A 112,348-nucleotide genomic window follows, 5' to 3' on the forward strand; every position below is an offset into this window, starting at 1 on the left:
CGGGTGCTCGGGCAGGTCACCGCGGCCGACGTGCCCGGGTCCGGCTGGTGGCTGGCCTTCCCCGACCGGATGGACAAGCTGGGCTTCCTCAAGCACGACGCCAAGGGCACGGCGTTCGACCTGGTCTCGGGCAAGCCGGTGCCGGTGGAGGAGCAGCGCGGCTGGTCCTTCTGCGTCACCGACCCCAAGCCGCTGCCGCTGCGCGGGCAGGCGCCGGGCTTCTACTCGACGGCCGCCGTCTGCGAGTACGACCTCGCCACCGGCAAGCAGGTCAAGGGGGCGGTCGTGCCGCCGCCCTGGTTCACCGGCAGCCAGGACGGGTGGCGGTTGTGGCGCGACGAGAAGGGCGGCATCCACGCGATCAACGACCAAACCTCCACCGCGCCCGGCATGTACGGATAGGACCGGAATATAGTTCTATCTGTAGCACCGACAAAGGAGGGGCCATGCCCGAGGCAGTCATCGTCGCGACCGCGCGTTCCCCGATCGGCCGGGCCTTCAAGGGCTCGCTCCAGGACATCCGCCCCGACGACCTGACCGTGCAGATGATCCGGGCCGCGCTGGCCAAGGTGCCCCAGCTCGATCCCTCGTCCATCGACGACATCATGCTGGGGTGCGGGCTGCCCGGGGGCGAGCAGGGGTTCAACATGGCCCGGGTGGTGTCGGTGCTGCTCGGGCTGGACAACGTGCCCGGCACGACCGTGACGCGCTACTGCTCCTCGTCGCTGCAGACCACGCGGATGGCCTTCCACGCGATCAAGGCGGGCGAGGGGGACGTGTTCGTGTCGGCCGGGGTGGAGACCGTGTCCCGGTTCGCGAAGGGCAACTCCGACTCGCTGCCCGACACGCACAACCCGGTCTTCCTGGACGCCCTGGCGCGTACCAAGTCCTTCGCCGAGGGCGGGAAGGTGTGGCACGACCCGCGCGAGGACGGCGTCATCCCCGACATCTACATCGCGATGGGGCAGACCGCCGAGAACCTCGCCCAGCTCAAGGGGGTCACCCGCCAGGAGCAGGACGAGTTCGGGGTGCGCTCGCAGAACCTGGCCGAGAAGGCGCTGGCCGACGGGTTCTGGGCCAAGGACATCACGCCGGTGACGCTGCCGGACGGGACGGTGGTGGAGAAGGACGACGGGCCGCGGGCGGGGACGACGTACGAGAAGGTCTCCACCCTCCAGCCGGTCTTCCGGCCCGACGGGACCGTGACCGCCGGCAACTGCTGCCCGCTGAACGACGGGGCGGCGGCCGTGATCGTGATGAGCGACGTGAAGGCCGCCGAACTCGGGATCACGCCGCTGGCCCGGATCGTCTCGACCGGGGTCACCGGGCTGTCCCCGGAGATCATGGGGCTCGGACCGGTGGAGGCCTCGAAGCAGGCGCTCGCGCGGGCGGGGATGGCGATCGAGGACGTCGACCTCGTGGAGATCAACGAGGCGTTCGCCGCCCAGGTGATCCCGTCCTACCGGGAGCTGGGGATCCCGCTGGACCGGCTCAACGTCAACGGCGGGGCGATCGCGGTGGGGCACCCGTTCGGGATGACGGGGGCGCGGATCACGTCCACGCTGATCAACAGCCTGCAGCACCATGACAAGAGCATCGGGCTGGAGACCATGTGCGTGGGCGGCGGCCAGGGCATGGCCATGATCCTCGAACGCCTCTGACAGTGAACCGGCTGAGCGCCGCTACGCGAGCCCAGGTTGCCCGGTCACCACCGCCCACGTTGCCCACCGCACGCCCCGCACCGCCCCCTGAGCGCCGCACGCCTTGCGCCGAGCACCACCGCACCACACCCTGCCGACCCGGCGCCCAAGCGGGCCGCAGCGTCGGCTATCGCGCCCGCCGCACGCCATGCGCCCCATCGCGCCCACGACTCCGCCATCGCAGCACCCGCGCATGCCGCCCAGCGCGCCACCGCAGCCGCCGCACGCCATCCCGGCAAGCCGCTCATACCGCGACGCGCGCCACCCCCGCGCCGCCCAGACGCCCCCTCGCGCCCCGAGCGCCACAGCGTCCCGGATCGCCGAGCCGGTGCCTGGGTGGCGGCGGCTGCCGTGGGAGGCGGGGTGGCGGTGGGTCAGCCGTGGGTGTCTGGGCCGGCGTGGTGGGGGGTGATGCGGAGGAGGACGCGGCGTTCGCGGGTCATGGCGGCGCGGTAGTCGTCCCAGTCCGGGTGCTCGCCGGAAATGTCGCGATAATACGAGACCAGCCCCTCCATGGCCTCCGGCAGGGACTGGATGTCGGCCGTGCCGTCCACCTGGATCCATTCGCCGTAGAAGCCGTCGGTGAAGACGCACAGCGAGACCTGCGGGTCGCGGCGGGCGTTGAGGACCTTGGCGGCGGTTTCCCGGGTGCTGACGATGATCTGGCCGCCCGAGACGCCGGCGGTCACCGGGGACATCTGCGGGCGCCCGTCGCGACGTCTGGTGAGCAGGACTGCGCGGTGGTGGGTGCGGAGAAAGGCGAGTGCCTTGTCGAGGTCCATGCCCTCATGATGACGCCCATGAGGACGCGCCCGCGCCTGGGGCACGGGCGCGAGGATGGATGGGCTTAGATGAAGCCCATGCGGTTACGGCGGTGCCGCTCGTGCTCGTGCACGATCGCGGCGGCGTAGCCGTGGGATAGCCCGTGCTCGTCGGCAAGCCAGTTGGCCCGCTCGTCGCACCTCAGGAAAGCCGGGCCGTTGTCGATGGCTTGGAACCACTCGGGGAGTTCGCGCCCCGTTATGGACGGGACCCTTGCGATCAGTTTTGTCTGCGTCTCCGGTGAGTGGTTCAAGGACATGGGCACCTCCGCGGATAACGGTCCTTTGCTCGACCCTGCAACACCTGCGTCCGAATGGCAAGCCCCTAACCAGGCATCATTTCGTGACGGCACGTAGATTTTCGGTCGCACGCGGCGAGGGCCCCGCCTGAACGGCGAGGCCCTCGGGGGTGACGCGGAGGTTAACGATCAGTCACTGCTGGTGAAATAGCTGACGAACCGGAGCACCTCGAGGTAGATCCAGACGAGGCTCAGCGTCAGGCCGAACGCGCACTGCCAGGCGAACTTCTCCGGCGCCCCCTCCCGCACGCCCTGCTCGATCGAGTCGAAGTCGAGCAGCAGGAAGAAGCAGCCGATCAGGATCATGACGATGCTGAACGCCCAGCCGATCGGGCTGTCGGTGCGCAGGCCGAGGCCGCCGTCGACGAAGAAGCCGAGGACCAGGTTGACGAGCACCAGCCCGAGCGCCGCGAAGGCGGCCGCGATGCCGAACTTCACGAGCTTGGGCGTGACGCGGATGATCCGCAACGAGTAGACCGTCAGCACCGCGCCGAACGCGAACGCCGTGCCGAGCACGGCCTGCAGCACGATGCCGCTGATCATGCCCTCGAAGACGGAGCTGATCTTGCCGAGGAACACGCCCTCGGCGACGGCGTACCCCAGGATGAGCGCCGGGTTGGTGCTCTGCGTGAACGAGGCGATCAGCCCGAGGATCAGCGCGACGACCGCGGCGCCGATGGCGACCCCGGGCGGGACGTTGAGGACCCAGGCCGCGGCGGCGGCCGCGACGAGAGCCCCAAGGGTGAGAAACCCGCGCACGACGACGTCGTCTAGCGTCATGGTGCGGTACGCGGGCCGGGTGGGTTGCGCGTACGACGGCGCGTCGTACATGTTCTGCAGCTGGCTCGGGGACGGGGTCGGTCCGGCCCAGCCCGCGGACTGCTGCCGCGACCTGCTGAAAACGGGGTTCTTGCTCTCCATCGCTGCCTCCTGTGACGCCGAGCCTACGGGGCGCGGCGACACCTTGGTCAACTGACGTGTTAGATCGATGTTCATTCGGGACTTCGGCAGCTTCCCAACGAACACGACCGGCCGAGAGTTCCCAAGGTCATCGAGCTCGTCCTTCAAGATCATCCACAGGCCCGCCGCCAGGGTCTCCGCGCGCCCCATTTACTGTGCGTCCACGAGAAAAGACCGGCAGTAATGGCGTAGTCAAGCATTCACAGAAAGAAACGTCCGGGAGAAGCCCGAAGAAGCAGGCGGACAGCCCGTTGTCAATATGGCCGAAGGAGAAAAATAAACGACGCCCACCGGAGCTTACTCGGCCGCTCCGCGTCGGGCTCGACCGGTCCGGCCTCAGCGCCCAGAAGCCCTTCCACCAGGGGCGAAGCGCCCGGTGGCGGCGCGACTCCGTAACAACTCGATATCGACCGGAGCGGGCCCGTCGGACGATCGCGGTAAACCTCCAGGTCAGGGACCCAAAGGCGATGAAGACGGCAAGTGCCCCCGGCGGGATTCGAACCCGCACGTCAACCCTTTTAAGGGGTTTGCCTCTGCCATTGGGCTACGGGGGCGCCGCAATCATACGAAACAGACCATGGTTCAGAGGAGCACAACTTCGCATCAGGCGTCACAACTGTGAAGTCTGCGGTGAAGTGAGAGGGCTCCGGGGACTCTGTCCAAGAAGAGTAGACCGTCCAGATGGTCCAGTTGGTGCTGAATGCAGCGGGCTTCGAAGGCGTCCGCTTCGATGGTGACGGGCTCCCCCGTACCTGGCAAATGCCCACGTACGGTGATACGGCTGGCGCGGAGGACATCTGCCGTGAGTCCCGTGATCGAGGTGCAGCCCTCACGGCCGGGGTCCCAGTGGGACGCTCTGGCGAGGCGTGGATTGGCCAGAACGAGCTCTCCGGCCCACGAACGGCTCCGGGGGTGGAGCCCGGCGTCAAAGGCGATCAGGCGCCAGCTCAGGCCGATCTGGGGGGCGGCCAGCCCCGTCGTGGCGGTCTCCCGGCGGAGGGTGGCCAGGAGATCGGCGGCGGCGGCCACGATCTCGGGGGCGGTGGGGTCGACCGGTTCGGCGGGGGCGGACAGGAGCGGGTGCGGGGCGCCGAGGACCTCGCGGGGGGTGCCCACGCGGCCGCCGAGCACGTCATGGCCGCCGGGCGCCTCCCAAGGCACGCCGCCCCACCCGTTCATCTGCCCTCCTGCTCGTTCACAGCAGGTCCGGTTCGACGGGGCGGAAGGTGATCTCCGAGTCAAGACTGGCGCCGACGGCCGCCAGCCTGCGCATGAGCGCCGCCACGTCCACCTCCTTCGGTAGCTCGACGTCCGCGATCAGCACGTAGAGACGGCCGGTGAGCCTGGTGCTCATCCCGGTGATGTTGCCCCGGTCCGCGGCGAGCACGGCGCTGATGGCCGAGATGATCCCCGGCCGGTCGGGCCCGTGCACGGTCAGCACGTAACCGAGACCGCCGCCCTCCTCGCAGAAGTGCCGCTGGGCCTCGATGGCCGAGGCGGTCACCACGAGATCCGGCGCGCACAGGTGTTTCAGCAGCTCGGCCGAGTCGAGATCGCCCGACACCAGCAGCATCATCGCCACGTGACCGCCGAGCAACGTCATCGTCGAGTCCTGGATGTTCGCCCCGCAGTCGGCGAGCGAACCGGTGACCGCGGCGATCACGCCGGGCCGGTCCACGCCGAGCACGGTCACCGCTGAGAGCCCCACCCGTGGTACCCCTTCCGCTTGCGACCAGGGGTGCCGAGTACGCCCCGGCGAGGTTCGCCGGGGCGCTTGCCGTTCCTGGGCTAGCGACGGGTCGTCGCGACCGCGGCCCTGAAGTCCTCACGCGGGTGCTCCATCTCACCCAGCGAGATCGTCTCGCGCTTGAAGAACAGGGCCAGGGTCCAATCGACGACGACACGGACCTTGCGGTTCAGCGTCGGCACCCGCGACAGATGGTAGGTCCGGTGCATGAACCACGCAGGGAATCCGCGAAGCTTGACGCCATAGACATTGGCGACACCCTGGTGAAGGCCCAAACCGGCAACCGATCCGACATACTTGTGGCGGTATTCGACCAGTTGCTGACCACGCAGGTGACGGACGATGTTGTCGGCCAGCACCTTGGCCTGGCGGACGGCGTGCTGGGCGTTCGGGGCGCAGTACTGGCCGGGGTTCGTGACGTCGGGCACCCCCGCGGCGTCCCCCGCCGCGAAGGCGTCGTTCGTGCCGGCGACGGTGAGCATCGCGGTGCACTTGATCCGGCCGCGCTCGTCGAGCGGCAGGTCGCTGTCGTTGACCACGGGGCTGGGCTTGACGCCCGCGGTCCACACGAGGGTCTCCGCGTCGAACTCCGAGCCGTCCGAGAGGATCACGTGCCCGTCGGTGCAGGACTCCAGGCGCGTCTCGAGCTTGACGTCGATGCCGCGCTCGCGCAGCTGCTCCAGGGTCCACCTGCCCATCTCGGGGCCGACCTCGGGCAGCACCCGGTTCGTGGCCTCCACGAGCACCCAGCGAAGGTCGGACGGCTTGATGTTGCGGTAGTAGCGCGTCGAGTCCTTGGCCATGTCCTCCAGCTCCGCGAGCGCCTCGACGCCCGCGAACCCGGCGCCGACCACGACGAACGTGAGCGCCTTGCGCCGCACGTCCGGGTCGTCGGTCGACTCGGCCACGTCGAGCAGGTGCAGCACGCGGTTGCGCAGGGCGATGGCCTCGCCCACGGCCTTGAACCCGATGCCGATGTCGGTGAGGCCGGGGATGGGCAGCGTGCGCGAGATCGATCCGGCGGCCATCACGATCACGTCGTAGGCCACCTGGCGCGGCGCGCCCTCGGGCGGCTGGAACGTGACGGTGCGCTCGGAGTGGTCGACCTTGGTGACCCTGCCGTTGAGGATCCGCACCTTGGGCAGGATCCGCCGCAGCGGCGCCACCACGTGCCGGGGCGAGAGGTTACCCGCCGCCGCCTCAGGCAAGAAGGGCTGGTAGGTCATGTAGGACTGGGGGTCGATGATCGTGATGCGTGCCTCGCCGCCGCGCAGCTCCCGCTGGAGTCTGCGCTGCAGCCGGAGCGCTGTGTACAGGCCGACGTATCCACCGCCGACGATCAAGATGTGCTTGTTCATCCTGAGGCCCCATCCCTCGTGGAGTGCTTGTGAAAGCATTCACAAGCTTACGTCAAGCGCTCTTGATGAATCCAACCCGGGGGTGGTGGAACGCGTCACACAGCCAGTGACCTGGCCCTGGTGAAGACGTCGTCGAGCATCTGGGCGGTCACGCGGCCGGTGAACGTGTTCTGCTGGCTGGGGTGATAGCAGCCGATCAGCGTGACGGGGGCGCCGGAGTGGCGGACCTCCACCTCGGCCCCGTGCCCGAACGGCGGCCTGGTGCGCGGCAGCTCGTAGCCGGCGTCCTTGAGCGCGGGCCACACGGCCTGCCAGGCGTACCCGCCGAGCGCCACGACCACCCGCACGTACGGCGCCACCAGCGCCACCTCCCTCGCCATCCACGGGAAGCAGGCGGCCTTCTCCGAGGGCAGCGGCTTGTTCGCGGGCGGCGCGCAGCGCACCGAGGCCAGCACCCGCGTGTCGATGAGCCGCTGCCCGTCCCCGGCGTGCGTGCTGGTCTCCCGCGCGGCCAGGCCGGTGCGGTGCAGCGAGGCGAACAGCCAGTCGCCGCTGCGGTCACCGGTGAAGATCCGCCCCGTGCGGTTGCCCCCGTGGGCGGCCGGGGCCAGGCCGACCAGCAGGATCCGCGGGCGCTCGGCGCCCCAGCCGGGGACCGGGCGGCCCCAGTACGTCTCCTCCGCGAACGCGCGCCGCTTCACCTCGGCGACCTGCTCGCGCCACTCCACCAGGCGGGGACAGGCACGGCAGACGGACTGTCCGGCCGTGAGCTCCGCGAGGGTGTCACTGGTGGCGGCGAGGCGGCGCACGTCCGCGGGGTCGAGGGCGACCGGGGTGTCAGCGGTCGCCGGGTCTTCCGGCCAGCCGGTGCCAGGAGGTACGAAGCTCATGACACCGATGGTGCCCGATCATTTGGCGGGCTTGGGAGTGGGAGTCGGCGAGGGGGTCGGGCAGGCGGACGCCGGCGAGCGGGTTTCATCCTGCGCGAAGGCCTCACGCTCCTCGATCAGCGGCAGCGGGTAGCGGTTGAGAATGGGCTCCCCGCACGACTTGTCGACCGAGTATCCGAAGTCCTCGAAGTTGGTGGTCAGCGGCTTGCCGTCCTGGTCGTAGAGGTAGACGTCAGTCAGCGGGGTGCCGTCCTTGCCGTACGGCTTGATGTTGTAGACGCGGTCGTTGGACGACGCCGGGTCCACCCACACCGGCTGCGGGTTCGCCATGACGACGCGCGCCTGCTGGGGGCCGCCGTAGGACGCGGCATCCACCATCCCGGCGAACAACGTCAGCGCCGCGACCAGGTTGAGCGCCCCCATGAGGCCCGTGGCCAGCCGTCCCCTGCGCGCCCTGCCGAGCCAGACCGAGATCCAGACGCCTGCCGCGACCAGGGCCCAGCCGGCCAGGTTGGGCGGGACGAGGCCGCCCTCGCCGGTCAGCGCCAGCAGCAGCATGGCCAGCAGGTAGCCACGCAGCACCCACCATCCGGGGCGCAGCTCTGGCAGGAAGCCCACGAAGCTCCGGTACGGCCCCTGGGCCATCAGCCGGGTGTGCGCGCCCAGCGCCCACGCCCGCGGGTCGATGCGGCGCTTCCCGCCGCTCTCGGGGCGGTCTCCGTACGCCGCCGCCAGCTCCTCGGCGTAGACCTCGGGCGGGCCCAGCCGGTCCTCCAGCGGCAGCTCCGACTCCGCCGCGATCTCGGCCAGGTGGTCGTCGAGGTCTTCGAGTAACTCGCCGCGCTCGGGATGGTCGGCCAGGGCCTCCCGTACGGCCTGCGCGTACTGTTCGGGGGTCATGCTTGTCCCTCCTTGAGCAGGGCTGCCATGGTCGCCGAGAACGAGGTCCAGGTCTTGGCCGAGGTGGCGTACATGCTCCGGCCGGCCTCGTTGAGCCCGTAGTACTTGCGGTGCGGCCCTTCGTCCGAGGCGACGACGTACGACGTCAGCGCCCCGGCCTTGAACAGGCGGCGCAGCGTGCCGTAGACCGAGGCGTCGCCCACCTCCTCCAGGCCCGCCTCCCTCAGCCGGCGCACGACGTCGTAGCCGTAGCCGTCGCGCTCGTTGAGCACGGCGAGCACGGCCAGGTCGAGCACGCCCTTGAGGAGCTGGCTGCTATCCACGTAATGCACACTACTGCGCAAAGCACAGTAGTGGCAACGAGAAAACCGGGTGGCGACCCGCGAAGGTTGCCACCCGGTCCTGTCAGCCTAGGCTGCGGCCTACTTCGGGGGGCAGGTCGCCGAGTAGGAGGCGACGCCCGAGGACGCGGAGTTCGGGCTGACGACGACGAGCTCGACGGTGCCCTCCGTCTTGGTGGAGCTCGGCGCTCCGCCGATGCCCCAGGTCACGTCGAGGCTGCCGTTGACCGAACGCTCCAGCGTGTTGTGGTCACGGACGCCGTTGACGACCCAGTAGTACTGGACGGTGGTGGGACCGGTGCTGGTCAGCGTGGCCTTGAAGTCCACGCCGGGGCCACGGCCGTCGTTGCACATGTCGAACCGCTCACCGGCCTTCGAGACACCCGAGACCGAGACCTTGGGGGCGGGCGCCGGGGCCGGGTCCTTGCACCAGACCTTGTAGTAGGCCCGGTTGGAGGAGGCGCCCTCGGGGCTCAGGATCTCCAGCTGCGCCCAGCCACGCTGGCTGTGACGCGGGGAGATGCCGAAGCCGACCTTGCGCGTGTCGCGAACCCTGACCGTGCCGTAGTCGGCCACTTCACCGTTGAGAATCCAGCGGTAGCGGACGCGCGTCGGGCGGTTGGTCTCGATCAGACCGACGAAGTCAATCTTGTCGCCGGGGGTGCAGACGCCCTCGTACGAGTCGGGGCTGGCCCATGCGCGGGCCGACACCGACACGTCGAGGTGCGAACGCACCTCCTTGGGCTCCTGAGGCTCCTGGCAGGAGACGGAGAAGTACCTCTTCTTGGAGGTGACCTTCTTCGGACCGAGGACCTGAACGGCCTCCCAGCCCTTGACGTTCTCCTTGAAGGTGATGGTCTGCTTGACCGTCACCGACTTGGTGCCCTTGCCCTTGAGCTTGATCACGTTGACCTTGCCCTTGGACCCGTCGCCGTGGAGCCAGCGGTAGGCCACCTCCGTCTTGCCCTTGACGGGAACCTTGATCTTGGCCGAGAAGTTGACCTTGACCGGACAGGTTCCCTCGTAGTCGCCCGCGGACACCGAGGGCGCGGACACCGAGACCTTGGGAGCGGCCTTGGCGGTGGCGGCCGTCGCCGCCTGGGCGGGGCTGGCGACCAGGCCCGCGGCCAGGGCGGCCAGCATCGCGGCGGACGCGCCGAAAGCCGCCGCCTTACGTGCTAACCCAACAGACATCATGTGAGAGTGCTCCATTCCTTTGAGGGAAGAGACGCGCTCGGGAACGGTCGCCACGCCGGCGCCTTCCGCGCACAGCAATATGGCAAAGCCCCCGTAATGCCCCTTTACCTAACCACAATACTGAATGGACGCTCAACATGATCCATAGACCGGAAATGTCCGGATTTCTTCAGCTATCGGGCGATAGACCAGGCGATACCGTCAAGGATGTCGTGTTCGCTGACCACGACCTGCGAAAACGCGAAACGGCGGACGATCCGGTCAAGAATTAGCGCGCCGGCGCCAATCACGTCCACTCTTCCCGGATGCATCACCGGGACCTCGGCACGCTCACCATGGGTCATCGCCAGCAGCCGCCGCGTCACCTCGTGAACCTGCCTGTCCGAAATCCGCGAGTGGTGAATCCTGGCCGAGTCGTAAGCGGGCAGATCGAGCACCATCCCCGCGACCGTCGTCACCGAGCCCGCCAGCCCCACCAGCGTGCGGGCCCGCCGTACGGGCACCTCCGCCTCGACCCGGTCGAGCGCCGCCTCGATGTCGGCCACCACGGCCTCCAGCGCGGGCGCGGAGGGCGGGTCGCCGGCGTCCTTCAGGTGCCGCTCGGTCAGGCGCACGCAGCCGATGTCCACCGACAGCGCCGCCTCGGCGTGCTCGGAGCCGACCACGAACTCGGTGGACCCGCCCCCGATGTCCACCACCAGGTACGGAGGCAGCGGCCCCTGCGGCATCTCGGTCTCCGGCGACAGCCGGAGCAGCCCCTTGGTCGCCCCCACGAACGAGAGCTCGGCCTCCTCGGCCCCCGACACGACCTCCGGCTCCACCCCGAAGATCTCGCGGACCCCGTCCACGAACTCCTGCCGGTTGGCCGCGTCGCGGGTCGCGCTGGTGGCCACCACCCGGGTCCTGACGGCGCCGTGCCGGTCGATCAGCTCCCGGTAGACCCGCATGGCCTTGAACGTGCGCTCAAGGGCGTCAGGGGCCAGCCTGCCGGTCCTGTCGACGCCCTGGCCGAGGCGGACGATCTCCATCCGCCGCTCGACGTCGTCGATGAGATCGTCGCCCACGTCGGCGATGAGCAGGCGTACGGAATTGGTGCCGCAGTCGACGGCGGCTACACGCATGGTCCGTCACTCCACCAGTCGGGGAGGGCGTCGAGCGCCTCCCTGCCGAACGGGTTGCTCCCGGGGGCCGCCAGCTCGTGCGCGACGAGCGCGTGCAGGCACTTGACCCGCAGCGGCATGCCGCCCGTGCTCTGCATGTCGCGCGGGAGCGGCTCCATGCCCTCCTCCTTCGCCGCCTCGTCGCGCCTGGCGACGTAGTCGTCGTGCGCGGCGCGGTAGGCGGCGGCCAGCTCGGGATCGGTGGCCAGCCGGGCCTGCATCTCCCGCATCAGCCCCGAGCCTTCGAGCGTGCCGATGGCCGAGGCCGCCTTGGGGCAGGTCAGGTAGTAGAGAGTCGGGAAGGGCGAGCCGTCGGGCAGCCTCGGCGCGGTCTCCACCACGTCGGGGTTGCCGCACGGGCAGCGGTGCGCCACCCCGCGCAGCCCCCTGGGCGGCCGCCCGAGCTGCAGTCGCACTGTCTCGACGTCGCGCTCATGGTCGCGCCCGCTCCGGCCCTCGCCGGCCCGTCCCTCGCTCTCCCGGGCCGAGCTCCTGCGCTCAGGACTGTCCAACACTTTCCTTCCCCGTCACGGCCCGGCGGCCGGTGCCCTTGTCGGCGGCCTCCACCGACTCCCAGAGCGTCTCGTACCACGGCGGCGGCGCCGGCTGCTGCTGCACGGCCGCCGGCTCCTTGGCCTGCTGGCGCTCCATCACCACGTAGCACTTCTCGCCCGGCCCGCAGTAGAACAGCCGCTCCTTGGCCGTCTTCTTCTGCCAGTTGGGATCGTAGAGCTGCCGGTCGCGCGCCAGCAGCGTCTGCTTCTCCGCCTCGACCCTGGCCTTCTCCGCCCGGAGCTCGGCGATGCTGCGGCGCAGGCTGATGTACTCGCGGACAGGGTAGGCCAGGCTCATCGCGATCGCGCACACCACGACGGCCAGGATGGCGGCCCGCCCGGTCAGCTGCGGCCTTTTAGCCAATTGCTGCACCCCTGCTCATGGCCGCCGCTTCGCGGCGGCGGCTCGGTCGCTATGGAGCCGTCGCTTTCCTCACCATTCCGGTCGCTGCGCTCCCTCCATGGCGAGGAAAACGACGGCGCTCCCTCGCAAAAAATCTAGCGCCGGAAGCGCGGGAAGGCGGCGCGACCCGCGTAGCGGGCGGCGTCGTCGAGGAGCTCCTCGATGCGCAGCAGCTGGTTGTACTTGGCCACCCGGTCAGAACGGGCCGGGGCGCCGGTCTTGATCTGGCCGCAGTTGACCGCCACCGCCAGGTCGGCGATCGTCGTGTCCTCGGTCTCGCCGGAGCGGTGGCTCATCATGCACTTGTAGCCGTTGCGGTGGGCCAGGTCCACGGCGTCGAGGGTCTCCGACAGCGTGCCGATCTGGTTGACCTTGACCAGCAGGGCGTTGGCGGTGCCCTCCTTGATGCCGCGCTCCAGCCGCTCGGGGTTGGTGACGAACAGGTCGTCGCCCACGAGCTGCACCTTGTCGCCGAGCGCCTCGGTGATGGCCTTCCAGCCGGCCCAGTCCTCCTCGTCGAGCGGGTCCTCGATGGAGACGAGCGGGTAGTTGGCGACGAGGTCGGCGTAGAACTCGATCAGCTCCTGCGCCGACAGGCCCTTGCCGTCGATCGTGTAGACGCCGTCCTTGTGGAACTCGGAGGCGGCCACGTCGAGCGCCAGCGCCACGTCCTCGCCCGGCACGTAGCCGGCCCGCTCGATGGCGACCAGGATCAGGTCGAGCGCGTCGCGGTTGGACGGCAGGTTGGGCGCGAAGCCGCCCTCGTCGCCCAGGCCCGTGGCGTAGCCCTTCTCCTTGAGCACGCTCTTGAGCGCGTGGTAGACCTCCGTGCCCACGCGCACGGCCTCGCGGAACGTCTCCGCCCCGATCGGCGCGATCATGAACTCCTGGATGTCCACGTTGGTGTCGGCGTGTGCGCCGCCGTTGAGGATGTTCATCATCGGCACGGGCAGCACGTGGGCGTTGGGGCCGCCGACGTAGCGGAAGAGCGGCAGGTCGGCGCTGTCGGCGGCGGCCTTCGCGACGGCCAGCGAGACGCCCAGGATGGCGTTGGCGCCGAGCTTGGCCTTGTTGGGCGTGCGGTCCAGGTCGATCATGATCTGGTCGATGATGCGCTGGTCCTCGGCCTCGATGCCGTTGATCTCCTCGAAGATCTCGTCGGTCACGGCGAGGACGGCCTTCTCCACGCCCTTGCCGCCGTAACGCTTGCCGCCGTCACGCAGCTCGACCGCCTCGAACTGGCCGGTGGACGCCCCGCTCGGCACGGCCGCGCGGCCGGTGCTGCCGTCGTCGAGCACGATCTCGACCTCGACCGTGGGGTTGCCTCGGGAGTCGAGGATCTCGCGGGCGTATACGACCTCGATGGTAGCCACGGGATGCGCTCCTAAGTGAAAGGCGATATGCCATCAGAGCCTATCGGTACCCCTGGACGCGGGACCGCACGGTCACCGCGCACCGGAGGGTCAGGCCGATTCCCAGGCGCGCACCCGGTCGCGGTAGGCGCGGGCGGCCGCCCGCAGCTCCGCCTCGGCGTCGAGACCGGCCTCCGCGGCCCGGCGGACCAGGTCGAACAGCTCCCGGGCCACCCCCTGCCCGACGGCCGCCGCGAGCGCGTCGGGCGCCCCGGCCCGCTCGGCCCGGCGCAGGAGCTGGGCGGCCAGCGACAGCGCGGGCTGCCCCATGGGCACGCCGTCGAGCGCCGACTCCCGGCCCTTGGCGGCCCGCTCGGCCGCCTTGATCGCGTCCCAGTTGTCGCTGACCTCGTCGGCGCTCTCCGCGCGTACCGAGCCGAAGACGTGCGGATGGCGGCGCACCAGCTTCTCGACGATCCCGGCCGCCACGTCGTCCATGTCGAAGTCCGCGGCCACCCGCGCGTGGAAGACCACCTGCAGCAGCAGGTCGCCCAGCTCCTCGCGCAGTGCCGGGTAGTCGCCGTGCTCGATGGTCTCCAGCACTTCGTACGCCTCTTCGAGCAGGTACGGCACCAGCGACTCGTGCGTCTGCTTGCGGTCCCACGGGCACTCGGTCCGCAGCCGGTCCATCACCGCGACCAGGTCGAGCACCCGCGCCCCGGGCAGGTCGTACGAGCCCGGCACCACCTCGATCACCGGCGGCTCCTCGAGCGCGATCGCGGCGTGCCCCACCGCGCGCATGAACTCCTCGTCCTCCTTCTCGGAGGCCGAGGCGAGCCACACCACGCTCTCGCCGACGGCCCGCGCGGCCAGCCCGCGCGGGTCGGGCTCCACGACCTCGACCGTCACCCCCGCCTCCGCCAGGTAGGGCAGCTGCGGATGCGCGGCGGAGCCGGTCAGCACCGGGCCCGAGCGCAGCGCCTGCCAGGCCTGATGGCTCAGCAGGCCCGGCGGGACCCTGGGCGAGGTGGTGACGACGGTCAGCGGCACGGCTCAGCCCTGCGGCTGCTGCTGCTGCGCCTGCTGCGAGGTGGCCTTGCCGAACCTGCCGGCGTCCACGAACAGCGACGGGTTCTCCTGCGACGGGTTGGTGTTGACCACGCCGAAGCGGGGGTTGAAGGTCGTCTTGATCGAGGCGAAGTCCTGGCGGAGCTTGTCGAGCCCGGCCTGGCCGGCCTGCTGCTGCAGCTTGGCCATCCCGACCGCCGTGCGCGCGTAGTCGCGGGCGTAGCTGGGCGCGACACCCAGGGCCAGCAGGTTGATCTGGGGCGACTGGTACTGGCCGGGGTCCTGGAGCTTGGCGTCGATCTCCTTGTCGGTGACCTGGACGTTGTTGCGCGCCATCAGCTGCCTGGCGGCGCTGATGTCGGCCAGCCGCTGGAGCACGTACTGGGTGACCGGCACGCCGAGCGCCGTCTCATCCAGCTTGTTCTGCTTCAGCGCGGCCTTGTAGGCCTCCGCGTCCCTGTTGAGCTGACCCGTCGAGATGCGCTCCTTGCCCACCACGGCCGCGGCGCCGGCCTGCATGGGGGAAGAGCAGGCGGTCAGCGCGATGCCCACCGCGGCGGCGGCCACAGCCACTCGTATCGACTTCACGTGCGTCCCTTTCCGACCGAAAACCGCCGCTAGCTTACCCGCGCTGGCTCGAGGAACATCGCCTCGACCAGGTCACCGCACCATTTGAGCAGGTCGAGATCCCGCAGCGGCTGCCCACCCAGCGGCTTGGTCTTGGGCACCGGCACCAGCAGCGTCTCGGCCGCCTGCTTGTATATCGCCTTCTTGTACAGCCGGTCGAGCCGGACCTGCTGCGACTCCCTCAGCCTGGCGGGGCCGAACTTGATGTTCTGGCCCTGCAGCGTCACGTCCGTGAGCCCGGCCTGGCGCGCCTTGATCCGGAAGCGGGCCACCTCCAGCAGGTTTTCCACCTCCGCGGGCGGCTTGCCGTAGCGGTCGGTCAACTCGGCGCGCACCTCGTCGATGTCGGCGGGGCCGGCGATGGCCGCGATCCGCTTGTACGCCTCCAGCCGCAGCCGCTCGGAGGTGACGTAGTCGTGCGGGATGTGGGCGTTGATCGGCAGCTCGACCTTGACGTCCGGCTGCTCCTCCCGCGCCTCGCCGCCGTCGAGCTTGGCCTTCTGCTCCTGCACGGCCTCGGCCATCAGCCGCACGTACAGGTCGAAGCCGACGCCCGCGATGAACCCGGACTGCTCGGCCCCCAGCACGTTGCCCGCGCCGCGGATCTCCAGGTCCTTCATGGCGACGTACATGCCCGCGCCCATCTCGGTGTGCTGCGAGATCGTGGCCAGCCGCTCGTGGGCGGTCTCGGTCAGCGGCTTCTCCGGCGGGTAGAGGAAGTAGGCGTAGCCGCGCTCCCTGCCCCGCCCGACGCGCCCGCGGAGCTGGTGCAGCTGCGACAGGCCGTAGTTGTCGGCCCGGTCGACGATCAGCGTGTTGGCGTTGGGCACGTCGAGCCCGGACTCGACGATCGTGGTGGAGACCAGCAGGTCGTACTCGCGCTCCCAGAAGCCCACCATGATCTTCTCGAGCTGGTGCTCGTTCATCTGCCCGTGCGCCACCGCGATGCGCGCCTCGGGCACCAGCTCGCGCAGCCGCGCGGCCACGCGGTTGATCGAGGCCACCCGGTTGTGCACGAAGAAGATCTGCCCGTCGCGCATCAGCTCGCGCCTGATCGCCGCCCCGATCTGCTTCTCCTCGTACGGCCCCACGAACGTGAGGATCGGGTGCCGCTCCTCCGGCGGCGTGAGGATCGTGGACATCTCGCGGATGCCGGTCAGGCCCATCTCCAGCGTGCGCGGGATCGGCGTGGCCGACATGGCCAGCACGTCGACCTGCGTGCGCAGGTGCTTCATCGCCTCTTTGTGCTCGACGCCGAACCGCTGCTCCTCGTCGATGATGATCAGCCCCAGGTCCTTGAACCGGACCTCGGGGCTGAGCAGCCGGTGGGTGCCGATCACGACGTCGACGGCGCCCGACCTGAGCCCTTCGAGCGTGCCCTTGACCTCGCCGTCGGTCTGGAACCGGGAGACCGGCTTGAGCGTGACGGGGAAGCTGGAGAAGCGCTCGGTGAAGGTGGACATGTGCTGCTGGACCAGCAGCGTCGTCGGCACCAGCACGGCCACCTGCTTGCCGTCCTGCACCGCCTTGAACGCCGCCCGCACCGCGATCTCGGTCTTGCCGTAGCCGACGTCGCCGCAGATCAGCCGGTCCATCGGGACGCCGCGCTCCATGTCGCGCTTGACCTCGTCGATGGCCTCCAGCTGGTCGCCGGTCTCGGCGTACGGGAAGGCGTCCTCCATCTCCCGCTGCCACGGCGTGTCGATCCCGAACGCGTGACCCGGCGAGGCCATGCGGGCGGAGTAGAGCCTGATCAGCTCCCCCGCGATCTCCTTGACCGCCTTCTTCGCCCGCGACTTGGCCTTGGCCCAGTCGGCGCCGCCCATGCGGTTGAGCGTGGGCGCCTCGCCGCCGACGTAGCGGGTGACCTCGTCGAGCTGGTCGGTCGGCACGTAGAGCCGGTCGCCCTTGGCGTACTCGATGACCAGGTATTCGCGGGTGGCGCCCTGGACCGTGCGCTGGACCATCTCGACGTAGCGGCCCACGCCGTGCTGCTCGTGCACCACGTGGTCGCCGACCTTGAGCTGGAGCGGGTCGACCATGTTGCGGCGGCGCGACGGCAGGCGCCGCATGTCCTTGGTGGAGGCCTTCTGCCCGACCAGGTCGAGGTGGGTGAGCACGGCCAGGTTGGGAGTGATGAAGCCGTGCTCGATCAGGCCCGTGCTGACGTGGACGACCTTGGGCTCGGGCGCCTTGTCCAGGAACTGCCGCAGCCTGGCGGGCACGTCGACGCCCTTGAGCAGCTCGACCATGCGCTCGGCCGGCCCGTGGCCCTCGCTGAGCAGCACGACGGCCTTGTCGTCGGCCAGCCAGCCCTTGATGTCGGCCAGCGCCTTGGCGGTGTCGCCCCGGTAGGCCTCGGAGTCCTGCGCGTCGAGCTCGACCCCGCCGCCGAACGGCGCCATCGTCCACCACGGCTGGCCCAGCGCGTCGGCGTGGTCGCGGATCTCCTCCAGCGTGCGGAACGCCGCCGCGCCCAGGTCGATCGGCGCGTCGCCGCCGGCCGCCGCGTTGATCCAGGAGGCCTCCAGGAACTCCTGCGAGGTGCGTACGAGCTCCTCGGCCCGCCCCCTGATCCGCTCGGGGTCGCACACGAACACCGCGGACCTGACCGGCAGGTGGTCGAGCAGCAGGTCCATCTCCCCGGCCAGCACGGGCGCGAACGCCTCCATGCCCTCGACCGGCGTGCCCTCGGCGAGCTGGTCGAGCACCTCGGCCAGCGCCGGGTGCTCCTCGGCCAGCTCCGCCGCCCGGGCCCGGACCTCGTCGGTCAGCAGCAGCTCGCGGCACGGCGGCGCGAACAGCCCTTCCTCGGCCGCCTCCAGCGAGCGCTGGTCGGCCACCTTGAACCAGCGGATCTCCTCGACCGTGTCGCCCCAGAACTCCAGCCGCAGCGGGTGCTCCTCGGTCGGCGGGAACACGTCGAGCAGCCCGCCGCGCACGGCCACCTCGCCGCGCTTCTCCACCATGTCGACGCGGTGGTAGCCGTTGGTCACCAGGCGGTCGACGACCTCGTCGAGGTCGGCGTCGTCACCGGCGCGCAGCCTGATGGGCTCCAGGTCGCCGAGCCCCTTCACGATCGGCTGCAGCAGCGCCCTGATCGGCGCCACGATCACGCTGAGCGGCCCGGCCGCGCTGTCGCCCTTGATCGGGTGCGCCAGCCGCCGCAGCACCGCCAGCCGCTGCCCCACGGTGTCGCTGCGCGGCGAGAGCCGCTCGTGCGGCAGCGTCTCCCAGGCCGGGAACACGGCCACCGAGCTGGGCTCGATGAGGCTGGTCAGCGCGGCGGCGAGGTCTTCCGCCTCGCGGCCCGTCGCGGTCACCGCCAGCACGGCCCGCTGGTCGTGCGTGGCCAGCGCGGCCACGCCGAACGGCCGCAGCGCGACGGGCGCCACCAGCGCGACGTCGCCGCCCTCTTCGAGAGCGGCGGTCAGTTTCGGGTCGGCGCGAACAAGGTCAAGTAGCCCGGAAAGACTCATCAGATACGCCCACAGCCCCACGACGGCAACACGACTACCCCCGGCCGGGTCAGGTCGCGGGGGTTCTCTCCAAGGGTACTCGCAGGCGCAGCTCAGCCGTGCTCGGCTACCCGGCCCGGTAGCCGGGCACGGAGGGCCAGCGGACCGTGAGCACGGTCGAGGCCTCCTCCGCGCGCCACGAATGGTCGACGCCCTTGCCCCAGACCACGTAGTCGCCCGGCTCGGCCAGCAGCACGCCGCGGCCCGGCAGCTCCACCCGGAACCGGCCGCTGATCAGCACCAGCAGGGCCGTGCGCGCCTCACCCTTGACCCACTCCGCCCGCTCCTCGCCGGGCGCGTGGACCCCCCATTTGATCTCCACGTCGTCACTGTGCCTTGGGTCGCCGAGGGGTTTGAAATGACCCAGCAGCCAGCCCCGGTCCAGCGCCGCATCAACGCCCGCATTTCCCACGTAAACCTCGCCGTTCACGGGGAAGGATGCTAGCGAGGAAATGGCTCACTGAAACCGTTCGAGTGATTACTGTAGGTGACATGTCTGAGGTGCGATCGGTCGCCCATCGGGGCGACCTCTTCGGTCAACGGGTCCGCGAGCACTGGTCCGGGCTGCCCGGCAGGCGGCTCGACGTGCTGGTCGCCGGGTGCGCGCACGACGAGCCACTCGCCCTGGAAGAGATCGAGACGAGGGCCACCGGGGCCGACGAGGAGATCCCCGCGATCAGGGCGGTGCTCGAGGAGCGGGCCGACCTGGTGTCGTGGTCGCTGGGCGACCTGCGGTCCGTGCCGCTGCCGCCCAGGTCGTACGACGTGATCCAGCTCTCCTTCCTGCTGGAGCGCATCAAGCACTCGGAGCTGGTGTTCGACCGGCTCCTGCAGTCCCTGCGCCCGGGCGGCCTGGTGCTGCTGCGGATGCGCGACCGCAAGTCGGCCTACGGGCTGCTCGACCGGCTCACGCCGTCGCTGCTGCGCCGCATGTTCTGGCGCATGCTCGTCACGCCCGGCACCCCGGGCCCGCTGCCCAGCGTCTACGAGCCGCTGGCGTCGAGCGACGGCATCTACGCGTTCTGCCTCAGCCGGGGCCTCATGATCACCGACGACCAGCGGAACACCAGCGGCCCGGCCCGCCGGCGCAAGCTCACCGTCGCCGCGTTGGCGCTGGCCTCCAAGCTGAGCAACGGCCGCTACCCTGCCACCCACGACGAGATCACCATGGTGATCAGGAAGCCGCAGCACCACTTCGCCCGGGTCCTCTAGCGGCACACTTGCATCAATCGGTAGACTCCATCCCTACCAATTCAATCGGAATAGTTGGGATGTTGGAGCCGTGGAGTGGACCCCCGATGCGCGCGAGCTGGCCGACCTCGAGCTACTGCTCTCCGGCGCCTTCGAGCCGCTGACCGGGTTCCTGGGCCACGATGACCTGCACGCGGTGCACGAGCGGGGCACTCTCGCCGACGGCACTCCGTGGCCCGCGCCCGTCACGCTCCACGTGTCCGCCGATCTCTCGCCCGGCGACGAGGTCACGCTGCTCGACCCCGAGGGCCTGCCGCTGGCCGCCCTCACGGTGGCCGCCCAGGAGCCCGACGGACTGACCTCGGGGCCGGTCAAGGGCCTCGGCACGCCCGAGCACGGCCCGTTCGCGCGCCTGCGGCGCACTCCGGCCGAGGTCAAGGCGGAGCTCGGCGGGCGTCCCGCGCTGGCCGTCACCATGCGAGGGCCCCTCGACGACCTCTCCGAGATCGTCGCCACCGCCAAGGAGCTCGACGCGCTGATCATGCTGCTCCCCCTCGCGTACGGCGAGGCGGGCCCCGCGGTCGTACGCGCCGCGCTCCGCGCCAAGGAGAAGCTGCCGCAGGACACGGTCGTCGTCTCCGTGCCCCTGGCGGCCCGCGAGGAGCCCGAGATCGACCTGGAGCTGCGCGAGCACGTCGCCACCGCCTACGGCGCCGCCGAGCACCTGGCCGGCCCCGACCCCGTGCACATCCCCGGCCCGCCGCACCGCCGCGGCCTCGTGGTCTTCTTCACCGGCCTGTCCGGCTCCGGCAAGTCCACGATCGCCCGCGGCCTGCGCGACGCGCTGCTGGAGCTCGGCAGTCGCACGGTGACCTACCTCGACGGCGACGTCGTACGCCACCTGCTGTCCAAGGGCCTGACGTTCTCCAAGGCCGACCGCGACCTGAACATCCGCCGCATCGGCTTCGTCGCCGCCGAGGCCGCCCGCCACGGCGGCCTGGCCATCTGCGCGCCCATCGCCCCCTACGCGGCCACCCGCGAGGAGGTGCGCGAGATGGTCGAGTCGGTCGGGGCCGACTTCCTGCTCGTGCACGTCGCGACGCCGCTGGAGGAGTGCGAGCGGCGCGACCGCAAGGGCCTGTACGCCAAGGCGCGCGCCGGCCTCATCCCCGAGTTCACCGGCGTCTCCGACCCCTACGAGGAGCCGGACGACGCCGAGCTGGTGATCGACACCACGCACATCTCGATCGACGCGGCCGTCTCCCAGGTCCTGGGGACGCTGCGGTCTGGAGGCTGGGTCCGTTGATCGACTTCCCCCTGATCCTCGGGTCCTTCCTCGTCGCGATCGTGGTCGGGCTGACCGGGATGGGCGGCGGGGCGCTCATGACGCCGATGATGATGCTCTTCTTCAACGTCCCGCCGCTGGCCGCGGTCTCCAGCGACCTGGTCGCCTCGGCCGTCATGAAGCCGGTCGGCAGCGTCGTGCACCTGCGCCGGGGCACGGTCAACCTGCGCCTGGTCGGCTGGCTCTGCGCGGGCTCGGTGCCGGCCGCCTTCTGCGGGGTGTTCCTGGCCCGCGCGTTCGCGGTCACCGACGCGGTCAAGTACGCGCTCGGCGTGGCGCTCCTGCTGGCCGTGGCCGGCATGGCGCTGAAGAGCTGGCTCGGCGCGCGGGGAGGCACGTCGAGCGCCCGTGAGATCGTCGTGCGCCCAATTCCGACCCTACTGGTCGGTACGGTGGGCGGACTGGTCGTGGGGGTCTCCTCCGTCGGATCCGGATCGCTGATCATCGTGGCCCTGCTCGTCCTCTACCCGGCGCTCAAGGCCAACCAGCTCGTCGGCACGGACCTCGTCCAGGCCGTGCCGCTGGTGGCCTCCGCCGCGCTCGGGCACCTGCTGTTCGGCGACTTCCAGCTGGACCTCACGCTGTCGCTGCTCATCGGCTCGATCCCGGGCGTCTACCTCGGCGCCCGGATCTCCTCGCGCGCCCCCGGCGGCCTGATCCGGGCGCTGCTGGCCATCGTCCTGCTCGCCTCCGCGCTCAAGCTGCTCGACGTGAGCAACACCCTCACCGTCTGGGCCCTGGTGGCCGCCACAGTCGTCACCGTCGTCGGTTGGCGCCTGCGAGGGAGCGCCGTCGCCTGGACTGAGGAGCGGCGGGAGCGTAGCGACCAGAGCGACGAGGGAAGGCGACGGCTCCCCGGCGACCGAGCCGCCTCCACGGAGTGGAGGCCATAGTCACGGCCGGGGGACGGGTGTCGAGCGGAAGTAAGGATCCCGAGCCAGCTCGGTGAACGCCCGGTCGGCCCCCGAGCCGGTGTCGAAGCTGGTGTCGCCGCGCGGCGCGTGCGGCGAGTCGAAGTACAGCAGGGCCTTGATCTGCGGATACCGCTTGATCTGCCGCCGCACCGACTCGTAGAACGCCCGCCTGAACCCCCGGTCGTCCTCCCGCTCGAACACCCCCCACTCGGCCACCATGACCGGCTTGCCCGGGAAGCGCGCCTGCATCCACCGGTAGAACCCCGGCCAGTCGGGATATTCCTTGCGGGTCTTGTTCACCAGCCCCTCGAAGTCCTCCACCCGGCCGTCGGCGTACGGGTCCATGGCCACCCAGTCGACCACGTCGTCACCCGGGTAGAGGTCCTCGAACCACGGCTCGGCCGCCCAGTTGGGCGCCCCCATGTACGTCATGACCATGACGGCGTTCTTCACGCCCTCGGCCCGCAGCCTGGCCACGACGTGCCGGAACATGGCCGCGTAGTCGGTGGCCTGCATGCCCGAGCCCGACGACTCGTCCACGTCGTTCTCTGGCTCGTGGTGGAGGGTGAGGAAGAACCGCTCGGGGAAGGTGCGCCTGAGGTATCCGGCCAGCCGGTCGATCCGGGCGTCGAGCGCCCCGTCGGCGATCTCGGCCCAGGTGTGGTCGAGCGAGGGCTTCCAGTTGACCATGAGCAACCGGGGCCTGGCCGGGTCGCGGGCCATCCTGATCTCCGCGGGCGTGGGGAACAGCTCGCTGCCCCGGTGGTAGACGTGCACCACGTCGGCGGCGGCGCCCATGCGCGACTCGGCGCTGTGCAGGGCCTGGTCCAGCGGCGCTCCGCTGAAGACCTCCGGCGCCAGGCCCCACCAGGCCCCGCAGGACGGGATCAGCCTGGAGGTGGCCGTGCAGGAAGGCGAGCCCGAGGCTTCCTTGATCGCCACGGGCGCGCGCGCGTTGGAGCCCTCCGCCGTCGAGCAGGCGGCCAGCACCGCGATCACGGCCAGAATGAGCGCCGCCTTGGTGGTGTTATGCGAAATTCCCCGTAGCTGCAAAGCCTTTCAACCCCCTCGTCGAACGACCCCCGCCTATCAAACCGGATCCTTGCCATGCCGTTCCTGGAACTTCAGCAAGTGTGCCGTGTCTCGGCAGCTCGCGATGGGTATATGCCCCAAGGAATTTTCCGGACATTTCCTTTTATAGCTGCCTTTACCTTGTGCCGTTCTGCAGAAAATCTTGGGTATTAGGCTTGGCTGATAATCGTCCGCCCTATAGTGGGCGCACATCTCGACGCAATTCCAGGAGACCCTCCCCAATGAGCTCCGGCACGGACCTGGACGAGCACCTCTCACTGCTGCGCAGGCGATGGTTGCTGCTGGTGGGCTGCGTCGTGTTCGGCGGCACCGCCGGCCTCGCGCTCATGCGGCTCACGCCGCCCGCCTACACCGCGACCACGCAGGTGCTCGTCATGCCGGTCGGCCCTCAGGAGCCGGCCAACCAGGTGACCAGCCGCCAGCGCGAGTCGCTCAACCTCGACACCGAGGCCCAGGTCGCGCAGTCCGCCGTGGTCGCGGCGCGGGCGGCCAGGACGCTGCGGATCGAGACCCCGGAGCCCGTCGAGGTCTCGGTGCCGCCCAACTCGGCGGTGCTGTGGATCTCGGTGACGGCCGCCAACGCCGGCGTCGCCGCGGCCCAGTCCCGGGCATACGCCCAGGCGTACCTGGCCAACCGCCGCGAGAGCGCGCTGGCCGCGCTGACCGCCCAGCAGCAGGTGGTGCTGGGCAAGCTCAAGCAGGTCAACACCGCGCTCGACGCGGTGATCAAGCAGCTCTCCGGGCTGTCCAAGAGCACCCCCGAGCACACGATCGCCACCCAGCGGGAGAGCGTGCTCAACCGGCAGGCCGCCGGGCTAGCGCTGAGATACGACGCGCTCAGGACGGTCGCGGTGACCCCCGGCACGATCATCAGCCAGGCCGCCCCGCCGACCGCCCCCAGCTCGCCCAGCCTGCCCCTCTACCTCGGCACCGGGCTCATGGCGGGCCTGCTCGCGGGCGCGGCCGCCGCCTACGTCCGCGACCGGCTCGACCGGCGGCTGCGCACGGTCGCCGACGTCGAACGCCTGACCGGCCTGCCCGTGCTGGGCGACCTGTCGAGCCCGCGCGAGCCCGGCGTGGCCCACGAGCTGGCCTGCGCCGCGGTGGCCGCCTGCCCGGGCAAGCGGCTGCTGGTCCGGATCCTGCCACCCGACCTGGAGGAGTCCGCCGACCCGGTGGCCGTCAACATGCCCCTGACCGTGCTCGACGGCTACGACGTGCGCGACCTGTCCAGGGCCGACGCGGCGATGCTGCTGGTGGGGCTCGGGCGGGCCACCTCGGTCCACGTCGCGGCGGCCGTACGGCGGCTCGCCAGGCACGACGTGCCCGTCATCGGCGTGGTGACGGTGACCGACGCGCTGCCGTCGTTCGTGCCGTTGCTGGAGCCGCGCACGCACACCCCGCTCGGCAAGCTCGTCGCCACGGGCGAGCTGGAGCTGGGCGAGACCACCCCCATGCCCATGCACCCGCGGCGCCCCGGCCAGCAGACGTGAGAGGGCCCGCGTGGCCGATCGCGGCGCTGCTCGTCGGCTATCCGGTGTGGTGGGCGCTGGGGTTCGGCGGGCTGTCGGTGATCGTGGTGGCGGTGCCGATGGCGGTGATCCTGTGGCGGCGCCGGCCGATCAGGGTGCCGCGCGGGTTCGGGCTGTGGCTGCTGCTGATCGCCGGCTACCTGGTGAGCGGGCTCATGCTGTCGGAGATGCCGCCGGGCACGTACGGCGAGATCGGGCCCGGCCGGGTCGTCGGCTACGCCATGCGGCTGGCGCTCTACACCGCCATTCTGATCATGGTGCTCTACCTGGGCAACCTCACCGAGCGCGAGCTGCCGCAGCTGCGCCTGGTGCGGATGCTCGGCGTGCTGTTCGTCACGACGGTCGCGGGCGGGCTGCTCGGCGTGTTCGTCCCGTCGTTCGCGTTCACCTCGCCGGTGGAGCTGCTGCTGCCCGACTGGGTGGCCTCCAACTCCTTCGTGCAGAACCTCATCCACCCCACCGCCGCCCAGACGCAGAAGGTGCTGGGCTTCGCCTCCCCCCGGCCGGAGGCGCCGTTCGAGTGGGCCAACGCGTGGGGCAGTAACGTGTCGGTGCTGCTGGTGTGGTTCGTGGTCGGGTGGTGGGTGTACGGGGGGCGACGGCAGCGGGCCCTGGTGGCCGCCGTGCTCGCCCTGGCCGCGATCCCCGTCGTCTACTCGCTCAACCGCGGCCTGTGGATCGGGCTCGGCCTGGCCGTCGCGTACCTGATCGTCCGGGTGCGGGGCCGGACCAGGGTGGCGCTGTGCGGGGCCGTCGCGGTGGCGGCCGTGGCGTTCGCGCTGAGCCCGCTCGCGCCGCTGGTCGCCCAGCGGCTGAATCGGCCGCACTCCAACGACATCAGGGCCTTCACCGTGACGGCCACCGTCGCGGCCGCCGGCCACTCGCCGCTCATCGGGTACGGCAACACGCGCAACGCCATGGGCAACCATCGCACGATCACCACGGGCCGCACCCAGTGGTGCGAGGGCTGCGGGCACCCGCCGCTGGGCAGCGACGGCCAGCTCTGGCTGCTGATCATCACGCAGGGGTTCACCGGGGCCGTGCTCTACGTGGCGTTCTTCGTGGGCGCGATCCGGCGCCACTGGGCCGACCGCAGCCCGATCGGGCTGGCCGGGGTGCTGGTGATGGGGCTGGTGCTGCTCTACATGTTCGTCTACGACGGCCTGGTCACCCCGCTCAGCCTCTATCTCATCTCGTTCGCCCTGCTGTGGCGCAACAGCCGAGGGGAAGTCACGTGAACGACGCCGCCATCCGGCTCGACTATCTCGAGAAGACCGTGCGGCTGCTGTATCCAGGGACGCGGTCGCCCCGGGCCTACACCGTGCTGCCGCACTCCGCCGTGCCCCGGCGCATGGTGCCGCGCCGCTGGTGGCACCCGTGGTCCCCGGTCGTCGTGCCGGGCGAGGGGTCCATCGCCACGTACCTGGGCGAGGTCTTCGGGCAGCCCGTGGAGACCGTCCTGCACGTGCGGCCGGCCGCGCGGGCCAACCGCAAGCCCGTCCTGGAGGCCCGCTCGGGCGGGCGGCTGCTGGCGTTCGTGAAGATCGGCGACAGCGCGCGGGCACGCGCGCTGATCACCGCCGAGGCGGCGGCCCTGCGCAGGCTGGCCGGGCTGGAGCTGGACACGGTGGTGCCGCCCGCCGTGCTGCACCACGGCAGCTGGCGGGGGCTGGCGGTGCTGGCGCTGTCGCCGCTGCCGGTGCGGCGCGGCCGGGTGCCGCGGCAGCTGCTGCTCGGCGCGATCAGGGAGATCGCGGCCACCGGCGGGCCGTGCGCGGCCTGGCACGGGGATCTCGCGCCGTGGAACATGTCCCCGTCCTCCGACGGCCGGCTGCTGGTGTGGGACTGGGAGCGGTACGAGCTCGGCGTCCCCTACGGCTTCGACGCCGTGCACCACTTCTTCCAGCGGGCCCTGCGCAGGATGTCCCCGCCGGTCGCGGCGCGGGCGTGCGTGGCGCGGGCCGCCCGCGAGCTGGCGCCCCTGGGGGTGTCGGCCGCGGTGGCCAGGCAGACCGCGCTGCGTTATCTCATCGCGCTGGCCGACCGGCACGCCGCCGACGGGCACGCGCCGCTCGGGCCGCCGGAGATCTGGTTCAGCCCGGTCGTCGACCACGAGGAGCTGCTCACGTGAAGACCATGAAACGGTCGGTGCTGTCGCTGTCCCGCGTCACGGGCAGGATCACGTCGGGGGTGCGGGTGCTGCCGTCGTTCCTGATCGTGGGGGCGCAGCGGTGCGGCACCACCTCGCTCTACCGTGCGCTGGCCCAGCATCCGCTGCTGCTCAAGCCGGTGCTGCACAAGGGGGTGCACTACTTCGACGTCGGCTACGGGCGGGGAGTGCACTGGTATCAGGGGCACTTCCCGCTGCGGATGAGCGCCGGGCTGGTCGAGCACCGGTACGGCTCGCGGGCGCTGGCCTTCGAGTCGTCCCCCTATTACCTGTTCCATCCGCTGGCCGGGGAGCGGATCGCGGCAGACCTGCCCGAGGTGCGGCTGATCGTGCTCGTACGCGATCCGGTCGAGCGGGCCTGCTCGGCCCACGCCCACGAGCTGGCCAGGGGCTACGAGACGGAGTCGCTGCTGGCGCACGCGATCGAGCTGGAGCCCGAGCGGCTGGCGGGGGCCGAGGAGGCGCTGCGCGAGTCGCCCTTCTCCCTGCACCACTCCCACCGCCACCACGCCTACCTGGCCCGCGGGCGCTACGCCGACCAGCTCGACCGGCTGGAGGCCCTGGTCGGCCGCGAGCGGATCCTGGTGCTCGACAGCCATCGGTTCTTCGCCGAGCCGGAGACCGCCTACGACCGGGTGCTGGCGTTCCTGGGCGTGCCGCATCTCGGCTATCCGCTGTTCGAGCGGCACAACGGCCGCCCCCTGCCGCGGCCGGTGCCGGCGGCGCTGGCGCGGGAGCTGCGCGACCACTTCGAGCCGTACGACGCCCGGCTGGTGCGGTGGCTGGGCGGTGAGCCTTCGTGGCGGCGGTGACCGCGGTCGCGGACCGGCGGCTGCGGCGCGGCGGGATCGCGGGGGTGCTGGGGGCGGGGTGCGGGGCGCTCGCGCAGTTCGTGCTCGTGATGGTCGTGACGAGGGCGTTCAGCCCGGCCGACGCCGGGGCGTTCTTCACGGTCACCGCGGTGGCGCTCATGGCGGCGGGGATCGCCAAGCTGGACGCGGGGAACGGGCTCGTGTTCTTCATCGCGCGGGCGAAGACGTACGACTATCTCGGCATATCCGGATATATCCGGGCGGCGCTCGTGCCCTGTGTAGTGGCCTCCTGCGTCGCGGGGGTCGCCCTCTACCCGCGGCTGGGCCCGCTCGCCGCGATCCTGCCCGTCATGGTGGCGGGGGACGTGCTGCTGGCCGCCACCCGGGGGTTCGGGGCCATGCGGCCCACCGTGCTCGTGGACGGGCTGCTGGTGCCGTTCTCGCAGCTCGCGCTGGTCACCTGCGCCGCGCTGGCGGGGGCGGTCGCGTGGCTGCCGGTGGCGTGGGGGGCGCCGTACGCGCTGGTGGCGGTCATCGCGCGGGCGGAGCTGCGGGGGCGGGTGCCGCGCAGCCCGTATCTGCCGGGGACGGCTCGTGACCTGTGGCGGCACACGGCTCCCCGGTCGGTCGCGGGGGCGATCCAGGCGGTGTTCCAGCGGCTGGACATCGTGGTCGTCGCGCTGCTCGGCGGGCCCGCGCAGGCCGCCGTCTACACGGCCGCCACCCGGTTCAAGGTGGTCGGGCAGCTCGCGAGCCAGGGGCTGGCGCAGGCCGTACAAGCTCGGCTGGTGAGCGCGCTCGCCGACGGCGAGCGGGCGCGGGCCGGTGAGCTGTACCAGACCGCCACGATCTGGCTGGTGCTGCTCACCTGGCCGGTGTGGCTGGCGTACGCGGCGCTGGCGCCGTGGCTGCTGCGGCTCTTCGGCCCCACGTACGGGTCCGCGGTCCCGGTGGCGCTCGTGCTGGCGGGCACGATGATGGTGGCGACGGCCTGCGGGATGGTCGACGTCGTGCTGACGGCCGCCGGGCACACGGGCACGAGCCTGCTCAACCTGGTGGCGGCGATCGCCTGCACGGTGGGGCTGGACGTGGCCCTGATCCCCGTCCATGGCGCGTTCGGGGCGGTCATCGGCTGGTCGGGCGGCGTGCTCGTCAAGAACCTCCTCCCGCTGTGGCAACTGCACCGCCGCTACGGCCTCCACCCCTTCGGCCGCCACACCCTGCCAGCGCTGCTTCACCGGAGGGTGGTATGACCGTCCTGGTGACGGGGTTGCCGAGGAGCGGGACGAGCTGGACCGGCAAGATGCTCGCCGCCGGCGGCGACCTGGTCTACGTCAACGAGCCGCTCAACCCGCAGCACCCGCCCGGCCGCTGCCCGGGGGTGCTCAGGGCCACCGTGACCCACCGGTTCCAATACATCTGCGACGACAACGCCGCCGACTGGCTGCCCGCCTTCCGCGACACGGTCGCTCTGCGCTACCGCTGGCTGTCCGAGCTGCGCGCCAACCGCTCCCCGTACGACCTGGCCCGCCTGCTGCGCTACGGCACCGCCTTCGCCTTCGGCCGCCTGACGGGCCGCCGGGCGCTGCTGGACGACCCGTTCGCGGTGCTGAGCGCGGGCTGGTTCGCCGCTTCCCTGGGCTGCCGGGTGATCGCGCTGGTGCGGGATCCGGTGTCGTTCGTGGCGAGCTGGCAGCGGCTCGGCTGGACGGTCTACTTCCACGAGCTGCTCGAACAGCCGCTCCTGGTCCGCGACCACCCCGAGCTGCTGGAGCTGCGCGCGCTCGTCGGCTCCCAGGACCGCCTCGCCAAGGCGGCCGCGCTGTGGCGGGCGACCCGCGCGATCCTGGAGCGCACGCCCGGCGTCCGCGTCACCTCGTACGAGTCGCTGGCCGCCGACCCGCTGACCGGCTTCCGCGACCTGTACGCCTACGCCGGCCTGCCCTGGACGCCCGCGGCCGAACGCCGCATCACGCGGGCCTGCACGGGCCCGTCCGGAGCGGCCACGGGGTTCGCCTGGTCGGGCCTGTCCCGCACGGCCTACCGCCCCATGGACTCCCGCCGCGCGCTCGACACCGCCGCCCGGGGGCTCAGCCCGCAGGACGCCGCCCGGGTCCGCGCCCTCACCTCATGAGGCGGGCGACCAGGCTGCCGCCCAGCAGCCGCAGCGCGAACGGCAGGTCGTCGACCAGATAGCGGCGGGCCAGCCGTCCCGGCTCGCACCCCAGCCGGTACGCCCACTCCAGCCCGGTCCTGCGCATCCATCCCGGCGCCCTGGAGACCGTGCCGGCGGCGAACGCGATCGCCGCCCCGCACCCCACGAACCACGCCTCCGGCAGCTCCTCCCGCAGGTCGGCGATGAGCCGGTCCTGCCGGGGGAACCCGAGCCCGACGAACACCACCCTCGGCCGGGCCGCGGCCACCATCCTCCGGACGCGCGCGCTCCCCTCGGGGGTCGTGTCGAAGTGGTACGGCGGCGCGTGGACCCCGCACACCTGCAGCCGGGGGTGACAGCTCGTGAGCTCCTTGGCCGCCCTGCGCGCCACGCCAGGGGGGCCGCCCAGCAGGTAGACGGGCCAGCCCCGGCGGGCGGCGAGCTTGCTGAGCGACCAGATGAGGTCCGCGCCCGTGACCCGCTCGGGCACCGGCGTGCCGAGCAGCCTGGCCGCCCACACCAGCGGCATCCCGTCGGTCACCACCAGCTCGGCGGTGCACACGAGCTCTCGCAGGGCGGGGTCGGTGGCGGCGGCTCGGCAGATGTCGATGTTGGGGGTGACGATCCGGCCGCCCCTGCCGGCCTCCAGCTCGCCCTCCACCCACCGGACCACCTCGTCCTCGGTGAGCGCGTCAACACCGATCCCGCCCACCCGTACCCGATCCCACCGGCGGCGGGGCGGCGTGCCCCGTGGCGGCCCGTCGAGGGGCCGCGCTGCGGGCAGGCGGGTGGCGTCCCGGTGCGGGGCCTCGGGGAGGCGCTGCAGCGGGACGTGTGGAGCGGTGGTCTCGGAGCGAGTCAAATGCCGTGCCCCCTACGGTGAAGAGCGGAAAGTACCGCCGGCGCGGAGATGAGGCCGGCCGCCACCGCCAGGGCGATCGGGGCGCGCGGCTCCCCGGCCCTGGCCCCCATGGCGCGCACGGCCCAGCGGACGGCCTCTCGGCGGTGGCCGAGCGCCGCGTGGCCGAAGGCCAGCTGGCCGTAGACCCGTGCCGCGCCGCGCGGGTCCACGGCCAGTTCGGGGTGCCGGGCGAGCATCCAGTCGAGCCCGGCAATGCGGTCCGCCCATCGGGCGACATAGTGGGATCCACCCCAGCGCACCCGCACGAGCGGGCGGTCCACATGGGTGATCGGCCGGCGTCCGGCGGCGCGCAGGGCCAGGTCCCAGTCCTCGTTCTGGCCGCCCGGGGCGCTCTCGTCCACCCACAGCGCGCCGCGCTCGAACAGGAACGTCGACGAGTGCACCATCACCATGCGCGAGCGGACCAGGTCGCCCGCCGTCACCGTGTCGCACCCGGCCAGGCGGGCCACGCGGCGGTGCGCGTACTCCACCTCGATGCCGCAGCTCGCGAACTCGCCGCCGCGCTCGCCGAGCGCCCGCGTCTGGGCGGCGAGCTTGCCGGGCAGCCACACGTCGTCGTCGTCGCAGAAGGCGACGAGGTCGGTGTCGCAGGCCGCGATGCCGGTGTTGCGGGCGCCGGGCAGGCCAGGGGTGCGCGTGTTCGGCAGGACCCGGACGCAGGACGGCACCTCGATGTCCCGGGGGGCGGCGCCGTCGGCGACCACGACCACGGACAGGCGCCCGGGGTGGTCCTGGGCCAGCGCCGACTCCACCGCCTCCCGCAACTGCGCCGGGCGGTCGCCCCGGGTCGGGATCACCACACCTACGGAGGGGGTCATGCGAGCCCCCGATAGCCGTAGCGGGCCCTGAGCGGCCACGTGAGGGCGTCGACCACGCGGCGGTCACCGTGCGGCAGGCCCGTCACCCACGCGTCGTCCCGGCGCAGCTCGATCCGCCCCACGTGGAAGCGCATCGGGTTGCCGGAGGCGGTGTGGGAGGGCCCGAGCCAGGCCGTGCGGCCGTCCAGGAAGGGCAGCTCCGGCTCCGCCAGGCCGAGCCTGAGCGCCAGGGAGCTGAGCGTGGGCCCGGGCGCGGCGAGCAGGTCCTCGTAGCGGACCCTGGTGACGCGGGCCCCGCGTCCCGGCAGGAGCTCCAGCGCGGCGTTCTGGGCCGTCCAGTGGACGGCCGTGTGGGCGGGCCGCCACCGGGTCATGGGCCGCCCGTCCTCGGGCCGCCGCACCGTCCTGGCCCAGGAGTGGGCGACGGCGCGCGGGTCCCTGACCACGTGGACGATCCGTACGTCCACCCCGGCGGCCACCAGGCAGCAGGCCAGCGACGCGTGCTTGCTGGAGTCGATCACGACCGGCGCGCCCGCGGCCTCGTACAGCAGCCGGTACGCCTGCGTGTACTCGGCCAGGTCGGGATGCGCGATCCGCGCGATCCTGCGCGTGCGGTCGACCCGGCGCCGCAGCGTCAGGACCTTCCCGGCCAGCGCCGGGCTCCATCCGCCGAACGCCCGCTCCCCCACCTGCCGCCAGAAGGGACAGTCGGGAAAGGCCACGCCGCACCCGCACGGCTCCCCCGCGAGCACGCTCCGCTCCCAGAGGTGTACGACCTCACCGAGCGCGACCACCCCCGGCAGCTCGCCCAGGAGCCGCTCGAGCAGTGTGGTGCCACTGCGCCCGAGGCCGCCCAGGTAGATGACCCGGGTGGGGCTTTCGCGGTCGGTCACGAAAAAGGGCCTTCGCGTCGTGAACACGGAACGCGAAGACCCTATCGCTGAGAGTAATCGAAGGTCGGAGAACCCGGAAAGATCTACCTAACGGGCATCGATGACCATGCCGGCGCCGACGGTGCCGTTGGTGGCCTCGTCCACGAGGATGAAGCCGCCGGTGAGCCGGTTACGCGCGTAGTCGTCCACGAACAGCGGCTGGGTGATCCGCAGCGACACCCGCCCGATCTCGTTGAGGCCGAGGGAGGTCGCCTCCTCGTCGCGGTGCAGGGTGTTGACGTCGAGCCGGTAGTGCAGGTCGCGCACCATGGCCCGGGCCGTACGGGTGGTGTGCTTGATCGTCAGCTTGGAGCGCGGCGTCAGCTTGAGCCCGTCGGCCATCCAGCAGATCATCGCCTCCAGCTCCTGCGCCACCTGCGGCTGGTTGTTGGGCCGGGCGATCATGTCGCCGCGCGAGATGTCGAGGTCGTCCTCGAAGCGCAGCGTCACCGACATGGGCGGGAACGCCTCCTCCACCGGCCCGTCGAAGGTGTCGATCGAGGCGATGCGGGTCGTGAGCCCCGACGGCAGGTGCACCACCTCGTCGCCGGGCTTGAGCACGCCGCCCGCGACCTGGCCCGCGTAGCCGCGGTAGTCGTGGAAGGCCTGATCGGTGGCCCGCTGCGGGCGGATCACGTACTGGACGGGGAAGCGCACGTCGACCAGGTTGCGGTCGGAAGCGATGTGGACGTTCTCCAGGTGGTGCAGCAGCGACGTGCCGAGGTACCACGGCATGTTCTCGGAGCGCGAGACCACGTTGTCGCCGTTGAGCGCGGAGATCGGGATGAAGGTGAGGTCGGCGACGTTCAGCTTGGACGCGAACGCCGTGAACTCGTCCTTGATCTCCTCGAACCGCTCCTGGGAGTAGCCCACCAGGTCCATCTTGTTGACGGCCAGCACCAGGTGGGGCACCCGCAGCAGCGTGGTCAGGAACGCGTGCCGCCGCGACTGCTCCAGCACGCCCTTGCGGGCGTCGATGAGGATGATCGCCAGGTCGGCCGTGGAGGCGCCGGTGACCATGTTGCGGGTGTACTGGATGTGGCCGGGCGTGTCGGCGATGATGAACTTCCGCCGGGGCGTCGCGAAGTAGCGGTACGCCACGTCGATCGTGATGCCCTGCTCCCGCTCGGCCCGCAGGCCGTCGGTCAGCAGCGACAGGTCGGTGTATTCGGTGCCCCGGTCGCGCGAGGTGCGCTCGACCGCCTCCAGCTGGTCCTCGAAGATCGCCTTGGAGTCGAAGAGCAACCGTCCGATGAGGGTGGACTTACCGTCATCGACACTTCCCGCCGTGGCAAAGCGAAGAATGTCCATTAGAAGTAGCCTTCCCTCTTCCTGTCCTCCATCGCGGCCTCCGACGCACGGTCGTCGGCCCTGGTGGCCCCGCGCTCGGTGATCCGGGTGGCCGCGATCTCCTCGATGATCTCCTCGACCGTGGCGGCCGTGGACTGCACGGCGCCCGTGCACGTCATGTCGCCCACGGTGCGGTAGCGCACCACGGCCTCGAACAGCGGCTCGTCGTCACCCCGCTGCACGACCTCGGAGTCGGGCAGCAGCATGCCGTCGCGCTCGAACACCTTGCGGGTGTGGGCGAAGTAGATGGAGGGGATCTCGATGCCCTCGCGCCTGATGTAGTCCCAGACGTCGAGCTCGGTCCAGTTGGACAGCGGGAAGACGCGGATGTGCTCGCCCTTGCGGATGCGCGAGTTGTAGAGGTTCCACAGCTCGGGGCGCTGGTTCTTCGGGTCCCACTGGCCGAAGTCGTCGCGGAAGGAGAAGACCCGCTCCTTGGCGCGGGCCTTCTCCTCGTCGCGGCGCGCGCCGCCGAAGACCGCGTCGAACTCGTGCTCCTCGATCGCGTCGAGCAGCGTGGTGGTCTGCAGGCGGTTGCGCGAGGCGCGCCGCCCGGTCTCCTCGACCACGCGGCCGGCGTCGATGGAGTCCTGCACGCTGGCCACGATCAGCCGCGCGCCCAGCTCGGCGGAGCGGCGGTCGCGGAAGTCGATGACCTCGTCGAAGTTGTGGCCCGTGTCGACGTGCATGAGCGGGAACGGGATGGCCGCGGGCCAGAACGCCTTCTCCGCGATGCGGAGCATGACGATCGAGTCCTTGCCTCCGGAGAAGAGCAGACAGGGACGCTCGAACTCGGCCGCCACCTCGCGCATGATGTGAATGGCTTCGGCTTCGAGCACGTCGAGCTGCGACGTCGTGTAGTCGCGCTGGAGCATGGGAGCTTCCTCCGGCGGTTTAGCGGTGCAGGTCCCGAATCCCGCTGAGCAGCGATGTCGCTAGCTCAGGTAGGGAAACCAGGATATCCGGTAGTGACGGGTCGGCTTGGTTGTAGGTCAGCTCTGAGCCGTCGATCCGGCTCGCGTGGACCCCCGCGGCCTGGGCGACGGCGACCGGCGCGGCGGAATCCCACTCGTACTGGCCCCCGGCGTGTACGTACGCCTCGACCTCGCCAGTGAGCACCGCCGAGATCTTCGCCCCGGCGGACCCGATGGGGACCAGGTCGGCTCCGACGAGGTAGGCCAGCTTCTGCACGAACTCCGGCGGCCGGGTGCGGCTCACCGCGATGCGGAAGCGCCCCCCGTCGTGGGAGGGCGGCTCGGGCGGCTGCGCGGTGGTCAGCGTGCGGCCCTGGGCGGGCAGCGCCACGGCGCCCGCGCTCAGCCTGCCGCCCTCCCACAGCGCCACGTGCACGGCCCAGTCGGCCCTGCCCTCTTCGGCGAACTCTCGCGTGCCGTCGAGCGGGTCCACGATCCACACCCGGGACGCGCCGAGCCGGCGCGGGTCGAGCCGCTCCTCGCGGGTGGCCTCCTCCGACAGCACGCTGTCGCTGGGGCGGAGCCTGGCCAGCGACTCCATGAGGAAGACGTGGGAGGCCCGGTCACCCTCCGCGCGCAGGGCGGAGGAGTCGCCGAACCCGGTGCGCTCACGAATGCGCAGCAGCCGCTCGCCCGCCTCGGTGGCCAGATCAGCGGCGAGGGAGTGGTCGTCGCGAATCGTCATCAATAAGCTCCTTGCCCGCGGGCGACGGCCGACCAAGTCTTCCACAGGATCTGGAGGTCGAGCGTGAGGGACCAGTTCTCCACGTAACGCAGATCGAGACGTACGGATTCCTCCCACGATAGGTCAGATCTACCACTGACCTGCCACAGGCCCGTCATGCCGGGGCGTACGAGGAGCCGTCTGCGCACGTCGTCGCCGTAGCGCGCCACCTCCTCCGGCAGCGGCGGCCGGGGGCCGACGAGCGACATGTGGCCGCGTACGACGTTGATGAGCTGCGGCAGCTCGTCCAGCGAGGTGCGGCGCATCCGCGTGCCGAGCGGCGTGACCCGCGGATCGTTCCTGATCTTGAAGAGCACGCCGTCGCGGTCGCTGACCAAGGTGATCTTCTGCTGCTCGGAGCCGCGCCGCATGGTGCGGAACTTCAGGATCGTGAACAGCTTCCCGTCCCTGCCGACCCTCGTCTGCCTGAACAGCGCGGGCCCCGGACTCGTCACGCGTACGGCCACCGCCAGGCCCACCAGCAGCGGCGCGAGCAGCACCAGCAGCGCGGCGGCGACCAGCCGGTCGAAGACGTTCTTGACCAGTTTCCTGGCCCCGCCCAGCTCGGGGTGCTCCACGTGCAGGAGCGGCAGCCCGGCGGCCGGCCGGATCATGGTGCGCGGGCCCGCCACGTCCATCAGCGCCGGTGCGACCACCAGCTCGGTGTGGGTGCGCTCCAGCCGCCAGGCCAGCCGGCGCAGCGCCTGCCCGTCCATCTCGGGACAGGCCAGCACGGCCACGGTGTCGGCGCGGAACTGGTCGACCACGATCGGCACGTCGCTGAGGTCGCCCGCGACGGGCACCTCGCCCACGAAGTCGCCCGGCGCGCCCCCCGGCAGGCAGGCGGCCACGACGTCCATCCCGTGGTAGCGCTCCTTCCGGAACAGCCGCACCAGCTCCTCGACGGACGCCGCGTGCCCGACGGCGACCACCTTGCGCATGCACTCCCCCGCCGCCCTGCGCCGGTGCAGTGAGCGGCGCAGGGCGTAGCGGAGGATCAGGGTGAGCAACGTCACCAGCGGCAGCGCGAGCACGACGTAGCCCCGGGCGACGTCGGTCTTGGTCAGGTAGGAGCCGATGGCGGTGCCCGCGGTCAGCGCGACGCCCGACTGCACGACCCGGCGGAACTCCTCGGAGCCGACGCCGAGCATGCGCGGCTCGTACGCGCGGTTGAGCGCCACCGCGAACGCCCACACCACCGGCAGGGCCAGGCTGACCAGCAGGTACGGCAGCACGTACGGCGTGAGCTCGCCGAAGCGCACGTAGAAAGCGAGCCCGGACCCCACCCAGGCCCCGCAGAGGTCGCCCAGCACCGCGCGGAAGCGGTAGGAGCGGACCCAGGTGGGCGTGCGCGGGCTGACTCGCCAGGAGGCCACGGGGCCCGGTCCGACGACGGCCATGAAGCCCTCACCCCGCACGCATGCCTCCAGGTGACCATTCCTGAACGGACAGTCACAGATGGTAGCCGCGAGGGAGGCAGAGAACCGGCGAACGGACCTATGTGGCGATCAGCGTGGAGGGCCCGAAATATGCAGATCAGAACGGTGGAAGTCGTTCTGGGTGACTTCGAGGCCGCGAGACATCAGCGACTCCACGACGTCGGCCGCCCGGTCCACGAGGAAGGGCAGGTCCTTGCGCTCCATGGTGGCGAAGTCCCGCAGCACGAAGGAGGCGGGGTCCATGCGCCCGGGCGGGCGCCCGATGCCGAAGCGGACCCGCAGGTAGTCGCGGGTGCCGAGGACCTTGGTGATCGACTTGAGGCCGTTGTGGCCGTTGTCGCCGCCGCCGAGCTTGGCCCTCAGCGCGCCGTAGGGCACGTCGAGCTCGTCGTGGACGACGATCAGCCGCTCCGGGCCGATCTTGTAGAAGTCGGAGAGCGCCTTGACGGGCCCGCCGGAGAGGTTCATGTAGGTGAGGGGCTTGGCCAGGATCGCGGTGCTGGTCTCGCACACCTCGGCCCTGCTCTTGTGCGCCTTGAACCGCCCGCCCGCCCTGGCGGCGAGCTCGTCGAGCACCATGAAGCCCGCGTTGTGCCTGTTGCCCGCGTATTCGGGCCCCGGATTGCCCAGGCCGGCGATCAGCCAGCGATCCATCTGCACCCCTTACAGCGGAACGGGGCGGCTCGAGTCCGGCCACCCCGTTCACGAATCGGACCGTTACTCGGCAGGAGCCTCGGCGGTCTCGGAAGCCGCGGCGGCCTCGCCCTCGGCGGCCTCCTCGCCCTCCGCCGGCTCCTCGACCGGCTTGGCGCTCACCTGGAGCACGACGGCCTCGGGGTCGGCGGCCAGGGTGGCGCCCTTCGGCAGCGCGAGCTGCGCGGCCGTGATGGCGGTGCCGACCTCCAGGCCCTCGACGTCGACCTCGACGCCGGTCGGGATGTGGGTGGCCTCGGCCTCGACGGCGATGGAGACGAGCTGCTGGTCGAGCAGGCCGTCGGTGTGGACGTCGCCGACCGTGGTGACCGGGATCTCGACGGTGACCTTCTCGCCGCGCTTGACCAGCAGCAGGTCGACGTGCTCGACGAAGCCCTTGATCGGGTCGCGCTGCACGCCCTTGGGCAGGGCCAGCTCGTCGACGCCCTCACCCTTGAGGCGGATCAGCACGTTGGGCGTGCGGAGCGCGAGGAGCACCTCGTGGCCGGGCAGGGTCAGGTGCTTGGGGTCGATGCCGTGCCCGTAGAGAACGGCGGGCACCTTGTCGGCGCGACGGATCTTGCGAGCGGCGCCCTTGCCGAACTCGGTGCGGGGCTCGGCGGCGATACGTACTTCGGACACGACATCTCCTAGGGATGCTTGGAGTCTGGTGGGTGTCTGCGCTCTCCCTCACCCGCCCTAGCGGAAGGCGTTACGAGCGCAACCGTGCCAGTCTACTCGGTCAGGTGTCACCCTCGAACAAGCTCGTGACCGAGCCGTCCTGGAAGACCTCGGTGATCGCGCGGGCGATGAGCGGCGCGATCGACAGCACCGTCAGCTTGTCGAACCGGTTGGCCTCCGCCAGCGGCAGCGTGTTGGTGACGATGACCTCGGAGATCCGGGAGTTCTTGAGCCGGTCGACGGCCGGGTCCGAGAAGACCGCGTGGGTGGCGGCGGTGATCACGTTGGTGGCGCCCTGCTCGTAGAGGGCGTCGGCGGCCTTGCAGATGGTGCCCGCGGTGTCGATCATGTCGTCGATCAGCACGCAGGTGCGGCCGCGGACCCGTCCGACGACCTCGTTGACCTTCACCTGGTTGGCCACGTCGAGGTCGCGGCGCTTGTGGATGAACGCCAGCGGCGTGCCGAGCGTGTCGGCCCAGCGCTCCGACAGCCGGACGCGGCCGGTGTCGGGCGAGACGACGGTGGTGTTCTCCAGGTCGAGCTTGTTCTTGAGGTAGCTCTCCAGCACCGGCATCGCGAACAGGTGGTCGACCGGGCCGTCGAAGAAGCCCTGGATCTGCGAGGTGTGCAGGTCGATCGACATGAGCCGGTCGGCGCCCGCGGTCTTGAACATGTCGGCCATCAGCCGGGCCGTGATGGGCTCGCGGCCGCGGCCCTTCTTGTCCTGGCGGGCGTAACCGTAGAACGGCATGACCACGGTGATGCGCTTGGCGGAGGCCCGCTTGAGCGCGTCGACCATGATCAGCTGTTCCATGATCCACTTGTTGATGGGCGCGGTGTGGCTCTGGATGACGAAGGCGTCGCAGCCGCGTACGGACTCCAGATAGCGGGCGTAGATCTCGCCGTTGGCGAAGTCGATCAGCTTGGTGGGGGTGAGGGAGACGCCGACGTGCTGAGCCACCTCCTCGGCGAGCTCAGGGTAGGCCCGGCCGGAGAAGAGCATGAGGTTCTTCTCGCCCGGCTGTTTGATACTGCTCACTTGCCACTCTCCTGCTGCTCTTGCTCGGCCAGCGCCCGCTGGGCGGCCGCGGCCGACTTCGTGCCCGCGCGCCTGCGCAAGACCCATTTCTCGATGTTGCGCTGCCGCGCTCTGGCCACGCCGATGGCGCCGGGTGGCACGTCGTCGACGATCACCGAGCCCGCCGCCGTGTAGGCGCCGTCATTGATCGTGACCGGGGCGACGAGCATGGTGTCGCAGCCGACGAACACCCCGTCGCGAATGGTCGTCTGGTGCTTGTTGACCCCGTCGTAGTTGACGAAGACGGTGGAGGCGCCGATGTTGACGTCGTCGCCGATCGTGGCGTCTCCCGCGTAGGACAGGTGCGGCACCTTGGAACGCTCGCCGACCTTGGTGTTCTTCATCTCGACGAACGTGCCGGCCTTGGACTTGCGGCCGAGCACCGTGCCGGGGCGGAGGTAGGCGTACGGGCCGACGTTGACCTCGGGGCCGATGTCGGCGCTGTCGCAGACGGCGTTGCGGACGACGGCGCCCTCGCCGACGCGGGTGTCGGTCAGCGTGGTGGCGGGGCCGACCTCGGCGCCGGTCTCGATCACGGTGTCGCCGTGGAGCTGGGTGCCGGGGAGGATGACCGCGTCGGGCGCGATCCGCACGCCGACGTCGATCCAGGTGCTGCCGGGGTCGATGATCGTCACCCCGGCGCGCATGTGGGCTTCGAGCAGGCGCAGGTTGAGCACCTTGCGGGCGGCGGCGAGCTGCACGCGGTCGTTGACGCCCTCGACCTCGACGAAGTCGCCCGCGACGCAGGCGCCGACCCGGTGGCCGTCGCCGCGCAAGATGGCCAGGACGTCGGTGAGGTACTCCTCGCCCTGGGCGTTGTCGGTGGACACGCGCTTGACGGCGTCGGCGAGCAGCGAGCCGTCGAAGGCGTAGATCCCGGAGTTCATCTCCTTGATGGCGCGCTGCTCCGGGCTGGCGTCCTTCTCCTCGACGATCTCCAGCACGGCGCCGCTCTCGTCGCGGATGATCCGCCCGTAGCCGGTCGGATCGGGCACGTCGGCCGTCAGCACGGTGACGGCGTTGCCCTCGGCCTCGTGCCGTTCGAGCAGCTCGGCGAGGGTCTGCGGGCGCAGGAGAGGAACGTCCCCGTACGTGACCAGCACGGTGCCGGAGATCACGCCGACCTCTTCGAGCACGGTGCGGACCGCGTGGCCGGTGCCACGCTGCTCACGCTGGACGACGGCGCGCGCGTCGGGACTGGTGGCGGCCAGATGGCCGCCGACCTGCTCCAGCGCGTGGCCGATGACGACGATCAGCTGCTCGGGACCGAGGTCCCGGGCGGCTGCGAGCATATGGTCGACCAGCGCACGGCCACATAGCTCGTGCAGGACTTTGGGGGTCTGGCTCTTCATCCGGGTGCCCTCGCCGGCGGCGAGGACGATGACGGCTGCCGGGCGCGGCACACTCACGGACTGCGGCTCCCTGTGACTGGACGGATCAGGGCAATTGGTACGTCTACCGCACCGCTACCCTCCCGACACCGTGAGGATACCTGGACGCACCCGGAACATTCTCGCCGGGGGAGCAGGTCACAGCTCCCGGAAGAGGACTCGAACCCCTACAAAGTGGACCAAAACCACTTGTCCTGCCGATTAGACGATCCGGGACAGATCGGACACGTGGCGTCCGACACATCCCTACGATACCGATCCCACACCCCGGCGCGCGCCCGTAATTGCGCCCCACACCCGCCTCGGGCGCGAAGTCCCAGGTAGCGGCGGGTACGCGGCTTGCCGACCCTATAACAGACCGCCCTAAAGGGCGCAAGACACGAACCCCACCCACCTTGTTCTGCAGAGCGTCATGTTCCCCACATTCACGGCTTAGGGCTTCCTTACTTACGCTGGCGTAGGTTACGGTTGCGTAGCCAGGACATACATCCTCATACATGCCGTTGGAGGTCGTCCATGACCGTTGTCGCCGAGCGTTCCGCCCCGACACCGAAGCCCGAATTCGAGCCCGAGCCCAGATCCAAGGCGGAGCTGGTCACCTTCGCACTCGTCGTCGGGCTGCCGCTGATCGCGATCGCGGCCGCCGTGCCGTTCGCGTGGGGATGGGGTCTCGGCTGGTCGGACATCGTCATCTCCTTCGTCTTCTACGTGGTCTCCGGGCTCGGCGTGACCGTGGGGCTGCACCGCTACTTCACCCACGGCTCGTTCAAGGCCAAGCGGCCGCTGAAGATCGCGCTGGGCATCGCGGGCAGCCTGTCGCTGGAGATGTCCGTACTCGACTGGGTGGCCACGCACCGCAAGCACCACAAGTTCTCCGACAAGGAGGGCGACCCGCACTCGCCGTGGCGTTTCGGCCCCGGCTTCAAGTCCCTGACCAAGGGCCTGCTGTACGCCCACATGGGCTGGCTGTTCGAGAGCGAGCGGACCAACCGGGAGAAGTACGCTCCCGACCTGGTCAAGGACGCCGACGTCATGAAGCTGCACAAGTGGTTCGGCACGATCGCCCTCACCTCCATCCTGCTCCCCGGCGTGATCGGCGGGCTCGTCACCTGGTCCTGGCAGGGCGCGCTGACCGCGCTGTTCTGGGGCTCGCTCGTCCGCATCGGCCTGCTGCACCACGTGACCTGGTCGATCAACTCCATCTGCCACGTCTTCGGCGAGGAGGAGTTCCAGGTACGCGACAAGTCGCGCAACGTCTGGTGGCTGGCCATCCCGTCCTTCGGCGAGTCCTGGCACAACCTGCACCACTCCGACCCGACCTGCGCCCGGCACGGGGCGCTGAAGGGCCAGATCGACCTGAGCGCCGGGCTCATCCGGATCTTCGAGAAGCTCGGCTGGGTGTACGACGTCCGCTGGCCGACTCCCGAACGCCTGGCGGCGAAGCGCATTGCCTGACGTAGATCAGCCGGTGAACGGCCGCGCACCCGTGGCCGTCATTATGGAGACCGTGACCGAACCCCCGACTCGCAGGCGTATGTCCGGTAGCGAGCGCAGAGAGCAGCTGATCCGCATCAGCCGCACCCTCTTCGCGGAGAAGGGGTTCGACGGGACCTCTATCGAGGAGATCGCAGCTACCGCACAGGTGTCGAAACCCGTGGTCTACGAGCATTTCGGCGGCAAGGAAGGCGTCTACGCGGTCGTCGTGGACCGCGAGATGCAGAAGCTCCTCACCATGATCACCGAGGCGCTGGCCGCGTCCCATTCACTGATCAAACTGGAGCGGGCCGCGCTGGCGCTGCTCCACTACATCGAGGAGAGCAGCGAGGGCTTCCGCATCCTGGTGCGCGACTCCCACGCCGCCTCGGGCACCGGCACGTTCGCGAGCCTGATCAGCGAGATCGCCAGCCAGGTCGAGGACGTCCTCGCCGACGAGTTCGCGGCCCGCGGCTACGACCCCAAGCTCGCGCCGATGTACGCCCAGATGCTGGTCGGCATGGTCGCTCTGACCGGGCAGTGGTGGCTCGACGTACGCAAGCCGGGCCGCGAGGAGGTCGCCGCCCACCTCGTCAACCTGGCCTGGAACGGCCTGACCGGGCTCAACCCCAACCCGGCGATCACCGCCGCGACCCGCGACCAGCCCGTCTCCGTCCCCGCCCCGGGCCCTCTCCCCGCCAAGCCGCGCACGAACGACAAGGAGCTGCGCGAGCTGGAGAAGGCGCGGGAGAAGGAGCTGAAGGAGGCGGAGAAGGCGCGGCTGCGGGAGTTCAAGGAGGCGGAGAAGGCTCGGGTCAGGGAGCTCAAGGAGCGGGAACGGCTGCTCAAGGAGGCCGAGAAGGAGCGAGAGCGGGTGCTGAAGGAGGCGGAGAAGGCGCGGGAGCGCGAGGAGAAGATCCGCCAGCGCGAGGCCCGCCTCGCCGAACGCGCCGCCCGCCTGGAACAGGCGGACCACCCGGAGTAGGCCCGAGCGCCCCCGGCCCGGCCCCCCGAAGGACCTCAGCCCTTCTCACCCCCTTCCCCAAAGGACCTCAGCCACGGTCGGCGGGGCGGTTCTCGGCGGCGAGATGCGGCTCGCCGCCCATGAATTCAAAAAGTCCGGAGAAAGGGGCAGATGTGCGAAGACGGTCCGGCGGTGGGCTTGAACAGGGGGGATGTCTTGAGTGACGATTGGGTTGAGCGTGGTTGACTTTCCAGGATAAGCCGTTGCGACCGCGTTAACGTTCTGTTCAACCAATCGGGGCAATATAGGCCATATGTCCGCGGAACCGTTCCAACCCGCCAACGACCTGCCCCTGCCTCAGGAGCGGTTTCTCAATCGTGAAGAGAGCTGGCTCCAGTTCAACGAGCGCGTCCTCGATCTGGCCGAAGATCCATCGACCCCCCTCCTGGAGCGGGTGCGCTTCCTGGCGATCTTCGCCAGCAACCTCGACGAGTTCTTCCGCGTACGGGTCGCGGGCCTGAAACGGCGCATGGCCACGGGCCTGCTGCTGCGTACCAAGAGCGGGTTGAAGCCCCGCGAGGAGCTGGCCAGGATCGCCACGATCGCGGACGATCTGGCCAGGCGGCACGCCGCGGCCTTCCACCACCACATCTGCCCCCAGCTGGCCGCCGAGGGCATCGAGATCGTCAGGTGGGACGAGCTGGGCCGCGAGGAGCGTACGGAGCTGCGCAAGCTGTTCAGGGAGCGGATCAGGCCGGTGCTGACGCCGCTGGCCGTGGACCCCGCGCACCCCTTCCCCTACATCTCCGGGCTCAGCCTGAACCTCGCGGTCCTGGTGCGGAATCCGGCGACCGACCACACGGTTTTCGCGCGGGTCAAGGTGCCGTCGCAGTTGCCGCGGTTCGTACCGGCCTCGAAGGACCGGTTCGTCCCTCTTGAGGATGTCATCGCGGCCCATCTGGGGCAGCTCTTCAAGGGCATGGAGATCCTCCAGCACCACGTCTTCCGCGTCACCAGGAACGAGGATCTCGACGTCGACGAGGACGTCACCGAGAACCTCATGCAGGCCCTGGAGAAGGAGCTGCTCAAGCGGCGGTTCGGCCCGCCCGTGCGGCTCGAGGTCGAGGACACGATCACCCCGGAGGTGCTGGCGCCGCTGATCGAGGAGCTGGAGCTGGCGCCGCACGAGGTCTACCGGGTGGCCGGGCCGCTCGACCTGTCGGGCCTGCACGCCATCGCCGACCTGGACCGGGGCGAGCTGAGCTACCGGCCGTTCGTGCCCGCCGAGGTGATCAGCGCCGAGGACGACCTGTTCTCGATCCTGCGCGAGCGCGACGTGCTGCTGCACCACCCGTACGACTCGTTCGCCACCAGCGTGCAGCGCTTCATCGAGGTGGCCGCGGCCGACCCCAGGGTCCTGGCGATCAAGCAGACCCTCTACCGCACCAGCGGCGAGTCCCCCATCGTGGACGCGCTGATCGACGCGGCCGAGGCGGGCAAGCAGGTCGTCGTGGTCGTGGAGATCAAGGCCCGCTTCGACGAGCACGCCAACATCTCCTGGGCACGCAAGCTGGAGCGGGCCGGCTGCCATGTCGTCTACGGCGTGGTCGGGTTGAAGACCCACTGCAAGCTCGCGCTCGTGGTCCGCCAGGAGGCCTCGGGCGAGCTGCGCCGCTACTGCCACATCGGCACGGGCAACTACAACCCCAAGACCGCCCGCCAGTACGAGGACTTCGGCCTGCTCACCGCCGACCCGCTGGTCGGCGAGGACGTGACGGACCTGTTCATCCACCTGACCGGCTACTCCAACCACTCCGCCTACCGGCGGCTGCTGGTCGCGCCCCACTCGATGCGCAGCGGGCTGCTGGCCAGGATCGAGCGGGAGATCGCCCACCAGGAGGCGGGGCGCCCGGCACGGATCAGGATCAAGACGAACTCCCTGGTGGACGAGCCGATCATCGACGCCCTCTACCGGGCGTCCAGGGCGGGCGTCCCGGTGGACCTGTGGGTGCGGGGCATCTGCAGCCTCCGCCCCGGCATCCCAGATTTGTCCGAAAATATCCGCGTAAGGTCGGTCTTGGGGCGCTTCCTTGAGCACTCCCGGGTGTACGAGTTCGGTCTGGGCCGCCGCCCCGAGATCTGGATCGGCAGCGCCGACCTCATGCGCAGGAACCTCGACCGCCGCGTCGAGGCCCTGGTCAAGGTGACCTCGCCGCAGCACAAGGCCTACCTCATCGAGCTGATGGACCTGGCCATGGCCGAGACCACGAACGCGTGGGTGCTCAACTCCGACGGCACGTGGGCCCGCCACCAGGGCGAGGATCTGCAGAGCCACCTCATCGGCATGCGCCGCTGGAGGACCGTTGATGACTGACCTGCTCCGCGCCGCCGGAGCCGTGATCTGGAGGGGCGAGGAGAGCCACCCCGAGGTCGCCGTCATCCACCGTCCCGACTACGACGACTGGACCTTCCCCAAGGGCAAGCTGAAGTCCGGCGAGCACGTGATCGCCGCCGCCCTGCGCGAGGTGCGGGAGGAGACCGGGCTGACGGTGCTGCTCGGCCGCGCGCTGCCGCCGGTCCACTACCTCAGCTCCGGGCGGCTCAAGCGGGTCGACTACTGGACGGCGCGGGTGGCCGCCGACGACGGGTTCACCCCCGGTGAGGAGGTGGACGAGCTGCGCTGGCTGCCGTTAGAGGAGGCCAGGCGGCTGCTGACGTTCGAGTGGGACGTGGGGCTGCTGCGCGCGCTGAGGGCCGCGCCGCTCGAGACCGTGCCCCTCGTCCTCGTACGGCACGGCTCGGCCGGCTCCAGGCAAGAGTGGCAGGGCGACGACGAGTCGCGCCCGCTCGACACCGACGGCCGGGCGCAGGCGGCGCAGCTGGCCACCGCGCTGCCCGCCTACCGGCCCGAGCTGCTCATCAGCTCCCCCAGCGCCCGATGCGTCCAGACCTTGGAGCCGTACGGGGCCGAGGTCAAGCTGGAGCCCCTCCTCAGCGAGGAGGGGCAGGACCCGCAGAAGACGCCCGCCATGGTCAGGGAGATCGCCGTGCCCGCGGCCGTGTGCAGCCACCGCAAGGTGCTCCCCGACCTGATCAGGACGTTGAGCGGAACGGACCTGCACCTGCGCAAGGGCGCGTTCGCGGTGCTGCAGCGGGTGGGCGGGGACGTCGTCAGCGTCGAGCGCTACGCGACCTGACCGCCCACGCCGCTCACCACGCGGCCGCCCACGCCGCTCCCCACGTGACCGGCAGCACCGCTCACCACGCGGCCGCCCGCGCCGCTCCCCACGTGACCGGCAGCACCGCTCACCACGTGACCGGCAGCTCCGCGAAGCCGTCGGCGATCCTCCCCTGGCTGCGCGGCAGCTCCTCGACGGGCACGGCCGTCCGCAGGGTGGGGAAGCGCTGGAACAGCCTGCTGAACACCGCCACCAGTTCGACCCTGGCCAGGCTGGCGCCGATGCAGAAGCGCGGGCCGTACCCGAAGCTCAGATGCGGGTCGGTCTGCGGACGGCGGAGGTCGAACACATCCGGATCCGGATATATCCGCTCATCCCGGTTGGCCGCGCCCGGGGTGAGCACCACGGCCTCGCCCCGGCGGATCGTCCGGCCGCCGATCTCGATGTCCTCGTGGGCGTACCTGGGCAGGCCGTGCAGGCTCGGCGCGGCCATCCGCAGGATCTCCTCGACCGCGCCGGGCGCCAGCCCCGGGTCGGCGATGAGCAGGTCGCGCTGGCCGGGGTTGGCGAGCAGGAGCAGCACGCCGAAGTCGATGCGGTTGACCGTGGTCTCGTGGCCGGCGAACAGCAGCCCGCCGGCGAGCTCGGCGATCCTCCCGTCGTCGTCCAGCTCAGTGGCAAGGTCGGACAGCACGTCCTCGGCCGGCTCGCGCCGCTTGCGCTCGATGAGCTCGGCCATGTACGCGCTCAGCTCCTCGCGCGCCGCCTGCCCCTCCTCCAGGTTCCGCATGTCGCCCAAGCGGAACGACACGCCCCCGAAGTACTCCCTGTCCTCGTACGGCACGCCGAGGAGCTGGCAGATGACCAGCACGGGCAGCGGGAAGGAGAGCTCGGCGTGCAGGTCGGCGGGCGGGGTCAGCTTGGCCAGGCAGTCGAGCCGCTCGTCCACGAGCGAGCCGACGTGGTCGCTGAGCGCCTTCATCCGGCGGGCCGAGAAGGACGGCATGAACAGCCTGCGCATGCGGTCGTGCTCGGCCTTCTCCGTGGCGATGTCGCCCTGGGGGCCGCCGAGTATGGCCGAGCCCGACAGTCTGGCGGCCTTGTCCGGCTCGGGATGCGAGCGCCCGAGCCGGGGGTCGTTGAACAGGCTGCGCGCGTCCTCGTAGCCGCTGACCAGCCAGACCTCGTCACCCGTCTGGGTGCGTACCTTCGCGATGCCCGCTTCGGCCCGCAGGTCGCGGTACGCGGCCGGCACCTCCAGCACGCTGCCGCGCTCGAAGGGGATGGTGGGAAGGTTCCTCATAGAACCTTCATAACCGCCCCGACCGTCTCTGCCCAGACTCTGGGGAACTCCGCGTACGCCCGCTCGGCCGCGCTGCGCTCGATGCCGATGAGCACTCCGTACGTGAACGTGTCCTCGCCTGCCTGGCGGGCGCTCTCGGCCTCCTTCGCCAGCGTCTCCTGCGCCACCACGCCGTCCTGGTGCGTTCCCAGGATTTCCTGGACGTTCTCGGAAAGCTTGGCGAGCTTGCCCATGTTCGCGCCGAGGGTGGGTTGGAGCGCTTCGGCGGTGTAACGAGCGCGTTTGGCGGCCTTGCGCACGTCATGCATGGCTATTTCATGACGTTCCGGGTCTTCTATGGCCTGAGCGGTTTCGTAGGCCTTCGTCACCCGGTTCCAGCCGGCCGCCGCGATGGCGCTGAGCTTCTTCTCGGCGGGCTTGGCCGCCGCCTTCTCCAGCTTCGGGTCGGAGACGAGCTGATCGAGCGCGTTGAGGAGGGTGTAGTAGCGTTCGCCGCTGAGTGCCTCCTTGATGCGGGCGTACGCCTCCTGCTCGCGTTCGTGCAGATCCGTACCGAGCCGGGCCTGGATGGGGCCGTGGACCAGCTCGGGCTCCAGCCTCGCCAGCTCCTTGGCGAACCTGGCCCTGATCACCTCCAGGTCGCGGGCCTCGCCGAGCACGTTGCCGAGCCAGCGCAGCTCGTCCTGCACCTGGGCGGTGTCCGCGACGACGCTCTTGAACGCCTTGAGCGCGCTGCGCATCCTGCGGGCGGCCACGCGCATCTGGTGCACGGCGTCGTCCTCGGCCCGGCGTACGCGGGGATCCTGCGCGAGGAGGGCGTTGACCTGCCCGGCCAGGTAGGCGACGACGATCTCGCCCGCCGTGCCCGGCTCGGTGGGGGCCTTGGGGAGCGGGGTGGGTTCGAGCAGTTTGGCGAGTTTGCTGGTGGCCGCCGAGGGCGTCGCGCCGGCCTTCCTGAGGCGTTTGCCGACCTTGGCGAGGACGGCCTGGCGATCGGGGGCGAGCAGCTCGGCCTCGACCTCGCGCCACCGTACGATCTTGGGCTCATCCCCGTACACCGTGCCCTTGACGCGGTCGTCGGCGACCTCGACGAGCTTGACGCCGTCGTCGAGCAGGACGGTCACGCTCCTGCGGGTGTCCAGCTCCGCGACCGGAACGAGCGGGGCGCCGCGGGTGTAGGCGCGGACGAGCTCGGCCAGCTCCTCGGGCACGATCTTGGTGCTGCGGGTGAGGGGACGGGTGATCTCCTGTCGCACGCCCTTGGCCTTGGGCAGTTTCAGGTGCCAGCCGGCGTCCTCACCGCCTCGTCGCCGCCTGAGCGTGACGCCCCGGGCGGCCAGCCTCAGGTCGGCGGTGTCGTAATAGAGAGCCACCAGCTGATAGCTCTTCGGCCCTATGACCTCGGCCACACGGCTCAGGTCCGGAATCGCGTAGTCGGGAGGAACGTCAAATTTGTCCTCGATCTCGATGCCCACTACACCTCGCAAGAGTCCGATTTCGGAACATCATGCCACTCTGAGGTGAACATCACACGGCCTGCAGGAGCTCGATCCTGTTGCCGACGGGGTCCGCGAGATAGATCCGCCGGTAGCCGGGGAAGAGAAGGTCGGGCTCCGTGCCGGAGGCGTACGCGCCGAGGTCGTCCACCAGGAAGGCAGGATGTGCCTTGCGCGCGGGCCTGAAGTCGTCCTCGATGCCGAGGTGCACTTCCACACCCTCGCCCTTGAACCATACCCCACCGCGTTCGGCCAGCTCCGGCGGCTTGGGGACCTCCCGCAGCCCCAGCACGCCCTCGTAGAAGCGCCTCAGCTCAGGCTCGCTGCCCCTGGGCGCGGCGAGCTGGACGTGGTGCAGCGCCTTGATCATTTCTGCATCACCACGAAGATCCGCCGGAACTCGAAGGGGGTCCCGTAGCTCCTGGCCGGGTACGCCTCGGCGAGCGATTTGGCGAGGTCCTGCCTGAACCGCTGCCGCTCGTCCGGGTCGAGCCGGTCGAAGACCGGGCGCAGGGCGGTGCCGGAGACCCAGTCGAGCACCGGGTTCTCGCCCTGGAGCACGTGCACGTAGGTCGTCTCCCACGCGTCCACCTGCGCACCGCCGTGGTTGAGCAGGTCCAGATAGTCGACCGGGTCGTCGACCGGGTGCGCCCTGAGGACGCCGTCGAGCCTGTCGGACCAGGTGCGGGAGGCGCACAGGTCGCGGATGGCGACGTGGCTGGGCGCGCCGAAGTTGCCCGGCACCTGGAACGCCAGCCAGCCCCCCGGGGCCAGATCCTCGACCCAGTGCTCCAGCACCTCGCGGTGCTCCGGCACCCACTGCAGGACGGCGTTCGAGACGATCACGTCCATCGGCCGGTCGGGACGCCACGTGGCCACGTCCGCCACCGCGAAGCGCACCCGGGACTCCAGCGCGCGGGCCTTGGTGATCATCGCGGGCGAGGAGTCGTAGCCCTCCACGGTCGCGCGGGGCCAGCGATTGGCCAGCTCAACGGTGAGTTCGCCACTGCCGCAGCCCGCGTCCACGACATAATCGGGATCGACCGCCCCCACTCTGGAGATCAGCTCGATGAATGGCCGCGACCGCTCGTCGGCGTAGACCGCGTACGTTACCGGGTCCCAGATATCTCTTGACATGAAGATAATTGATATCGAGAGAGATATCTCGATGTCAAGACAGTACACTCTTGTGTCATGACGGAGGATGCTAGAGACGAGGTCGACCGCCTCGTCGCGGCTTGGCGCGCGGAACGCCCCGACCTCGACGTCGAGCCGCTCCAGGTGCTCTCTAGGGTGTCACGACTGGCCAAACATCTCGACCGGGCCAGGCGGGCGGCGTTCGCCGAGCACGACCTGGAGCCCTGGGAGTTCGACGTGCTGACGGCGCTGCGACGGGCCGGCAAGCCGTACGAGCTCAGCCCCGGCGCCCTGCTGCGGGCCACGCTCGTCACCTCGGGGACGATGACCAACCGCATCGACCGGCTCGCCCAGGCGGGCCTGGTGCGCCGCCGCCCTGACCCGGAGGACCGGCGCGGCGTCCTGGTGTCCCTGACGGACCCGGGCCTCGCCCGCGTGGACGCCGCCTTCGCCGACTTGTTGCGGCGGGAACACGAGCTCCTGTCGGGCCTCGGCTCCGACGATCAGCGCGCCCTCTCAGGCCTCCTCCGCACCCTCCTCGCCCCTTTCGACTCCCCCCACTAACTGTTTACTCCTCACGGATCACGGCACGTCCTCGGGCGGGTGCGGCCCAAACCCTCAGCCGCCCAGACGGCCAACCACCCCAAGCCACTCCACCTCGGGGAACGCGAGACCTCAGCCACCTCAAGCGGTCAGCCACTTCCAGCCACCCCGCCACGAGGGACGCAAGGCGACAGCCGCCCCAGCGACCAACCACCTCAAGCCCGTGTGACACGAAGCCTCAACCGCCCAGGCAATCGGCAAGCCCCAGCCACCCACCTCGGGGAACACGAAACCTCAGCCACCCCAGGCGGTCAGCCACTTCCAGCCACCCCGCCACGAGGGACGCAAGGCGACACGTCCAAGCGACCACCACCCCACCCCACCTCACGGGACATGAAGCGACAGCCACCCCAAACGACGACCATCCCACCCCGCGGGACGCGAAAGCTCAGTCGCCCAGGCGGTCGGCCACTTCCAGCCACTCCGCCTCGATCGTGTCCTTCTGGGTGATGATCTCGCGCAGCTGGGCGTCGAGGGAGGCCAGCTTCTCGTAGTCGCTGGCCGCATCGGCCATGGCCGCGTGAAGGCGGGACTCCTGATCGCTCAGCTTGTCGAGCTGGCGTTCCAGGCGGTTGAGCTCCTTGCGCAGCTCGCGCTCCTCCTTGGCCGACAGCCCCGGCAGCCCGCCCTTCGCCTCGTCGGGCGCAGACGTACCCGCGGCGCCACCCGATGCGGCGGCGGCACTGGGCGCCTGCGCGGTCGCGGAGTTCGCGGAATTCGTGGAGGTGCCGAGACGGGCGGTCAGGGCCGTGCCGGCCGCGCGGCGTTCGAGGTATTCGTCCACCCCGCCGGGCAGCAGCGCGAGCTTGCCGTCACCGAGCAGCGCCACGCAGCGATCGGTCACCCGCTCCAGGAAGTAGCGGTCGTGGCTCACCAGGACCAGCGTGCCCGGCCAGGCGTCCAACAGGTCCTCGAGCTCGTTGAGCGTCTCGATGTCGAGGTCGTTGGTGGGCTCGTCGAGCAGCAGGACGTTGGGGTCGTCCATGAGGAGCCTGAGCAGCTGCAGCCGCCGCCGCTCACCGCCGGACAGGTCGCCGACGACCTTCCACTGCGCCTCGCCCCTGAACCCCAGGCGTTCGAGCAGCTGGGAGGCCGTCCACTCCCGCTTGCCGACCTGGAGGTACTTGCGTACCTCCTCCACCGACTCCAGCACCCGCCGCGCCGGATCCAGCTCGGCCAGCTCCTGGGACAGGTGCGCGAGGCGTACCGTCTTGCCCTTGATCACGCGCCCGGAGTCGGGCACCACCGTGCCGGCGAGCAGGCGCAGCACGGACGACTTGCCGGAGCCGTTCACCCCGATCAACCCGATGCGGTCCCCGGGGCCGAACTGCCACGTGAGATCGTCGAGCACCAGCGGCCCGCTGTCCGGCCCGCCGGCGTGCAGGGTGACGTCCTCTAGGTCGTAGACGGTCTTGCCGAGGCGGGCCGCGGCGAACTTCATCAGCTCGACGGTCTCGCGCGCCGGAGGCTCGTTCGCGATCAGCGCCTGGGCGGCCTCGATGCGGAACTTCGGCTTGGACGTGCGGGCGGGCGGACCGCGGCGCAGCCAGGCAATCTCCTTGCGCATGAGGTTCTGGCGGCGCTCCTCGGCGGCCTGCGCGATCCGCGCCCGTTCGGCCTTCGCCAGCACGTAAGCGGCATAACCGCCCTCATACCGCTCGACCCGCCCGTCCACGACCTCCCACGTACGGCTCGACACGGCATCAAGGAACCACCGGTCGTGCGTCACGGCCACCAGCGCGCTCTTCCTGGCCGCCAGATGCCCGGCCAGCCAGGCGATGGCCTCGATGTCGAGGTGGTTGGTGGGCTCGTCCAGCATGATCAGGTCGTGGTCGTCGATGAGCAGCCGCGCCAGCGCCGTACGCCTGCGCTCCCCACCGGATAGATCACCGGCCCTGGCGTCGAGGTCGAGATCGCCGATCAGGTTGGCGAGGATCTCGCGTACGCCCTGATCCCCCGCCCATTCGTGCTCGGCCCGCTCGCCGAGCACGATCTCACGTACGGCGGTGCCGGCGTCGAGCGTGTCCTGCTGCGACAGGAACCCGACCCGCAGGCCCCTGTTATGCGTGACCCGCCCCTTGTCAGGCCGGACCGCTCCCGCGATCACGGAAAGGAGGGTCGTCTTACCGCCCCCGTTACGCCCGACGACACCGATGCGCTCGCCCGCCTCGACGCCCAGGGACACGTCACTGAGGAGCGGCTTGGGCCCGTACGCATGGGAAACCGACTCAAGATTGACCAGATTCATGACCTCCTCAGGGTATCGGCTCCTCGCCCACCCAGCGCCCGGCGATTTGCACCCCTCCGCCCCTCGTCACACCCAACGGCACACCCACCCAGCCGCACGCACGAACGACCCGCTCAGGGGTGTACGCCACATGGAGACCACATGGAGACCACATGGAGACGTCCCCGCCGCCGCGTAAGACGTCCTGCCGTCGTGGGAGACGTCCGGTCGTCGTGGGAGAGGTCCCCTCGTCCCGTCGTCATGGGAGATCTCCCATCGCCATGGAAGACGTCCCAGCGCCAGGTAAGACGTCCGGTCGTCGTGGGAGACGTCCCCTCGTCCCGTCGTCACGGGAGATCTCCCATCGCCATGGAAGACGTCCCAGCGCCAGGTAAGACGTCCTGCCGCGGCGGAAGGCGTCCCGTCGTCCGGCCGCCTTGGGAGACGTCCCATCGCCCCGACGCTACGGGAAACCTCCTCCTATCCCCCGCAGGAGACATCCCATCGCCGGGTAAGACGTCTCGTCGCCGCGAGAGACGTCCCATCTCCCGTCGTCACGGGCGACCCTCCCATCGTCGCAGGAGACGTCCTATCGTCGCAGGAGACGTCCTGCCGCCGCGGAAGGCGTCCGTCGTCCGGTCGCCGTGGGAGGTCCCATCCTCCCGTGTTACGGAAGACCTCCGCCTATCCCCCGTGGGAGACGTCCCCTCGCCCCGTCGTCACGGGCGACCTCCCATCGCTATAGGGAGACGTCGCATCGCCAGGTAAGACGTCCTGTCGCCGCGTCGCCACGGAAGATCTCCCGTCGCCGCGGGAGACGTCCCCATCGCCCCGTCGTGCGAGAGACGTCTCCTCGTCATGGGAGACGTCTTATCGCGAGGAGACGTCCGCTTCTCTATCGGTATCCATCGCCGAAGGAGGCGCTCGTGTCGCGGCGAGGCAGCCGCGTCGCAGGAGACGCCCACGCCGCGATGAGGCAGCCGTTGCCGGAAACGTCTGTCGCGTTGTAGGGCCGGGCTCCGAGACTGCGGGTGAGGCCGCAGCGGTGGCCACTGGAACAGGGCAATCGGGAGGAAGGGGCAGGAGACGCTTGCTGGCAGATGAGGATCTGGGGCAAATGTCTACGAACTTGACTCTGCGTGTTGATGAGTTGGGCGTTCGCGAGGTCATCTTTCGAGAACCGCATGTCAGGGCGGCGGGCCTCGATAACATCGAGTGTCCTTGACCCCGGCAAGTGATGAGAGTGGCAGAAGATCGATGAGTTCGGTGACCGTACGTGTGCCCGCGAAGGTCAACGTACAGCTTTCTGTCGGCCCGCTCCGGGAAGATGGCTACCACGACCTGGTCAACGTCTTCCACGCAGTATCGATCTTCGATGAGGTGGTAGCCAAGGAGTCCGAGTCGATCACCGTGGCGGTGAACGGGAAGTGGTCCGACCAGGTGCCGACCGACGAGAGCAACCTGGCGATCCGGGCCGCTCGGGCGCTTGCCAAGCACGCGGGTCGCACGTACGGCGCCGATCTGATCATCCAGAAGGACATCCCCGTGGCGGGCGGGATGGCGGGCGGCAGCGCCGACGCGGCCGGTGCGCTGGTGGCCTGCAATGAGCTGTGGGGTCTGGGGCTGCCGTTCGAAGACCTCATGGAGATCGCCGGCGATCTCGGCAGCGACGTCCCGTTCTCCCTGCTCGGGGGCACGGCGGTCGGCACCGGTCGCGGTGAGCAGTTGAGTGAGCTGCCCACCGGGGGCACGTTTCACTGGGTGTTCGCGTTGGCGGACGGCGGGCTCTCCACGGCCAGCGTCTACGCCGAGTGCGACCGGCTCAGGGCGGCCGAAGGGGCCGAGGTGCCCTGGCCTCAGCTGGACGACTCCCTGATCGAGGCGCTGGGCACGGGGGACGCGTACTCCCTGGGCGCTCATCTGAGCAATGACCTCCAGTCGGCCGCGCTCAGCCTGAGGCCGGAGCTGGCGACCACTCTGGACGCCGGCCGCCAGCACGGGGCCCTCGGCGCGATCGTCTCGGGGTCGGGCCCGACGTGCGCGTTCCTGGCCATCGACGCCCTCCACGCCCGTGACCTGGCCCTCAGCCTGACCACTACGGGCGCCGCGCACACGGCCGTAGCCGCCCACGGCCCGGTCCAGGGCGCCACCCTGGTCTGATTCCTGTCCTCCCGCGTAGCGTTGGCGCCCATGGTCTCGTCCAGGACGCCACGCTGACCTGATTCCCGTCCTCCGGCGTAGCGTTGGCGCCCCGTTGCCAGGACCAGGACGCCACCCTGGTCCGATCCCCGTCCTCCCGCGTAGCGTTGGCGCCCATGGTCTCGTCCAGGACGCCACGCTGACCTGATTCCCGTCCTCCCACGTAGCGACGGCACCCCATCCAGAGTGCTGCCCTGGTCTGATCCCCGTTCGACCGCGTAGCGTCGGCGCCCCACGGCCCAGGCCAGGACACCGCGCTGGTCTGGCTCTCGTCCTCCCGCGTAGCGTTGGTCTGCGGGGTATCGGTCTGACCAGCCGGTTTCCCGTGAGTGAGCGATGAGGCAGAGATGACCAGGGAGGCCGTGGTGGACGTGACGGTGGTTGAGGTGGGGCAGTGGCGGGGGTCCGGGGCTCCTACGGCTGAGCGGCTGCGGGAAGGGGCGCGGTTGCTGGCCGAGATGGTGGGGGCGGCGGACCAGCGGGTTCGTGTCGAAGTTGATGACGATCTTCGTTCGACGGCTGTGAAGGTCCGTGCGGCGGTCGGGCAGGCTCAAGGTGGGCTCCTGGTCACCGTTGGCGGGGATTGCGGGGTTGAACTTGAGCCGGTTGCGGCAGCTCGGGAGCGGTACGGGGATCGGCTCGTTGTGGTCTGGTTCGATGCCCATGGGGATCTGAACACGCCTGAGTCGTCGCCTTCCGGGGCCTATCACGGGATGGTGCTGCGGGCGCTCACTGGGGAAGGGCCCGAGGGGCTGGTGGCTCGGGAGCCGGTGGCGCCTGGGCGGATCGTGCTTGTGGGAGTGCGGGACCTCGATTCGGGTGAGGCCGCCTTTGTCGAGGAGCACGGGGTCCGGCATCTTCCGGTGGTGGACGGCGCGGGGCTGGTCGCGGCGATCGAGGGCTGCGGTGCCGGGGCGCTCGGGGATGACGGCTCTGAGGGGCGGGAGCCTGTGGTCTACGTTCATATCGATCTCGATGTGCTCGATCCTCTGGTCTTCCGGAGTGTGGGGTGTCCTACGCCGGGCGGGCTGCAGCCTGATCAGTTGCTCTCGCTCGTCGCCACCGTTGCCGAGCGGTTCGAGGTGGCGGGGTTGGGACTCACGGAGTACGAGCCGTCCAGGCGGGAAGATCAGGAGTTGCTCTCCGGATTGGTCGGAGAGCTGGTCAAGGTCTGTGCTCAGCCCGGACGTACGACGCCGCGGTAGGCGGAGCGGAAGTACGGCGAGGCGAGGAAGTTGGTCTTTCTGACCACGTCGCCGGTTCTGGGGGCGTGGATCATGAGGCCGTCCCGCAGGAACAGGGCCACGTGGGTCGGGTCGCCCGTGCCGCCGCCGAAGAAGACCAGGTCTCCTGTGCGTCGCGCGCGGAACGGGATCCTGCGGCCCTGGCGGAACTGGGCGCCGGTGTAGTGGCTGAGGGTGATGCCGGCCTTGGACCAGGCGTAGAGGGTCAGGCCGCTGCAGTCGAAGCCCCTTGTGCCGGCGCCCCTTCCGATGCCGATGGTGGGGCCTTTCGCTGAGCCGCCGCCCCAGGAGAAGGAGACTCCCAATTGGTTTAGGGCGGCTGTGGCGGCGATCTGGCCCCTGGTCAGGCTCTTTGTCGCCCTGCCGCCTGTGGTGCGCAGGAGTGATTCGAGGTCGGTTGTGGGATCCGTGATCCTGCCGATTGAGGCGCGTTGAAGGGGCTCGGCTTCGGGGTTGATGGCCAGGGTTGTGGGTTGGGGTGGGGTTGCCGTGGGTTGGGCTGAGGTCGGGTGGGTGGTCAGGGTCCTGGGTTGGGGTCGGGTCGTTGCGGCTTGGGCTGAGGTCGGGTGGGCGGCCAGGACTGCGATGAGCTCGCCGAAGAGGATGCCGCCGAGGGTGAGCCTGAGGAAGGTGGCAAGGGTGATCATGGTGGCCTCCTGACCGTGTGGTGGTTGTGGAGGCCAGGATCATTCGGTGGCGGGAGGTGGGGTTGGACCGAGCGCGGTTCTGTGGAAAACGGGAGGCCGGGTGGGTGGAGCTGTGGACAAGGGCGTTGAGCCGGCACCGTAGGGGGTAGCGTCCGGCGCGGTAGGAAGCAAGCGGCGTCCGGCACGGTCGGAAGGGCGCGCCGCGGGTCATGGGAAGGGGCGCCAGGCGGAAGCGCAGGTGGGGGCGGCGTGGGCACCGCAGGGTACCCGTCCGGAAGGGTGAGGTGGGATGCCAGCCCGGAGGCGGGCCAGAGCACCGGCCCGGGAGGGGCGAGGTGGGGCACCCCGGTGGAAGGGTGAGGTGGGGTGCTGGCCCGGGGGTGGGGCAGAGCCCCCGGTCGGAGGCGAGGTGAGGCCCCCGATCGGAGGACGAGGCGGAGCACCGGCCGGAGGCGTGCACCGACTGGGGGCGAGCATCGGCCAGCGGGCGAGATGGGGCATCGGCCGGCAGGGGTGAACCGGCCGGTCGGGGTAAACCGGCCGGTCGGGGTGAACCGGCCGGTCGGGGTGAACCGGCCGGTCGGGGGGTTTACCAGCCAGGAGGGGGTGTACCGGCGCGAGGGGGTGTACCGGCGCGAGGGGGTGTACCGGCCGGGGGCGGGCACCGGCCAGAGGGAGAGGTAGGCCACCGGCCGGGAGCGGAGCGCACCGGCTGGGAGGGTGGGCCGGGGCACCGGCCGGGGGCACCGGTCAGAGGGCGAGGTAGGGGACCGGCCGGGAGCGGGGCGCAGCGGCCGGGAGGGTGGGCCGGGGCACCGATCGGGAGGGTGGGCCGGGAGGTGAGATGGGGGTGGTGGGTTAGGGTTTGCGTTCGGCTATGCGGGCGAAGGATGTGATGTCCAGTTGCTCCCCGCGAGCCGACGGGTCCACGCCGGCCCCCCTCAGCGCCTCCTCCGCCTGGGCCGCGCTGCCCGCCCATCCCGCCAGGGCCGCGCGCAGGGTCTTTCTGCGTTGGGCGAAGGCGGCGTCCACCACCGCGAAGACCTCCTTGCGGGACGCGGTCGTCGTGGGCGGCTCGCGGCGTGCCAGGGAGACGAGGCCGGAATCGACGTTGGGGACGGGCCAGAAGACGGTGCGGCCGACCGGGCCGGCGCGGCGTACGTCGGCGTACCAGGCGGCCTTGACCGACGGCACCCCGTACACCTTCGAGCCGGGGCCGGCGGCGAGGCGGTCGGCGACCTCCGATTGGACCATGACCAGGCCCTTGCGCAGGGACGGGAGGACCTCGAGAAGGTGGAGCACCACCGGGACGGCCACGTTGTAGGGGAGGTTGGCGACGAGGGCGGTGGGGGTGAATCCGGACAGATCGTCCGGGGTGATCTTCATGGCGTCCGCGTTCACGACCGTGAGCTTGTCGAGCCCGCCACGGTCTGCCACCGTGAGGGGGAGCTGGGCCGCCAGCACCGGGTCGATCTCGACCGCCACCACGTGTGCGGCGGAGGGCAGGAGGGCGAGGGTGAGCGAGCCGAGGCCCGGCCCCACCTCGATGACCACGTCGTTCTCCGAGAGGTCGGCCACGCGGACGATGCGCCGGACGGTCCCTGCGTCGATCACGAAGTTCTGGCCAAGCTTTTTTGTCGGACGAAGATCTAGCTTGTCCGCCAAAATACGTATTTCTGCAGGGCCCAACAGCCTCATCATCCAACCAGTCTCTCGCATCGAAGAACCATCGATGGCGCTTGGGGAGACCAAAGGAGAGGATGGCGTGGAACAGGAAGGGACGTCCCTCATGGAGCCAACGGGCGCCGCGCCGCTCCGCCCGACGGACTTGCGGGAGATCGGACCGTACCGGCTGCTCGGCCGGCTCGGCGAGGGCGGGATGGGAACCGTGTTCCTCGCACGGGCACCGACGGGTCGATTCGTCGCGCTCAAGGTCGTCAAGGCGGAGTTCGCCAACCAGGAGGGGTTCGCGGCCAGGTTCCATGCGGAGGTCGAGAACGCTCGCCGGGTGGCGTCGTTCTGCACCGCCCAGGTGCTGGACAACGGCAACACCGGGGACGGACGTCCGTACATGGTGACCGAGTACATCGCGGGCACCCCGCTCTCGGATCAGATCGCGAAGTACGGCGCTCTCGAACCGGGGCCGCTGCACGGCGTCGCGCTGGGGGTCGCGGCGGCGCTGGCGGCGATCCACGTGGCCGGGCTCGTGCACAGAGACCTGAAACCGGCGAACGTGATCCTGTCGTTGTCGGGGCCCAGGGTGATCGACTTCGGCATCGCGCGGGCGCTCGACCGGGAGACCGGGTTCACGCTCTCCGGCGAACTGCTGGGCAGCCCTGGATGGTGGGCCCCGGAGCAGGTGCGCGGCGAGGTGGTCAGTCCGGCGGCCGACATCTTCGCCTGGGGCTGCCTGGTGGCGTACGCGGGCAACGGACGGCACCCGTTCGGCCGCGGCGACCCCATCACGCTGGCCACGCGCGTGCTGAACGCCCCGCCCGAGCTGGGCGTGCTGCCCGCGCCGCTCAACGAGTTAGTACGGCGGGCCACCTCCATGGACCCCACCGTGCGCCCGTCGGCGCAGGATCTCCTGCTCGCCCTGGTGGGAGGCAGTACGCCGGCGCGCCCCGCCGATCCGCCCACCTTGGTCGCGACCGAGATGCTCAACGAATGGCAGCCGCCGCAGAATGTCGTGGATGAGCCGGATATCACGGCTACTTTCACGACGCCGCCGCCGAGCGATGCCACCGGTAGGAATCCCAATGTCTCGGGCAGCAGCCAGAGCAGCCCTGGCGCGCCCAGCGTGCCGGGTGTCTCCCCCAGTGTGCCGGGTTCGTTCGGGAATGCGGGCGGCGTGCCCTCTCAGCCGTCGGTCGACGAGCTGGCGCGCAGGGAGGAGGAAGCCGCCAGGGAAGAGTTCGCGCGCTGGGAGGCGCAGGCGCGGCAGCGGGAGCAGGCTCAGGCCGAAGCCCTGGCCAAGAAGAAGGAGGAGCAGGCTCGCTCGCGCGGGTCGGACGCTCCGGTGCAGCTGCGGCAGGGCAGCCTGCCCGGCACCGACACCCGTCCGCCCGAAACCCTGGCGGGCGACGGCGAACCCGACACCCTCGGCGGCTCCAGGACGAAGGGCACCCGGTGGCTCATCGCCGCCGTGGCCGCCGTGCTGGCCATCGTCGTGACGGTGGCCGTACTGATCATCACCTCCGCCCGCAACCCGGCCACCACGGCCGCCCCCGGCACCCCGTCCCAGACGACCGGCACCACCGGCCCGAACGACGTGGGCCGCCGTTTCGCGCTGGGCGCCAACTTCGACGACCCCGTCGCGATCGTCGCGTCGGCGCCGGAGTGCGGGCTGAAGGAGTACGAGGGCAAGAGCGCGACCCAGGGCCAGCTCTGCGTGATCCGCTGGACGATGCTCAACCCCGGCGGCGAGCGCAGGCAGCTGGTCCAGCCCGTCGTCACCATGGTCGACGACCGGGGCGGCGAACACGACCCGGCCGCCCTCACCCTGCCCCCGGCCATCCTGCCGGGCGGGCGGGTGGACAGCGCGTTCGTGTTCGACCTGGCGATGTACCGCAAACCCGTGAAGCTGACGGCGACCATGCTCGAGAACGGCAAGCAGATCGAGGTCGCGCTGTGATGATCCGATCCGCGCTCATCGCGCTCATGCTCGCGACGGGGACGCCGCTCATGCACACCGGCGCGGCGGCCTGTGCCGGAGCCGCCGACTTCGACGGTGACGGCGTGGACGACGTCGCCGTGGGCGACCCGTTCGCGGACGACCAGAAGGGCTCGGTGAGCGTGCTGTCGGGCGACAAGGTCATCCCCGTCACCGTTCCCGACCTGGCCAGGGGCGATGCCTTCGGCTGGTCCGTACGGCTGGCCAAGGTCGACGCCGACGCCTGCGCCGACCTGGTGATCGGCGCGCCGTACGCGGACGTGGACGGCGCCGAGGACGCCGGCGCCGCGTACGTCGTCTACGGCGGCGGCGCCACGCCTCCCCAGCGGCTGACCGCGGACCGGCCACAGCGGTTCGCGCACTTCGGCTGGTCGCTGGCCGCGCGCGGCGACCTGGTGGCGATCGGGGCGCCGTACGAGGACGAGGGGCAGCTCCCCGACGCGGGCGCGCTCTACGTGCGCAAGGGCACCGGCCAGCTGCGCAGGATCAGCCAGGAGTCCGACGATGTGCGGGGAAACAGCGAGGTCGGCGACCAGTTCGGCTGGTCGATGGCGTTCGGGCCGAAGAACGAGCTGGTCGTCGGCGTCCCGTACGAGAACGACGACGGCGCCGGCCGCCAGATCGAGACCGGCAAGATCGACTCGGGCTCGGTGGTCTTCATCGACGACGTGCTCGCGTCCAAGCTCACGTCGTTCAAGCTGGACTCGCCGACGGACGTCTCCGGCGACCGGTTCGGCTACTCGGTGGTGTACGGCGAGGGCTCCGGCTACGCGGTGAGCTCTCCCGGCCCCGGCTACGTGCAGCTGCTCGACCCCGGCAGGAAGCCGACGCGGAGGGTGACGCAGGGGGGCAAGCAGGCGTTCGGGTTCTCGATGGCGGCGTCGGCGGACGGCAGGCTGGCCATCGGCGCCCCGTACGGGGGCGGTGTCCGGGTGGTCTCCTGGAAGAACGCGGCCGAGGATCGGCAGCTCGCGACCGGCGACGGGCTGTCCGGGTGGTCGGTGGCCTTCAGCGGCAACAAGCTGTTCGTGGGGCAGCCGGACGCGCGGCCGTACGGGAGGGTGGCGGTGGCCGGGCGGAACGCCGAGACGCTCCAGCCGATCCAGCCGTCCAAGGGCGCGGACTTCGGGGTGTCCCTATCGGGATGACCCCACCGGGTCGAAGAGGCGGTCGGCGCAGTTCGGCCACTGGGTCTGCCAGCGGCTGCCCATTTGCTGGTAGAGGACCTGCGCCCGGTATGTCTGCTCCTCCGCCGGCCACGTGCTGGGGATCCCCATCCCGCCCGCGGCCTGCCACACGGGCAGGCTGAACTGGTACATCCCGTAGTACGGCCCGTCCGGGTTGTAGGCCAGGGGGTCGCCCTGGGCCGCGCAGGCGGCCAGGGCCTGCCAGTTGAGCCGCAGGACCTCCGGGCGGATCGGGATGGTGTGCGAGGGTGTGACCGTGATGACCGTCCCGTCCTTGGGGAAGCTGCCGAGCGGCGGGGTCACCACGTAGCCGCGGCGCAGCGGGACGCGCTTCTGCCTGAGCACCTCGCGTACCGTCCTGGCGGTGGTGCGCGAGGTGATCCGGCTCGTGCCCGCGACCACGTACACCTTGCGCCTGGTGTAGACGGTCAGCTCCATCCCCGACAGCGGCACCGCGTCGTCCGGCGGCGCGGAGAGCTTGCCGGCGGCCGGGGTGAGGTCGAGTTCGGCGAGGGCGTCGCCGACGTTCGTGGCGGTGACCAGGTGCCTGCTGGTGCGGCCGTCCAGGGTCAGGGTGATCGGGCGGGCGTGGCGTACCTCGATGGTGGATCCGTCGGTGACGTCCTCGTGGGCGGGAGGACGTACGAGGTCGCCGTACCCCACCGAGACCCCCGCCTCGGCGAGCACGTCGTGTACGGTCCCCGCGAACGCGCGGACCTGCGACTGCCTGCCGTCGACGATCACGACGACATCTTTGACCAGGGACGAAACCGCCACGAGCGCCCCCAGCGCCACCATGCCCGCCAGGCACACGGCCGGCGTCCACGGTGAACGCCACGGGATCGGGGGACGAGGCGCGCGCCTCTTACCTCGCACGAAGCACCTCCGGTAACGGTCAGGACCGCCCGAACGTTAGCGTCGCGCCCGTGCCCGCAGCCGCGGGTTCAGCAAAAGATGGTCACCACTCGCCGAAGACCATGACTCCGTTGGCACTGATCGCCTCGCACAACTGATCCGGATGGACCCCTTTGACCTCCGCGAGGCAGCGCAAAGTGAGGGGGATGAGGTAGGGGGCGTTGGGCTTGCCGCGGTGCGGGACCGGCGGCAGGTAGGGGGCGTCGGTTTCGACCAGCATGAGCTCCTGCGGGGCGGTCTGGGCGGCCTCACGGAGGTAGGCGGCGTTCTTGTACGTCACAGGACCGGAAAAAGACATGAAATATCCGGCTTCGACACACTTTTTCGCCATTTCAGCGTCGCCCGAGAAGCTGTGGAAGACGACCTTGTCCGGCGCGCCCTCCTCGGCCAGCACCCTCAGCACGTCGTCATGCGCGTCGCGGTCGTGGATGACCAGAGCCTTGCCGGTGCGCTTGGCGATCTCGATGTGCGCGCGGAAGCTCGCGTGCTGATCTTCCTTGCTCGCCCAGTCACGGAAGTAGTCGAGCCCGGTCTCCCCCACCGCCCGCACCTCCGGCCGACGCGCGAGGCTCTCGATCTCGGCCAGGACCTCCGCGGTGGCCTCGTGGGCCTCGTTCGGGTGGATGGCCACCCCGGCGTACACGCCCTCCTGCTCGGCCGCCACCTCGGCGTTCCACCTGGAGGACCTCAGGTCGTAGCCGATGGTCACCAGCCGCGTCACGCCGACCGCCCTGGAGTCCTCCAGGATGCTCCGGACGCTGGCCTCCGACGCCTGCGCGGCCTGCGCCACCGGATCGCCGGACGACGCCTGCCTGTTGCCAACCATGATGTCGAGATGGCAGTGGCTGTCGAAGACAGGTGCGGAAAGCGGCTCGGGAGCGGCGGGAAGCTTGGTCACGCGTTCTAAAGTAGCGCTCTGCCGTCCTTGGGGCTGATGGCGCCATCAGCCCCAAGGACTACGGGGTCACTCGCCCAGCCGGGCCAGCTCCTCGTCCACGACCTTCGGGTCGAGCTTCTTGAACAGCGGCACGGGCGGCGCGAGCGGCGTGCCCGGCTTGATCGGCCGGTGCTCCCAGCGGGCCGCCCCGTCGTACTCGCCGGTGATCACCGGGTAGGGGGTGCCGCCGTCCTCGTCGACCTCGCGGATCTCCGGCATGCCCGACCACACGCCCTCGCCGCCGAGCATGGAGAAGACCTTGTTGGAGGAGCTGGGCAGGAACGGCGTGAGCATCGTCTTGGCGTCGTCGACCACCTGGAGCGCGACGTGCAGGATCGACTTCTGCCGCTCCGGGTCCTCCTTGAGCTTCCACGGCTCCTGCTCGGCCAGGTATTTGTTGGCCTCGCGGACCACGTCGAACGCCTCGTTGATCGCGTTCTTGAAGCGCGACCTGCCCAGCTCCGCGCCCACCGGCGCGAACGCCTTGCGCGAGCGCTCCAGCAGGGCCCGGTCGGCGTCGGTGAGGTGGCCCGGCTCGGGCACGGCCCCGAAGTTCTTCGCCGCCATCGAGATCGACCGGTTGACCAGGTTTCCCCAGGCCGCGACCAGCTCGCCGTTGTTGCGGTTGACGAACTCCTGCCAGGTGAAATCGGTGTCCTGGTTTTCCGGTCCGGCCACCGCGATGTAGTAGCGAAGGGCGTCGGCGTCGTAACGCGCCAGGAAATCTCTTACGTAAATTACTACTTGCCTGGACGAGGAGAACTTCTTGCCCTCCATGGTCAGGAACTCGCTGGAGACCACCTCGGACGGCACCGCGAGCGCGCCGAGCGAGCCCGGCGTGCCGGCGCGGTCGCCCTGCCCGCTGTAGCCGTAGAGCATCGCCGGCCAGATCTCGGCGTGGAAGACGATGTTGTCCTTGCCCATGAAGTAGTAGCCGCGGGCGTCGGGATTCTGCCACCACGCGCGCCACGCGTCGGGGTCGCCCGAGCGCCTGGCCCACTCGATGGAGGCCGACAGGTAGCCGATCACCGCGTCGAACCACACGTAGAGCCGCTTGTTGGGCTGGTCGCGCCAGCCGTCGAGCGGGATCGGCACGCCCCAGTCGAGGTCGCGGCTGATCGCGCGCGGCTGCAGGTCGCCGAGCAGGTTGAGCGCGAACTTCAGCACGTTGGGCCGCCACTCGCCCTGCTTGGACTGCAGGTAGGAGCCGAGGACCTCGGTGAAGGCGGGCAGGTCGAGCATGAAGTGCTCGGTCTCGACGAACGTGGGCGTCTCGCCGTTGATGCGGCTCTTGGGGTTGATCAGCTGGATCGGGTCGAGCTGGTTGCCGCAGTTGTCGCACTGGTCGCCGCGCGCGCCGTCGTAGCCGCAGATGGGGCAGGTGCCCTCGATGTAGCGGTCGGGCAGAGTGCGGCCGGTCGAGGGGGAAATGGCCCCCATCGTGGTCTTGGGGAAGATATAGCCGTTGTCGTAGAGGCCCTTGAAGATCTCTTGTGTGATGGCGTAGTGGTTTTTCGTCGTGGTCCTGGTGAACAGGTCGTAGGAGAGCCCGAGGCCGGTCAGGTCCTCGGCGATGACGCGGTTGTAGCGGTCGGCCAGCTCCCTGGCGCTCACGCCTTCCTTGTCGGCCTGCACCTGGATGGGCGTGCCGTGCTCGTCGGTGCCTGACACCATCAGCACCTTGTTGCCCGCCATCCGCTGGTAGCGGCTGAAGACGTCGGACGGCACGCCGAACCCGGAGACGTGCCCGATGTGGCGGGGGCCGTTTGCGTAGGGCCACGCGACGGCGGTCAAGATGTGCTGGGACATAGTCCTTAGCCTAACGGGGCTCCCTGTCCGCCTCGGACCGAATCCCCCACGTCGGCGGGGCCCGTCTGGACCCCGCCGGGAGCGGCTATCGCTTGGATTCCTCGAGGGAGACGTCCTCGAGGGAGACCGCCTCCGCGGCCTCCTCGGCGGCCTTGGCGGCCACGTCGATGGAGCTCTCGCGGGTGCGGCGGATGCCGAGGATGCTGATGAACAGCGCCGCGAAGATCGTCTGGAAGCTCACGATCAGAGCGGTCGCGGAGGGCACGACGATGCGCAGCGACTCGCGCGGGTCGAGCTCGCCGAAGCTGCGCACCTGCCAGTGGACCAGCGACATCACCAGGCCGATCAGACCGGCCAGCGCCAGCAGGCCGCCGACCACGAGCCCCTTCTCCAGGCTCACGATGTCGATCAGCCGCCGGATGCGCGGCGATTCGGGCAGGAAGCCCTCCTCGGCCGCGTAGACCTTGGTGAACACGGCGAACAGGGCCGCCTGGAAGCCGATCACGACCAGGGCGGACGACCCGACGAGGGTGTCGACGTCGAAGGCCAGCTCCCCGATCTCCACCGGGCCGAACGTCAGCGCCGTCCCGGCGATCAGGCCGATGACCATCATCAGCACGCCGGGGTAGAAGAACAGCCACTTGGGGCTGTAGAGCAGCAGGAAGCGCAGGTGGCGCCAGCCGTCGCGCCAGGAGCGCAGGTGCGGCGGGCGGGAGCGGCCGTCGGGCGAGAGCGTGGTGGGCACCTCGCGCACGTCGAGGCCGGACAGCGTGGAGCGGACCACCATCTCGGAGGCGAACTCCATGCCTCCCGTCTGCAGCTGCAGCTTGAGGATCGAGTCGCGCCGGAACCCGCGCAGCCCGCAGTGGAAGTCACCGATGGCCGAGGGGAAGAACAGCCGGCCGATAAACGACAGCACCGGGTTGCCGAGGTAGCGGTGGAGCGGGGGCATGGCGCCCGGGGCGATGCCGCCCTTGAAGCGGTTTCCCATCACCAGGTCGGCGCCGTCGCGCAGCTGCTCCACGAACGGCAGCAACGCGGTGAAGTCATAGGAGTCGTCGGCGTCGCCCATGATGACGTATTTGCCGCGCGCCGCCCTGATACCGCCCATGAGGGCGTTGCCATAGCCCTTCTCGTCGACGTGGACCACGCGGGCTCCGGCGTCGCGGGCGAGCTGTTGCGAGCCGTCCGTGCTGCCGTTGTCGGCGATCAGGACCTCGCCCTCGATGCCGTGCTCCTCCATGCACGCCAGCGCCTTGCGTACACAGACTTCCACGGTCTCCGCCTCGTTGAGGCAGGGCATGACCACCGTCAGTTCCACGTGTCTACCCTTCAGTTAAGACTCTTCCAGTGAACCATCATGCCCTGTGCCCAACCGTGCTCGGGTCAAGACCCAAAAACGACTGGCATTCTTTACAGCATGGTGAGCGTCGCGGAGATTACCCCTGTGGACCACTCCGCTCCTGGCCGGGCAGCGCGTTGGCTGTCATTCTTGCGCCGGCATCGAGTGTTCGCCGCGGTTTTCGGCGTAGGCGCCGTGCTGCGGCTCATCACCATGCTCGGCTACGGCCCGGCCATGTGGTTCAACGACTCCTACGAGTACGTCTCGGTGGCGCTGCACCCGCGGCCGCACCCGATCAGGCCCGACGGCTACAGCTTCTGGCTCATGATGCTCAAGCCGTTCCACAGCTTCGCGTTTGTGATCTTCACGCAGCACCTGATGGGGCTGGCCACGGCCTGCCTGATCTACGCGTTGCTGCGGATCAAGTTCCGGCTGCCGAAGTGGGGCGCCACGCTGGCGGCGGCGCCGGTGCTGCTGGACGCGTACCAGATCCAGCTCGAGCAGCTGGTGATGTCCGACAGCATGTTCACGCTGCTCGTGGTGGGCGTCATCACGCTGGTGCTGTGGAAGCGGCGGCTGTCGTGGCAGGCGGGCGCGGTCGTCGGCCTGCTGCTGGCGGTGACGTGGCTGACCCGCTCGATCGGCCTGCCGATCCTGGCGCTGGTGGTGCTCTACCTGCTGGTCAAGCGGACCGGCTGGCGCCCGATCGTGGCCGTGATCACGGCCTGCGCGGTGCCGGTGATGGCGTACATGGGCTGGTTCGCCTCCGCGTACGGCAAGTTCGCGATGACCAACAGCGACGGTCTCATCCTCTACATGCGCACGGCCATCTTCGCCGACTGCAACAAGATGAAGATCGACAAGTACAAGGAGGTCCAGCTCCTCCTGCTGTGCATCAACGACCCGGTCAGCCAGCGCAAGGACTACGCGCAGTGGTACCTGTGGGGCCAGGGCAACGGCGACGGCACGGGCACCGGCGAGGTGCTGCACCGGTGGGGCATCAACAAGAAGTGGAGCGAGATCACCAACGACGCGGCCAGCGCGTTCGCCACGCGGGCGATCCTGTCGCAGCCCGGCGACTACCTCAAGGTGGTCACGCGTGACTTCTTCCGGTCCTTCCACTGGGGCCGGCCGATGTTCCCCGACCCGTCCACGTACGGCATGTACGAGTTCAAGCCGTACGTCGAGCCGGACGAGAGCGGCCAGCCCAAGCGGCTGCCGAAGTGGTCGTCGTACGCGGGCGGCCGCACCGACACCGACGCGTTCAGCTACGAGCAGGGCCCGCCGGAGACCCGCATCGTGCACCCGTGGGCCGACATCATGAGCGGCTACCAGAAGGTGTTCTACCTGCGCGGCATCATGCTCGGCGGCATCCTGCTGATCGGCCTGTACGGCGTCGCGGTCAGGTGGCGCAAGTTCGGCGGCCCGGTGGTGCTGCCGTGGCTCGGCGCGGTGGGGCTGCTGCTGGCCCCGGCGGCGACGGCGGAGTTCGACTACCGGTACGTGCTCCCGGCCGTCCCGCTGGCCTGCGTCGCCGCGGCGATCACGCTGCGCCGCGGCGTCACTTGGGCGCGGCGGTCACCCAAGAACGCATCAGCATCCGAGCCCACCAGTCTGCGTGTGTGATCGTCTCGGCGGTCAGCACCGGATAGAGCCACCAGAAGTTGATCAGCACGATGAGCGCGAACGCCCCCACCACCGCGGCCCCGGTCGCCCGCCGGGTCGCGGGGGCGTCCTGCCGGCCCAGCACCAGCCCCGCCACCAGCACGAGCGCCAGCACCATGAACGGCACGACGGGGATCATGTAGAACAGGTACATCGTCCGGTTGTCGGCGAGGGCGTAGTAGAACCACGGCAGCCAGCCGGCCGCCACGCCCAGCAGCGCCGCCCCCGCCCGCCAGTCGCGCGTGGCCACGTACCACGCGACGAGGGCGATCAGCGCCGGCACGGCGGCGTACCACAGGGCGGGGGTGCCGACCCCGAGCACGGCCTGTGAGCACTTGTCGGCCCCGCACGCCGACGGCGGGATGTCCAGCGGGTAGTGGAACGAGACGGGCCTGATCAGCAGCGGCCACTGCCACGGCTCCGACATGTACGGGTGGTATTCGTGCAGGTTGCTGTGGTAGCCCAGCACCTGCAGCTGGTAGCGCAGCCACGACCGCACCGAGTCGACCACGAAGAACGCGGGCCCGGACGAGGTGGCCTGCGCCCAGTCGCGCCCCCAGCCGCCGGAGGTGGCGAACCACCCGGTCCACGAGGCCATGAAGGTGACCGCGGGCACGAACGCCATGGCCGCGGACGCGCCCGGCAGATCGTACGAGAACGCCCCCCGGTAGGGCTGCCGCAGCCCCAGCGCCCGTCTGGCCCCCATGTCCCACATGAGGCTCATGACCGCGAACGCGATCAGGAAGAAGATCCCCGACCACTTCACCGCGCACGCCGCCCCCAGGCAGAGCCCGGCCGCCAGCCGCCACGGCCGCAGCCCCAGGCGCGGCCCCAGCTCGCCGAGCGGCCCGCGCCCGTGCAGGTCGGCCAGCCGTTGCCGCGCCCAGTCCCGGTCGGTCACCAGGCAGGCGAACCCGGCCAGCACCCAGAACATCAGGAAGATGTCCAGCAGTGCCGTGCGCGACAGCACCAGGTGCAGGCCGTCGAGCGAGAGCAGCAGCCCGGCCAGGCAGCCCAGCAGCGTGGAGCGCGTCATCCTGCGGGCCACCCTGGCCATGATCAGGATGGACAGCGTGCCGATCAGTGCGGCGGCGAAGCGCCAGCCGAACGGGTCCATCCCGAACAGCCACTCGCCCACGCCGATCATCCACTTGCCCAGCGGCGGGTGCGCCACGAACGAGGCGCAGTCGTCGGGCTGCGGGCACTGCTTGAAGATGTCCAGGTTGCCGGTGATGAGGCGTTTGTCGGCGATCGGGTCCTTGGCGTCGCCGAGCATGGTCCGCTCGACGCCGTGCGTGATCAGCGAGTACGCGTCCTTGGCGTAGTACGTCTCGTCGAAGACGACGGCCTTGGGCTCGTCGAGCCTGATGAACCGCAGGAGGCCACCGAACAGCGCGACCAGGATCGGCCCGGCCCAGCCCAGCACGGGGGTCCCCGGCATCGGCGGGACCAGTCGCTGAGCGGAAACCCCCCAGTTCCTCACGATGCGCACCCTATGGCGTAGGGGATCTCCTGTGAACCAGGTCATACAGCTCGCGTTTGGGGATGCCCGCCTGCTTGGCCACCTCGGCGACGGCGAGCTTGCGCTGCTCGCCCTCGGCGACCCTGCGGTCCACCTCGGCGACCAGCTCGTCCAGGTCCGGCTCGCCCTCCCCCGGCGCGTATCCGGCGACCACGAGCGTGATCTCGCCCTTGACGTCCTTGGCCGCCCATTCGGCCAGCTCGCCGAGCCCGCCCCGCCGTACCTCCTCGTACGTCTTGGTCAGCTCGCGGCACACGGCGGCCTGCCGGTCGGCGCCGAACGCCTCGGCCATGGCCTCCAGGGAGCTCGCCAGCCGGCGCGGCGACTCGAAGAAGACCATCGTGCGCTCCTCGGCCGCCAGGGAGGCCAGGCGGCGGGCCCGCTCGCCCGGCTTGCGCGGCGGGAAGCCCTCGAAGCAGAACCGGTCGCTGGCCAGACCGGACACCGCCAGCGCGGTCGTGACGGCGCTCGGCCCCGGCAGCGCGGTGACCGTGATGCCCTCGTCGACCGCCAGGCGCGTCAGGCGGTAGCCGGGGTCGGAGACGCCCGGCATGCCCGCGTCCGTGATGACCACGACCGTGCGGCCCTCTTTCAGGGTCTCCAATAGCTCCTTGGCCCGGACCGCCTCGTTCTGGTCGTAATAGGACACCACCCGGCCCTCGATCTCCACACCCAGCTCGGTCGCGAGCCTGCGCAGGCGCCTGGTGTCCTCGGCGGCCACCACGTCGGCGCTCCCCAGCACCTCGCGCAGCCGCGGCGAGACGTCACCCGCCTGGCCGATGGGGGCTCCTGCCAGCACCAACCTGCCGTCTTCAGTCACCTGACCATTGTGGCAGGGCATCCCAAATAACCGTGTTTCTGCGTTTGCGATCGGCTTGGGGCCCGTACGATGTCCGAATGGCGGTGACCGATTCCCCATACCAGGCCAACGAGAGCTCGGAGGTCGGCGACAGCCTTCCCAAGACGATGTCCGTACGCGAACGGCTCGTGCCTCCCATGCACGGCAGCATCCTGTGGGGCTGGATCGGCCCGCTGCTGGTCACCCTTTTCGGCGCCATCCTGCGCTTCATCAACCTGGGCCACCCCAAGGCCGTGGTGTTCGACGAGACGTACTACATGAAGGACGCGTTCTCGCTGATCACCTGGGGTGTCGAGCGGACCACCATCAAGGAGGCCGACAAGGCGATCATCGCCGGCAAGACCGACATCTGGCAGTCGTGCACGGCCGAGACCCTCGACAAGTGCGCCTCCTACGTCGTCCACCCGCCGCTGGGCAAGTGGATGATCGGGGCGGGCGAGTGGCTGTTCGGGCTCAACCCGTTCGGCTGGCGCTTCGCCGCCGCGCTGATCGGGTCACTGTCGATCCTCATCCTGGCCAGGGTGGCCCGCCGGATGACGCGCTCGACGCTGCTGGGCTGCTTCGCCGGTCTGCTGCTGGCCCTCGACGGCCTGCACTACGTGCTCTCGCGCACGGCGCTGCTGGACATCTTCCTGATGTTCTGGGTGCTGGCCGCGTTCGCCTGCCTGGTGGTCGATCGCGACCAGGCCCGCGAACGGCTCGCGACCTGGTACGAGACCTCGCCGCTCGCGCCGCACGGACCCTCGCTGGGGATCAGGTGGTGGCGGATCGGCGCCGGGGTCTGCCTGGCCTTGGCGATGTCGGTCAAGTGGTCGGGGCTGGCGTTCGCCGTGGCGTTCGCGATCATGTCCGTGATGTGGGACTTCGGCGCCCGCCGGGCCGTCGGGCTGCGGCATCCGTACGTGGGGGCGTTCAACAAGGACGTGCCGCAGGCGTTCCTGGCGTTCGCCGTGGTGCCGTTCGTCACCTACATGGCCACCTGGGTCGGCTGGTTCGTCAACGCGACCGGCTACGGGCGCGACTGGGATCAGGCCACCTCCGCGGGCAACCCGATCTTCTTCGTGGTCGACTCGATGCGGTCGTGGATCAAGTACCAGTGGCAGGTCTACACCTTCCACAGCGGGCTGGAGACCTCGCACCCGTACATGTCCGAGCCCTGGCAGTGGCCGCTGCTGCTGCGCCCGGTCGCCTTCTACTACGAGGGCAGGCAGAACACCTGCGGCGTCAAGGACTGCTCCGAGGCCGTGCTGGGCGTGGGCACGCCGGTGATCTGGTTCGGGGCGGTGGCCGCGCTGGTGGCCCTGATCGCGTGGTACGTCTCCTCGCGCGACTGGCGGGCGGGGGCCGTGCTGCTGTCGTACGCCATGGGCCTGGTGCCGTGGATCTACTTCGCCGTGGCCGACAACCGTACGATGTTCCTGTTCTACGCCATCCCGATGGTGCCGTTCATGGTGCTGGCCATCACGCTGTGCGCCGGGCTGCTGATCGGGTCGTCGAAACCGACGATCACGGGGGCGATGCCGGTACGGCGCACCGTCGGGGCCGCCGTGGTCGGCGCGTTCACGCTGCTCGCGCTCATCAACTTCTGGTGGCTGCACCCGATCCTGTCCGCCGAACTCATCCCGTACACGGAGTGGAAGGCCCGCATGCTGTTCGAGAAACGGTGGATATGATCTGTTTACCGTCCGCCCAATAGTGGTTTCTTAGGGTTATCGCTGTGCAAGACCCAATACGCACCGGTTTCGGCCATCGTCAGGCCCGGGGTCGATACGGCAAACTTCGAGGCATGAGTGCACCGGATGTCACCGCCCTGCTCGCCGAGTTGGAGCGCTCTCAGCCGGAGCTGGCCGAGGAGGCCAGGACCGCCGTCGAATGGCTGACGGCTGGAGAGCCGCTGGAAACGGTGACCCAGCTCGACGTCTGCGAGTTCCTCTGGTACACGTTGCCGCTCAAGGTGGGCGGCGACCACGAACGTCTGGCACGTTCGCTCGGGCGGCTGCTCCAGCTCGGCGGGATGGAGCGCTACGCCGCGCTCTGCGTGTCACCCACGACCCTCCAGATCCTCCGCACCTACACCCGCGAGGGCGAGGACGCCGGCACCAGCGCCTACCAGCAGGCGCTCGAGGCCACGGGCGTGCTCCCGCCCGACGTCCCCGAACTGCAGTGGAGCATGATCATGGGGCCCGAGGAGCTGGGCGCGCACCTCGCCTGCTCCGCCGCCCTGGAGCTGGCGATCGTCGCCGGAGAGACCGTCGACCGCACCGCCCTGACCCGCCGCTGGCTCACCGAGCCCCGCTCCGAGCTGGGCGGCGACAGCTGGCTCAACCGGGTCCACGGCGAGCGCCTCAACCGCTGGGTGCTGGGGCGCGGCCCGGCACGGCGCGAGCTGGCCCAGCCGTTCGAGGTGCGCCTGCACGCGCCCATCACCCCGCAGGCCCTGCCCCCGTTGCACCGTCTCCTCACCCTGGCCGCCTCGGAGGAGAGCCTGCCGCTGCGGCTGGCCCCCTCGCCCGAGGCGCTCAGGCTGCGCGAGCTGGCCGAGCGGGAGCTGGGCGCGATCAGCCGCGACGGCACGAAACTGGCCATCACCGACTACGGCCGGCGGCTGCTCAAGTCCAAGTCGGCCATGTGGTCGGCGGTCACGAAGCTGCTGCTGGCCAGGGGGAAGCACGAGTTCGAGGTGTCGGCGCGGGAGGCCGCGCTGATGCTGCTGGCCGACGGCACGCTGATGTCACCCACCGAGCTGCGCGAGCGGGTGGCGGACGTGGTCGGCGGCGAGGGCTGGCATCCCACCACGACCGTGGAGGACGTCGCCGCGCCGGTGGCCGACCTGATCTCGCAGCTCACCGCCCTGGGGCTGGCCTTCAGCGACGAGCTGGTGGTGCGGATGGACCGCTCCGGCCAGTTCGCCGCCCTGGCGGCCCTGCGCGCCCACGCCCTGCGACCGAGGAAGTACGTCAACCCGAGCTGACGAACGTGCTCAGCCCAGCGGCACGCGGCCCACGGCCTGCTTGAACTCAGGACATTCCACGAGCGGGTCGTGGTCGCAGGTCACCGCGTGCCGCAGGCTGTCGCGCAGCCGGGTGAGCTGCGCGACCCGCTCGGACACCTCGCGCTCCTTGGCCGCCATGCGCTCGCGCAGCCTCGCGTCGGACGGCCTGGCGCGCAGGAACTCGGCGATCTCCGACAGCGTGAACCCCGCGTCGCGGGCGCACGTGATCAGCGCCAGGCGCTCCAGCGTCTCGGGACGGTAGGCGCGGCGCAGGCCGTTGCGCCCTTCCGCCTGGATGAGCCCCTTGCGCTCGTAGAACCGCAGCGCCGACGCGGCCAGCCCGCTCTGCCTGGCCACCTCGCCTATGTCGATCAACGTGTCTTCCACGACCTGGCTCCTTGACTTGAATCGCGCTTCAAGTCGCAGTCTAGTGGGCATGCGAATTCACCACCTGAACCTCGGCTCCATGCGCGAGATCGAATCCCCGGACGGGCAGCCTGCGGCGCCCGCCGTGTGCCACGCGCTGCTGATCGAGACGCCCGCCTCGGGGCTCGTCCTGGTCGAGGCCGGGCTGGGCCTCGACGACGTGGCCAAGCCCGGGGAGATGCTGGAGCGCGAGTGGGCGGAGCTCGTCGAGCCGCTGCTCTCGCCCGACGAGACCGCCGTACGGCAGGTCGCCGCGCTCGGCCACGACCCGCTCGACGTACGGCACATCGTGCTGACCCACCTGGACGTGGACCACAGCGGCGGCCTGCCCGACTTCCCGCACGCCCAGGTACACGTCATGGAGGTCGAGCTGGAGGACGCCATCGCCCAGGCCCCGAACCGCCGCTACCGCCCGGGCCACTGGGCCCACTCCCCCAAGTGGGTGACTTATCCGGACACGGGCACCCGGTGGCTGGGCGTGGACGGGGTGCGGCCGCTGGCGGGGCTGGGCGAGGACTTCCTGCTCGTGCCGCTGGACGGGCACACCCGCGGGCACGCCGGAGTGGCGGTCCACGACGGCGAGGGCTGGCTGCTGCACGCCGGGGACGCGTACTTCTACCACGGCGAACTCGACCGCGAGCCCCAGCCGCACCCGCTGATGGACCTCGTGCAGGTCAGCGCCCAGGTCGACGCCGCGCGCCGCCTGTCGAGCCAGGAACGCCTGCGCTCGCTCGTACACGACCACGGCGTCAGAGTCTTCTCCGCGCATGACCCTTGGGAACTGTCCCATTACATACGGTAGTTACCATTGGTCTCATGGAGCTGTTCCCAGCCATGCCGCTCGCCGAGTGGGCGGAGGCCAAGGAGACCTTTCACAGATTCGCGCAGATCGTGGGGAAGATCCGGTTGTCGTCGAGCAACCGGCGAAATCACTGGTGGCAGGTGCCCTTCCACCCGACCGGGCGCGGGCTCACCTCGCGCCCGATGGGCGGGCTGGGCGAGCAGGCGCTGTTCAGCATCGACTTCGACCTGGTGCGCCACCGGCTGGTGGTGGACGTGCTCGACGGGCGCAGCGCGGAGTTCAGCCTGATCGGGCGGTCGGTGGCGTCGTTCCACGACCGGCTCTTCGAGACGCTCGCGGGGCTGGGGATCCGGCCGGAGATCTGGGCGGTGCCGTTCGACCTGGGCGACGACACGCCGTTCGCCGACGACACCCTGCACGCCCGGTACGACCCCGTCCTGATCAACCGCTACTGGCGGATCCTGTCGCAGGTGGTGCAGCTGCTCGACCGCTTCGCCGCCGACTTCGCCGGCAAGACCTCGCCGGTGCACCACTTCTGGCACACGTTCGACATCGCCGTGACGCGTTTCACCGGGCGCGTGGTCCGGGTCTCGCCGGACGCCGACCCGGTCACGCGGGAGGCGTACAGCTGGGAGGTCATCAGCTCGGGCTTCTGGTTCGGCGACAAGGAGCGGCCGTGGCCGGCGTTCTACTCCTACACCGCGCCGGAGCCCCAGGGCCTGGAACTCGAGCCGCTGCGGCCCGTGGAGGCCGAGTGGCTGCCCGCCCGGGGCAGCCACCTGGCCGTCCTCCGGTACGACGACGTGCGCGCGATGGGTGATCCGGTCGCGTCCGTGCTGGAGTTCCTGGACAGCGCCTACCAGGCGGGGGCCCGGCTGACCGGGCTCGACACGGAGGCGCTGAGCTCTCCAGGGGGCGTCACGGACCCGTACTACGGGAAGTACTGAGCGGAAAGTATTGAGCGCCCGCCCTCCGGAGAGGGCGGGCGCTCAACGTATGCGAACCGGTGTGCAGGTCGCCTCTCGGCGAAAGGCACAACGCGGCTCCAGCCGAACGGTATTCCGCGAAGGCAATAGGTGAGGCCCGGGGACACTGGACACACCGGCCACGATCTATGTAACCACACCCACCCGCCGAACATTCCCACCCCGACACGAATTTCCGGCCACCACGAGATGACGACCGGCCCCGGGTCGCTAGGAGCGGGCGGGAGCCGTCACGGCGGTGTCGCGCATGGCGAGCAGGGCCGCGAACGCCAGCACCCCCGCCACCCCGCCGATCCACGCCACCGTCGCCCCCACCCCGCCGGCCGTGACCCTGGGCCCGGCGAGCAGGGATTGCGCGCAGGCCAGGCTCAAGGTGCCGCCGAGCTGCTTGGTGAGCGCCGACCCGGCCGTGGCAGAGCCCATGTCGGCGTGCGGGACGCTGCTCTGGGTGGCGATCGTGATCCCGCCCATGGCGGGACCCGTGCCGAGACCGGCGAGCAGCAGCCACGCCCCGGTCACGACCGGCGAGGTGTCCGGCCCGAGGGCGAAGAACGCGCCCGTGCCGATCGTGATCAGCGCCGCGCCCGTCAGCAGCGCGGGTTTCGGATGCCCGGAACGCAGGATGGTCGCCGCCGTCATCCGGTTGCCGACGGTCATCCCGATCAGGAACGGGAGCAGGACCAGCCCGGAGGCCGTGGCCGAGTAGCCGCGTACGTGCTGGAGGTAGAGCGGCAGGAGCACGCCGACGGGCAGGATCGCGAACTGCATGAAGAACCCGCCGGCGAGCAGGGCCGCGTACGTGCGGCGGCGCAGCAGGCGCAGCGGGAGCACCGGGGTGGCGGCCCGGCGTTCGACGGGCACGAGGGCGGTCAGCAGGGCCAGACCGGCGAGCAGGGTGCCGAGCACGGCGGGATCGGCCCAGCCCAGGGCGGTGTTGCCCTTGAGGCTGAGGCCCACCAGGACCAGCGACAGGCCGGTGGTGAGCAGGACGATCCCGGCCACGTCGAGCCTGCCGGGCGCGGCGCCGGGGAGCCGGCGCTCGGGCAGCAGCACGGCGATCACGGCGGCTCCGGCCACCCCGAGGGGCAGGTTGATCAGGAACGCCCAGCGCCAGCTCGCGTGGTCGGCCAGCAGGCCGCCGAGCAGCGGGCCGCCCACCATGCCGGCGATCATCATGGCGGCCAGCAGGGTCTGCATGCGGATCATGCCCTCCGCGCGGGAGGGCGGGTGCAGGTCCCGGATCATGGCCATGCCCAGGGTGAGCAGGGCGCCCGCGCCCAGGCCCTGGAACGCCCGGCTGGCGATCAGGAACGGCATCGAGCCCGCCACGCCGCAGGCCAGGGATCCCGCCAGGAAGACGGCCAGGCCGGCGAGCAGGAGCCGGCGGCGGCCGTACAGGTCGGACAGGCGGCCGTAGACGGGCACGGTCACCGAGGAGGTGAGCAGGTAGGCGGTGACCAGCCACACGTACCACGAGCCCGACCCGCCTAATTGCCCGACGATGCGCGGGAGCGCGGTGCCGACCACGGTGCCGTCCAGCATGCTCAGGAACGCGCAGCCGAGCAGCGCGTACGTCGCCGCCGTGCGGCTGCGCTCCGGGAGGTCCTCGTAGAGGTCCCTCACCCGGCCTCGCCGCCCTGCAGCGCGCCGTACAGGAACAGGTCGACGAGTTCGGCCGAGGTGAGCGGGGACGACCCGCCCCGGCCGGAGGCCAGGATCAGGAACTGGAACGCCTCGGCCAGCCGCTCCGGGGGCAGCCTGAGGTCGTCGCGCTCGGGCTCGAAGAGCCCGGACAGCACGTCGCGGGTGGCCGCCATCGACGCCTCCCGCCCCGAGAGGGCCCGCCCGGCCCCTCCCGGCGGCCCCTCCGCCGCGCCACGCCCCTCTCCCGAGCCGTCGGAGGTCGCACCGGAGGCTTCGGAGGGCGCGCCCAGGAGGCGGGGGTCGCGGCGGAGGCCGCCCGAGGTGGCCAGGGCGCCGGCCACGGCGCCCATCCGGGCCAGGTAACCGCGCAACGCCTCCGCGGCCTCGATCAGCCGCTCCTCCAGCGGCACGTCCATCGCGATCGCCGCCACGTGCGCGAGCGTGTCGTCGGGCCGCGCCGCCTCCGCCATGCAGGCGGCCAGCAGGGTCTCCTTGTCGCCGAAGGCCCGGAAGATCGTGCCTTCGCCGATGCCCGCGGCGCGGGCGACCTGGGCGGTGGTCACGGAGGTGCCGTACTCCACCACCAGCGGGAGCGCCGCCCTGACGATCATCTCGCGGCGCTGTTCCTGGCTCATCGCCGGCGCGCGTCGCCGGCCTGTCTCGTTGGTCATGACCATCACGGTACGGAGTGAGTACTCACTCCGTCAACAGAATATAGGGCGACCGGCTGGGCGTGGCGCGCGTCGAGCACCTGGGCTACGCCGACAGCGGGCACGGCAAGGCCTCCCGGATCGACGTGCGCCGCTACGCCGGGCGCAAGCAGCGGGCGCTGGCCGCCCACCACTCCCAGATCAGCGGCAACGGCCGGTTGTCCGCCGTCGCCAGAGTGCTCGTGCGGCTCCCGGCGCCCGTGTTCGGCCTGCTGCTCGGCCGCAAGTGGTACGTCGAGGCGAAAACCCGTTAGAGCCGCGCGGCCCTGCCACGCAGGTAGCGCTGCTGCGGGAAGCTGGTCGTCCGCCTGGCCGCCTCCTCGTAGGAGTCGCGGGCGGCCGCGTGGTCGCCCGCCAGCTCCAGCAAGTGCCCGCGGACCGCGTGCAGCCGGTGGTCGTCCGACAGGTGCTCCCGGAGGGGTTCGAGCAGGCGGAGCCCCGCGAGCGGGCCTCGGGCCATGGCCACGGCGACGGCGTGGTTGAGTGCCACCATGGGGTTGCCGGCGACGCGCATCAGCAGCTCGTACAGCGCGACGATCTGCGGCCAGTCGGTCTCCTCCGCGCTCGGCGCCTCGTCGTGCACGGCCGCGATCGCCGCCTGGAGCTGGTAGGGGCCCGGTGTGCCGCGGGAGAGCGCCCGGGTGACCAGGTCGACGCCCTCGGCGATGTGGCCGGCGTGCCACTTGGCGCGGTCCTGCTCGGCCATCGGGATCAGCGCGCCGTCGGGGCCCGTACGCGCCGGTCGCCGCGCGTCGGTGAGCAGCATGAGCGCGAGCAGGCCCGCCACCTCGGGGTCGTCGGGCAGCAGCCGGCGCACCAGGCGGGCCAGCCGGATCGCCTCGTCCGTCAGCTCCGCGCGCACCAGGTCGGGCCCGGACGTGCCGGCGTACCCCTCGTTGAAGATCAGGTAGAGCACGTGCAGCACCACGGCGAGGCGCTCGGCCCGCTCCTCCGCCCTCGGCAGCCCGAACGGCAGGCCGCTGTCCTTGATCCGCTGCTTGGCCCGCGTGATGCGGCGCGTCATCGTGCCCTCGGGCACCAGGAACGCGCGGGCGATCTCCGCCGTCGTCAGGCCGCCGACCGCGCGCAGGGTGAGCGCGATCTGCGAGGCCGGCGACAACGACGGGTGGCAGCACATGAACAGCAGGACGAGCGTGTCGTCCGTCCCGGAGACCGGCTGGTCGGCGGCGGGCGCCAGCCAGTCCTCCGGCAGCGTCCAGGCCGCCACGGCGTCCTCGCGGCGCAGGCGCGCCTGCTCGCTGCGGAGCAGGTCGGTCAGCCGGCGCGCGGCGACGGTGATCAGCCACGCCCGCGGATCGTCCGGTACGCCCTCCTTCGGCCACTGCACCGCGGCCGCCAGCAGCGCCTCCTGGACGGCGTCCTCGGCGGTGGCGAAATGCCCGTAACGTCGCACCACCGCGCCAAGAACCTGCGGCGCCAGCTTGCGCAGCAGGTCCCCGGCCACCGTGGCGTCGATCAGAACCCCAGGTCCGCGCCGCCCTCGGCGATGGGCCGGACGTCGGTCACGCTGCCGTCCCAGACGCCGCCGGGGCTCGGGCACTTCGACAGGCGCCCGGCGATCTCGGTCGCCCGGTCGAAGCTGTCGCACTCGACGATCCAGTAGCCCGCGAGCACCTCCTGCGTCTCCGCGTACGGGCCGTCCGTCACGACCGGGACGCCGTCGCGCAGGTGGAGCCGCCTGGTGTGCACGGGCGCGACCAGGCCGCGCGTCTCGACGAGCTCGCCGGACTCCTCCAGCTCCTTGTTGAACGCCTCCATGAACTGGTGCATCGCCGCGACGTCCTCCGGCGACCAGGCGGGCTGCCCCTCGGCGTCCTTGCCGGACAGGACGTCATAGTCCCGCTGCGTGCCGTACGACAGGATCATGTACTTCATGGTGAGTCCTCTCTCGTGTGCCTCTCACCAGGTACGTCGGAGCCGCGCCCGCTCACCGGACACCCCTACGATGCCAGACATGCCATTTGCGACAGCCGTGGACGGCGTCAAGCTGTCCTACCAGGTCCGCGGCGGCGGGCAACCCCTCGTCCTCCTCCAGGGACAGGCCAACGAGCACCGCTGGTGGGATCCCGTACGCCCGGACTTCGAGCAGGGGTTCCGCACCATCACCTTCGACTACCGCGGCACGGGCGGCAGCGACAAACCCGACGAGCCGTACACCACCCGCGGGTTCGCCGCCGACGTGCTGGCCGTGCTCGACGAGCTGGGCGTGGAGCGGGCGCACGTCTACGGGACGTCGATGGGCGGGCGGGTGGCCCAGTGGCTGGCGGCCGACCATCCCGAGCGGGTCGGGTCGCTGGTGCTCGGCTGCAGCTCGCCGGGCGGCGTCCACGGGTTCGAGCGGGACAACGACGTGCGCAGGTCGCTGGCCCAGCCGGACCGGGCGGCCGCCGAGCGGGCGCTGCTGGAGCTCATGTACACGCCGGCCTGGCTGGCCACCCACCCGGGCCCCCACCACACGGTCGGCGACCCGGCCATGCCCGCGTACGCGCGCCGCCGCCACCTGGCCGCCAGCGCCGGGCACGACAGCTGGGACGCGCTGCCCTCCATCACCGCGCCCACGCTGGTGGTGCACGGCACCGATGACGTGTTCAACCCGGCGGCCAACGCCCCGCTGCTGGCCGGCCGCATCCCCGGGGCGGAGCTGCGGATGATCGAGGGGGCGCGGCACGCGTACTTCGAGGAGTTCAGGGAGGTCGCGAGCCCTCTGGTGCTGGACTTCCTACTCGCGAGCGCAAGTAGGACGCCGCGTTCGACGCCGTCGAGCTGGCCCGGGTGACCGACGACGAGGGGCGCAGAGGAGGTCTCGCCCGAGGAGCTGGAGCGCCGCATGAGCGACCCCGTCCTCACGAAGGCGATTGGAGTACGTCCAGGGCGCGGACTTCTTCCCTAACCGATGATGCGCCTGGCCAGCGAGACGAGGTCGGGGGCCGACAGGTGCGGGGCGCTCATCACGCTCGGGTACGGCGTGCCGCGCCGCTCCAGCCAGGCCCCCGACAGCCCGGCCCGCTGGGCCCCGTCGATGTCCCACGGGTGCACCGCCACCAGGACCGCCTGGTCGGGCCGCACCCCGGCCTGGCCGGTCGCGTACTCGTAGGCCGCGCGGGCGGGTTTCCACGCGCGGGGGCCGCTCACGTCCAGCGTGGCCTCCACCAGGTCGGACAGCCCTTCCCGGCGCAGGATCCCCTCGGTCATGGCCGCCGCCCCGTTCGTCATGGTGAACAGGCGCAGGCCGCCCTCGCGCAGCAGCCGCATGCCCTCGGGGACGTCGGGATGCACCCGCAGCTCGCCGAACCCCTTCAGCACGTGCCTCACCGCCTCGTCCCCGGACCCCATCTCCCTGAGCACGTCGGCGGCGATCCGGCCGAACTCGGCGAAACCGCCCGCCGCCGTGAGCGCGAACCCGTCGCGCAACACGCTCGCGAACCACGTCCCCATCTGCTCGCCGGACAGCCCCACCTCCTCGAACCTGCCCCGCATCGGCTCCAGGTCCGTCAGCGTCTCGTTCACATCGAAGATCACTATCTGTGGCTTCATGGCCGGTCCTTTCTGAGAGAGTCGAGTGCGGCGGACGCGCCCCTGCGCAGGGCGGCCGGGTCCGCGCCGGCGCGCGAGCGGAGGTTCATCCCGTAGGCCAGCAGGGTCAGGGACTCCGCGGTCGCGTCGAGGTCGAGGCCCTCGGCCAGCTGCCCCTGGGCCCCGGCCGCCTCCAGGGCTACGCGCATCGTCGCGCGGAGCCGGTCGTGGTGCTGGTCCAGCACCTGGCGCACGGCCGGGTCCGCGCCCTCGGCGCCGGCGTTGGTCGCCATGCAGCCCCAGCGCGCGTGCTCGCCCGCGCATCTGATCCGGATCAGGCGGTCGAAGAACGCCTCGATCGCGGGCAGCCCGCGCCCGTCGTCGGCCAGGGTCTGGAACATCGGCTGCGAGCGCCGCTCGACGTAGCGGCGCAGCGCCCGCACGTACAGGTCCTGCTTGCCGCCGTAGGTCGCGTACAGGCTGGAGCGGCTGAGGCCGGTCGCCGCGATCACCTCCGCGATGCCCGTGGTGGCGGCGCCGCGCTGCCAGAACAGGCGCTCCACCTGCTCCAGCACCGCGTCGGGATCGAAATGCTTCACGTCCGGCATCGACACCTCCATCTTGGAACGACTGGTCCAAGATAGCAAACCTGTTTGCGTCAGGTCACAGGGCCTTGCTACGTTCGCCCTCATGTCCAGCCCCGAGGCGTCAAGACGCTAGCCACCGCTCATCCGGTGGCTGTCTCGCGCTGACGCCGGGCTCTCCGCGAGCCGTGCGGTTCTTCGTGATGCGGCCGATCCCCCAGCGGAGCAGGACCTTCTTCCGGCCTGCCCGCTTCCCTGTCGATCCTCGATACGGTCGCGGAGTTCTTCCATGCCTTTCGCTGTCTACCTGCTCGGACTGGCGGTCTTCGCCCAGGGCACGTCCGAGTTCATGCTGTCCGGGCTCATCCCGGGCATCGCGCGGGACCTCCAGGTCTCCATCCCCGCCGCGGGGCTGCTCACCTCGGCTTTCGCCGTCGGGATGGTGGTGGGGGCGCCGCTCATGGCGGTGCTCAGCCTGCGCTGGTCCCGGCGGTTCGCGCTGCTGGCCTTCCTGGTCACGTTCCTGGTCGTACACGTGGTGGGCGCGCTCACCACCAGCTACGGCGTGCTGCTCGGCACGCGGGTGATCGCGGCGCTGGCCAACGCCGGGTTCCTGGCGGTGGCCATGGCGACCGCCGTCGCGCTCGCGCCGCCCGACGCCAAGGGGCGCGCCACCTCCGCGCTCCTCGGCGGCGTCACGATCGCCTGCGTCGCGGGCGTGCCGGGCGGCGCGCTGCTGGGCGAGGTGTGGGGGTGGCGCTCGGCGTTCTGGGCGGTGGCCGTCGCGCTGGTCCCGGCCATCGTCGCGGTGCTCAAGTCGGTGCCGTCCGGCGCCCCCGGACCGTCCGGCCCGGCCGGTCCGCGGGCCCGCGGGGAGCTGCGGGCGCTGCGCCGGCCCCGGCTGCTGGTCCTTCTCCTGCTGGCCGGCCTGGTGAACGGCGGCACCTTCTGCACGTTCACCTACCTCGCGCCGCTGCTCACCGGGGACACCGGGATCGCGTCCTCCTGGATGCCCCTGATGCTGGCCCTGTTCGGGCTCGGCTCGTTCGCCGGGGTGACCGTCAGCGGGCGGGTGGCCGACCGGCGGCCGACCCGCCTCCTGGCGATCTGCGGGCCGGCGCTGGCCGCCGGCTGGGCCGTCTTCGCGCTGGCGGCCGGCGCGCCGGTGCCCGCCGTCGTGCTCGTCTTCGTCCAGGGGACGCTCTCGTTCGCCGTGGGCTCCACGCTGATCTCGCAGGTGCTGTACGCGGCCACCGGCGCGCCCACCCTGGCCGGCGGGTTCGCCACGGCGGCGCTCAACGTGGGCGCGACGCTCGGCCCGTGGCTGGGCGGCCTGACCATCGGGGCCGGGCTCGGGCTGCGCTCGCCGCTGTGGGTGAGCGCCCTGCTGGTGGCCGCCGCCCTGGTCACCGCCGCCGTCGCCCACGCCGTCGGGGTGAACCCGGTGGAGAAGGGCCGGCCGGCTGAGGCACAGTAGGGGGAATGGAACCCGCTGCGCGCTTTCGCCGAGAGGTCAGAGCATTCCAGGACGCCGCCCGGCAGGCGGCGGAGACCGGCGCCGCGCCCCCGGTGCCGTCCTGTCCCGGCTGGTCGGTCGCCGATCTGCTGATCCACCTGGGCTCGGTGCACCGGGGCGTGTTCAGCATCATCGAGAACCGGCTCGACGGGCCGCCCGACGGCTCCGACCTGTCCTTCGCCGGGCTGCCGCCGGACCTCACGGGGTGGCCCGACCCGCAGCACGCGCCCAACCTCGGGCCGATCCCGGACGGGGTGCTCGACTGGTTCGAGGAAGGGGCGGCCCGGCTGGCGGAGCTGTTCGACGGGCGCGACGCCGGCGATCCGGCGTGGACGTGGTCGAAGGAGCAGACCGTCGGGTTCTGGGTGCGGGTGCAGACCATCGAGGCCGCCGTGCACCGCTGGGACGCCGAGAACGCCCTCGGCGTCCCGCACCCGATCCACGAGGACGTGACGGCCGACGCGGTCACGCAGACGTTCGAGGTCATGGCGCCCGCGCGGCGGGAGTGGACGGGGGCGCCCGCCGGAGCGGGCGAGCGCTTCCGCTTCCGGCGCACGGACAGCGAGGGTGACTGGACGGTCCACTTCGACGGCCCCGACGTACGGCTGTCCTCGGGGGCGGGCGGCGGCGATTTCGACGTCGAGCTGGCCGGGAGCGCGTCGGACCTCATGCTGTTCCTCTGGAACCGCATCCCGGCCGACGGCCTCGACGTGCGCGGCGACAGGGACATACTCGACCGCTACTTCGTCCTGGTGCCTCCCGTATGACCCCCCTCCTATGAGCCCCGGGCGAGGAGACCCATATCCCGCCGCCCACAGGCGCTGACAGAAAGGAAGGTGGCGAGCGTGCGTGCCCGGGGGCGGCCCGTTATGGAAGCGGACGGTCGCTGAGCCGGCAGCCGCGTGGTCGCTCGGGGCGCTCGCTGGTCCAGCCGGCCTCAGGTGCCCATGCCTGATAATCCATGAACGTCCCCTTGGCGAGCCCCTCCGTGCTCTCGACCGCGATCCCGACGTTTGCCGCCAAGACGGTGCCGGTGTGTGGGTCGAGGATGGTGGTGTACCGCTGCGCCACCTCGTCATCGGTACCGAACTCGGCGGTGAAGCCCTCGCTCTTGATGAAGGTGACCTCGATTCCCGCACGTCCCAGTGGGTCGGTGATCGAGCCACGCACCTTGGTCGTCGGCAGGCCGGCGAGGAGACGCAGGGCGGCTGCCCTGACCGAGGGCTTGACCGGGAGCTCCAGAAGAGCGGAGGAGGTGGCGAGGAATTCTTCGAAGCTGCCCTTGGGCTGGCTGTCCTTTCGGGTCTTCCAGTAGGTTCGCAGTTTCTCCCGGAGTTGTTCGGCGTCGCCCGGCAGCGCCGCGAGGTCGGCCAGCGTAAGTTCACCCAGCCGTGAATCACCGAGCACGCCGCCCGGCTCAGCCGCGCGCGTGTACACGCACTGAGAGGGCTTGGACCGCAGCCGAACCTTCGCGCAGTCGCCCGCGCGGGTGCCCGGCGTGCACACGCGCTGGACCGTGTCCGGAGAACCCGCCGCCCGCCACGCACGCTCATCGGCCTCGGTGGCGGGACGGACGAATTGCTGCCACTGCTCCGCCTGAACGGGGTCGCCGGGGTCGCGCGGCTGCCAGAGGTCGATTCGTGACGAGGACAGGACGTTGAACGTTTCGCCGCCCGCCTGGACCCTGGTCAGCCAATTGTTGAGCAGCGGCCTCCGCCAGTAGTCGCCGCGCTCGTCCGGCAGTCTCGCGATCTGGTCCGCCAGCCGGAGCAGGGCGTCGTTGCCGCGAGCGGGCGCGAGCACCGGTGCGGGAACAGCGGTCACGTTCGACACCAGCGTGACGACGGCCATGACGACGGCGATCGTTGTTGCGGCCGCTCCCAGGGTCCATCCCCAGGCGAGGCCACGCCGATTCGCTCTACCTGGCCGTACCGGCTTGCGCTGGGCGGCGGCAAGCCGGAGGCGGGCCTTCTCGACCACCTCTGCCGAGGGCGGCGGAGCGTCAGGCAGCGCTCTCGCCAGGAGGCTCAGCTCATCCATGGATCTCCTCCAAAGGGTTGACGTCACCGAGTGCCTTACGGAGCTGCTTGCGGGCGCGGTTGAGCCGGGAGGCGACCGTCCCCGCTGGGATCCCCAGGGCGGCAGCGACCTCGGCGTGGCTGAGGTCGCCCAGCACGCTCAGCAGCACGACGTCGCGGTCCCTGCGGTTGAGCCCGGCCAGCGCCCCCGCCAGCTTGCCGGTCAGCTGGTCCGCGGCCACGCGGGACAGGACCGCGTCCTCGGGACTGTGCTCGGCGCGTTCAGCCGTCCGGCTGAGCGCCTTCCATCTACGGATCTCGGTGCGGCGATGCCGTGCGATGAGGTGTGTGGCGATGCCGTACAGCCACGGACGCACCCCGCCGCGCGAGGCGTCGTAGCCACCCCGATAGGCCGCCAGGAACACCTCGGCGGCCAGGTCGTCAGCGACGTCGTCGGACAACCGCCTGACGATGTAGCGGTGGATCTCGGTGAAGTGCGCGTTGAAGATCTGCTCGAAGTCCACCCGTAGATCGGGCGGGTCGGCCAGGTCAGGTGGAACGGCCATGCAGGCGTCTCCGCTGGGTCAAGTGAACGATGGTCGCCCTTTCTTGCCCGAAGTGCCTGGAGGCTTTCACGGACCGTCGCTGAGCCTTTGCCATCGGAATCAGCCGACCCCCGTCGCTGGCCGTGCGTCACCCTGGATGACAGGGCTCTGCTCGTCTCGAATCCGTGCTTTCAAGACGCGACCCAGGCGCACCGGCGCCGCGCAGCGCCGGTTGAAGATCTACACCGAGGAGTAGAGGAGCATGGCCCGTAACCACCACGCGCTCCAACCCCAACCGGTAGCTGCGTTGCCGGTCACAGACACGGTGGGGAATCCTCCGCGCACGGGCGTTTAATTCGGTGGTGTCCGGACAGTCGGCGAAGCTACTGTTGCTGCAGGTCAGCGAGTGGACACGCGGTTGTCAGCGCGCTGTCCCCTGCGGACCCGCGGCTCACCCGTACGGAATCGACCGACGGCGAAGCGATGGTCACCACTGGCGCCGTCCTAACGCCCCAGACGATCGCGAGCCGCGGGTCCCCGCCCCCTCACCGCCCGGCGAAGCCGTCGAGGGCGGCCTCCAGTTCCTTGGACAGCGTGCCGCTGCCGGTGTGCCCGGAGTCGTCCACGACGACCAGCCTGGCGTCCGGCCAGGCCTTGGCCAGCTCCCAGGCCGTCTCCAGCGGGCCGCCCAGGTCGAGACGGCCGTGGATCAGCACGCCGGGGATGCCCGCCAGCCGCCCCGCCTCCCGCAGCAGCACGCCCTCCTCCAGCCAGGCGGCGTTGGAGAAGTAATGAGAGCAGATCCGGACGAGCGCCATCACCGCCTCGGCCGGGCGGTCGCTGTAGGCATTGGGCTTGCCGTTGGGCTCCATGGAGATCACCGCGTCCTCCCAGGTGACCCAGTCACGGGCCGCCTTCGCGCGGACCTCGGGATCGGGGTCGGCCAGGAGCCGCGAGTACGCCGCCAGCAGCGCGAAGGTGTCACCGTCGCGGTCGGCCTCGGGGACGCCCTGCCTGAAGCGCTCCCACTCCTCCGGGAAGAACCGCCCGACGCCGCGGTAGAGCCAGTCGATCTCGGAGCGGCGCGTGGTCGTGACGGCCACGATGACCATCTCCGACACCCGCTCCGGATGGGCCTCGGCGTAGGCCAGCATCAGCGTCGAGCCCCACGAGCCGCCGTACAGCAGCCACTTGTCGATGCCGAGGTGCTCGCGCAGCAGCTCCATGTCGGCGACGAGGTGGTGGGTCGTGTTGGCGCTCAGGTCGACGGACGGGTCGCTGGCGTGCGGGCGGCTGCGGCCGCAGTTTCGCTGGTCGAACAGGACGATCCGGTAGCGCTCCGGGTCGAAGAGCCGGCGCACCCCGGTCTTGCACCCCGATCCGGGGCCGCCGTGGACGACGAGCGCGGGCTTCCCCTCCGGGTTGCCGCAGACCTCCCAGTAGACGAGGTTGCCGTCACCGGTGTCGAGCAGGCCGTGGTCGTACGGCTCGATGGGGGGATACATGAAACCGACCTTAGCGGGACGGCCACGGTGGACCGCCGTGGCCGTGCGGTCACGCGACCTTGGACGAGGAGGGAGACGAGCGCGTTCCAGTCCCTCAGGTTCCTGCCCTTCCGTCTTTTTGTCATAGGGCAATTTGTCGCATGCTTTGGCGATTCCGACCAATTTTTACACGTGGTAAGCGTACGTGGAGGCCGCCTTCGAGAACAGCCACCCGCCTTATAAAGCGGGTTGGCGGTTAATTGGGAGGATTTGACGGGGTATGCAGCTGCCTGGGCGTTAGCAGTACCGGCCAAAGGCATCATGAGAGCGCCCGTAAGCGCCACGAACATGAGAAGTTTCACGAGTCGTGAGAATAGGACCTCCCGGTAAAGAGGGCTAGATACAACTATGAAGTAATTCAACCACCACTAAGGGTAATGATCTCTGCGGATAACCGGATTACCAATCCGCAGGGAGCACCATGTACAAGCACGCCATTGCCGCATTCGCCGCGACTTCCGGCCTGCTGCTGGCCGCAGGGCCGGCCGCCGCAGAAGAAGGGGCCGTGGACACGGTCCTGTGCGGCGACAACAACGTCGTCAGCTACAACGCGCAGTCAGCCTGGGCTCACAACTTCGAGGCCCAGACCCAGGCGGTCTTCGACGACTCGACGCTGGGCCCGCCGTGGTCCGGAAGCTTCGTCGACGGCCTGACCTGGTTCAACCGGACGACGACGTGCAGCCAGAGCGTCCCCTCGTACAAGGCCGGCGGCGTCGCCGGCCTGCTCGACGGGCTGCTCAACCCCGCACCCGCGGCGCAGCAGCCCTGCACGACGGCGTCCACGTCGCCCTCGTCGCTGCTGGCCACCCTCGGACTCACGCAGGTCGTCGACTCGCTCTGGCTGGGCGCGGTGCCCTGCGCCACGACGACCACCTGGTCCCCGACGACCACCTGGTCCCCGACCACCGGGACCTGGATGATCGAGTCGCCGGGCGATCTCACGGTGGAGCAGCCCGTGACGCTCCTGGACACCTCCGGGGTCACGTCGCTGGTCAACCAGATCCTCGGCAACTGACGCGCCTCTGGCCTCACTGTCAGAGGGACGGGGCGAAGGGACTTCGACATGGACGGCGAGCACCCCGCACCGGCCCGGCTCAACCTAAGACGGACGGCCTCGGCATCGCGTGAACCGAACGCGCCTGGCAGGAGGACAACACTTTCCTCTGCCGGCACACCGGTGCCGAGCCGTCCCCTCCCACCGTCCCGTGGACCCTGGGAGTTCACGATGCTGTACGCCGACGCGCGCGGCGTACAGCAGGTCGTGCCGAAGCGGCCCGCGGTCAGCGGAACTCGTCCGCGTGGTCCGCGGCCCAGCGCCCGAACGTACGCGCCGGCGCCCCGGTGATCTCCTCCACCGTCGAGGTGATCAGCTCCGACCGCGGCCGCGCCTCCGCGCTGGCCAGCAGGGCCTCGACCAGGGCCGGCGGCCTGCCGTCCGCGAGCATCTGCGCACGCGCGTCCTCCACGGGCACCTTCTCGAACCGCAGCGCGCGCCCGACGGCCTCCCCGATCGCGCGCACCTGCTCGGCCCGGCCCACCACCTGAGGCCCGGTCAGCACGTACGTCGCGCCGTCGTGCCCTTCGTCGACCAGCACCCGCACCGCCACCTCCGCGACATCGCGCGGGTCGATCACCGCGGTGGCGGCGATCTCCGGCCCGCGTACGACACCGGTGGCGCGGATCTGCGCCGCCCATCCCCGGGTGTTGGAGGCGATGGTGTTCGACCGCAGGACGGTCCATCGCAGCCCGGACCGCTCGATCAGGCCCTCCATGTCGGCGTGCAACTGGTTGATCGGGTCGCTCTGCCGCTCCGCCTCGTCGTCCACCCCCGACGACGAGAGGTAGACGACCCGGCGGGCCCGGCTCCCGATCACCTCCAGAACGGCGGAGGCTCCGTCGGCGGTGAGGAAGGGCCACACCAGGAACACCGTCTCCACGCCCGCCGGCGCCCGCTCAAGCGTGCCGGGCGCACCCAGGTCGCCCTCCACGGCCGCCACTCCCCCTGGGAGCCGCGCCGCCCGCGCGTCCCTCACCAACGCCCGCGCGGAAGCACCGGCGGACACCAGCCCGGCCACGACCTGCCGGCCCACGTTCCCGGTCGCGCCGGTCACCAGAATCTCGGTCATGACCGGGTCAGCCCGGGCGCACACGGCGATATTCCGGCCGGTCCCGAGCGGGTCGCCCTACGAAGGCAGCCACGAGGGCCACCAGGGCAGGACGCAATCACCGGGCGTGCCCTCGGTGGCGACGTCGTACATGACCATCGCCACCGGCCCCGCGATCGTGATGCCGACGGCGAGCAGCGACAGGACGGGCACCGGCCACACCCGGCGGGCCACCGGCGGAAGCCGGGCCAGCAGGTGCAACGGCAACGCCAGGACCGCCGACAGGACCGCGACGACCGGGATGACGGCGAAACGGGTCAGCAGCCACATCCCCTCGGACAGCTTCTCGCCCGAGCTCAGGTCGAGACCGCAATGGACCTGCGCGCGGGCCACCAGGGTCACGTCGAAGTAGCTCCCGGCGATCGCGCACGCCAGGGCGACGACCACGGAAAGGCCGCACCCGAAGGTCCAGGACACCTCGCCGGCCCTCTCCAGTCTCCGGTCGATCACGCTGCCATCGAAGCAGACGGGTGTGCGCGTCTTACGCGCCCGCTGTGAGGGCTCTGTGCAGAATCCGCGCGCCGGCGACGCCCGGCGGTCGATACGGCCAGGCCCTCGGCCGCGGGCTGAATGAAAGTTTCACCGGCGGTCGAGCCCGCGGTAAATCCCTGGCCAGCGGCGATGCTTTCGGGGGTGACGGGTTTGCAGTGGCGCATTGACGGGGGGAAAGCGCTTTCCTACTGTGGCGTCGTTTTCGCCCGCGCCTCGTACCAACACCTTGGAGAACGATGATGCGCCTGAAAGCCGTCCTCACGTGCGCCGGCCTGTTAGCCGGTGCGTTCGTCGCACTGTCACCCACCGCCGCACAGGCCGCGCCGACGCGGTACGAGGCGGAGAGCTCCCCCGCGGTCTGCACCGGCACCATCGACAGCAACTGGTCCGGGTACTCCGGCAGCGGATTCTGCAACGGCAACAACGCCACCGGCGCCTCCGCCCAGTTCACCGTCAACGCCGGCGCGGCCGGGACGGCGACGCTGAGCGTGCGCTTCGCGAACGGCACCACGACCGCCCGGCCCGCCGACCTGATCGTCAACGGGTCGACGGTCCAGAACGTCTCGTACGAGGGCACCGGCGCGTGGGACACCTGGGTCACCAGGACGTTCACCGTGTCGGTGCGCTCGGGCAGCAACACCATCCAGCTCAGCCCGACCACCTCGAACGGCCTGGCCAACATCGACTACATCGAGGTCGACGCGGGCGGCACGACCCCGCCCACGGGCAACGCGCTGTACGTGGCGCCGAACGGCAGGGACGGCGCGACCGGGACGCAGTCGGACCCGACGACCCTCACCTCGGCGATCACCCGCGTCACCGCCGGCGGGACGATCTACGTACGCGGCGGGACCTACAACTTCTCGCAGACGGTCACCATCGCGCCGGGCAACAACGGCACCTCCAGCGCCCGCAAGAAGCTGTCCGCCTACCCGGGTGAGACCCCGATCCTGAACTTCTCCGCCCAGAGCGAGAACTCGGCCAACCGCGGGCTCGCCGTGAACGGGTCGTACTGGCACGTCTACGGCATCGTCGTCGAGCGCGCCGGCGACAACGGGATCTTCGTCGGCGGCAGCAACAACATCATCGAGCGCACGGAGACGCGCTTCAACCGCGACACGGGGCTGCAGCTCTCCCGGATCGCCTCCGACACGCCCCGCGACCAGTGGCCGTCCAACAACCTCATCCTGAGCGCGTTGTCGCACGACAACGCCGACTCCGACGGCGAGGACGCCGACGGCTTCGCCGCGAAGCTCACCGTCGGCTCCGGCAACGTCTTCCGCTACTGCGTGTCCCGCAACAACATCGACGACGGCTGGGACCTCTACACCAAGACGGACACGGGCGCCATCGGCCCGGTGACCATCGAGGACTCCCTGTCGTACAACAACGGCACGCTCAGCGACGGCAGCCAGGCCGGCAACGGCGACCGCAACGGCTACAAGCTGGGCGGCGAGGACATCGCGGTCAACCACACCATCCGGCGGAGCATCGCGTACCGCAACGGCAAGCACGGCTTCACCTACAACCGCAACCCCGGCACGATGACGGTGTCGGACAACGTCAGCATCGACAACACCGAGCGCAACTACTCGTTCGACGCGGGCACCTCGGTGTTCCGCAACAACGTCTCGTGCCGCAGCGGCAGCGGGACCAATGACCGGATCGTCGGCAACTCCGACAGCTCGAACCAGTTCTGGTCCGGCTCGAACGGGTCCCGGTGCTCGTCCTACAGCGGCGCCCTGAGCTGGTCCTTCGCCTCGGACGGCCGCCTCGTCGTGACCTTCGGCGGCACGCCGGTGACGCCCTGACAGAGGTGGGGCGAGTGCGCCACCGCACTCGCCCCGCCCTCAGCCGCGTCGGCCAAATGGAGCACGCGCTCTAGAACCGTATATATTGGAGCACACGTTCCGTTATTCCGACGACAGTGCAGGAGCTGGTGTATGCCCTCGTTGTCCCATGCCCGCCATATCGGCGCCGGTGCCGTTCTTGCCCTCGCCCTCATCGGCTTACCTGCCGGGGCCGCCTCCGCGGAGCCCGGCGCGACCAGCGTCACCTTGACCGCCCAGGAGCAGCCCAAGCCGGCCCGCCCCACGCTGGAGGCCATCAAGCAGCGGGCCGCCCAGGACGGGATCCCCCTGGAGCAGGCCGTCAAGGACTACGTCAGCGCCACCGCCGCCAAGCAGACCTTCTCGGCCGCCGCCCAGCCCGACGGTCCCGTGGACACCCCCGACGTCATGGTGGACGACCTGCACGCGGGCGAGATCGAGGACCTCACGCGCATAGCCGCCGCCGAGGGCATCGGGCTGGCCGCCGCGATCGACGCGATCTCCTGGCAGCCGCAGTTCGAGAAGGTGGCCGCGGAACTCGAGACCGGCTTCCCCGCCGAGTTCGCCGGCGCGGTCAAGGACGACGACAGCGCCTGGTTCGGCTTCAAGGGCGACGTCCCCGCCAAGGCGGTCGAACTCGCCAGAACCCTCCCCGTACGCGTCGACCTGGTCGGCGGCCGCGGCTTCTCCGAGCAGGAGCTGTCCGCCGCCGCCACGGCCACCCACGCGGCCGTCCTGGCCGATCCCGCCGTCAAGGACGCCGCCACCTCCTACGACGTACGCACGGGGACCGTCATCGTGGAGGCGCAGTCGAGCGCGCCCCTCGCCGCCCAGGACCTGCTGCCCCCGCAGGCGAGGGCAGCCGGGATCCAGGCCCAGTTCGTCCTGGTCGACAAGGTGTCGCAGCCGGAGGACAGGTACATGAGGGGCGGCGGCTCGCTCGGTAACTGCACGTCGGGCTTCAACCTGAAGTACATCCACAGCAACACCAAGCGCCACGGGACCGCGGGCCACTGCGCGCAGGACTACGCCACCCGCACGTACTCCAACCACAGTACCCACGGCGGCTCCACCACGGTGAAGCGCGTCTGGTGGCATATCGGCAGTTGGGGCGACCTCTCCTACTACACCGTCGGCTCCAAGACTCCGGGCCGCACGTTCTACCACGACTGGAACAAGACCAGGTACGCCGACGACCGCTCGGCCATGCCCTCCATCGGCACGCGCATCTGCCACTTCGGCATAACCAGCGGCGGGAGCTGCGCCAAGGTCGCCCGCCGCGACGTGTCCGCCGGCGACATGAGGCACATGGTGGTCATGGACAAGAACATCAGCGAGCCGGGCGACTCCGGCGGCCCCTGGTACTACGCCGGGACCGCGTACGGCATCCACTTCGGCCTGATCGGCGGGAAGTCGGCGTTCACGCCCGCGTACCTCTTCCAGAACCGCGGCTACGACGTCTGGCACCGCTGACGGTTTCCGCCGCGCCCGCGCCCAACTCCAGGTGGGAGCCGGTGAACGCGGCCCGCAGGCGCCGATCGTGCGTCACGACCACCAGCGCGCCCCGGTAAGCGGACAGCGCCTCCTCCAGCTGCTCCACGAGCATCGGCGACAGGTGGTTGGTCGGCTCGTCGAGCAGGAGCAGGTCCACGGGCTCGCTCACCAGCCGGGCGAGCTCGATCCGGCGCCGTTGCCCGTAGGAGAGCTGCCCCAGGCGCAGCCCGAGGTCCGACGGCCGGAACAGCCCCAGGGCGAGCAGCGCGTCCGCGTGCTCGTCCAGGCTCCCGGGACGCCCGTACGCGTAGGCCCGCAGCACCGTCCGGTCCGCCGGCCCGACGTCCCACTCGTCCTGCCGGAAGAGCCCGGCCCGGCCGGCCCGCCGTACCTCGCCCGCGTCCGGACGCAGCTCGCCGGCGAGCACGCGCATCAGCGTGGTCTTGCCCGCCCCGTTCGGGCCGGTGACGAGCAGCCGCTCACCGGCGCGGACGGTCAGGGAGTCGAGGCGAAGCCGGCCCGCCACCACCACGCCGTCGAGCGCGGCCACCTCGGTCCCGGAAGCAGCCCCGGAAGCAGCCCCGGAAGCGATCCCGGATGCGGCCCTCGCGGTGGCGAGGGCGGCGGTGAAGCGCAGCGGCTCGGGCGGTGGCGGCGCCGGGTGCTCGGTGAGCCATCGCAGCCGCTGCTGGGACTGCCGGATGCGCCCGGCGGCCCCGTGGGTACGCGAGCGCGCCCGCCAGGTGCCGGTGCCCATGCCCGCCTTGGGGGTCTTGCGCGGGATCCCGGCCAGCCGGCCCGCGTTGGCCGCCACCAGCGTGGCATGCCGGTCCAGCTCCGTCCTCCACTCCTCGTGGGCCCGTGCCTGCGCGGCGCGTTCGGCGGCCTTGGCGGCGAGGTATCCGGCGTACCCGTCACCGTAGCGGCGCACCTTCCCGTCGGCGACTTCCAGGATGGCGGTGGTCACCCGCTCCAGGAACACCCGGTCGTGCGTGATCGCCACGACCGTGCCCCGGTGGGCGCGCAGGCGCTGTTCGAGCCAGGCCACGGCCTGGTCGTCCAGGTCGTTGGTCGGCTCGTCGAGCAGCAGCAGCTCAGGAGCGGAGGCCAGCGTGGCGGCCAGGGCGAGCCTGGCGCGTTCGCCACCGGAGAGCGTGCCCAGCGGGCGGCTCCGGTCGAGCCCGGGCAGCCCGAGCCCGTGCAGCGCGATCTCCACGCGGACGTCGGCCTCGTAGCCGCCCCGCGCCTCGAACTGCGCCACGAGCCCCGCATACGCCTCCGCGTCCGTCTCTTCGAGCGACCGTTCGGCCGTCCGCATCCGGGCCTCGAGCTCTCGCAGGTCGGCCAGCGCCAGGTCGACGGCGTCGGCCACCGTCGCGTGCGGCGGCAGCGCGAGTGACTGCGGCAGATGTCCGACGCCGCCGGGCGCGACGACCAGGAGCTCGCCGTTGTCCGGCCGCTCGGCGTTCGCCATGAGCCTGAGCAGCGTGGACTTGCCTGACCCGTTGTCGCCGATCACTCCGATCCGCTCGCCGGGTCTGACGGTGAGCGACACCCGGTCCAGGACGACGCGGGTGCCGTAACGCTTGGTGATCTCGGTGAGTGCGAGTTGGGCAGCGGTACGCAAAGGGCGTACCTCCTTTCTGAGCGTGGACAGGTCAGCCCGGGGCCTTCCGGCTGAGGTGCTCCCAGGCCCGGTACTCCTCCATGCGGGCCTGCTCCATCTGCTGGACCAGGTCGTACGAGGCTCCGCCGACGATCAGCCGCAGCGGCGGCTCCGCCAGGTCGACCAGCTCCGTGATCACCGGCGCGGCGGTGCTCGGGTCGGGACCGGCGTCCTCGCCCCACATCTCGGCCAGCTGAGCGTGCAGCGGCTCGTACTCCGGGCGCCGCTCCGCGAGCGTGGCGCCCCGCGTGAACAGGTCCGTGCCGTACCCGCCCGGCTGCACGATCGTCACCTTGATCCCGAACGGCGCCACCTCCATCGCCAGCGCCTGGCTCACCGAGTCGAGCGCGGACTTGCTCGCCGCGTAGAACCCGACGGACGCGAACCCGCCGCCGGACCCCATCGAGGTGACCTGCAGGATGTGCCCGGACCCCTGCGCCCGCAGGTGCGGCACCACGGCCTGGGCCACCCAGACCGCGCCGAAGAAGTTGACGTCGAACTGGGCGCGGATCTGCTCCTCGGTGGCCTCCTCCACCATGCCCAACAGCAGTCCGCCGGCGTTGTTGACCACGATGTCGAGCCGGCCGAACGCCGCCGCGGCCTCGTCCACGACCTTCCTGACGGCCGCGCGGTCGCGGACGTCCAGCGCCAGCCGTACGAGGCTGTCGGGGTGGGCGGCGGCGAGGTCGGCGAGGGGGCCGAGGTCGCGGGCGGCGGCCACGACGCGGTCTCCGGCGGCGAGCGCCGCCTCGGCGAAGGCCCTGCCCAGGCCCCTCGACGCGCCGGTGATGAACCAGACTCGGGCAGTCGTCACACAGGCTCCTTGTATTAGTGAGACGATACGGTTCGTCTCGTGATGACAAGGTATACAGGCACTTCGCCTCCGCGTCAAGACGGACCGTCTCGTCTCGCTTAGGGGGCATGCGGCTGCCCGGCCCGCTCCCGAGCCGGGTTCGCCGCGTCAGGCGCCGCGCGGGGCGCGTGGCCGGCGCATCAGCAGCACCGCGACCAGCAGGAACAACAGCCCCACTCCGGCCGCCGTGCCGCCCACGGCCACGTACGTCATGTCGATCGGCGGGTTGGTGGTCGGCGCGGCGACCGGCCCGCCGCCGAGGTACTCCTTCCCCTTGTACGGGGCCGCCTCGATCTTGGCGTCCTTGGCGGCGCCCGCCGCCCGCACCGCCGCCGCCGCGTCGATCAGCCCGAAGCCGAGGAACACGTTGTAGCCGGACGGCGGCTTCCTGGCGGTCCGCACCAGGATGTCGCGTACCTGCCGGAGCGTCAGATCGGGGTTGCGGGACAGCATCAGCGCCGCGGTGCCCGCCGCGAGCGCGCAGGCGGGAGAGGTGCCGTCCCCCGCCCGGTGGCCACCGCGGTTGTCGGCGGCGTAGATGTCCACGCCGGGTGCGGCGATCGTGTTGTACGTGTGCACCTGGGAGAAGTCCGCCCGCGCGCCGCCCGGCCCCATCGCCGCCACCGCGATCACTCCCGGGTACGCGGCCGGGTAGGAGACGACGTTGTTGGCGTCGACCTCCAGCGGGTCGGTGGATCCGCCGTTGCCCGCGCTGGCCAGCAGGATGGCCCCCTTGCCGAGGGCGTAGTCGACGGCCGAGGCCGTGAGGTCGTCGTAACCGCTGCCGAAGCCCCACTCGTCGGTGCCGAGGGACATGGAGATCACCCGGGCGCCCTTGTCGACGGCGTACCGGATGCCCTTGGCCAGCGCGGTGCCCGCTTTGACGCTCTCCTTGTCGGCGGCGACGCCGCCGGACTTGGCGGCGGCCTCCGCCCGCTTGCGCGCCGGGTCCTCGCGGTCCCAGATCACCCGTACCGAGAGCACCCGGGCCTGCGGGGCGACCCGCAGCACGCTGGAGGCCATGGCGGTGCCGTGCGCGCCCCAGTACGACTGCCCGGGCCGGGCTCCCCCGCCGATGAAGTCGGGGCCGTTCGTGACCCGTCCGCGGAACTCCGGATGGTTCTTCATGACCCCGGTGTCCAGGACCGCGACGGTGATCCCCTTGCCCTGTCCGAGCCGCTGCGCGGCCGGCACCTTCATGGCCTGCTGTTCCCAGCCCCGCGGCGCCTCGGCCACGGCCGGCGCGGCGGTGGCCGCGACCAGGCCGGCGACCAGCCCCGTGACCAGCCCCGTGACCAGCGCAGTCGCGCAGGTCAGCCTGCGAATCATGCCCCCACCTTCCGGGACTCCGCGTACAGCCGGGTGGCCAGGCTCTCCGCGAGCCCCTGCGCGGTGCGCGCCCACGCCTCGCGGTCCTCCCTCTGCGGGAACTCCCTCCTGCCCCACGGTTCGGGCAACCGTCCGGGCCTGCGGCCGTCCGCCGGCCCCGCGGTGACCGCCACGAACATGGGCGCGTCCCCAACCGTCCGGCCGCCGTTCCCGGTGCGCGCGGAGTCCTTCCACTGGGTGCCGGGCGCGGCGAGCGCGCGCACCGCGTGATCCGGCTTCCGCTGCGCCTCGCGGACGATCCCCTCCAGATCGACGCGGGCCTGCGACTCGCGGAAGGCGACCAGGGCCACGGTGGCGGCCGTCCCTCCGGTGTCGTCCACGTACGTGGCGCGCACGGTCGCGACGCAGCCCCGCTCGGCGGCGACCCGGGCCAGCTCGCCGGAGAGCGCCGTCTTGCAGGAGGTGTCGGACGAGATCGCGGCCCTGGTCCAGCCGCGCTCGTCGTTCGGGGAGGAGTAGCCCTTGTCGGGGTGCTCCCGGCCGAGCCGCGGCGGGAACAGCTTCTCGACGGGCACGTTGCGCCACAGCTCCTTGGAGTACGCCGAGTTGTGGATGACCTGCCGGCTGTTGGAGTAGGCGTGCGCGATGAGCGCGCCACCGCCGAGCACGGCCAGCAGGCCGAAGCCCGCGACGACCAGCCCCACCGCGACCCGCCAGGCGCTGCGCCGGGGCCGCACCGGCCCGGCCGGTGGTGGCGGCTGCTGCTGGTAAGGGCCGGGTGGGTACGGAGGAGGTTGCATAGGGGGCGGCTGAGGGGGATGGAACCCCGGCCCGGAGCCGGACGGGGGGTACATCAATGTCTCTCCTGTCGTGCGAGCGGGCCGATCAAGGTTCCGTTTGAGCCCCTCTGATCGATTTTGCGCGTTCTGACCCTATCGGTGCTCGGCGGGGCTTGCCCGGCGCCAGGCGGGATCCCCGCGAGACGGGCCTCAGGCGAAGAACCGCGTCAGGCGGGGTCCTCGACCGATGTCGTGGCCGGCGAGGTCCACCCGGTCGTGGCCCAACCGGCGTACGAGCCCGAGGATGTCGGCGGCCATCGTCTTCTTGTCGTAGCCGGAGGAGGGCTTGTCCGAGCCGCCCATGCCGCGCAGATCGACGGCGATCACCTGGTGGCGTTCGGCGAGCGGCGGCATGATCTTGTGGAACTCCCACCACGTCTGCGGCCATCCGCCCAGCAGCACCAAGGGCCTGCCCCGGCCGCGCTCGGGCACCCGGTCGGGATGAAGATCGTCCGTGCTCTGGCCTCCGGCGAGGAGACGTACTGCGGGGCGATCGAGACCGGAGCGCCGAAGTCCACGCTCAAGCATCACTGGCGGGTCCTGCGGGAGAGCGGCGTCATCCGCCTGCGCCACTCGGGGCGCAGAAACTACCTCACCCTGCGCAGGGACGATCTTGAGGCGCGCTTTCCCGGGCTGCTCGCCGTCGTGTTCGGCAGCGACGGCTCGCCCCAGGAGTGAGGCCACCTTGCCCTGACACTGACGTCAAGGATGTAGCGTGCCCGCGGACTCCGACTCGAGGATGACGATGAAATTCGCGATCAGCTACTCGACGGCCGACGGGCTCGACCCCGACAGGCTCGTAACGTACGCCCGCCATGCCGAGGACTGCGGCTTTGAGGGACTGTACCTGCCCGAGCACATCGTGGTGTATCCCGGCGCCGCGGTCGGCCCCTTCGAGTTCCCGCCGTCCCTGCCCTTCCCCGATCCGCTCGACTGCCTGGCCTTCGTCGCGGCGGCCACCCGGCGCATCCTGCTCGGCACCGCCGTGCTGCTGCTGCCGTACCACCATCCCGTGGTCCTGGCCAAGCGCCTGGCGACCATCGACGTGCTGTCCAAGGGACGGATGCGGCTGCTCACCGTGGGGCTGGGCACGCTGCCCGGCGAGGCCAGGGCGACGGGCGTCGACTTCGGCACCCGGGGACGGCGTACCGACGAGGCCATCGACGTGCTGCGGCTGCTGTGGGAAGGCGACGAGAAGGGCGTCAGCTTCGACGGCGAGTTCTTCGGCTTCGACAACGTGACCAGCTACCCCAAGCCGCACTCGGCCACGCACCTGCCGATCCACGTCGGCGGGTCGAGCCGGGCGGCCGCACGGCGCGCCGGGCGGCGCGGCGACGGCTATTTCCCCGGCGGCGCCCTCACCCCGGAGGAACGCGCGACCCAGTGGGAGCTGGCCCGGGCCGCCGCCGTGGAGGCCGGCCGTGATCCCGGCGCGCTGGAGTACACCCGATGGGGGTCGATCGACATGTCAGCCGAACGGGTCGAGACCTTCGCCGCGCAGGGCGTGACCCGCATCGTGGTCGGCCCCACCTCGGCGGATCCGGAGCACCAGCGCGACGAGATGTCCGCGTTCGCCGAGCGGTTCGCCCTCCTCAGCGCCGGCTGACCCCCGAACCGGCGTTGCTGGCTCAGTTGCCCACGCCGAGGCCGGACATGAACACGGACGGGTACCGGTCGCCGCGCGCCGAGCCCGGCGGCACCGCCTTCTCGATCTCGGCGAGGTCGTCCGCGGTGAGGTCCAGGTCCGTCGCGGGCAGCGCCTCGGCCAGCCGTTCGCGGGTGCGGGCGCCGACCAGCGGCACGATGTCCTCGCCCTGTGCGGCCACCCAGGCGATGGCCAGTTGGGCGACGGTGCGGCCCTTCGCCTCGGCGACCCGGCGCAGGGCGTCCACGAGGGCGAGGTTGTGCTCCACGTTCCCGCTGGAGAAGCGCGGGCTGAGGCCGCGGCCGTCACCGGAGCCGGCGGTGTGGCCCGCGGTCCAGTGGCCGGAGATGAGGCCGCGGCCGAGCACGCCGTACGCGGTCAGGCCGATGCCGAGCTCCCGCAGCGTGGGCAGGACCTCCGCCTCCACCGCGCGGGAGATCAGCGAGTACTCGATCTGCAGGTCGGCGATCGGGTGTACGGCGTGCGCCCGGCGGATCGTCGCCGCGTCGACCTCCGAGAGGCCGATGTGCCGTACGTACCCGGCCTCGACCAGTTCCTTGATCGCGCCCACCGTCTCCTCGATCGGGACCGCCGGGTCCAGCCGGGCGGGACGGTAGACGTCGATGTGATCGGTGCCCAGCCGGGTCAGCGAGTAGGCCAGGAAGTTCTTCACCGCCTCGGGACGGCCGTCGTGCCCGCCGAACTCGCGGCCCGGCCCCCGCAGCATGCCGAACTTGACGCTCAGCTGGTAGCTGTCGCGATCCCGGCCGCGCAGCGCCTCGGCGAGCAGCAACTCGTTGTGGCCCATGGCGTAGAAGTCGCCGGTGTCGATCAGCGTGACGCCGCTCTCCAGCGCGGCGTGCACGGTGGCGATGCTCTCCGCGCGGTCGGCCGCGCCGTACGCGCCCGACATGCCCATCGCGCCCAGCCCCAGCGCGGAAACGGCCGGTCCGGTGCGGCCCAGGGTTCGTCTCTGCATCGCGTTCTCCCTCGTTCTCGATGTCGTCCCCAACCCTGCGCCCGGACCGGGGCGGGCGGGAGCGGAGCGTTCATCGTGGGAGAGCCGCTCCCTGGCTCGGCTCGCCGGCCGCGAGGCAGTATGGGGCCATGCAGCGTGACCAGCTCGCCGACTTCCTGCGCCGCCGCCGCGAGGGCATCCGACCGGCCGAGGTGGGCCTGGCCGACGGCCCTCGCCGCCGCACGACCGGCCTGCGCCGGGAAGAGGTGGCGATGCTCGCCGGCATGTCGGTGGACTATGTCGTACGCCTCGAACAGGGCCGCAGCAGCCAGCCCTCGACCCAGCTGCTCGGCGCGCTGGCCCGGGCGTTGCGCCTGTCCGACGACGAGCGCGAGCACCTGTTCCACCTGGCCGGCCACCGGCCGCAGCCCGCCGACGGGGTGACCCGCCTGGCCCGCGCCGGCCTGATCCGCATGCTCGAACTGCTCGGCGACACCCCGGCCCTGGTGCTGTCCGACCTGGGCGAGATCCTCGCCCAGAACCGCGCGGCCGTCCTGCTGACGGGCGACCACACCGGCTTGTCCGGCGACCGGCGCTACGTCGTCCACCGCTGGTTCACCGAGCCCGCCATGCGCGCCGTCTGCCCGCCCGAGGAGCAGGAACATCGGGCCCGTCAGTTCGTGGCCGACCTGCGCGCGACCGCCGGCCGCCGCCCCGGCGACCCCGAAGTGGCCGGGCTCGTCGACCGCCTGCGGGCCGCGAGCGCCGACTTCCGGCGGCTGTGGGCCGAGCACGAGGTGGCGGTACGGCGCATCGACCGCAAGACCCTGCTGCACGCGCGGGTGGGCCGCCTGCTGATGAACTGCGAGACCCTGGTCACCCCCGATGAGGGTCAGCGCTTGCTGGTGCTCACCCCGGCGGACGCCGAGACCCGCGAGCGGCTGGAGCTGCTGCTGGTGCTCGGCATCGAGGAGTTCCCCACGGGCGCCCCCGTCAATGAACCAACTACATGATGCCGTTCCTCCTCGCCAGGGCTTGCGCAGGAAGGGGTGCGGCTCAGAGCATCCGCCGTAGGGCGGTCTCCACGGCGTCGATGAGCGCGTCACCCTCGGTGCCGGGGTGGCGGGCAAGGCCGAGTTCGACGTCCGGCAGAGCAGGCAGCGCGGCCGCGTCGTGGCAGGCCATGGCCGGCTCGAGGTTGGCGGGCAGGAGCGCCGCGACTCCGAGCCCGGCCCGTAGCGCGGCGAGCACTCCGGCGAGGCTGTTGCTTTCGAACGCCACCCGCCAGGGACGCCCTGCGCCTTCCATCGTTTCCAGCACCGACGTTCGCCAGGCGCACGCGTTCGAGAACAGCACCACCGGCAGCGGATCGGCGTCGGTGGCGACACCCTGCCCGACCGCCCAGACCAGCGGCAGACGCACCGTCCAGCGCGGGGGCCACGGAAGAACCGCGGCCTCGTCGAGCACGAGTTGGACCCGGCCCCTGTCGTAGGCCTCCCGCATCGCCGCGTTGGAGAGACTGAGCACCTCCAGCGTCGCGTCGGGGTGCAGCCGTGCGAGGTCGGCGAGCGCCTGAGGAAGGCGGGAAGCGGCGAGGTCTTCGAGGAGTCCCACCCCGCAGTGCCCGGTGAGCGCACGTCCCGTTTCGGCGAGCGCCTGTGCCGACAGCGCGAGAATGCGCTCGGCGTAGGGCAGCAGCTCCTCGCCCGCCCGGGTCAGCGAGACGCCGGACGGCGCCCGGTGCAGCAGCGGACTGCCGACGGCCCTCTCGAGCTTGCGCAACTGCTGGCTGAGCGCGGGCTGGGTGCGGCCGAGCGCCGCCGCCGCACGGCTGATGCTGCCCGCTCGCACGGTGGTGACGAACGACCGCAGCAGCGCGGTCTCGAGATCACGTGCCATAAGCGTTGATTATGTCCGGTCCAACGAATTGATGACTTCCTATGGCATAACGGGTCATCTAGCGTCAAACCAGTGATCAGATTTCGGCAGGTGCTCGCGGTGCCGGGGATGACGCCACTGCTCGGCATCTCGCTGCTCGCTCGTACCGCGATCACGGCGGACGCGATGGCGTTGACGATGTACGTCGTCGTCGCCCTCGACCTGAGTTACGCGGCGGCGGGAGCCGTGGTGGCGGCGCTCACCGCCGGTGTCGCGCTGGGCGGGCCGCTGCTGGGGCGGCTGATCGACCGGCGGGGCCTGCGTACCGTCCTGCCGGCCACGGTTGCGGCGCAGCTCGTGTTCTGGCTGACCGTGCCCATGCTGCCGTACGTGATCTTGCTGGGCGCCTCCTTCGCCGCCGGTCTGCTGATGGTGCCGGTCCAATCGGTTACCAGGCAGGCGATCGCCGCGATGACGACGGCAGGGCAGCGGCGGGCGGCGTTCGCGCTGGAGTCGGTGGCGGGCGAGCTGTCGTACATGGTGGGGCCGGCGGTGGTGATCCTGTGCGCGGCGAAGGTGTCTCCCGGCGTGGCGGCATGGGGAGTGGGCGTCGCGATCGTCGCCGGCGGGGCAGGGATCGCCCTGCTCAACCCGCCGCTGCGGGCCGAGGACGAGGTGGACGGCGAGGCAGCGGGGCGGCCCCGGCGCCGGGAGTGGCTGGGAGCGCGCATGGTCGCCGTTCTGACGATGGGGTTCGGCGTCGCGATGCTGCTCAGCGGCGTCGACCTGGCCATCGTCGCCACGCTTCAAGAAGCCGGCCAGCTCTCGTGGGCGGCCGTGGTCGTCGCCGTGTTCGGGGTGACATCCGTCGCGGGCGGTCTGGTGTACGGAGCGCTGCCCCGGCCGATGCCCACCTGGCTGCTGCTCGGCCTGCTCGGGCTGGTGACGATCCCGGCCGGACTCGCCCATGACTGGCCCTGGCTGTGTGCGGCCGTCATCGGTGCCGGGCTGCTCACCGCACCGACCCTTTCCACGGTCTCCGACGCGGTGAGCCGGCTGACGCCGGCCGGTGTGCGAGGTGAGGCGACCGGCCTGCAGTCCTCGGTGGCGAGCACGGGGTTCGCGCTCGGCTCCCCGGTCGTGGGAATGGCGATCGACGCGTCCGCGCCGGCGGGCGGCTTCGCGGCGGCCGGTCTGGCCGGCCTGCTCGCCGCGCTGACGGGATACCTGCTCTCGCGCCGGTCACCGGCCGCCGCGCCGTCTGCGTCGTCTGCGTCGTCCTCATCGCAGGCACTCGAGCCCTGCGACGCCGTCGCGCCGACCCCCCAGGCGCGGTGAGCGTGCCGGGGCGGTCGGACTGCTCGGGCTCCGGATATTGATCAAGGGCTGAGGTGTGTACGTTTCAAGCGGGCGGCGATGGTCGTCGTGGACGCTTTGATCGGCGGTGGGACATGCGGGTGGCCATGGCGAGCGTCGCGGCGGGGCGGGCCGACCGGGCGAACGAGGACTTCACCGGGGCCCTGCCGACGGCGGCCGTGTTGGTCGACGGTGCCGGCATCCCCGGCACGGAATCGATCTGCCGGCACGGCGTGGCCTGGTATGCCAGCCGTTTAGGAGGCAGCCTCCTCGGTCTTTTGTCACTCGCACAGGACCGCGGCCTTCCGGCAGTGCTCGCCGATGCCATCGAGCAGGTGACGGACGATCATCGGGACACCTGCGACGTCGCCGGCCGCACAAGCCCGTCGGCCGCGGTGGCCATCCTGCGCCTGTCCCATGGCCTCGTCGAGTACCTGGTGCTCGGCGACGCGTACGTCGTGCTCGACAAGGCGGACAGCGCGCCGCTCGTCGTCTCCGACCCCCGGGAGATCGTGATCAGCCGCTCGTACGAGCGCGCGCTGGCGACCGCCGCCGAAGGGAGCGACGAGTACCACCGGATCCTCAGCGACCTACGCTCGAACCGGAACCGGCCGGGCGGCTTCTGGGTGGCCAAGGACGACCCGCGGGCGGCGGACGAGGCCATCACCGGAAGCTGTCCGATCTCCGAGCTGACCGAGGTCGGCGCCGTTCTCCTCAGCAATGGCGCCAGCGGCGTCGTGGACCGGTTCGGGCTCACCGACTGGCCAGGGGTCATGGCCGTCCTGGCGTCGAGCGGACCGGACGAGATCATTCGCCGTGTCCGGCAGGCCGAGGCACATCTCGCGGTAGCTGCGGACGACGCGACGATTGCACACTGCACCGAGTTCGGACAGGCTTGACGGTCGTGGAGCCAGCGTTTTGGTGACCACCGAGGTCGCCTACGTGGCGGCGGCCCGGACGCCGAGGATGACGAGCACCACCGCCGTCACCTTGCCAACCGCACGCTTGAAGCGGGCCTTGCGCACGAAGTGCGCCCCTCGGTGAATGAGCGTCGTCCAGGTCAGCAGCCACACCGCCATCAGCAGGGCGTGGGCGGTGGCCAGGGTGAGGATCTGCCCGCCGATGGAACGGCCGGACTGGACGAACTGCGGGACCAGGGTCAGGTAGATGGAGGCGGCCTTCGGGTTGAGTACGTTCGCGAGCAGGGCCTGGCTGTAGACGGAGCCGGTCCGTTTCGGCTGTTCCCTGAGCGTGGGAGGCGGGGGCAGGGTGGTGGAGCGCCAGGTCCACAGGCCCAGGCCGACGAGGTAGGCCGCGCCGAGGAGTTTGACGACGGCGAAGGCCTGGCTGGAGTGCATGACGAGCGCCGACAGGCCGGCGATGGCCAGGGTCGCGTGCGCGTACAAGCCGCTGACCGTACCGAGGATGACGGGGAGAGCCCGGCGCCGGCCGTCGGTCGTGACGTGCTGGATCAGCAGGGTCAGGCTGGCGCCCGGAGTGGCGATGATCGGCAGGATCGCCAGCAGGAACGCGGCGACGGCGTACGGGTGGATCATGCCGGGAGCACGACGCGGTAGTGGGTGGTGAGGCGGAGGTCGTCGTCCAGGATGTGGAAGGCGAGGCCGGGCGGTTGCTCGCGGTCGGCGGGCTGGTCGCCCTCCCACGGCAGGCGCAGGGTCCAGGTGACAGCCGGTCCGACGATCAGCGGGCGGCCGGCGAAGGTGGAGGCGGCCGCGGTGTGAGCGTGGCCGGTGAGCACGGCGACGACTTGCGGGTGGGCGTGGAGCAGCGCGGCCAGGGCGTCGGGCTCTTGCAGCCGCCCGGAGTCGGGCAACGGGTGGTGGAGTTCGACGGGCGGCTGGTGGAAGGCGATCAGCGCGGGCGTGTCCGGGGCGAGCCCGTCGAGGGTGGTGTGCATCCAGGCGAGGGTTTCGGAGTCCAGGCGGCCCTCGTCACGGCCGGGGATGGTGGCGTCGCACATCAGGATGGCGGTGCCGGCGATGTGGTGCACCTGGTTGACAGGGCCGGGGCCGGGTGGCTGCCGCAGCAGTGCCTTGCGGTACGCGGGGCGGACGTCGTGATTACCAGGGCACGTGAGCACCGGGAAGGGGGCGGTCAGGATCTCGGCGGCCTGCTCGTACTCGGCCTCCTCCCCGTGATCGGCGATGTCACCCGTGACCAACAGGGCGTCGACCGGGCGGGGCAGGGCCCTCAGATAGTCCATGACCCGGGTGGCGCGCCTGGTCGCCCTGTCGGTGCCGTCGAGGTGCAGGTCGCTGATCTGGGCCAGCAGCAACGTCATCGTCCGATCTCCCGATCTAATGGTTAAATGAGATTTAGCGTTAGGACCATAAGGTATGGAGGGGACGTAGGCAACCGGGAGGTTCGAGTGGAGCGCTGGCCGGCCCTGGAACTGGCGAGCACGATCCGTCACGACGGCAACGGCGGTGTCGCCGACGACCTGGCGACCCTGCAGAGCGCGACCCGCTGGATCCACCAGCAGGCCGAGTTGCTGGCCGGCCACGTCGACCTTGCGGGGCTCACGATGGGCGAGGAGCTCAGGGGCGAGATCGTCGAGTTGCGCCGGGCCGTGCGGGCGCTGTTCGCGCAGGCGGTCAGCCCGGCGCCGCCCAGCCGGGCCGACGCCCATCACCTGATGCCCGCCGAGCAGGCACTGGCGCACCTCAACGCGGCGGCTGCCCGCGAGGCGATCGTCCCGCAACTTGACTGGCCCGAGGGCGGGACACCTCGTACGGCAGTGTTGTCGGCCGAGCACGACGCTGACGTCCGGCTGATCGCCGGCCTGGCGCGGGCCGCCATCGATTTCCTGAGCGGTCCGCAGCGTGAGCAGTTGCGGGCCTGTAACGCGCCGCGCTGCGTACGCTACTTCGTCAAGAGCCACGGGCGGCAGGAGTGGTGCAAGCCGTCCTGCGGCAACCGGGCCCGGGCGGCACGCCACTACCAGCGTCACAACGCCACGACCGCCCGGGACCTGTCCGGGTCCTGAGAAAGGGCCTCCCGGATTACTCCGACGGCACGATCGTTCTCCTTGGACTGCTCCCACCCGGCCGTCTCACTTGAGCGCGCCCAGGGTGATACCGCTCGTGATGTAACGCTGGAAGATCAGGAAGAGGATCACGATCGGGAACGTCGCGATGACGAGACCGGCGAAGAAGGCACCCTGGTCGCTGACGAACTGGCCCTGGAAGGAGAGCAGGCCGACCGACAGCGTGCGGTTCTGCGGGCGGGTCAGCAGGACCACTCCGAACTGGACCTCGCTCCACACGAAGATGAGCCCGAGCAGCGTGACCGAGACGAAACCGCCCTTGCTGATCGGCAGGACCACGCGGAGCAGCGCGGCCAGCTCCCCGTAACCGTCGATCTTGGCTGCTTCGAGCAGCTCCCTCGGTACGGCGGCGAACACCGAACGCATGATGAGGGCGATGGTGGGCGTCATGAACGCCGCGTAGACCAGCGAGATGCCCGGCACGCTGTTGAGCATCTGATACCTGCCCAGCAGCTCGAACGTCGGAATCAGCGCGACGACCAGCGGGACGCTCAGGGCGAGGACCATGACGCGGCTGACCGCGTTCGACAGGCCTCTGGTCGCGCGGGCCAGACCGTAGCCGGCGAGACTGCCGCAGGTCACGCCGATGGCCAGGCTGCAGAGTGCCACCAGCACGCTGTTGATGATGTACGTCGACAGCGGCGCGCCACCGACCACGCCCCGCCAGGCGTCGGCGTAGTTCGACAGCACCCACTGGCCGCCCAGGCCCAGCGGGTGGGCGTAGATGTCGCTGGTCGGGTGGAGCGACAGCAGCAGCATCGACACGAACGGCACGACCGTGATCGCCGTCCAGACCAGCAGGAGCGCGTAGCCGACGTACCAGAGCGGCCCACGCCGCCAGCCCGATCGCCGCCCGCTACGCCGTACGGACGGCCGCGTCCGGCTCGGAGTGCGCGGGGCCCTCATCGCGCGTCCAGGGTCTGCTGACGGAAGATCCGCATGACCATGATCCCGATGACGGCGACGATCAGCGTCGTGACGACCGCGGTGGCCGAGCCGTAGCCGTAGTCCTGGTCGACGAAGGACTGCTTGTAGACCAGCACCGGGAGGATGCTCGTGGCGTTGCCCGGACCGCCCCGGGTCATCGCGTAGATGATACCGAAGGCGTTGAAGGAGAACACGGAGGTCAACGTCGTGATCGTGCCCAGCATCGGCACGATGTTCGGCAAGGTGATCCGGAACAGCCGTCCGGCCGCTCCGACGCCGTCGAGCGTGGCCGCCTCGTGCACCTCCTGGGGGATGGCCTCCATCGCGCCCAGCAGGATGAGCATCGCGTACCCGGTCTGCGTCCACACCGCGGCGAAGATCGCCGCGTACAGTGCCGTCGAGGACGACGCCAGCCAGGCGTGCCCGTCTCCGAGCCCGAGCAGGCCGAGCACCGAGTTGACCACACCGGTCGTGGGCTGGAACGCGTTCGACCAGAAGATGCCCGCGATGCTGACCGGGATGATCACCGGCAGGAACCAGACGACCTTGAAGATCCGGGCGCCGGGCACCTTCCGGCTGATCGCGTTGGCCAGGAGACAGCCGAAGGTCACCGTGAACACCACGGTCCCGACGAAGAACTGCAGGCTGGTCCCGATGGACTGCCAGACCAGCGAATCGTGCAGGAGGCGCCGGTAGTTGTCCAGGCCGTGATAGACGACCGCGCCGATGCCGTCCCAGGAGCCGAGGCTGATGCGCACGGATCCGGCGATCGGGTAGGCGACGAGCACGAGCAGCAGCACCAATGCCGGGACCATCATCGCGATCGGGAAGATCCGTGGCCTCCGGCGAGGCGGCCGCGCCGTGGCGGCCGTCGCCGGAACGGCGTTGTCGGCGGTCATCAGTCCGACGCCCCCGACACCTTGCCGGACTGCAGGTCCTCCAGCGCGGACTGGTACTGCTGCGCCGCCTGCTGCGGGGTCAGCTTGCCTGCCACGAGCTTCTGCAACACCGGCACCGAGAACGCCTGTCCGAGGGTGGACGGCACGGTGGAGTCCCAAATGTTGACCAATCCGACGGACCGTGACAGCTCCAGCTGCTGCTGCACCAGGTCACCGAGGTTCGACAGGCTCGACGCTGGGATCGAGCTGAACACGGGGAGCGAGCCGGTGGCTGCGATGACGCTGACCTGGTACTTGTCGGTCATGAAGAACTGAAGGAACTTCTTGGCCAGATCCGGGTTCGCCGCCTTGGCCGGGACCACCAGGGTGTCACCGTTGAAGGCGTCGAACGGCGTCTTGCGGCCCGGGGTGAGCGGGGGCAGCAGGAACCAGCCCATCTCGAACGACGGCTTCGCCTCCTTCAGGCTCGCGTAGGTGTAGTTGCCGCCCTGCAGCATCGCGAGTCTTCCGCTGGTGAACAGCCCCTGGGCCTGGTCGGTGTCCATGCCGAGCATCCCGTTCTGGTAGATGCCCTTCTTCTGCCAGTCCTGGATCGTCTGGAGCACCTTCACGAAGCCGGGGTCGGTGTACTTGACGTCCGTGGGAGACCCGGGCTTGAAGTTCGTGAGCATGGCGTCGTAGTCGTCGGCCGGCACCGCGGTGGGCAGCAGCGCGTCCAGGGTGTGCCCCAGGTCGTACGGGCTCGAACCCCCCACGCCGAATCCCTCGTAACCTGCGGCCTTGACCTTGCCCACCATGGATTCGAAGTCGGCGACGGAGGCGACCTGGTGGTCGGGCGGGTCGGGGATGCCGGCCTTCGCGAAGGCCGCCTTGTTGTAGTAGACGGGGTTGATCAGCAGTTGCTCATAGAGGACGCCGTAGTGGTGCCCGTCGGTCGTGTAGTAGTCGACCTGGCTCTTGGAGTACTTGTCCGCCAGGCCCGCGGCCTTCCAGACGTCGTCCAGCGGGGTGAGCTGCTTGTTCTTCAGCAACGCCGACCAGACACCCGTGCTGCGCTGGAGGTAGCCGATGTCCGGGGTGCCGGTCGAGCTGAGCAGCGCCACGTTGGGACCGCGGGAGCTGCCGGAGTCGACGCCCTCGAAGGTGACCACCGTGCCCGGGTTGGCCTTTTCGAAGTCCTTGCCGACCTGCTCCATGGCGCCGGCCAGCGGACCCGTGGGGATCTGGACCCGGAGCGACTTGCCGTCACCGCCGCCTGGTCCGGTGCCGGTGCCGCACGCGACGCTGACGGCCGCCAGCAGGACGCCTGCGAGTGCCGGCCTGAGAGTTCTAGAGAGTCGCATGGGCCCCGTCCTTCCAGGGAGCTGACAGCTCAATGGCGATGACGTCGATGAGCGCGCCGGTCGGCGGTGGCACCGAGATGAACAGTTCGCCGAGCGGCTCGTCGTCCGCGCCGTTGGCCTTGTGTACTTCCTCGTTGACGCTGTACTGCAGCGGTTGCTCGGTGCCGAGCAGGCGAACGCCGACGACCGAGCCGATGGGAACGTTCCTGACGATGAGCACGTCCTGCGGCCGCAGCACCAGGTGGAGGTAGATGTTGTTGCCGCGCTGCGTGGCCGGGCCGTGGAAGTCGAGGCGTTCCGGCGCGGGTGCGGCCCCGACAATGCTCTCGCCGTGACCGGCGAGCCAGCTGCCGAGCTGCTTGAGCGTGGCGACCTCGGTCGGCACCAGCGACCCGTCACCCCGCGGCCCGATGTTGAGCAGGAGGTTGCCGCCCCGGGAGACGACCTCGCTCAGGTAGGAGGCGAGCAGCCGCGGGCTCTTGTAGTCGAGGTCGTCGGGCCGGTAGGCCCAGCTCTCGCTCATGGTGAGACACAGCTCCCACGGTCCGCCCGGGGGCCGGCGCGGCATGCCCTGCTCCGGTGTCGCGTAGTCGCCCTGGCCCGGCAGCCGGTCATTGATGATCACATCCGGCTGCAGGGATTTGATCAGCTCGCGGAGCTCGGCAGCGTGCCACTCCTCCGCGGTGCGTTCCCACTCCCCGTCGAACCACAGCAGGTCGATGGTCCCGTACTCGGTGAGCAGTTCGGTGAGCTGCCCCTTGACGTAGCCGAGATATCGAGCCCACTGCTCAGGTGCGGGCCGACGGTAACGGTCGTGC

Annotated in this window: 106 protein-coding genes and 2 tRNA genes (2 of these 108 only partly in view); 38 read left to right on the forward strand and 70 right to left on the reverse strand. The window is 70.6% G+C overall.

Features of this window, described 5'->3' with window-relative positions; all coding sequences use genetic code 11:
- Together H4W80_RS29430 and H4W80_RS29435 are read left to right on the forward strand one after the other, a co-directional pair.
- Positions 1-402: the end of an outer membrane protein assembly factor BamB family protein gene (locus tag H4W80_RS29430; RefSeq protein ID WP_192788055.1), read on the forward strand. The gene continues 957 nt to the left of window position 1, outside the view; only the last 402 of its 1,359 coding nucleotides appear in the window; its start codon lies off the left edge, out of view; its stop codon occupies positions 400-402.
- A 44-nt stretch (positions 403-446) separates the two neighbouring features.
- On the forward strand, positions 447-1,661 hold the full coding sequence (locus H4W80_RS29435; RefSeq protein WP_192788056.1) for an acetyl-CoA C-acetyltransferase: 1,215 nt from the start codon (positions 447-449) through the stop codon (positions 1,659-1,661).
- A gap of 413 nt (positions 1,662-2,074) precedes the next feature.
- Here H4W80_RS29435 and H4W80_RS29440 read toward each other — a convergent pair whose 3' ends face one another.
- The 19 genes from H4W80_RS29440 to H4W80_RS29530 all read right to left on the reverse strand — a co-directional run bounded on the left by H4W80_RS29440 (position 2,075) and on the right by H4W80_RS29530 (position 19,217).
- Positions 2,075-2,482 (reverse strand): PPOX class F420-dependent oxidoreductase, encoded by a 408-nt coding sequence (locus H4W80_RS29440; protein ID WP_192788057.1) that lies wholly within the window; start codon positions 2,480-2,482, stop codon positions 2,075-2,077.
- Positions 2,483-2,547: 65 nt separating this feature from the next.
- Positions 2,548-2,781 (reverse strand): DUF4287 domain-containing protein, encoded by a 234-nt coding sequence (locus H4W80_RS29445; RefSeq protein ID WP_185068609.1) that lies wholly within the window; start codon positions 2,779-2,781, stop codon positions 2,548-2,550.
- A gap of 168 nt (positions 2,782-2,949) precedes the next feature.
- Positions 2,950-3,741, reverse strand: coding sequence for a Bax inhibitor-1/YccA family protein (locus tag H4W80_RS29450; protein ID WP_192788058.1), 792 nt, complete (start codon positions 3,739-3,741; stop codon positions 2,950-2,952).
- Between the two features lie 520 nt (positions 3,742-4,261).
- Positions 4,262-4,334, reverse strand: a tRNA-Leu gene (locus H4W80_RS29455).
- Positions 4,335-4,383: 49 nt separating this feature from the next.
- Positions 4,384-4,959, reverse strand: coding sequence for a peptide deformylase (locus H4W80_RS29460; protein ID WP_192788059.1), 576 nt, complete (start codon positions 4,957-4,959; stop codon positions 4,384-4,386).
- Positions 4,960-4,975: 16 nt separating this feature from the next.
- Positions 4,976-5,488, reverse strand: coding sequence for a glycine cleavage system transcriptional repressor (locus H4W80_RS29465; protein WP_185068612.1), 513 nt, complete (start codon positions 5,486-5,488; stop codon positions 4,976-4,978).
- A gap of 80 nt (positions 5,489-5,568) precedes the next feature.
- Positions 5,569-6,885 carry an NAD(P)/FAD-dependent oxidoreductase gene (locus tag H4W80_RS29470; RefSeq protein ID WP_192788060.1) on the reverse strand — a complete coding sequence of 439 codons (1,317 nt, stop codon included), beginning with the start codon at positions 6,883-6,885 and terminating at the stop codon, positions 5,569-5,571.
- Positions 6,886-6,980: 95 nt separating this feature from the next.
- Positions 6,981-7,775, reverse strand: coding sequence for a uracil-DNA glycosylase (locus tag H4W80_RS29475; protein WP_192788061.1), 795 nt, complete (start codon positions 7,773-7,775; stop codon positions 6,981-6,983).
- A gap of 18 nt (positions 7,776-7,793) precedes the next feature.
- Positions 7,794-8,675 (reverse strand): DUF1700 domain-containing protein, encoded by an 882-nt coding sequence (locus tag H4W80_RS29480; protein WP_192788062.1) that lies wholly within the window; start codon positions 8,673-8,675, stop codon positions 7,794-7,796.
- Positions 8,672-8,998: a PadR family transcriptional regulator gene (locus H4W80_RS29485; RefSeq protein ID WP_192788063.1), complete on the reverse strand. Its 327-nt coding sequence runs from the start codon at positions 8,996-8,998 to the stop codon at positions 8,672-8,674. Before H4W80_RS29485 ends, H4W80_RS29480 begins: the two co-directional genes overlap by 4 nt.
- Before the next feature lie 99 nt (positions 8,999-9,097).
- The gene (locus tag H4W80_RS29490) at positions 9,098-10,213 is read right to left on the reverse strand and encodes a hypothetical protein (RefSeq protein WP_192788064.1); all 1,116 of its coding nucleotides are present in this window, start codon (positions 10,211-10,213) and stop codon (positions 9,098-9,100) included.
- 173 nt (positions 10,214-10,386) lie between these two features.
- Complete coding sequence (locus tag H4W80_RS29495; RefSeq protein ID WP_192788065.1) at positions 10,387-11,334, reverse strand: Ppx/GppA phosphatase family protein; 948 nt, start codon at positions 11,332-11,334, stop codon at positions 10,387-10,389.
- Positions 11,325-11,789 (reverse strand): DUF501 domain-containing protein, encoded by a 465-nt coding sequence (locus H4W80_RS29500; RefSeq protein WP_192793808.1) that lies wholly within the window; start codon positions 11,787-11,789, stop codon positions 11,325-11,327. Before H4W80_RS29500 ends, H4W80_RS29495 begins: the two co-directional genes overlap by 10 nt.
- Before the next feature lie 82 nt (positions 11,790-11,871).
- The gene (locus H4W80_RS29505; protein ID WP_192788066.1) at positions 11,872-12,291 is read right to left on the reverse strand and encodes an FtsB family cell division protein; all 420 of its coding nucleotides are present in this window, start codon (positions 12,289-12,291) and stop codon (positions 11,872-11,874) included.
- A gap of 134 nt (positions 12,292-12,425) precedes the next feature.
- The gene (eno, locus tag H4W80_RS29510) at positions 12,426-13,703 is read right to left on the reverse strand and encodes a phosphopyruvate hydratase (protein WP_192788067.1); all 1,278 of its coding nucleotides are present in this window, start codon (positions 13,701-13,703) and stop codon (positions 12,426-12,428) included.
- 90 nt (positions 13,704-13,793) lie between these two features.
- Positions 13,794-14,732 carry a nucleoside triphosphate pyrophosphohydrolase gene (locus H4W80_RS29515; protein WP_192788068.1) on the reverse strand — a complete coding sequence of 313 codons (939 nt, stop codon included), beginning with the start codon at positions 14,730-14,732 and terminating at the stop codon, positions 13,794-13,796.
- A gap of 3 nt (positions 14,733-14,735) precedes the next feature.
- Positions 14,736-15,338: a SurA N-terminal domain-containing protein gene (locus H4W80_RS29520; RefSeq protein ID WP_192788069.1), complete on the reverse strand. Its 603-nt coding sequence runs from the start codon at positions 15,336-15,338 to the stop codon at positions 14,736-14,738.
- A gap of 29 nt (positions 15,339-15,367) precedes the next feature.
- The gene (mfd, locus tag H4W80_RS29525) at positions 15,368-18,856 is read right to left on the reverse strand and encodes a transcription-repair coupling factor (protein ID WP_192788070.1); all 3,489 of its coding nucleotides are present in this window, start codon (positions 18,854-18,856) and stop codon (positions 15,368-15,370) included.
- A 106-nt stretch (positions 18,857-18,962) separates the two neighbouring features.
- Positions 18,963-19,217: a cupin domain-containing protein gene (locus H4W80_RS29530; RefSeq protein ID WP_225963726.1), complete on the reverse strand. Its 255-nt coding sequence runs from the start codon at positions 19,215-19,217 to the stop codon at positions 18,963-18,965.
- A gap of 170 nt (positions 19,218-19,387) precedes the next feature.
- Here H4W80_RS29530 and H4W80_RS29535 point away from each other — a divergent pair, with 170 nt between their 5' ends.
- The 3 genes from H4W80_RS29535 (at position 19,388) to H4W80_RS29545 (ending at position 22,324) form a co-directional block, all read left to right on the forward strand.
- Entirely contained in the window at positions 19,388-20,107 is a 720-nt protein-coding gene (locus H4W80_RS29535) for a class I SAM-dependent methyltransferase (RefSeq protein WP_192788072.1), read from the forward strand.
- Positions 20,108-20,177: 70 nt separating this feature from the next.
- The gene (cysC, locus tag H4W80_RS29540; protein WP_192788073.1) at positions 20,178-21,392 is read left to right on the forward strand and encodes an adenylyl-sulfate kinase; all 1,215 of its coding nucleotides are present in this window, start codon (positions 20,178-20,180) and stop codon (positions 21,390-21,392) included.
- Positions 21,389-22,324, forward strand: coding sequence for a sulfite exporter TauE/SafE family protein (locus H4W80_RS29545; RefSeq protein WP_225963727.1), 936 nt, complete (start codon positions 21,389-21,391; stop codon positions 22,322-22,324). Before cysC ends, H4W80_RS29545 begins: the two co-directional genes overlap by 4 nt.
- Here H4W80_RS29545 and H4W80_RS29550 read toward each other — a convergent pair whose 3' ends face one another.
- Positions 22,325-23,344, reverse strand: coding sequence for a glycoside hydrolase family 26 protein (locus tag H4W80_RS29550; protein ID WP_318787116.1), 1,020 nt, complete (start codon positions 23,342-23,344; stop codon positions 22,325-22,327).
- 314 nt (positions 23,345-23,658) lie between these two features.
- Here H4W80_RS29550 and H4W80_RS29555 point away from each other — a divergent pair, with 314 nt between their 5' ends.
- The 6 genes from H4W80_RS29555 to H4W80_RS29580 are packed head-to-tail and all read left to right on the forward strand — an operon-like array spanning position 23,659 to position 30,085.
- Entirely contained in the window at positions 23,659-24,930 is a 1,272-nt protein-coding gene (locus H4W80_RS29555; RefSeq protein WP_192788074.1) for a Wzz/FepE/Etk N-terminal domain-containing protein, read from the forward strand.
- Entirely contained in the window at positions 24,927-26,207 is a 1,281-nt protein-coding gene (locus H4W80_RS29560; protein ID WP_192788075.1) for a hypothetical protein, read from the forward strand. Before H4W80_RS29555 ends, H4W80_RS29560 begins: the two co-directional genes overlap by 4 nt.
- The gene (locus H4W80_RS29565; protein WP_192788076.1) at positions 26,204-27,100 is read left to right on the forward strand and encodes a hypothetical protein; all 897 of its coding nucleotides are present in this window, start codon (positions 26,204-26,206) and stop codon (positions 27,098-27,100) included. The genes H4W80_RS29560 and H4W80_RS29565 overlap by 4 nt, the downstream gene beginning before the upstream one ends.
- A gap of 5 nt (positions 27,101-27,105) precedes the next feature.
- Entirely contained in the window at positions 27,106-27,951 is an 846-nt protein-coding gene (locus H4W80_RS29570) for a sulfotransferase family protein (protein ID WP_192793811.1), read from the forward strand.
- Positions 27,939-29,204 carry a lipopolysaccharide biosynthesis protein gene (locus H4W80_RS29575; RefSeq protein ID WP_318787117.1) on the forward strand — a complete coding sequence of 422 codons (1,266 nt, stop codon included), beginning with the start codon at positions 27,939-27,941 and terminating at the stop codon, positions 29,202-29,204. Before H4W80_RS29570 ends, H4W80_RS29575 begins: the two co-directional genes overlap by 13 nt.
- The gene (locus H4W80_RS29580) at positions 29,201-30,085 is read left to right on the forward strand and encodes a sulfotransferase (RefSeq protein WP_192788077.1); all 885 of its coding nucleotides are present in this window, start codon (positions 29,201-29,203) and stop codon (positions 30,083-30,085) included. The genes H4W80_RS29575 and H4W80_RS29580 overlap by 4 nt, the downstream gene beginning before the upstream one ends.
- Here the strand turns inward: H4W80_RS29580 and H4W80_RS29585 are convergent.
- The 12 genes from H4W80_RS29585 to H4W80_RS29640 form a co-directional block, all read right to left on the reverse strand.
- A complete protein-coding gene (locus tag H4W80_RS29585; protein WP_225963728.1) occupies positions 30,075-30,968 on the reverse strand; it encodes a WecB/TagA/CpsF family glycosyltransferase in 894 nt (297 codons plus the stop codon). The two genes, H4W80_RS29580 and H4W80_RS29585, sit on opposite strands and share 11 nt — an antisense overlap.
- Positions 30,965-31,846 carry a glycosyltransferase family 2 protein gene (locus H4W80_RS29590; RefSeq protein WP_192788078.1) on the reverse strand — a complete coding sequence of 294 codons (882 nt, stop codon included), beginning with the start codon at positions 31,844-31,846 and terminating at the stop codon, positions 30,965-30,967. The genes H4W80_RS29585 and H4W80_RS29590 overlap by 4 nt, the downstream gene beginning before the upstream one ends.
- A complete protein-coding gene (locus H4W80_RS29595; protein ID WP_192788079.1) occupies positions 31,843-32,739 on the reverse strand; it encodes a sulfotransferase in 897 nt (298 codons plus the stop codon). The genes H4W80_RS29590 and H4W80_RS29595 overlap by 4 nt, the downstream gene beginning before the upstream one ends.
- A gap of 87 nt (positions 32,740-32,826) precedes the next feature.
- Entirely contained in the window at positions 32,827-34,089 is a 1,263-nt protein-coding gene (gene cysN / locus H4W80_RS29600) for a sulfate adenylyltransferase subunit CysN (RefSeq protein ID WP_192788080.1), read from the reverse strand.
- Positions 34,089-35,003 carry a sulfate adenylyltransferase subunit CysD gene (cysD, locus tag H4W80_RS29605; protein ID WP_192788081.1) on the reverse strand — a complete coding sequence of 305 codons (915 nt, stop codon included), beginning with the start codon at positions 35,001-35,003 and terminating at the stop codon, positions 34,089-34,091. The genes cysN and cysD overlap by 1 nt, the downstream gene beginning before the upstream one ends.
- A 19-nt stretch (positions 35,004-35,022) precedes the next feature.
- Positions 35,023-35,787, reverse strand: a complete 765-nt coding sequence (locus tag H4W80_RS29610; protein ID WP_192788082.1) for a 3'(2'),5'-bisphosphate nucleotidase CysQ — start codon at positions 35,785-35,787, stop codon at positions 35,023-35,025.
- A complete protein-coding gene (locus tag H4W80_RS29615; protein WP_192788083.1) occupies positions 35,787-37,226 on the reverse strand; it encodes a sugar transferase in 1,440 nt (479 codons plus the stop codon). The genes H4W80_RS29610 and H4W80_RS29615 overlap by 1 nt, the downstream gene beginning before the upstream one ends.
- A 108-nt stretch (positions 37,227-37,334) precedes the next feature.
- Complete coding sequence (gene pth, locus H4W80_RS29620) at positions 37,335-37,919, reverse strand: aminoacyl-tRNA hydrolase (protein ID WP_185068638.1); 585 nt, start codon at positions 37,917-37,919, stop codon at positions 37,335-37,337.
- Between the two features lie 63 nt (positions 37,920-37,982).
- Positions 37,983-38,600 (reverse strand): 50S ribosomal protein L25/general stress protein Ctc, encoded by a 618-nt coding sequence (locus H4W80_RS29625; protein ID WP_192788084.1) that lies wholly within the window; start codon positions 38,598-38,600, stop codon positions 37,983-37,985.
- A 100-nt stretch (positions 38,601-38,700) separates the two neighbouring features.
- On the reverse strand, positions 38,701-39,678 hold the full coding sequence (locus H4W80_RS29630; RefSeq protein ID WP_192788085.1) for a ribose-phosphate diphosphokinase: 978 nt from the start codon (positions 39,676-39,678) through the stop codon (positions 38,701-38,703).
- The gene (gene glmU / locus H4W80_RS29635) at positions 39,675-41,126 is read right to left on the reverse strand and encodes a bifunctional UDP-N-acetylglucosamine diphosphorylase/glucosamine-1-phosphate N-acetyltransferase GlmU (RefSeq protein WP_192788086.1); all 1,452 of its coding nucleotides are present in this window, start codon (positions 41,124-41,126) and stop codon (positions 39,675-39,677) included. Before glmU ends, H4W80_RS29630 begins: the two co-directional genes overlap by 4 nt.
- Positions 41,127-41,252: 126 nt before the next feature.
- Positions 41,253-41,324 (reverse strand) — tRNA-Gln (locus tag H4W80_RS29640).
- Positions 41,325-41,624: 300 nt separating this feature from the next.
- Between H4W80_RS29640 and H4W80_RS29645 the strand changes: the two genes are divergently transcribed.
- The 4 genes from H4W80_RS29645 to H4W80_RS29660 all read left to right on the forward strand — a co-directional run bounded on the left by H4W80_RS29645 (position 41,625) and on the right by H4W80_RS29660 (position 46,742).
- A complete protein-coding gene (locus tag H4W80_RS29645; protein ID WP_192788087.1) occupies positions 41,625-42,563 on the forward strand; it encodes an acyl-CoA desaturase in 939 nt (312 codons plus the stop codon).
- 43 nt (positions 42,564-42,606) lie between these two features.
- Positions 42,607-43,566 carry a TetR family transcriptional regulator gene (locus H4W80_RS29650; protein ID WP_192793814.1) on the forward strand — a complete coding sequence of 320 codons (960 nt, stop codon included), beginning with the start codon at positions 42,607-42,609 and terminating at the stop codon, positions 43,564-43,566.
- A gap of 292 nt (positions 43,567-43,858) precedes the next feature.
- Positions 43,859-45,919: an RNA degradosome polyphosphate kinase gene (locus H4W80_RS29655; RefSeq protein WP_192788088.1), complete on the forward strand. Its 2,061-nt coding sequence runs from the start codon at positions 43,859-43,861 to the stop codon at positions 45,917-45,919.
- The gene (locus tag H4W80_RS29660) at positions 45,912-46,742 is read left to right on the forward strand and encodes an NUDIX hydrolase (protein WP_225963729.1); all 831 of its coding nucleotides are present in this window, start codon (positions 45,912-45,914) and stop codon (positions 46,740-46,742) included. Before H4W80_RS29655 ends, H4W80_RS29660 begins: the two co-directional genes overlap by 8 nt.
- A 109-nt stretch (positions 46,743-46,851) precedes the next feature.
- Here the strand turns inward: H4W80_RS29660 and H4W80_RS29665 are convergent, their stop codons facing one another.
- Genes H4W80_RS29665 through H4W80_RS29680 form a run of 4 tightly spaced genes read right to left on the reverse strand, consistent with a single transcriptional unit; the run spans position 46,852 to position 50,660 of the window.
- Positions 46,852-48,027, reverse strand: coding sequence for a cytochrome P450 (locus H4W80_RS29665; RefSeq protein ID WP_192788089.1), 1,176 nt, complete (start codon positions 48,025-48,027; stop codon positions 46,852-46,854).
- On the reverse strand, positions 48,024-49,502 hold the full coding sequence (locus H4W80_RS29670; RefSeq protein ID WP_192788090.1) for a CYTH and CHAD domain-containing protein: 1,479 nt from the start codon (positions 49,500-49,502) through the stop codon (positions 48,024-48,026). Before H4W80_RS29670 ends, H4W80_RS29665 begins: the two co-directional genes overlap by 4 nt.
- A 52-nt stretch (positions 49,503-49,554) precedes the next feature.
- Complete coding sequence (locus H4W80_RS29675) at positions 49,555-49,893, reverse strand: VOC family protein (protein ID WP_192788091.1); 339 nt, start codon at positions 49,891-49,893, stop codon at positions 49,555-49,557.
- Entirely contained in the window at positions 49,890-50,660 is a 771-nt protein-coding gene (locus H4W80_RS29680; protein ID WP_225963730.1) for a trans-aconitate 2-methyltransferase, read from the reverse strand. Before H4W80_RS29680 ends, H4W80_RS29675 begins: the two co-directional genes overlap by 4 nt.
- A gap of 57 nt (positions 50,661-50,717) precedes the next feature.
- Between H4W80_RS29680 and H4W80_RS29685 the strand changes: the two genes are divergently transcribed.
- A complete protein-coding gene (locus H4W80_RS29685; protein WP_192788092.1) occupies positions 50,718-51,224 on the forward strand; it encodes a MarR family winged helix-turn-helix transcriptional regulator in 507 nt (168 codons plus the stop codon).
- Positions 51,225-51,651: 427 nt separating this feature from the next.
- Here the strand turns inward: H4W80_RS29685 and H4W80_RS29690 are convergent, their stop codons facing one another.
- Positions 51,652-53,511 (reverse strand): ABC-F family ATP-binding cassette domain-containing protein, encoded by a 1,860-nt coding sequence (locus tag H4W80_RS29690; protein ID WP_192788093.1) that lies wholly within the window; start codon positions 53,509-53,511, stop codon positions 51,652-51,654.
- A gap of 1,236 nt (positions 53,512-54,747) precedes the next feature.
- On the opposite strand from H4W80_RS29690, the gene H4W80_RS29695 reads away from it, so the two are divergent.
- Positions 54,748-55,650 (forward strand): 4-(cytidine 5'-diphospho)-2-C-methyl-D-erythritol kinase, encoded by a 903-nt coding sequence (locus H4W80_RS29695; RefSeq protein WP_192788094.1) that lies wholly within the window; start codon positions 54,748-54,750, stop codon positions 55,648-55,650.
- 386 nt (positions 55,651-56,036) lie between these two features.
- Positions 56,037-56,894: an arginase family protein gene (locus H4W80_RS29700; protein ID WP_192788095.1), complete on the forward strand. Its 858-nt coding sequence runs from the start codon at positions 56,037-56,039 to the stop codon at positions 56,892-56,894.
- Here H4W80_RS29700 and H4W80_RS29705 read toward each other — a convergent pair.
- Entirely contained in the window at positions 56,867-57,238 is a 372-nt protein-coding gene (locus tag H4W80_RS29705; RefSeq protein ID WP_192788096.1) for an NlpC/P60 family protein, read from the reverse strand. The two genes, H4W80_RS29700 and H4W80_RS29705, sit on opposite strands and share 28 nt — an antisense overlap.
- Before the next feature lie 1,200 nt (positions 57,239-58,438).
- Positions 58,439-59,299: a 16S rRNA (adenine(1518)-N(6)/adenine(1519)-N(6))-dimethyltransferase RsmA gene (gene rsmA, locus H4W80_RS29710; RefSeq protein ID WP_192788097.1), complete on the reverse strand. Its 861-nt coding sequence runs from the start codon at positions 59,297-59,299 to the stop codon at positions 58,439-58,441.
- A 46-nt stretch (positions 59,300-59,345) separates the two neighbouring features.
- Here rsmA and H4W80_RS61190 point away from each other — a divergent pair, with 46 nt between their 5' ends.
- Together H4W80_RS61190 and H4W80_RS29720 are read left to right on the forward strand one after the other, a co-directional pair.
- Positions 59,346-61,214, forward strand: a complete 1,869-nt coding sequence (locus tag H4W80_RS61190) for a serine/threonine-protein kinase (RefSeq protein WP_318787119.1) — start codon at positions 59,346-59,348, stop codon at positions 61,212-61,214.
- On the forward strand, positions 61,214-62,401 hold the full coding sequence (locus H4W80_RS29720; protein WP_192788098.1) for an FG-GAP repeat protein: 1,188 nt from the start codon (positions 61,214-61,216) through the stop codon (positions 62,399-62,401). Before H4W80_RS61190 ends, H4W80_RS29720 begins: the two co-directional genes overlap by 1 nt.
- Here H4W80_RS29720 and H4W80_RS29725 read toward each other — a convergent pair.
- From H4W80_RS29725 to H4W80_RS29740, 4 genes are all read right to left on the reverse strand, one after another.
- On the reverse strand, positions 62,390-63,316 hold the full coding sequence (locus H4W80_RS29725; protein ID WP_192788099.1) for a ubiquitin-like domain-containing protein: 927 nt from the start codon (positions 63,314-63,316) through the stop codon (positions 62,390-62,392). The two genes, H4W80_RS29720 and H4W80_RS29725, sit on opposite strands and share 12 nt — an antisense overlap.
- A gap of 82 nt (positions 63,317-63,398) precedes the next feature.
- Positions 63,399-64,253, reverse strand: a complete 855-nt coding sequence (locus H4W80_RS29730) for a TatD family hydrolase (RefSeq protein WP_192788100.1) — start codon at positions 64,251-64,253, stop codon at positions 63,399-63,401.
- A gap of 66 nt (positions 64,254-64,319) precedes the next feature.
- Complete coding sequence (gene metG / locus H4W80_RS29735; RefSeq protein WP_192788101.1) at positions 64,320-66,101, reverse strand: methionine--tRNA ligase; 1,782 nt, start codon at positions 66,099-66,101, stop codon at positions 64,320-64,322.
- A gap of 85 nt (positions 66,102-66,186) precedes the next feature.
- Positions 66,187-67,422 (reverse strand): glycosyltransferase family 2 protein, encoded by a 1,236-nt coding sequence (locus H4W80_RS29740; protein ID WP_192788102.1) that lies wholly within the window; start codon positions 67,420-67,422, stop codon positions 66,187-66,189.
- A 171-nt stretch (positions 67,423-67,593) separates the two neighbouring features.
- Here H4W80_RS29740 and H4W80_RS29745 point away from each other — a divergent pair, with 171 nt between their 5' ends.
- A complete protein-coding gene (locus H4W80_RS29745; RefSeq protein WP_225963731.1) occupies positions 67,594-69,069 on the forward strand; it encodes a hypothetical protein in 1,476 nt (491 codons plus the stop codon).
- Here H4W80_RS29745 and H4W80_RS29750 read toward each other — a convergent pair.
- Positions 69,005-70,591: a dolichyl-phosphate-mannose--protein mannosyltransferase gene (locus tag H4W80_RS29750; protein WP_318787120.1), complete on the reverse strand. Its 1,587-nt coding sequence runs from the start codon at positions 70,589-70,591 to the stop codon at positions 69,005-69,007. The genes H4W80_RS29745 and H4W80_RS29750 overlap by 65 nt on opposite strands.
- Positions 70,592-70,601: 10 nt before the next feature.
- On the reverse strand, positions 70,602-71,471 hold the full coding sequence (gene rsmI, locus H4W80_RS29755; protein ID WP_192788104.1) for a 16S rRNA (cytidine(1402)-2'-O)-methyltransferase: 870 nt from the start codon (positions 71,469-71,471) through the stop codon (positions 70,602-70,604).
- A gap of 56 nt (positions 71,472-71,527) precedes the next feature.
- On the opposite strand from rsmI, the gene H4W80_RS29760 reads away from it, so the two are divergent.
- Both H4W80_RS29760 and H4W80_RS29765 read left to right on the forward strand, forming a co-directional pair.
- Positions 71,528-73,162, forward strand: a complete 1,635-nt coding sequence (locus H4W80_RS29760) for a dolichyl-phosphate-mannose--protein mannosyltransferase (RefSeq protein WP_192788105.1) — start codon at positions 71,528-71,530, stop codon at positions 73,160-73,162.
- Positions 73,163-73,275: 113 nt separating this feature from the next.
- Positions 73,276-74,460 carry a hypothetical protein gene (locus H4W80_RS29765; RefSeq protein WP_192788106.1) on the forward strand — a complete coding sequence of 395 codons (1,185 nt, stop codon included), beginning with the start codon at positions 73,276-73,278 and terminating at the stop codon, positions 74,458-74,460.
- Positions 74,461-74,469: 9 nt separating this feature from the next.
- Here H4W80_RS29765 and H4W80_RS29770 read toward each other — a convergent pair whose 3' ends face one another.
- Positions 74,470-74,868 (reverse strand): MerR family transcriptional regulator, encoded by a 399-nt coding sequence (locus H4W80_RS29770; protein WP_313043208.1) that lies wholly within the window; start codon positions 74,866-74,868, stop codon positions 74,470-74,472.
- Positions 74,869-74,917: 49 nt separating this feature from the next.
- Between H4W80_RS29770 and H4W80_RS29775 the strand changes: the two genes are divergently transcribed.
- Both H4W80_RS29775 and H4W80_RS29780 read left to right on the forward strand, forming a co-directional pair.
- Complete coding sequence (locus H4W80_RS29775) at positions 74,918-75,709, forward strand: MBL fold metallo-hydrolase (protein WP_192788108.1); 792 nt, start codon at positions 74,918-74,920, stop codon at positions 75,707-75,709.
- A gap of 14 nt (positions 75,710-75,723) precedes the next feature.
- Positions 75,724-76,656 (forward strand): DUF5996 family protein, encoded by a 933-nt coding sequence (locus H4W80_RS29780; protein WP_192788109.1) that lies wholly within the window; start codon positions 75,724-75,726, stop codon positions 76,654-76,656.
- A 249-nt stretch (positions 76,657-76,905) separates the two neighbouring features.
- Here H4W80_RS29780 and H4W80_RS29785 read toward each other — a convergent pair whose 3' ends face one another.
- Positions 76,906-78,318: an MFS transporter gene (locus H4W80_RS29785; RefSeq protein ID WP_318787122.1), complete on the reverse strand. Its 1,413-nt coding sequence runs from the start codon at positions 78,316-78,318 to the stop codon at positions 76,906-76,908.
- On the reverse strand, positions 78,315-79,010 hold the full coding sequence (locus H4W80_RS29790; RefSeq protein WP_225963732.1) for a TetR/AcrR family transcriptional regulator: 696 nt from the start codon (positions 79,008-79,010) through the stop codon (positions 78,315-78,317). Before H4W80_RS29790 ends, H4W80_RS29785 begins: the two co-directional genes overlap by 4 nt.
- Before the next feature lie 62 nt (positions 79,011-79,072).
- Between H4W80_RS29790 and H4W80_RS29795 the strand changes: the two genes are divergently transcribed.
- Positions 79,073-79,303, forward strand: coding sequence for a hypothetical protein (locus H4W80_RS29795; protein WP_192788110.1), 231 nt, complete (start codon positions 79,073-79,075; stop codon positions 79,301-79,303).
- On the opposite strand, the gene H4W80_RS29800 is transcribed toward H4W80_RS29795, so the two are convergent.
- Positions 79,300-80,514, reverse strand: coding sequence for a sigma-70 family RNA polymerase sigma factor (locus H4W80_RS29800; protein WP_318787123.1), 1,215 nt, complete (start codon positions 80,512-80,514; stop codon positions 79,300-79,302). The two genes, H4W80_RS29795 and H4W80_RS29800, sit on opposite strands and share 4 nt — an antisense overlap.
- 11 nt (positions 80,515-80,525) lie before the next feature.
- Positions 80,526-80,945 (reverse strand): YciI family protein, encoded by a 420-nt coding sequence (locus H4W80_RS29805; RefSeq protein ID WP_192788111.1) that lies wholly within the window; start codon positions 80,943-80,945, stop codon positions 80,526-80,528.
- 79 nt (positions 80,946-81,024) lie between these two features.
- On the opposite strand from H4W80_RS29805, the gene H4W80_RS29810 reads away from it, so the two are divergent.
- On the forward strand, positions 81,025-81,846 hold the full coding sequence (locus tag H4W80_RS29810) for an alpha/beta fold hydrolase (protein WP_192788112.1): 822 nt from the start codon (positions 81,025-81,027) through the stop codon (positions 81,844-81,846).
- A gap of 110 nt (positions 81,847-81,956) precedes the next feature.
- On the opposite strand, the gene H4W80_RS29815 is transcribed toward H4W80_RS29810, so the two are convergent.
- On the reverse strand, positions 81,957-82,604 hold the full coding sequence (locus H4W80_RS29815) for a haloacid dehalogenase type II (protein ID WP_192788113.1): 648 nt from the start codon (positions 82,602-82,604) through the stop codon (positions 81,957-81,959).
- On the reverse strand, positions 82,601-83,191 hold the full coding sequence (locus H4W80_RS29820) for a TetR/AcrR family transcriptional regulator (RefSeq protein ID WP_192788114.1): 591 nt from the start codon (positions 83,189-83,191) through the stop codon (positions 82,601-82,603). The genes H4W80_RS29815 and H4W80_RS29820 overlap by 4 nt, the downstream gene beginning before the upstream one ends.
- Before the next feature lie 265 nt (positions 83,192-83,456).
- Between H4W80_RS29820 and H4W80_RS29825 the strand changes: the two genes are divergently transcribed.
- A complete protein-coding gene (locus H4W80_RS29825; RefSeq protein ID WP_192788115.1) occupies positions 83,457-84,644 on the forward strand; it encodes a Cmx/CmrA family chloramphenicol efflux MFS transporter in 1,188 nt (395 codons plus the stop codon).
- 5 nt (positions 84,645-84,649) lie between these two features.
- On the forward strand, positions 84,650-85,450 hold the full coding sequence (locus H4W80_RS29830; RefSeq protein WP_192788116.1) for a maleylpyruvate isomerase family mycothiol-dependent enzyme: 801 nt from the start codon (positions 84,650-84,652) through the stop codon (positions 85,448-85,450).
- A gap of 100 nt (positions 85,451-85,550) precedes the next feature.
- Here H4W80_RS29830 and H4W80_RS29835 read toward each other — a convergent pair whose 3' ends face one another.
- From H4W80_RS29835 to pip, 3 genes are all read right to left on the reverse strand, one after another.
- A complete protein-coding gene (locus H4W80_RS29835; protein ID WP_192788117.1) occupies positions 85,551-86,723 on the reverse strand; it encodes a CU044_5270 family protein in 1,173 nt (390 codons plus the stop codon).
- Positions 86,716-87,267, reverse strand: coding sequence for an RNA polymerase sigma factor (locus H4W80_RS29840; RefSeq protein ID WP_192788118.1), 552 nt, complete (start codon positions 87,265-87,267; stop codon positions 86,716-86,718). The genes H4W80_RS29835 and H4W80_RS29840 overlap by 8 nt, the downstream gene beginning before the upstream one ends.
- Positions 87,268-87,791: 524 nt before the next feature.
- Complete coding sequence (gene pip / locus H4W80_RS29845) at positions 87,792-88,751, reverse strand: prolyl aminopeptidase (protein WP_192788119.1); 960 nt, start codon at positions 88,749-88,751, stop codon at positions 87,792-87,794.
- Between the two features lie 460 nt (positions 88,752-89,211).
- Between pip and H4W80_RS29850 the strand changes: the two genes are divergently transcribed.
- Positions 89,212-89,805: a hypothetical protein gene (locus H4W80_RS29850; protein ID WP_192788120.1), complete on the forward strand. Its 594-nt coding sequence runs from the start codon at positions 89,212-89,214 to the stop codon at positions 89,803-89,805.
- 265 nt (positions 89,806-90,070) lie between these two features.
- Here H4W80_RS29850 and H4W80_RS29855 read toward each other — a convergent pair whose 3' ends face one another.
- Together H4W80_RS29855 and H4W80_RS29860 are read right to left on the reverse strand one after the other, a co-directional pair.
- Positions 90,071-90,916: an NAD(P)H-binding protein gene (locus H4W80_RS29855; protein ID WP_192788121.1), complete on the reverse strand. Its 846-nt coding sequence runs from the start codon at positions 90,914-90,916 to the stop codon at positions 90,071-90,073.
- A 57-nt stretch (positions 90,917-90,973) separates the two neighbouring features.
- A complete protein-coding gene (locus H4W80_RS29860; protein WP_192788122.1) occupies positions 90,974-91,405 on the reverse strand; it encodes a hypothetical protein in 432 nt (143 codons plus the stop codon).
- A gap of 278 nt (positions 91,406-91,683) precedes the next feature.
- Here H4W80_RS29860 and H4W80_RS29865 point away from each other — a divergent pair, with 278 nt between their 5' ends.
- Together H4W80_RS29865 and H4W80_RS29870 are read left to right on the forward strand one after the other, a co-directional pair.
- A complete protein-coding gene (locus H4W80_RS29865) occupies positions 91,684-93,258 on the forward strand; it encodes a carbohydrate-binding protein (protein ID WP_378526270.1) in 1,575 nt (524 codons plus the stop codon).
- 132 nt (positions 93,259-93,390) lie between these two features.
- The gene (locus tag H4W80_RS29870; RefSeq protein WP_192788123.1) at positions 93,391-94,749 is read left to right on the forward strand and encodes a S1 family peptidase; all 1,359 of its coding nucleotides are present in this window, start codon (positions 93,391-93,393) and stop codon (positions 94,747-94,749) included.
- On the opposite strand, the gene abc-f is transcribed toward H4W80_RS29870, so the two are convergent.
- From abc-f to H4W80_RS29895, 5 genes are all read right to left on the reverse strand, one after another.
- Complete coding sequence (gene abc-f, locus H4W80_RS29875; RefSeq protein WP_192788124.1) at positions 94,697-96,397, reverse strand: ribosomal protection-like ABC-F family protein; 1,701 nt, start codon at positions 96,395-96,397, stop codon at positions 94,697-94,699. The two genes, H4W80_RS29870 and abc-f, sit on opposite strands and share 53 nt — an antisense overlap.
- 31 nt (positions 96,398-96,428) lie before the next feature.
- Positions 96,429-97,250, reverse strand: a complete 822-nt coding sequence (locus H4W80_RS29880; protein WP_192788125.1) for an SDR family NAD(P)-dependent oxidoreductase — start codon at positions 97,248-97,250, stop codon at positions 96,429-96,431.
- 147 nt (positions 97,251-97,397) lie between these two features.
- Complete coding sequence (locus H4W80_RS29885; protein WP_192788126.1) at positions 97,398-98,618, reverse strand: S8 family serine peptidase; 1,221 nt, start codon at positions 98,616-98,618, stop codon at positions 97,398-97,400.
- Positions 98,615-99,418, reverse strand: a complete 804-nt coding sequence (locus H4W80_RS29890) for a hypothetical protein (RefSeq protein ID WP_192788127.1) — start codon at positions 99,416-99,418, stop codon at positions 98,615-98,617. Before H4W80_RS29890 ends, H4W80_RS29885 begins: the two co-directional genes overlap by 4 nt.
- A gap of 189 nt (positions 99,419-99,607) precedes the next feature.
- Entirely contained in the window at positions 99,608-99,889 is a 282-nt protein-coding gene (locus H4W80_RS29895; RefSeq protein ID WP_318787124.1) for an alpha/beta fold hydrolase, read from the reverse strand.
- A gap of 9 nt (positions 99,890-99,898) precedes the next feature.
- Here H4W80_RS29895 and H4W80_RS29900 point away from each other — a divergent pair, with 9 nt between their 5' ends.
- Positions 99,899-100,135 (forward strand): ArsR/SmtB family transcription factor, encoded by a 237-nt coding sequence (locus H4W80_RS29900; protein ID WP_192788129.1) that lies wholly within the window; start codon positions 99,899-99,901, stop codon positions 100,133-100,135.
- Positions 100,136-100,202: 67 nt separating this feature from the next.
- A complete protein-coding gene (locus H4W80_RS29905) occupies positions 100,203-101,063 on the forward strand; it encodes an LLM class F420-dependent oxidoreductase (RefSeq protein ID WP_192788130.1) in 861 nt (286 codons plus the stop codon).
- A 22-nt stretch (positions 101,064-101,085) separates the two neighbouring features.
- On the opposite strand, the gene H4W80_RS29910 is transcribed toward H4W80_RS29905, so the two are convergent.
- Positions 101,086-102,081, reverse strand: a complete 996-nt coding sequence (locus H4W80_RS29910) for an aldo/keto reductase (RefSeq protein ID WP_192788131.1) — start codon at positions 102,079-102,081, stop codon at positions 101,086-101,088.
- Positions 102,082-102,209: 128 nt separating this feature from the next.
- Here H4W80_RS29910 and H4W80_RS29915 point away from each other — a divergent pair, with 128 nt between their 5' ends.
- Positions 102,210-103,073 (forward strand): helix-turn-helix transcriptional regulator, encoded by an 864-nt coding sequence (locus tag H4W80_RS29915; RefSeq protein ID WP_192788132.1) that lies wholly within the window; start codon positions 102,210-102,212, stop codon positions 103,071-103,073.
- A gap of 43 nt (positions 103,074-103,116) precedes the next feature.
- Here the strand turns inward: H4W80_RS29915 and H4W80_RS29920 are convergent, their stop codons facing one another.
- Positions 103,117-103,959 carry a LysR family transcriptional regulator gene (locus H4W80_RS29920; protein WP_192788133.1) on the reverse strand — a complete coding sequence of 281 codons (843 nt, stop codon included), beginning with the start codon at positions 103,957-103,959 and terminating at the stop codon, positions 103,117-103,119.
- 72 nt (positions 103,960-104,031) lie between these two features.
- Here H4W80_RS29920 and H4W80_RS29925 point away from each other — a divergent pair, with 72 nt between their 5' ends.
- Both H4W80_RS29925 and H4W80_RS29930 read left to right on the forward strand, forming a co-directional pair.
- Positions 104,032-105,276, forward strand: a complete 1,245-nt coding sequence (locus H4W80_RS29925) for an MFS transporter (RefSeq protein WP_318787125.1) — start codon at positions 104,032-104,034, stop codon at positions 105,274-105,276.
- 113 nt (positions 105,277-105,389) lie between these two features.
- Positions 105,390-106,193, forward strand: a complete 804-nt coding sequence (locus H4W80_RS29930; RefSeq protein ID WP_192788134.1) for a hypothetical protein — start codon at positions 105,390-105,392, stop codon at positions 106,191-106,193.
- A gap of 39 nt (positions 106,194-106,232) precedes the next feature.
- Here the strand turns inward: H4W80_RS29930 and H4W80_RS29935 are convergent, their stop codons facing one another.
- The gene (locus tag H4W80_RS29935) at positions 106,233-106,850 is read right to left on the reverse strand and encodes a LysE family translocator (RefSeq protein WP_192788135.1); all 618 of its coding nucleotides are present in this window, start codon (positions 106,848-106,850) and stop codon (positions 106,233-106,235) included.
- Complete coding sequence (locus H4W80_RS29940) at positions 106,847-107,596, reverse strand: metallophosphoesterase (protein ID WP_192788136.1); 750 nt, start codon at positions 107,594-107,596, stop codon at positions 106,847-106,849. The genes H4W80_RS29935 and H4W80_RS29940 overlap by 4 nt, the downstream gene beginning before the upstream one ends.
- A gap of 87 nt (positions 107,597-107,683) precedes the next feature.
- Between H4W80_RS29940 and H4W80_RS29945 the strand changes: the two genes are divergently transcribed.
- Positions 107,684-108,301, forward strand: a complete 618-nt coding sequence (locus H4W80_RS29945; RefSeq protein ID WP_192788137.1) for a CGNR zinc finger domain-containing protein — start codon at positions 107,684-107,686, stop codon at positions 108,299-108,301.
- A 66-nt stretch (positions 108,302-108,367) separates the two neighbouring features.
- Here the strand turns inward: H4W80_RS29945 and H4W80_RS29950 are convergent, their stop codons facing one another.
- The 4 genes in view from H4W80_RS29950 to H4W80_RS29965 are tightly spaced (each overlapping or abutting the next) and all read right to left on the reverse strand, a layout consistent with a single transcriptional unit that may run on beyond the window.
- A complete protein-coding gene (locus H4W80_RS29950) occupies positions 108,368-109,267 on the reverse strand; it encodes a carbohydrate ABC transporter permease (RefSeq protein WP_192788138.1) in 900 nt (299 codons plus the stop codon).
- Positions 109,264-110,187 carry a carbohydrate ABC transporter permease gene (locus tag H4W80_RS29955; protein ID WP_192788139.1) on the reverse strand — a complete coding sequence of 308 codons (924 nt, stop codon included), beginning with the start codon at positions 110,185-110,187 and terminating at the stop codon, positions 109,264-109,266. Before H4W80_RS29955 ends, H4W80_RS29950 begins: the two co-directional genes overlap by 4 nt.
- Positions 110,187-111,530, reverse strand: coding sequence for an ABC transporter substrate-binding protein (locus H4W80_RS29960; protein ID WP_192788140.1), 1,344 nt, complete (start codon positions 111,528-111,530; stop codon positions 110,187-110,189). Before H4W80_RS29960 ends, H4W80_RS29955 begins: the two co-directional genes overlap by 1 nt.
- Positions 111,517-112,348, reverse strand: the 3' portion of a protein-coding gene (locus H4W80_RS29965; RefSeq protein ID WP_225963734.1) for an alpha-L-fucosidase. The gene runs 515 nt beyond the window's last position; 832 of the gene's 1,347 nt are visible here — the last part of the coding sequence; the start codon falls outside the window, past its right edge; it ends in the stop codon at positions 111,517-111,519. Before H4W80_RS29965 ends, H4W80_RS29960 begins: the two co-directional genes overlap by 14 nt.

The organism is Nonomuraea angiospora, from assembly GCF_014873145.1.
Classification (GTDB): domain Bacteria; phylum Actinomycetota; class Actinomycetes; order Streptosporangiales; family Streptosporangiaceae; genus Nonomuraea; species Nonomuraea angiospora.

What these genes read in the sequence shown, in the direction of transcription:
- H4W80_RS29930 (WP_192788134.1), top strand. Translation starts at nt 105,390, where the DNA reads ATGCGGGTGGCCATGGCGAGCGTCGCGGCGGGGCGGGCCGACCGGGCG.
- H4W80_RS29610 (WP_192788082.1), bottom strand. Translation starts at nt 35,787, where the DNA reads ATGACGATTCGCGACGACCACTCCCTCGCCGCTGATCTGGCCACCGAG.
- H4W80_RS29615 (WP_192788083.1), bottom strand. Translation starts at nt 37,226, where the DNA reads ATGGCCGTCGTCGGACCGGGCCCCGTGGCCTCCTGGCGAGTCAGCCCG.
- H4W80_RS29470 (WP_192788060.1), bottom strand. Translation starts at nt 6,885, where the DNA reads ATGAACAAGCACATCTTGATCGTCGGCGGTGGATACGTCGGCCTGTAC.
- H4W80_RS29675 (WP_192788091.1), bottom strand. Translation starts at nt 49,893, where the DNA reads ATGATCAAGGCGCTGCACCACGTCCAGCTCGCCGCGCCCAGGGGCAGC.
- H4W80_RS29645 (WP_192788087.1), top strand. Translation starts at nt 41,625, where the DNA reads ATGACCGTTGTCGCCGAGCGTTCCGCCCCGACACCGAAGCCCGAATTC.
- H4W80_RS29570 (WP_192793811.1), top strand. Translation starts at nt 27,106, where the DNA reads ATGAAACGGTCGGTGCTGTCGCTGTCCCGCGTCACGGGCAGGATCACG.
- H4W80_RS29960 (WP_192788140.1), bottom strand. Translation starts at nt 111,530, where the DNA reads ATGCGACTCTCTAGAACTCTCAGGCCGGCACTCGCAGGCGTCCTGCTG.
- H4W80_RS29905 (WP_192788130.1), top strand. Translation starts at nt 100,203, where the DNA reads ATGAAATTCGCGATCAGCTACTCGACGGCCGACGGGCTCGACCCCGAC.
- rsmA (WP_192788097.1), bottom strand. Translation starts at nt 59,299, where the DNA reads ATGCGAGAGACTGGTTGGATGATGAGGCTGTTGGGCCCTGCAGAAATA.
- H4W80_RS29700 (WP_192788095.1), top strand. Translation starts at nt 56,037, where the DNA reads ATGACCAGGGAGGCCGTGGTGGACGTGACGGTGGTTGAGGTGGGGCAG.
- H4W80_RS29950 (WP_192788138.1), bottom strand. Translation starts at nt 109,267, where the DNA reads ATGAGGGCCCCGCGCACTCCGAGCCGGACGCGGCCGTCCGTACGGCGT.
- H4W80_RS29650 (WP_192793814.1), top strand. Translation starts at nt 42,607, where the DNA reads ATGGAGACCGTGACCGAACCCCCGACTCGCAGGCGTATGTCCGGTAGC.
- H4W80_RS29835 (WP_192788117.1), bottom strand. Translation starts at nt 86,723, where the DNA reads ATGGATGAGCTGAGCCTCCTGGCGAGAGCGCTGCCTGACGCTCCGCCG.
- H4W80_RS29790 (WP_225963732.1), bottom strand. Translation starts at nt 79,010, where the DNA reads ATGACCAACGAGACAGGCCGGCGACGCGCGCCGGCGATGAGCCAGGAA.
- metG (WP_192788101.1), bottom strand. Translation starts at nt 66,101, where the DNA reads ATGTCCCAGCACATCTTGACCGCCGTCGCGTGGCCCTACGCAAACGGC.
- H4W80_RS29940 (WP_192788136.1), bottom strand. Translation starts at nt 107,596, where the DNA reads ATGACGTTGCTGCTGGCCCAGATCAGCGACCTGCACCTCGACGGCACC.
- H4W80_RS29460 (WP_192788059.1), bottom strand. Translation starts at nt 4,959, where the DNA reads ATGAACGGGTGGGGCGGCGTGCCTTGGGAGGCGCCCGGCGGCCATGAC.
- cysN (WP_192788080.1), bottom strand. Translation starts at nt 34,089, where the DNA reads ATGGACATTCTTCGCTTTGCCACGGCGGGAAGTGTCGATGACGGTAAG.
- H4W80_RS29450 (WP_192788058.1), bottom strand. Translation starts at nt 3,741, where the DNA reads ATGGAGAGCAAGAACCCCGTTTTCAGCAGGTCGCGGCAGCAGTCCGCG.
- pth (WP_185068638.1), bottom strand. Translation starts at nt 37,919, where the DNA reads ATGGATCGCTGGCTGATCGCCGGCCTGGGCAATCCGGGGCCCGAATAC.
- H4W80_RS29440 (WP_192788057.1), bottom strand. Translation starts at nt 2,482, where the DNA reads ATGGACCTCGACAAGGCACTCGCCTTTCTCCGCACCCACCACCGCGCA.
- H4W80_RS29780 (WP_192788109.1), top strand. Translation starts at nt 75,724, where the DNA reads ATGGAGCTGTTCCCAGCCATGCCGCTCGCCGAGTGGGCGGAGGCCAAG.
- H4W80_RS29825 (WP_192788115.1), top strand. Translation starts at nt 83,457, where the DNA reads ATGCCTTTCGCTGTCTACCTGCTCGGACTGGCGGTCTTCGCCCAGGGC.
- H4W80_RS29655 (WP_192788088.1), top strand. Translation starts at nt 43,859, where the DNA reads ATGTCCGCGGAACCGTTCCAACCCGCCAACGACCTGCCCCTGCCTCAG.
- H4W80_RS29495 (WP_192788065.1), bottom strand. Translation starts at nt 11,334, where the DNA reads ATGCGTGTAGCCGCCGTCGACTGCGGCACCAATTCCGTACGCCTGCTC.
- H4W80_RS29660 (WP_225963729.1), top strand. Translation starts at nt 45,912, where the DNA reads ATGACTGACCTGCTCCGCGCCGCCGGAGCCGTGATCTGGAGGGGCGAG.
- H4W80_RS29760 (WP_192788105.1), top strand. Translation starts at nt 71,528, where the DNA reads ATGGCGGTGACCGATTCCCCATACCAGGCCAACGAGAGCTCGGAGGTC.
- H4W80_RS29665 (WP_192788089.1), bottom strand. Translation starts at nt 48,027, where the DNA reads ATGAGGAACCTTCCCACCATCCCCTTCGAGCGCGGCAGCGTGCTGGAG.
- H4W80_RS29435 (WP_192788056.1), top strand. Translation starts at nt 447, where the DNA reads ATGCCCGAGGCAGTCATCGTCGCGACCGCGCGTTCCCCGATCGGCCGG.
- H4W80_RS29555 (WP_192788074.1), top strand. Translation starts at nt 23,659, where the DNA reads ATGAGCTCCGGCACGGACCTGGACGAGCACCTCTCACTGCTGCGCAGG.
- H4W80_RS29870 (WP_192788123.1), top strand. Translation starts at nt 93,391, where the DNA reads ATGCCCTCGTTGTCCCATGCCCGCCATATCGGCGCCGGTGCCGTTCTT.
- H4W80_RS29815 (WP_192788113.1), bottom strand. Translation starts at nt 82,604, where the DNA reads ATGAAGCCACAGATAGTGATCTTCGATGTGAACGAGACGCTGACGGAC.
- H4W80_RS29955 (WP_192788139.1), bottom strand. Translation starts at nt 110,187, where the DNA reads ATGACCGCCGACAACGCCGTTCCGGCGACGGCCGCCACGGCGCGGCCG.
- H4W80_RS29890 (WP_192788127.1), bottom strand. Translation starts at nt 99,418, where the DNA reads ATGCAACCTCCTCCGTACCCACCCGGCCCTTACCAGCAGCAGCCGCCA.
- H4W80_RS29910 (WP_192788131.1), bottom strand. Translation starts at nt 102,081, where the DNA reads ATGCAGAGACGAACCCTGGGCCGCACCGGACCGGCCGTTTCCGCGCTG.
- H4W80_RS29475 (WP_192788061.1), bottom strand. Translation starts at nt 7,775, where the DNA reads ATGAGCTTCGTACCTCCTGGCACCGGCTGGCCGGAAGACCCGGCGACC.
- H4W80_RS29935 (WP_192788135.1), bottom strand. Translation starts at nt 106,850, where the DNA reads ATGATCCACCCGTACGCCGTCGCCGCGTTCCTGCTGGCGATCCTGCCG.
- H4W80_RS29720 (WP_192788098.1), top strand. Translation starts at nt 61,214, where the DNA reads ATGATCCGATCCGCGCTCATCGCGCTCATGCTCGCGACGGGGACGCCG.
- H4W80_RS29590 (WP_192788078.1), bottom strand. Translation starts at nt 31,846, where the DNA reads ATGACCCCCTCCGTAGGTGTGGTGATCCCGACCCGGGGCGACCGCCCG.
- H4W80_RS29805 (WP_192788111.1), bottom strand. Translation starts at nt 80,945, where the DNA reads ATGAAGTACATGATCCTGTCGTACGGCACGCAGCGGGACTATGACGTC.
- H4W80_RS29900 (WP_192788129.1), top strand. Translation starts at nt 99,899, where the DNA reads ATGAAGATCGTCCGTGCTCTGGCCTCCGGCGAGGAGACGTACTGCGGG.
- H4W80_RS29680 (WP_225963730.1), bottom strand. Translation starts at nt 50,660, where the DNA reads ATGTCAAGAGATATCTGGGACCCGGTAACGTACGCGGTCTACGCCGAC.
- H4W80_RS29490 (WP_192788064.1), bottom strand. Translation starts at nt 10,213, where the DNA reads ATGATGTCTGTTGGGTTAGCACGTAAGGCGGCGGCTTTCGGCGCGTCC.
- H4W80_RS29690 (WP_192788093.1), bottom strand. Translation starts at nt 53,511, where the DNA reads ATGAATCTGGTCAATCTTGAGTCGGTTTCCCATGCGTACGGGCCCAAG.
- H4W80_RS29915 (WP_192788132.1), top strand. Translation starts at nt 102,210, where the DNA reads ATGCAGCGTGACCAGCTCGCCGACTTCCTGCGCCGCCGCCGCGAGGGC.
- H4W80_RS29810 (WP_192788112.1), top strand. Translation starts at nt 81,025, where the DNA reads ATGCCATTTGCGACAGCCGTGGACGGCGTCAAGCTGTCCTACCAGGTC.
- H4W80_RS29535 (WP_192788072.1), top strand. Translation starts at nt 19,388, where the DNA reads ATGTCTGAGGTGCGATCGGTCGCCCATCGGGGCGACCTCTTCGGTCAA.
- H4W80_RS29695 (WP_192788094.1), top strand. Translation starts at nt 54,748, where the DNA reads ATGAGTTCGGTGACCGTACGTGTGCCCGCGAAGGTCAACGTACAGCTT.
- H4W80_RS29885 (WP_192788126.1), bottom strand. Translation starts at nt 98,618, where the DNA reads ATGATTCGCAGGCTGACCTGCGCGACTGCGCTGGTCACGGGGCTGGTC.
- H4W80_RS29840 (WP_192788118.1), bottom strand. Translation starts at nt 87,267, where the DNA reads ATGGCCGTTCCACCTGACCTGGCCGACCCGCCCGATCTACGGGTGGAC.
- H4W80_RS29865 (WP_378526270.1), top strand. Translation starts at nt 91,684, where the DNA reads ATGATGCGCCTGAAAGCCGTCCTCACGTGCGCCGGCCTGTTAGCCGGT.
- H4W80_RS29685 (WP_192788092.1), top strand. Translation starts at nt 50,718, where the DNA reads ATGACGGAGGATGCTAGAGACGAGGTCGACCGCCTCGTCGCGGCTTGG.
- mfd (WP_192788070.1), bottom strand. Translation starts at nt 18,856, where the DNA reads ATGAGTCTTTCCGGGCTACTTGACCTTGTTCGCGCCGACCCGAAACTG.
- H4W80_RS29920 (WP_192788133.1), bottom strand. Translation starts at nt 103,959, where the DNA reads ATGGCACGTGATCTCGAGACCGCGCTGCTGCGGTCGTTCGTCACCACC.
- H4W80_RS29850 (WP_192788120.1), top strand. Translation starts at nt 89,212, where the DNA reads ATGTACAAGCACGCCATTGCCGCATTCGCCGCGACTTCCGGCCTGCTG.
- H4W80_RS29580 (WP_192788077.1), top strand. Translation starts at nt 29,201, where the DNA reads ATGACCGTCCTGGTGACGGGGTTGCCGAGGAGCGGGACGAGCTGGACC.
- H4W80_RS29480 (WP_192788062.1), bottom strand. Translation starts at nt 8,675, where the DNA reads ATGACCCCCGAACAGTACGCGCAGGCCGTACGGGAGGCCCTGGCCGAC.
- H4W80_RS29775 (WP_192788108.1), top strand. Translation starts at nt 74,918, where the DNA reads ATGCGAATTCACCACCTGAACCTCGGCTCCATGCGCGAGATCGAATCC.
- cysD (WP_192788081.1), bottom strand. Translation starts at nt 35,003, where the DNA reads ATGCTCCAGCGCGACTACACGACGTCGCAGCTCGACGTGCTCGAAGCC.
- H4W80_RS29855 (WP_192788121.1), bottom strand. Translation starts at nt 90,916, where the DNA reads ATGACCGAGATTCTGGTGACCGGCGCGACCGGGAACGTGGGCCGGCAG.
- rsmI (WP_192788104.1), bottom strand. Translation starts at nt 71,471, where the DNA reads ATGCCCTGCCACAATGGTCAGGTGACTGAAGACGGCAGGTTGGTGCTG.
- H4W80_RS29830 (WP_192788116.1), top strand. Translation starts at nt 84,650, where the DNA reads ATGGAACCCGCTGCGCGCTTTCGCCGAGAGGTCAGAGCATTCCAGGAC.
- H4W80_RS29765 (WP_192788106.1), top strand. Translation starts at nt 73,276, where the DNA reads ATGAGTGCACCGGATGTCACCGCCCTGCTCGCCGAGTTGGAGCGCTCT.
- H4W80_RS29820 (WP_192788114.1), bottom strand. Translation starts at nt 83,191, where the DNA reads ATGCCGGACGTGAAGCATTTCGATCCCGACGCGGTGCTGGAGCAGGTG.
- H4W80_RS29445 (WP_185068609.1), bottom strand. Translation starts at nt 2,781, where the DNA reads ATGTCCTTGAACCACTCACCGGAGACGCAGACAAAACTGATCGCAAGG.
- pip (WP_192788119.1), bottom strand. Translation starts at nt 88,751, where the DNA reads ATGTATCCCCCCATCGAGCCGTACGACCACGGCCTGCTCGACACCGGT.